The sequence below is a fragment of the Gulosibacter sediminis genome (assembly GCF_030011715.1).
GTDB classification, from domain to species: Bacteria; Actinomycetota; Actinomycetes; order Actinomycetales; family Microbacteriaceae; genus Gulosibacter; species Gulosibacter sediminis.
Map to the genome: position 1 here is coordinate 1 of NZ_JASCYH010000003.1, position 111,850 is coordinate 111,850.

113 protein-coding genes, 1 tRNA gene and 1 pseudogene (1 of these 115 cut by a window edge) are annotated in these 111,850 nt (G+C 66.8%); 52 read left to right on the forward strand and 63 right to left on the reverse strand.

The window, feature by feature from the left end; translation table 11 throughout:
• Positions 1-1,005 precede the first annotated feature (1,005 nt).
• The gene (locus QM019_RS12970) at positions 1,006-1,275 is read right to left on the reverse strand and encodes a hypothetical protein (protein ID WP_487047059.1); all 270 of its coding nucleotides are present in this window, start codon (positions 1,273-1,275) and stop codon (positions 1,006-1,008) included.
• Positions 1,161-1,538: pseudogene (locus QM019_RS02085) on the reverse strand (FAD-dependent monooxygenase); the annotation flags it as partial. The pseudogene QM019_RS02085 and the gene QM019_RS12970, both read right to left, overlap by 115 nt.
• A gap of 195 nt (positions 1,539-1,733) precedes the next feature.
• Here QM019_RS02085 and QM019_RS02090 point away from each other — a divergent pair.
• On the forward strand, positions 1,734-2,195 hold the full coding sequence (locus tag QM019_RS02090) for a hypothetical protein (RefSeq protein ID WP_282824835.1): 462 nt from the start codon (positions 1,734-1,736) through the stop codon (positions 2,193-2,195).
• A 101-nt stretch (positions 2,196-2,296) separates the two neighbouring features.
• Here QM019_RS02090 and QM019_RS02095 read toward each other — a convergent pair whose 3' ends face one another.
• The 7 genes from QM019_RS02095 to QM019_RS02125 form a co-directional block, all read right to left on the reverse strand.
• Positions 2,297-2,857 (reverse strand): acyl-CoA thioesterase, encoded by a 561-nt coding sequence (locus tag QM019_RS02095; RefSeq protein ID WP_241209124.1) that lies wholly within the window; start codon positions 2,855-2,857, stop codon positions 2,297-2,299.
• Positions 2,858-2,917: 60 nt separating this feature from the next.
• Positions 2,918-3,850 (reverse strand): uroporphyrinogen-III synthase, encoded by a 933-nt coding sequence (locus QM019_RS02100; protein ID WP_193128699.1) that lies wholly within the window; start codon positions 3,848-3,850, stop codon positions 2,918-2,920.
• Between the two features lie 9 nt (positions 3,851-3,859).
• Positions 3,860-4,579, reverse strand: a complete 720-nt coding sequence (locus QM019_RS02105) for a hypothetical protein (protein ID WP_282851680.1) — start codon at positions 4,577-4,579, stop codon at positions 3,860-3,862.
• A 14-nt stretch (positions 4,580-4,593) separates the two neighbouring features.
• Complete coding sequence (locus QM019_RS02110) at positions 4,594-4,842, reverse strand: DUF3618 domain-containing protein (protein WP_193128702.1); 249 nt, start codon at positions 4,840-4,842, stop codon at positions 4,594-4,596.
• Positions 4,835-5,314 carry a phage holin family protein gene (locus tag QM019_RS02115; protein WP_282851681.1) on the reverse strand — a complete coding sequence of 160 codons (480 nt, stop codon included), beginning with the start codon at positions 5,312-5,314 and terminating at the stop codon, positions 4,835-4,837. The genes QM019_RS02110 and QM019_RS02115 overlap by 8 nt, the downstream gene beginning before the upstream one ends.
• A 48-nt stretch (positions 5,315-5,362) precedes the next feature.
• Positions 5,363-5,650 (reverse strand): hypothetical protein, encoded by a 288-nt coding sequence (locus QM019_RS02120; RefSeq protein ID WP_282851682.1) that lies wholly within the window; start codon positions 5,648-5,650, stop codon positions 5,363-5,365.
• Between the two features lie 82 nt (positions 5,651-5,732).
• The gene (locus QM019_RS02125; RefSeq protein ID WP_282851683.1) at positions 5,733-7,718 is read right to left on the reverse strand and encodes a M13 family metallopeptidase; all 1,986 of its coding nucleotides are present in this window, start codon (positions 7,716-7,718) and stop codon (positions 5,733-5,735) included.
• 66 nt (positions 7,719-7,784) lie between these two features.
• Between QM019_RS02125 and QM019_RS02130 the strand changes: the two genes are divergently transcribed.
• The 12 genes from QM019_RS02130 to QM019_RS02180 all read left to right on the forward strand — a co-directional run bounded on the left by QM019_RS02130 (position 7,785) and on the right by QM019_RS02180 (position 19,017).
• Entirely contained in the window at positions 7,785-9,107 is a 1,323-nt protein-coding gene (locus tag QM019_RS02130; RefSeq protein ID WP_282851684.1) for an MATE family efflux transporter, read from the forward strand.
• A gap of 35 nt (positions 9,108-9,142) precedes the next feature.
• The gene (gene nucS / locus QM019_RS02135) at positions 9,143-9,838 is read left to right on the forward strand and encodes an endonuclease NucS (RefSeq protein WP_282851685.1); all 696 of its coding nucleotides are present in this window, start codon (positions 9,143-9,145) and stop codon (positions 9,836-9,838) included.
• A 10-nt stretch (positions 9,839-9,848) separates the two neighbouring features.
• Complete coding sequence (locus QM019_RS02140) at positions 9,849-10,949, forward strand: glycosyltransferase family 4 protein (protein ID WP_282851686.1); 1,101 nt, start codon at positions 9,849-9,851, stop codon at positions 10,947-10,949.
• Between the two features lie 163 nt (positions 10,950-11,112).
• Positions 11,113-11,418, forward strand: coding sequence for a lactococcin 972 family bacteriocin (locus tag QM019_RS12895; RefSeq protein WP_413229378.1), 306 nt, complete (start codon positions 11,113-11,115; stop codon positions 11,416-11,418).
• A gap of 80 nt (positions 11,419-11,498) precedes the next feature.
• A complete protein-coding gene (locus QM019_RS02145; protein ID WP_282824856.1) occupies positions 11,499-12,143 on the forward strand; it encodes a hypothetical protein in 645 nt (214 codons plus the stop codon).
• Positions 12,144-12,393: 250 nt separating this feature from the next.
• Positions 12,394-13,182: a hypothetical protein gene (locus tag QM019_RS02150; protein ID WP_282851687.1), complete on the forward strand. Its 789-nt coding sequence runs from the start codon at positions 12,394-12,396 to the stop codon at positions 13,180-13,182.
• Positions 13,179-13,811 carry an ATP-binding cassette domain-containing protein gene (locus QM019_RS02155; protein WP_193128709.1) on the forward strand — a complete coding sequence of 211 codons (633 nt, stop codon included), beginning with the start codon at positions 13,179-13,181 and terminating at the stop codon, positions 13,809-13,811. The genes QM019_RS02150 and QM019_RS02155 overlap by 4 nt, the downstream gene beginning before the upstream one ends.
• A 2-nt stretch (positions 13,812-13,813) precedes the next feature.
• Positions 13,814-14,893 carry a hypothetical protein gene (locus tag QM019_RS02160; RefSeq protein ID WP_235988542.1) on the forward strand — a complete coding sequence of 360 codons (1,080 nt, stop codon included), beginning with the start codon at positions 13,814-13,816 and terminating at the stop codon, positions 14,891-14,893.
• Between the two features lie 38 nt (positions 14,894-14,931).
• The gene (locus tag QM019_RS02165) at positions 14,932-15,681 is read left to right on the forward strand and encodes an HAD hydrolase-like protein (RefSeq protein WP_282851688.1); all 750 of its coding nucleotides are present in this window, start codon (positions 14,932-14,934) and stop codon (positions 15,679-15,681) included.
• A gap of 23 nt (positions 15,682-15,704) precedes the next feature.
• Entirely contained in the window at positions 15,705-17,627 is a 1,923-nt protein-coding gene (locus tag QM019_RS02170; protein ID WP_282851689.1) for a DUF2207 family protein, read from the forward strand.
• A 10-nt stretch (positions 17,628-17,637) separates the two neighbouring features.
• Positions 17,638-18,333 (forward strand): phosphatase PAP2 family protein, encoded by a 696-nt coding sequence (locus tag QM019_RS02175; protein ID WP_125106679.1) that lies wholly within the window; start codon positions 17,638-17,640, stop codon positions 18,331-18,333.
• Positions 18,334-18,342: 9 nt separating this feature from the next.
• Positions 18,343-19,017, forward strand: coding sequence for a DedA family protein (locus QM019_RS02180; RefSeq protein ID WP_282851690.1), 675 nt, complete (start codon positions 18,343-18,345; stop codon positions 19,015-19,017).
• On the opposite strand, the gene QM019_RS02185 is transcribed toward QM019_RS02180, so the two are convergent.
• The 6 genes from QM019_RS02185 to dnaK form a co-directional block, all read right to left on the reverse strand.
• Positions 19,014-19,841: a formate/nitrite transporter family protein gene (locus tag QM019_RS02185; protein WP_282851691.1), complete on the reverse strand. Its 828-nt coding sequence runs from the start codon at positions 19,839-19,841 to the stop codon at positions 19,014-19,016. The two genes, QM019_RS02180 and QM019_RS02185, sit on opposite strands and share 4 nt — an antisense overlap.
• A gap of 32 nt (positions 19,842-19,873) precedes the next feature.
• Positions 19,874-20,818, reverse strand: a complete 945-nt coding sequence (locus tag QM019_RS02190; protein ID WP_282851692.1) for a D-alanyl-D-alanine carboxypeptidase family protein — start codon at positions 20,816-20,818, stop codon at positions 19,874-19,876.
• A gap of 96 nt (positions 20,819-20,914) precedes the next feature.
• Positions 20,915-21,367: a heat shock protein transcriptional repressor HspR gene (locus tag QM019_RS02195; protein ID WP_282851693.1), complete on the reverse strand. Its 453-nt coding sequence runs from the start codon at positions 21,365-21,367 to the stop codon at positions 20,915-20,917.
• Positions 21,368-21,395: 28 nt separating this feature from the next.
• On the reverse strand, positions 21,396-22,397 hold the full coding sequence (locus tag QM019_RS02200) for a DnaJ C-terminal domain-containing protein (RefSeq protein ID WP_282851694.1): 1,002 nt from the start codon (positions 22,395-22,397) through the stop codon (positions 21,396-21,398).
• A 106-nt stretch (positions 22,398-22,503) separates the two neighbouring features.
• Positions 22,504-23,211, reverse strand: coding sequence for a nucleotide exchange factor GrpE (locus QM019_RS02205; RefSeq protein WP_282851695.1), 708 nt, complete (start codon positions 23,209-23,211; stop codon positions 22,504-22,506).
• Positions 23,212-23,213: 2 nt separating this feature from the next.
• On the reverse strand, positions 23,214-25,079 hold the full coding sequence (dnaK, locus tag QM019_RS02210) for a molecular chaperone DnaK (RefSeq protein WP_125106674.1): 1,866 nt from the start codon (positions 25,077-25,079) through the stop codon (positions 23,214-23,216).
• Between the two features lie 253 nt (positions 25,080-25,332).
• Here dnaK and QM019_RS02215 point away from each other — a divergent pair, with 253 nt between their 5' ends.
• From QM019_RS02215 to QM019_RS02225, 3 genes are read left to right on the forward strand one after another with little or no spacing between them, the layout of a single operon-like run.
• On the forward strand, positions 25,333-25,722 hold the full coding sequence (locus tag QM019_RS02215; protein ID WP_125106673.1) for a BlaI/MecI/CopY family transcriptional regulator: 390 nt from the start codon (positions 25,333-25,335) through the stop codon (positions 25,720-25,722).
• 16 nt (positions 25,723-25,738) lie between these two features.
• Positions 25,739-26,587: a M56 family metallopeptidase gene (locus QM019_RS02220; protein WP_125106672.1), complete on the forward strand. Its 849-nt coding sequence runs from the start codon at positions 25,739-25,741 to the stop codon at positions 26,585-26,587.
• Positions 26,588-26,597: 10 nt separating this feature from the next.
• A complete protein-coding gene (locus tag QM019_RS02225) occupies positions 26,598-28,040 on the forward strand; it encodes an MFS transporter (RefSeq protein ID WP_282851696.1) in 1,443 nt (480 codons plus the stop codon).
• Positions 28,041-28,161: 121 nt separating this feature from the next.
• Here QM019_RS02225 and QM019_RS02230 read toward each other — a convergent pair whose 3' ends face one another.
• The 4 genes from QM019_RS02230 to QM019_RS02245 form a co-directional block, all read right to left on the reverse strand.
• Positions 28,162-28,644, reverse strand: a complete 483-nt coding sequence (locus QM019_RS02230; protein ID WP_282851697.1) for a PPC domain-containing DNA-binding protein — start codon at positions 28,642-28,644, stop codon at positions 28,162-28,164.
• The gene (locus QM019_RS02235) at positions 28,641-29,213 is read right to left on the reverse strand and encodes a GNAT family N-acetyltransferase (protein WP_282851698.1); all 573 of its coding nucleotides are present in this window, start codon (positions 29,211-29,213) and stop codon (positions 28,641-28,643) included. Before QM019_RS02235 ends, QM019_RS02230 begins: the two co-directional genes overlap by 4 nt.
• A gap of 125 nt (positions 29,214-29,338) precedes the next feature.
• Positions 29,339-30,937, reverse strand: coding sequence for a DUF7059 domain-containing protein (locus tag QM019_RS02240; RefSeq protein ID WP_282851699.1), 1,599 nt, complete (start codon positions 30,935-30,937; stop codon positions 29,339-29,341).
• A 46-nt stretch (positions 30,938-30,983) separates the two neighbouring features.
• On the reverse strand, positions 30,984-32,009 hold the full coding sequence (locus QM019_RS02245) for an LLM class flavin-dependent oxidoreductase (protein ID WP_282851700.1): 1,026 nt from the start codon (positions 32,007-32,009) through the stop codon (positions 30,984-30,986).
• Between the two features lie 134 nt (positions 32,010-32,143).
• Between QM019_RS02245 and QM019_RS02250 the strand changes: the two genes are divergently transcribed.
• From QM019_RS02250 to QM019_RS02260, 3 genes are read left to right on the forward strand one after another with little or no spacing between them, the layout of a single operon-like run.
• Complete coding sequence (locus tag QM019_RS02250; RefSeq protein WP_282851701.1) at positions 32,144-33,223, forward strand: trypsin-like serine peptidase; 1,080 nt, start codon at positions 32,144-32,146, stop codon at positions 33,221-33,223.
• A 4-nt stretch (positions 33,224-33,227) separates the two neighbouring features.
• Positions 33,228-34,166 (forward strand): hypothetical protein, encoded by a 939-nt coding sequence (locus QM019_RS02255; RefSeq protein WP_125106666.1) that lies wholly within the window; start codon positions 33,228-33,230, stop codon positions 34,164-34,166.
• Between the two features lie 14 nt (positions 34,167-34,180).
• On the forward strand, positions 34,181-34,897 hold the full coding sequence (locus tag QM019_RS02260; protein WP_282851702.1) for a DUF4333 domain-containing protein: 717 nt from the start codon (positions 34,181-34,183) through the stop codon (positions 34,895-34,897).
• 7 nt (positions 34,898-34,904) lie between these two features.
• Here the strand turns inward: QM019_RS02260 and QM019_RS02265 are convergent, their stop codons facing one another.
• Complete coding sequence (locus QM019_RS02265; protein WP_282851703.1) at positions 34,905-36,155, reverse strand: helix-turn-helix domain-containing protein; 1,251 nt, start codon at positions 36,153-36,155, stop codon at positions 34,905-34,907.
• Positions 36,156-36,281: 126 nt separating this feature from the next.
• Between QM019_RS02265 and QM019_RS02270 the strand changes: the two genes are divergently transcribed.
• The 4 genes from QM019_RS02270 to QM019_RS02285 are packed head-to-tail and all read left to right on the forward strand — an operon-like array spanning position 36,282 to position 42,280.
• Entirely contained in the window at positions 36,282-37,616 is a 1,335-nt protein-coding gene (locus tag QM019_RS02270) for an MFS transporter (protein ID WP_282824900.1), read from the forward strand.
• 43 nt (positions 37,617-37,659) lie between these two features.
• Entirely contained in the window at positions 37,660-39,330 is a 1,671-nt protein-coding gene (locus QM019_RS02275; protein WP_282851704.1) for a thiamine pyrophosphate-dependent enzyme, read from the forward strand.
• 9 nt (positions 39,331-39,339) lie between these two features.
• Positions 39,340-41,001 (forward strand): amidohydrolase, encoded by a 1,662-nt coding sequence (locus QM019_RS02280; RefSeq protein ID WP_282851705.1) that lies wholly within the window; start codon positions 39,340-39,342, stop codon positions 40,999-41,001.
• A 25-nt stretch (positions 41,002-41,026) separates the two neighbouring features.
• The gene (locus tag QM019_RS02285; protein ID WP_282824906.1) at positions 41,027-42,280 is read left to right on the forward strand and encodes a M20 family metallo-hydrolase; all 1,254 of its coding nucleotides are present in this window, start codon (positions 41,027-41,029) and stop codon (positions 42,278-42,280) included.
• Positions 42,281-42,421: 141 nt separating this feature from the next.
• Here the strand turns inward: QM019_RS02285 and QM019_RS02290 are convergent, their stop codons facing one another.
• The 4 genes from QM019_RS02290 to QM019_RS02305 all read right to left on the reverse strand — a co-directional run bounded on the left by QM019_RS02290 (position 42,422) and on the right by QM019_RS02305 (position 45,881).
• Positions 42,422-43,552 (reverse strand): VIT1/CCC1 transporter family protein, encoded by a 1,131-nt coding sequence (locus QM019_RS02290; RefSeq protein WP_282851706.1) that lies wholly within the window; start codon positions 43,550-43,552, stop codon positions 42,422-42,424.
• A gap of 14 nt (positions 43,553-43,566) precedes the next feature.
• Positions 43,567-44,673 carry a serine hydrolase domain-containing protein gene (locus QM019_RS02295; RefSeq protein ID WP_282851707.1) on the reverse strand — a complete coding sequence of 369 codons (1,107 nt, stop codon included), beginning with the start codon at positions 44,671-44,673 and terminating at the stop codon, positions 43,567-43,569.
• Entirely contained in the window at positions 44,651-45,256 is a 606-nt protein-coding gene (dcd, locus tag QM019_RS02300) for a dCTP deaminase (RefSeq protein ID WP_282851708.1), read from the reverse strand. Before dcd ends, QM019_RS02295 begins: the two co-directional genes overlap by 23 nt.
• A 118-nt stretch (positions 45,257-45,374) precedes the next feature.
• Complete coding sequence (locus QM019_RS02305; protein WP_282851709.1) at positions 45,375-45,881, reverse strand: ferritin; 507 nt, start codon at positions 45,879-45,881, stop codon at positions 45,375-45,377.
• Positions 45,882-46,026: 145 nt separating this feature from the next.
• Here QM019_RS02305 and QM019_RS02310 point away from each other — a divergent pair.
• Positions 46,027-46,100, forward strand: a tRNA-Gly gene (locus QM019_RS02310).
• A gap of 45 nt (positions 46,101-46,145) precedes the next feature.
• Positions 46,146-46,688 carry a hypothetical protein gene (locus QM019_RS02315; RefSeq protein ID WP_282851710.1) on the forward strand — a complete coding sequence of 181 codons (543 nt, stop codon included), beginning with the start codon at positions 46,146-46,148 and terminating at the stop codon, positions 46,686-46,688.
• A gap of 24 nt (positions 46,689-46,712) precedes the next feature.
• On the opposite strand, the gene QM019_RS02320 is transcribed toward QM019_RS02315, so the two are convergent.
• Both QM019_RS02320 and QM019_RS02325 read right to left on the reverse strand, forming a co-directional pair.
• A complete protein-coding gene (locus QM019_RS02320; RefSeq protein ID WP_282851711.1) occupies positions 46,713-47,456 on the reverse strand; it encodes a hypothetical protein in 744 nt (247 codons plus the stop codon).
• Positions 47,453-47,641 carry a hypothetical protein gene (locus tag QM019_RS02325; RefSeq protein WP_282851712.1) on the reverse strand — a complete coding sequence of 63 codons (189 nt, stop codon included), beginning with the start codon at positions 47,639-47,641 and terminating at the stop codon, positions 47,453-47,455. The genes QM019_RS02320 and QM019_RS02325 overlap by 4 nt, the downstream gene beginning before the upstream one ends.
• Before the next feature lie 249 nt (positions 47,642-47,890).
• On the opposite strand from QM019_RS02325, the gene QM019_RS02330 reads away from it, so the two are divergent.
• From QM019_RS02330 to QM019_RS02340, 3 genes are read left to right on the forward strand one after another with little or no spacing between them, the layout of a single operon-like run.
• Positions 47,891-48,256, forward strand: a complete 366-nt coding sequence (locus tag QM019_RS02330) for an ArsR/SmtB family transcription factor (protein ID WP_055345763.1) — start codon at positions 47,891-47,893, stop codon at positions 48,254-48,256.
• Positions 48,253-49,302, forward strand: a complete 1,050-nt coding sequence (locus tag QM019_RS02335) for a cation diffusion facilitator family transporter (protein ID WP_345961010.1) — start codon at positions 48,253-48,255, stop codon at positions 49,300-49,302. Before QM019_RS02330 ends, QM019_RS02335 begins: the two co-directional genes overlap by 4 nt.
• A 5-nt stretch (positions 49,303-49,307) precedes the next feature.
• Positions 49,308-49,505 (forward strand): hypothetical protein, encoded by a 198-nt coding sequence (locus tag QM019_RS02340; RefSeq protein ID WP_282851713.1) that lies wholly within the window; start codon positions 49,308-49,310, stop codon positions 49,503-49,505.
• Positions 49,506-49,584: 79 nt separating this feature from the next.
• Here the strand turns inward: QM019_RS02340 and QM019_RS02345 are convergent, their stop codons facing one another.
• Genes QM019_RS02345 through QM019_RS02365 form a run of 5 tightly spaced genes read right to left on the reverse strand, consistent with a single transcriptional unit; the run spans position 49,585 to position 54,227 of the window.
• Positions 49,585-50,838: a sensor histidine kinase gene (locus QM019_RS02345; RefSeq protein WP_019289543.1), complete on the reverse strand. Its 1,254-nt coding sequence runs from the start codon at positions 50,836-50,838 to the stop codon at positions 49,585-49,587.
• Complete coding sequence (locus QM019_RS02350) at positions 50,835-51,503, reverse strand: response regulator transcription factor (RefSeq protein ID WP_196374801.1); 669 nt, start codon at positions 51,501-51,503, stop codon at positions 50,835-50,837. The genes QM019_RS02345 and QM019_RS02350 overlap by 4 nt, the downstream gene beginning before the upstream one ends.
• Before the next feature lie 35 nt (positions 51,504-51,538).
• Complete coding sequence (locus QM019_RS02355; RefSeq protein ID WP_428831951.1) at positions 51,539-52,297, reverse strand: FAD:protein FMN transferase; 759 nt, start codon at positions 52,295-52,297, stop codon at positions 51,539-51,541.
• A 2-nt stretch (positions 52,298-52,299) separates the two neighbouring features.
• Positions 52,300-52,806 carry an FMN-binding protein gene (locus QM019_RS02360; protein WP_282851715.1) on the reverse strand — a complete coding sequence of 169 codons (507 nt, stop codon included), beginning with the start codon at positions 52,804-52,806 and terminating at the stop codon, positions 52,300-52,302.
• A complete protein-coding gene (locus tag QM019_RS02365) occupies positions 52,803-54,227 on the reverse strand; it encodes a ferredoxin reductase family protein (RefSeq protein WP_081015835.1) in 1,425 nt (474 codons plus the stop codon). The genes QM019_RS02360 and QM019_RS02365 overlap by 4 nt, the downstream gene beginning before the upstream one ends.
• 139 nt (positions 54,228-54,366) lie before the next feature.
• On the opposite strand from QM019_RS02365, the gene QM019_RS02370 reads away from it, so the two are divergent.
• From QM019_RS02370 to QM019_RS02395, 5 genes are all read left to right on the forward strand, one after another.
• On the forward strand, positions 54,367-55,101 hold the full coding sequence (locus QM019_RS02370; protein ID WP_044657637.1) for a VIT1/CCC1 transporter family protein: 735 nt from the start codon (positions 54,367-54,369) through the stop codon (positions 55,099-55,101).
• A gap of 103 nt (positions 55,102-55,204) precedes the next feature.
• Positions 55,205-55,744: a DUF2231 domain-containing protein gene (locus QM019_RS02375; RefSeq protein WP_019289537.1), complete on the forward strand. Its 540-nt coding sequence runs from the start codon at positions 55,205-55,207 to the stop codon at positions 55,742-55,744.
• 342 nt (positions 55,745-56,086) lie between these two features.
• Positions 56,087-56,680, forward strand: a complete 594-nt coding sequence (locus tag QM019_RS02380) for a recombinase family protein (RefSeq protein WP_035762867.1) — start codon at positions 56,087-56,089, stop codon at positions 56,678-56,680.
• Between the two features lie 282 nt (positions 56,681-56,962).
• Complete coding sequence (locus QM019_RS02390) at positions 56,963-58,195, forward strand: Mu transposase C-terminal domain-containing protein (RefSeq protein WP_282851717.1); 1,233 nt, start codon at positions 56,963-56,965, stop codon at positions 58,193-58,195.
• Positions 58,195-59,007 (forward strand): AAA family ATPase, encoded by an 813-nt coding sequence (locus QM019_RS02395; RefSeq protein ID WP_282851718.1) that lies wholly within the window; start codon positions 58,195-58,197, stop codon positions 59,005-59,007. The genes QM019_RS02390 and QM019_RS02395 overlap by 1 nt, the downstream gene beginning before the upstream one ends.
• A gap of 140 nt (positions 59,008-59,147) precedes the next feature.
• On the opposite strand, the gene QM019_RS02400 is transcribed toward QM019_RS02395, so the two are convergent.
• The 6 genes from QM019_RS02400 to QM019_RS02425 all read right to left on the reverse strand — a co-directional run bounded on the left by QM019_RS02400 (position 59,148) and on the right by QM019_RS02425 (position 69,539).
• Positions 59,148-62,336, reverse strand: coding sequence for a type I restriction endonuclease subunit R (locus QM019_RS02400; RefSeq protein WP_282851719.1), 3,189 nt, complete (start codon positions 62,334-62,336; stop codon positions 59,148-59,150).
• The gene (locus QM019_RS02405) at positions 62,333-63,526 is read right to left on the reverse strand and encodes a Fic family protein (RefSeq protein WP_282851720.1); all 1,194 of its coding nucleotides are present in this window, start codon (positions 63,524-63,526) and stop codon (positions 62,333-62,335) included. The genes QM019_RS02400 and QM019_RS02405 overlap by 4 nt, the downstream gene beginning before the upstream one ends.
• Positions 63,527-63,639: 113 nt before the next feature.
• Positions 63,640-64,785 carry a GTPase gene (locus QM019_RS02410; protein ID WP_282851721.1) on the reverse strand — a complete coding sequence of 382 codons (1,146 nt, stop codon included), beginning with the start codon at positions 64,783-64,785 and terminating at the stop codon, positions 63,640-63,642.
• Positions 64,775-65,965: a restriction endonuclease subunit S gene (locus QM019_RS02415; RefSeq protein ID WP_282851722.1), complete on the reverse strand. Its 1,191-nt coding sequence runs from the start codon at positions 65,963-65,965 to the stop codon at positions 64,775-64,777. Before QM019_RS02415 ends, QM019_RS02410 begins: the two co-directional genes overlap by 11 nt.
• A complete protein-coding gene (locus tag QM019_RS02420; protein ID WP_282851723.1) occupies positions 65,962-67,560 on the reverse strand; it encodes a class I SAM-dependent DNA methyltransferase in 1,599 nt (532 codons plus the stop codon). The genes QM019_RS02415 and QM019_RS02420 overlap by 4 nt, the downstream gene beginning before the upstream one ends.
• Positions 67,561-67,568: 8 nt before the next feature.
• Positions 67,569-69,539 carry a hypothetical protein gene (locus tag QM019_RS02425; protein WP_282851724.1) on the reverse strand — a complete coding sequence of 657 codons (1,971 nt, stop codon included), beginning with the start codon at positions 69,537-69,539 and terminating at the stop codon, positions 67,569-67,571.
• A 191-nt stretch (positions 69,540-69,730) separates the two neighbouring features.
• Between QM019_RS02425 and QM019_RS02430 the strand changes: the two genes are divergently transcribed.
• Positions 69,731-70,957, forward strand: coding sequence for a DUF2130 domain-containing protein (locus QM019_RS02430; RefSeq protein ID WP_282851725.1), 1,227 nt, complete (start codon positions 69,731-69,733; stop codon positions 70,955-70,957).
• Positions 70,958-71,026: 69 nt separating this feature from the next.
• Here the strand turns inward: QM019_RS02430 and otnC are convergent, their stop codons facing one another.
• From otnC to QM019_RS02460, 6 genes are read right to left on the reverse strand one after another with little or no spacing between them, the layout of a single operon-like run.
• On the reverse strand, positions 71,027-71,644 hold the full coding sequence (gene otnC / locus QM019_RS02435) for a 3-oxo-tetronate 4-phosphate decarboxylase (protein ID WP_282851726.1): 618 nt from the start codon (positions 71,642-71,644) through the stop codon (positions 71,027-71,029).
• 30 nt (positions 71,645-71,674) lie between these two features.
• Positions 71,675-73,135 (reverse strand): GntP family permease, encoded by a 1,461-nt coding sequence (locus QM019_RS02440; protein ID WP_282851727.1) that lies wholly within the window; start codon positions 73,133-73,135, stop codon positions 71,675-71,677.
• Positions 73,136-73,156: 21 nt separating this feature from the next.
• Positions 73,157-74,122: a D-erythronate dehydrogenase gene (gene denD / locus QM019_RS02445; RefSeq protein WP_282851728.1), complete on the reverse strand. Its 966-nt coding sequence runs from the start codon at positions 74,120-74,122 to the stop codon at positions 73,157-73,159.
• Positions 74,123-74,177: 55 nt separating this feature from the next.
• Positions 74,178-74,951, reverse strand: coding sequence for a DeoR/GlpR family DNA-binding transcription regulator (locus tag QM019_RS02450; protein ID WP_282851729.1), 774 nt, complete (start codon positions 74,949-74,951; stop codon positions 74,178-74,180).
• Positions 74,948-75,739 (reverse strand): 2-oxo-tetronate isomerase, encoded by a 792-nt coding sequence (otnI, locus tag QM019_RS02455; RefSeq protein ID WP_282851730.1) that lies wholly within the window; start codon positions 75,737-75,739, stop codon positions 74,948-74,950. Before otnI ends, QM019_RS02450 begins: the two co-directional genes overlap by 4 nt.
• Positions 75,739-76,686 (reverse strand): four-carbon acid sugar kinase family protein, encoded by a 948-nt coding sequence (locus tag QM019_RS02460; RefSeq protein ID WP_282851778.1) that lies wholly within the window; start codon positions 76,684-76,686, stop codon positions 75,739-75,741. Before QM019_RS02460 ends, otnI begins: the two co-directional genes overlap by 1 nt.
• 34 nt (positions 76,687-76,720) lie before the next feature.
• Between QM019_RS02460 and QM019_RS02465 the strand changes: the two genes are divergently transcribed.
• Positions 76,721-77,065, forward strand: a complete 345-nt coding sequence (locus QM019_RS02465; protein WP_125106639.1) for a carboxymuconolactone decarboxylase family protein — start codon at positions 76,721-76,723, stop codon at positions 77,063-77,065.
• On the opposite strand, the gene QM019_RS02470 is transcribed toward QM019_RS02465, so the two are convergent.
• Positions 77,062-77,856: a helix-turn-helix domain-containing protein gene (locus QM019_RS02470; RefSeq protein ID WP_282851731.1), complete on the reverse strand. Its 795-nt coding sequence runs from the start codon at positions 77,854-77,856 to the stop codon at positions 77,062-77,064. The two genes, QM019_RS02465 and QM019_RS02470, sit on opposite strands and share 4 nt — an antisense overlap.
• Before the next feature lie 50 nt (positions 77,857-77,906).
• Here QM019_RS02470 and QM019_RS02475 point away from each other — a divergent pair, with 50 nt between their 5' ends.
• The gene (locus QM019_RS02475) at positions 77,907-78,404 is read left to right on the forward strand and encodes a VOC family protein (RefSeq protein WP_282851732.1); all 498 of its coding nucleotides are present in this window, start codon (positions 77,907-77,909) and stop codon (positions 78,402-78,404) included.
• On the opposite strand, the gene QM019_RS02480 is transcribed toward QM019_RS02475, so the two are convergent.
• On the reverse strand, positions 78,397-79,077 hold the full coding sequence (locus tag QM019_RS02480) for a TetR/AcrR family transcriptional regulator (protein ID WP_282851733.1): 681 nt from the start codon (positions 79,075-79,077) through the stop codon (positions 78,397-78,399). The two genes, QM019_RS02475 and QM019_RS02480, sit on opposite strands and share 8 nt — an antisense overlap.
• A gap of 146 nt (positions 79,078-79,223) precedes the next feature.
• On the opposite strand from QM019_RS02480, the gene QM019_RS02485 reads away from it, so the two are divergent.
• The 4 genes from QM019_RS02485 (at position 79,224) to QM019_RS02500 (ending at position 82,220) form a co-directional block, all read left to right on the forward strand.
• Entirely contained in the window at positions 79,224-80,183 is a 960-nt protein-coding gene (locus tag QM019_RS02485) for an NAD-dependent epimerase/dehydratase family protein (protein ID WP_282851734.1), read from the forward strand.
• A gap of 62 nt (positions 80,184-80,245) precedes the next feature.
• The gene (locus QM019_RS02490; protein ID WP_282851735.1) at positions 80,246-81,043 is read left to right on the forward strand and encodes an SDR family oxidoreductase; all 798 of its coding nucleotides are present in this window, start codon (positions 80,246-80,248) and stop codon (positions 81,041-81,043) included.
• Positions 81,044-81,058: 15 nt separating this feature from the next.
• Positions 81,059-81,562 (forward strand): nuclear transport factor 2 family protein, encoded by a 504-nt coding sequence (locus QM019_RS02495; protein WP_282824953.1) that lies wholly within the window; start codon positions 81,059-81,061, stop codon positions 81,560-81,562.
• Between the two features lie 94 nt (positions 81,563-81,656).
• On the forward strand, positions 81,657-82,220 hold the full coding sequence (locus tag QM019_RS02500) for a DJ-1/PfpI family protein (protein WP_282824955.1): 564 nt from the start codon (positions 81,657-81,659) through the stop codon (positions 82,218-82,220).
• On the opposite strand, the gene QM019_RS02505 is transcribed toward QM019_RS02500, so the two are convergent.
• Genes QM019_RS02505 through QM019_RS02530 form a run of 6 tightly spaced genes read right to left on the reverse strand, consistent with a single transcriptional unit; the run spans position 82,217 to position 89,900 of the window.
• Complete coding sequence (locus QM019_RS02505; RefSeq protein WP_282824957.1) at positions 82,217-83,476, reverse strand: alpha-hydroxy acid oxidase; 1,260 nt, start codon at positions 83,474-83,476, stop codon at positions 82,217-82,219. The genes QM019_RS02500 and QM019_RS02505 overlap by 4 nt on opposite strands.
• A 16-nt stretch (positions 83,477-83,492) precedes the next feature.
• Positions 83,493-84,947, reverse strand: coding sequence for a rhamnulokinase (locus tag QM019_RS02510; protein ID WP_282851736.1), 1,455 nt, complete (start codon positions 84,945-84,947; stop codon positions 83,493-83,495).
• 8 nt (positions 84,948-84,955) lie between these two features.
• Positions 84,956-86,998 carry a bifunctional aldolase/short-chain dehydrogenase gene (locus QM019_RS02515; RefSeq protein WP_282851737.1) on the reverse strand — a complete coding sequence of 681 codons (2,043 nt, stop codon included), beginning with the start codon at positions 86,996-86,998 and terminating at the stop codon, positions 84,956-84,958.
• A gap of 18 nt (positions 86,999-87,016) precedes the next feature.
• Positions 87,017-87,295: a hypothetical protein gene (locus tag QM019_RS02520; protein ID WP_282851780.1), complete on the reverse strand. Its 279-nt coding sequence runs from the start codon at positions 87,293-87,295 to the stop codon at positions 87,017-87,019.
• Positions 87,292-88,395: an ABC transporter permease gene (locus tag QM019_RS02525; protein WP_282851738.1), complete on the reverse strand. Its 1,104-nt coding sequence runs from the start codon at positions 88,393-88,395 to the stop codon at positions 87,292-87,294. Before QM019_RS02525 ends, QM019_RS02520 begins: the two co-directional genes overlap by 4 nt.
• Complete coding sequence (locus tag QM019_RS02530) at positions 88,392-89,900, reverse strand: sugar ABC transporter ATP-binding protein (RefSeq protein WP_282851739.1); 1,509 nt, start codon at positions 89,898-89,900, stop codon at positions 88,392-88,394. The genes QM019_RS02525 and QM019_RS02530 overlap by 4 nt, the downstream gene beginning before the upstream one ends.
• A gap of 300 nt (positions 89,901-90,200) precedes the next feature.
• On the opposite strand from QM019_RS02530, the gene QM019_RS02535 reads away from it, so the two are divergent.
• Complete coding sequence (locus QM019_RS02535; protein WP_282851779.1) at positions 90,201-91,199, forward strand: LacI family DNA-binding transcriptional regulator; 999 nt, start codon at positions 90,201-90,203, stop codon at positions 91,197-91,199.
• Between the two features lie 51 nt (positions 91,200-91,250).
• On the opposite strand, the gene QM019_RS02540 is transcribed toward QM019_RS02535, so the two are convergent.
• Positions 91,251-91,847 (reverse strand): AEC family transporter, encoded by a 597-nt coding sequence (locus tag QM019_RS02540; RefSeq protein WP_282851740.1) that lies wholly within the window; start codon positions 91,845-91,847, stop codon positions 91,251-91,253.
• Positions 91,848-92,057: 210 nt separating this feature from the next.
• On the reverse strand, positions 92,058-92,555 hold the full coding sequence (locus tag QM019_RS02545) for a DUF1648 domain-containing protein (protein ID WP_282851741.1): 498 nt from the start codon (positions 92,553-92,555) through the stop codon (positions 92,058-92,060).
• Positions 92,556-92,689: 134 nt separating this feature from the next.
• Here QM019_RS02545 and QM019_RS02550 point away from each other — a divergent pair, with 134 nt between their 5' ends.
• Complete coding sequence (locus tag QM019_RS02550) at positions 92,690-93,247, forward strand: hypothetical protein (RefSeq protein ID WP_282851742.1); 558 nt, start codon at positions 92,690-92,692, stop codon at positions 93,245-93,247.
• A gap of 18 nt (positions 93,248-93,265) precedes the next feature.
• A complete protein-coding gene (locus QM019_RS02555) occupies positions 93,266-94,240 on the forward strand; it encodes a GNAT family N-acetyltransferase (protein ID WP_282851743.1) in 975 nt (324 codons plus the stop codon).
• A 256-nt stretch (positions 94,241-94,496) separates the two neighbouring features.
• Here the strand turns inward: QM019_RS02555 and QM019_RS02560 are convergent, their stop codons facing one another.
• Complete coding sequence (locus QM019_RS02560) at positions 94,497-95,177, reverse strand: SDR family NAD(P)-dependent oxidoreductase (RefSeq protein WP_282851744.1); 681 nt, start codon at positions 95,175-95,177, stop codon at positions 94,497-94,499.
• Positions 95,178-95,237: 60 nt separating this feature from the next.
• Here QM019_RS02560 and QM019_RS02565 point away from each other — a divergent pair, with 60 nt between their 5' ends.
• From QM019_RS02565 to QM019_RS02585, 5 genes are all read left to right on the forward strand, one after another.
• Positions 95,238-95,837, forward strand: a complete 600-nt coding sequence (locus QM019_RS02565) for an FMN-binding negative transcriptional regulator (RefSeq protein ID WP_282851745.1) — start codon at positions 95,238-95,240, stop codon at positions 95,835-95,837.
• A 119-nt stretch (positions 95,838-95,956) separates the two neighbouring features.
• The gene (locus tag QM019_RS02570) at positions 95,957-96,292 is read left to right on the forward strand and encodes an ArsR/SmtB family transcription factor (RefSeq protein ID WP_193128518.1); all 336 of its coding nucleotides are present in this window, start codon (positions 95,957-95,959) and stop codon (positions 96,290-96,292) included.
• A complete protein-coding gene (locus QM019_RS02575) occupies positions 96,285-96,719 on the forward strand; it encodes an SRPBCC family protein (RefSeq protein WP_193128517.1) in 435 nt (144 codons plus the stop codon). The genes QM019_RS02570 and QM019_RS02575 overlap by 8 nt, the downstream gene beginning before the upstream one ends.
• A gap of 41 nt (positions 96,720-96,760) precedes the next feature.
• Positions 96,761-97,120: a nuclear transport factor 2 family protein gene (locus QM019_RS02580; RefSeq protein ID WP_282851746.1), complete on the forward strand. Its 360-nt coding sequence runs from the start codon at positions 96,761-96,763 to the stop codon at positions 97,118-97,120.
• Positions 97,121-97,134: 14 nt separating this feature from the next.
• Positions 97,135-97,482: a TfoX/Sxy family protein gene (locus QM019_RS02585; protein ID WP_282851747.1), complete on the forward strand. Its 348-nt coding sequence runs from the start codon at positions 97,135-97,137 to the stop codon at positions 97,480-97,482.
• A gap of 24 nt (positions 97,483-97,506) precedes the next feature.
• Here QM019_RS02585 and QM019_RS02590 read toward each other — a convergent pair whose 3' ends face one another.
• From QM019_RS02590 to QM019_RS02600, 3 genes are all read right to left on the reverse strand, one after another.
• A complete protein-coding gene (locus QM019_RS02590) occupies positions 97,507-98,529 on the reverse strand; it encodes an LLM class flavin-dependent oxidoreductase (RefSeq protein ID WP_282851748.1) in 1,023 nt (340 codons plus the stop codon).
• A 37-nt stretch (positions 98,530-98,566) separates the two neighbouring features.
• On the reverse strand, positions 98,567-99,766 hold the full coding sequence (locus QM019_RS02595; protein WP_193128515.1) for a Fic family protein: 1,200 nt from the start codon (positions 99,764-99,766) through the stop codon (positions 98,567-98,569).
• Between the two features lie 97 nt (positions 99,767-99,863).
• Entirely contained in the window at positions 99,864-100,244 is a 381-nt protein-coding gene (locus tag QM019_RS02600) for an ArsR/SmtB family transcription factor (protein ID WP_345961011.1), read from the reverse strand.
• On the opposite strand from QM019_RS02600, the gene QM019_RS02605 reads away from it, so the two are divergent.
• Both QM019_RS02605 and QM019_RS02610 read left to right on the forward strand, forming a co-directional pair.
• Positions 100,130-100,723 carry an HhH-GPD-type base excision DNA repair protein gene (locus QM019_RS02605; RefSeq protein ID WP_282851749.1) on the forward strand — a complete coding sequence of 198 codons (594 nt, stop codon included), beginning with the start codon at positions 100,130-100,132 and terminating at the stop codon, positions 100,721-100,723. The genes QM019_RS02600 and QM019_RS02605 overlap by 115 nt on opposite strands.
• Complete coding sequence (locus tag QM019_RS02610) at positions 100,720-101,178, forward strand: GNAT family N-acetyltransferase (RefSeq protein WP_282851750.1); 459 nt, start codon at positions 100,720-100,722, stop codon at positions 101,176-101,178. The genes QM019_RS02605 and QM019_RS02610 overlap by 4 nt, the downstream gene beginning before the upstream one ends.
• A gap of 4 nt (positions 101,179-101,182) precedes the next feature.
• Here QM019_RS02610 and QM019_RS02615 read toward each other — a convergent pair whose 3' ends face one another.
• The 3 genes from QM019_RS02615 to QM019_RS02625 all read right to left on the reverse strand — a co-directional run bounded on the left by QM019_RS02615 (position 101,183) and on the right by QM019_RS02625 (position 106,144).
• Entirely contained in the window at positions 101,183-103,864 is a 2,682-nt protein-coding gene (locus tag QM019_RS02615) for a hypothetical protein (RefSeq protein ID WP_282851751.1), read from the reverse strand.
• A gap of 71 nt (positions 103,865-103,935) precedes the next feature.
• A complete protein-coding gene (locus QM019_RS02620; protein WP_282851752.1) occupies positions 103,936-105,279 on the reverse strand; it encodes an MFS transporter in 1,344 nt (447 codons plus the stop codon).
• A 115-nt stretch (positions 105,280-105,394) separates the two neighbouring features.
• Positions 105,395-106,144: a YczE/YyaS/YitT family protein gene (locus QM019_RS02625; RefSeq protein WP_282851753.1), complete on the reverse strand. Its 750-nt coding sequence runs from the start codon at positions 106,142-106,144 to the stop codon at positions 105,395-105,397.
• A gap of 219 nt (positions 106,145-106,363) precedes the next feature.
• Here QM019_RS02625 and QM019_RS02630 point away from each other — a divergent pair, with 219 nt between their 5' ends.
• The gene (locus QM019_RS02630) at positions 106,364-107,638 is read left to right on the forward strand and encodes an HNH endonuclease signature motif containing protein (protein ID WP_282851754.1); all 1,275 of its coding nucleotides are present in this window, start codon (positions 106,364-106,366) and stop codon (positions 107,636-107,638) included.
• Here QM019_RS02630 and QM019_RS02635 read toward each other — a convergent pair.
• Both QM019_RS02635 and QM019_RS02640 read right to left on the reverse strand, forming a co-directional pair.
• The gene (locus QM019_RS02635) at positions 107,635-108,126 is read right to left on the reverse strand and encodes an SRPBCC domain-containing protein (RefSeq protein ID WP_282851755.1); all 492 of its coding nucleotides are present in this window, start codon (positions 108,124-108,126) and stop codon (positions 107,635-107,637) included. The genes QM019_RS02630 and QM019_RS02635 overlap by 4 nt on opposite strands.
• Before the next feature lie 171 nt (positions 108,127-108,297).
• Positions 108,298-108,834 carry a YceI family protein gene (locus QM019_RS02640; protein WP_193128508.1) on the reverse strand — a complete coding sequence of 179 codons (537 nt, stop codon included), beginning with the start codon at positions 108,832-108,834 and terminating at the stop codon, positions 108,298-108,300.
• A 161-nt stretch (positions 108,835-108,995) separates the two neighbouring features.
• Here QM019_RS02640 and QM019_RS02645 point away from each other — a divergent pair, with 161 nt between their 5' ends.
• On the forward strand, positions 108,996-110,780 hold the full coding sequence (locus QM019_RS02645; protein ID WP_282851756.1) for an alpha/beta-hydrolase family protein: 1,785 nt from the start codon (positions 108,996-108,998) through the stop codon (positions 110,778-110,780).
• Positions 110,781-110,796: 16 nt separating this feature from the next.
• Here the strand turns inward: QM019_RS02645 and QM019_RS02650 are convergent, their stop codons facing one another.
• On the reverse strand, positions 110,797-111,850 hold the 3' portion of the coding sequence (locus tag QM019_RS02650; RefSeq protein ID WP_282851757.1) for an ATP-dependent DNA helicase. 248 nt of this gene lie beyond the right edge of the window; only the last 1,054 of its 1,302 coding nucleotides appear in the window; its start codon lies off the right edge, out of view; it ends in the stop codon at positions 110,797-110,799.

Genomic DNA, 111,850 nt, shown 5'->3' on the forward strand with positions numbered 1-111,850 from the left:
GTCGCGCGCAGGAGCAGCAGCGGGCCGTGCTGCTGCTCGCGCGCGACGGCGAGCAGGTTCGCGAGTTGGGCGGCGGCACGGTCGGCTGTGCCCGAAAAGTCCCAGTCGACGGGGCGGGGCTCGAGCGCGTCCCAGTCGAGCTCGACCTGCGCAACGCTCGGATGCGACAGCAGGGTGCGCACGCGGCCCCGCACGGCCGCGGCGCCGCGTTCGCCGAGCACCGGGTCGGCGAGCGGCCGCACTCGCACGTCGGCGTTGCGCTCGCGAGCGCGGTCGAGTGCCTTGTTCAGCGGCTCTGCGCCAGCCTCGGTGACGGCGTGCCTGAACAGGCTGCGCGTGGCCCGGCGCACGGCGGGCACGGCGATGAAGGGGATGCCCGGGCCGGCGAAGGCGCCAAGGCGAAACTTGCGGCGCGTGGCCGGGGTGAGCGACGCGGGGATGCGGTTGCCAAGGTCGCTCAGGCCGAAGCCCGAGGCGAGCAGGTCGTCGGGGCGGAGCACGTCGTCGACGAGGCCCCGCAGGAAGGCGGCGCCGCCCTCCTCGTCGAGCGCGCGGTCGAGGTCGCCGCGGTCGTCGAGCTTCTCGCGTCGTCGCGCGCTCGTCTCGGCTTCAAGCTGCCGGTGGAGCTCCTCGCGCCCTCGCGCATCCTCTTGCCACCATCGGCCGAGCAACTCGAGCGCGGGCGGCACGGCTGCGTCGATCGGCACGTTGCCGGGCGTCTGCACCCCCTGGCGCTCGGCCTGGGGCTCGGCGCGGTGCGGCAGCGGCGTGGGCGAGATGACCTCGGCTTGCTCGATCGGCTCGGCGTGCTCGGCGTAGTCCTCCGGCGCATCCTCTTGGCGTTTGCGATGCATCACATCGCGCACGAGATCCGCTCGTTCGACCCGTCGGGCCCGCGCCTGCGACTGTCGCGGATCCCTCCCTTCCGATGCCGGTGGCGTTGTGCCCGGGGCGCCGGGATTACCCGCGTCATCGGGGGGGAGGAGATCTGCCATAGAGGCGAGCTTACTTCGGCTGCTGCAGAATTCCGTCGAAGAACGCGGCCAATTCGGCAGTCGCGTCGAGCGGCAACACCTGGGCAACATACTGGTCGGGGCGCACGACGACGATCGCGCCGTCGCGCGAGATTTCGCGCTCGTCGAAGATGTCGTATCCCCGCCCGGCGTGTACTGGGTCATGAATCCGGCAGGGAACTCGAGGGTCTGCTCGTAGAACTCCTCGAGCTGCCCCGGGTAGTCGAACTCCTCGGGTTTGCGCGCCATCATCGACCACCACTCGCGGTCGAAGTCGATGAGGTTCTGCGCGATCGCCTGCCGTTCATCCGAGTACGAGTGCAGCAGCGAGGCGTCGGCGCGGCCCTCGAGCACGTGCCCGAGCTTCCACGAGATGTTCCAGCCGTCCTGCATCGACACGTTCATGCCCTGACCTGCCTTCGCCGAGTGGATGTGGCAGGCGTCGCCGCAGATGAAGACGTGCGGATTTTTCGTGCCCTCATCGCCGTCGTCGACCTCGTCGAACTTGTCGGTGACGCGATGGCCAGCCGCGTTCCGCATGGACTAAATCGGAACTAGTTCATGTGCTTGCGGCCCCGTAGGTGCGTACAGCCACCAGGACGCTGTCCTGAACCTCGACACTTGCAGCGAAAGACACCCGTGTCGGGCTGGGGTGCGATGCCTCGGGATCGATGTGCGTGGGGAGGTCAGGATGTCGGAGGCGCCATCTAGTTTTCCCCCATGAACAAGAACAGCGACATGATTGCGTGTGCGGCAGAGGCTTTGCGTGGCTTCGAGGCGATATGGAACCTATCTGTGTCCGACTTAATCGCCGTCGAGAACGGTCACCACTTCCATCGGGGGTGGCACATCGGCTGGATGTGGGGAAGTGACGAAGTGGACGGTTGCCACCTCGATTTCCTGAGTGAGCATCGTATGGCAGGGATGAGCGTTGCGCGGATTGCCCCGAATGGCTCGCGGACATGGATCGCCGCGCCCAAGGAAATGCGACGTCTCGGCGCAACACCGGAGGAGGATGACCGGCTGGAAAGCGAGTATCTCGAGCACAACCGACGGGCGTACGCCGATCTGCGTCGGAGGGGACTACTCCCTCCGTTTGGCGCAAATATCGGGAGCCAGGTCATCAATGAGGTCTTGCAGACTGGCGCCGGAGAAGCGCCCCCTCCTCAGAGCACGTCATGACCGCGATCCATGGTGCGACAGAGTCTCAGGAGACGCCTCCGGCCCAGACAACTCAGTGGCGGATGGTCACATCCGTGCCGGCATGCGGTTGGCGAAACGGCCTATTCGGCGGCCGCGTGCCACTCGTTCGGGTACGGCGAACGAGTTGACGGCACGCGCGCGGCCTCGGCCCACTCGAGTACCCAGTCGGGAATGAGCGCGGGCACATCGGCGGCCTCGTGCAGCTGCTCGATCACATCGGCATGGCCAAGCGCGCCGTTCGGGCCGGTGAAGCGGCCGACCACGAACGCCTGCGCGTAGATCTCGCCGTCCTTCACGAAGCGGTGCTCGATATAGAAGTTGCGGTCATCCATGCCGAGGTAGCGCGTGTTGAGGTCGTACTTGTCGCCGAGCGTGAGCGACTTGCGGTAGGTGATGGTCTGGCGCGCGACGACCGCGTTCCAACCGAGTGTCTGGATGCGCTTCCACAACCCTGTGCGCAGCATGAAATCGAGGCGCCCGAGATCCTGAATCGTCAGATATGTGCCATTGTTCATGTGCATTTGCACGTCGAGGTCAATGGGGCGCACCTTCATTTGGATGCGCGAGATGTCACGAACATCGCGGGGGCGGGCCATCTTTGCCTGCAGCCACACGCGGAGCATGCGCCAGAAAAACTTCACGCGCCGAGCCTAGGTGGCTGTGCGCGTGAAGCAATGACGGTTGTCGAGACCCTACAGTCATTAGCGGCCGTCGAGCGGCAGGTTGATCTTGCCGGTCTCGGGGCGACCCTCGTCAACGGCGGGCACGTCCTCCGGCGGTACGTCTTCGCCGAGTTCCTCGCGCTCGAGACGCATGAGCTCGCGAAGGTCGAGCGCGCTCGTCTCGGCGAGTGGCTCGCCCATGACGATCCACTCCATGCCGTCGAGCAGTGATGCGACCGAGCGCTGGCGGGCGACGACGTCGATGCGCAGGCCGAGGGCGCGTGCATCCTTCGCCGTGCGCGGACCTATCGCCGCGAGCAGGAGATCGCTCGGCACCGGCGAGAATTGCTTCTGGACCTGCTCGGCGACCGAGCCCGAGGTGATGAGCACGGCCCGGATGCGGCTGTTGCGAATGTCGTGCTGGATCGACTCGGCCGCGGGCACGCCGACGCTGCGGTAGGCGATGACCGAGTCGACGCTGTGGCCGCGGCGCGCCAGGCCGTTCGAGAACGCCGGTTTCGAGTGCTCGGAGTGGAGCCAGAGCACGCGAATCTTCGGCATGCGCCGACCGCTCTCGCGCCATTCGACGAGCAGGCCCTTCGCCGAATTGTCATGCGTCGGCACGAAGTCGACCTTGTAGCCCGCCGCCGAAAGGGCGGTCGCCGTGGTCTCACCGGCCGCGGCAATGCGGGTGCTCTCGGGCACCCGAGCTTGCAGCGAATGCATGACGTCGACGGTCGTTGCGCTCGTGACCACGAGCCAGTCGTACTCGCCGCGCTCGAGCCGCACGAGCGCATCCATGAGCTTCGGCGAGTCGCCGGGTGCCGGGCTCGCAAAGTTGATCAGGGGTGCGGTGATGGGAAACGCTCCGCGGGCGCGCACGGCTTCGGCCACGTCGTGGCCGAAGGTGCCGCCGCGAGGAACCAGAATCTTCCAACCGCGAAGCGGTCCAAGCGTTCGTTGGCTAGTCATGGCAGCGGGTCATCGGAGAACTTCAAATACCTCAGAGGAGTTGATCCAACGGCCGGTCAGCGGGGTGCCGGCCACGGCGATGGAGTCGCCGAAGGGTTCGGAGGGGTCGCCGAGCAGCCACTGCGGCTCGTCGGCCTCGGCCACAATCGTAAACGCGTCGATGCCGACGCCGACGCGCGAGTGCAGGCTCACGACCGCCGCAGCATCTTCGTCACCGAAGTCGTCGTCTTCGTCGTCATCCTCGGTCTCGTCGACCGCCTCGATCGGTTGGAGGTTCGGTTCGGCGTGACGACCCGAGCCGCCCTCGGTCGTGCCGAACGCGTCGACGAAGCTGATCCACGCGCCCGCCTCGGGCTCGAGCTCGGTGAGCTCGACCGTGAGGTCGGCCGACACGGGAGCGGTCGCAAAGTAGCGGCTGAACACGCGCAGCAGCTGGCGGTACGCCCACTGGAGGTCGTCGGCCACAGGGCCGCGCAGCCAGAGGCACACAGCGGGGTCGGCGAAGCTGCCGAGGGTGAGGTCGTAGATGCCGCGGACCTCGACGCCCTCCACGCGAATCTCGGCGAGCACGCCCTCGAAGTGCTCGAGCGACTTCACGGCCTCGTCGGCCGCAGCAACTTCGGCGTAGTCGCTGTCGGTGTTGATGCCGAACGTGGCGAAGACCGAGTAGGTCACCGGCTCGTCGGTCGTCTCGAGGCCTTCGCCCTCAAACGGTGCTGCTTCGGTCATGCCGACTCCTTTGCTTAGCCCTTGCGGTTCGCGAGCACGATGGCGCCCGCAACGATGCCCACGAGACCGAGCACGGCGCCGCCAAGCAGGCCGTAGACGCGGGTCGGGTTTTCGTCTTTCGCGCGCAGGAACTGCGCCTTGCGGTCGTCGGCCCACTCGCCGACGCGGGCGGGCACGTCGAGCCGGTACTCGAGTGCGTTGAGCGTCTCGGCGAGTTCGCGGCGCAGCTCCTCGCGGCTGCGGCTCGAGGTGTCGTTACTCATACTTGCCCATTCCCTTCAGAGCGTTGAGGTCTTGCTGAACCGATTTGACCGTGTTCTGCGGCACGACGCCCTGCATGCGCTTGAACAGCATGATGGCGACGAGCGCGGCGATGATCATGATCACGAGCAGCGCGCCCGCGACGATGAGCGCCGACAGCCACGGCGCAAACACCGTGTTCAGGCCGAGAATCGCGGCGGTGATGAGCACCGCCCAGAGCGTGATCGCGAAGAACGCGACAACCGCGAACAGGCCCGCGCCAATGCCGCCCTTAATGGCCTTGCCCTGCAACTCTTGCTTCGCCTCGGCCGCCTCGGCCTTGGCGAGCTCGATGCCGAGCCGCGGCACATCGCCGAGCAGCTTGCCGAGCGGTCGCTTGGACTTCGGGTTGAACTTGCCGAAGCGCATCGGAGCTTCCGTGCTCGGGAAGGGTCCGCGCGCGTCGGACGCGTTCGGTTTGTCGTAGGTACTCACAGGTGCCCCCTTGATTTCGAATCCACGGATGAGGTCGCGGCGACGCCACTAGCGCGAGTTGCGCGTGCCCTTGGCGCGGGTGCCGTCGCCGAAGACGAGGTTGCCGAGACCGGCGCCGATCTGGCCGACGCCCTTGAGCGTGCTCGTGACGAAGCTCGGCACGTAGGTGTCGACGAGGCCAGCAACGTTATCGCGCTGCTTCACAACGGCCTTCGAATTCCAGAGTGCGTCTGCGCGCTCCGAAATCTGCTCGTATCTTTCGCGCCCTGCACGGGTCCCCAGTACGTATCCCGTGGCGATGCCGGCAATGAGTGCGATCTTGGTTGCAGCCTTCATGGTGCGTCCTTCACAGTCGGTGGGTGATCCGGCAAACCACGTTAGTCACCGGATATATCGGTTTCGTGAGAGTGGACCCGCGCTACCAAATCTCAACACGGTCAGCTTCGTCAAGCCAAAGCGCGTCGTCGGGGCCAACCTCGAAGGCGTCGTAGAACGGGGTGAGGTTGCGCACGATCTGGTTGCAGCGGAACTCGGCGGGCGAGTGCGGGTCGACCGCGAGCAACATCTTCATGTATTCGGGGCGACGCTTCTCGCGCCAAGCCTGGGCCCACGACAGGTAGAAGCGCTGGGCGCCCGTGAGCCCGTCGATGACCGGCGACTCGGCCCCGTCGAGGTGGCGCAGGTACGCCTTCCAGGCAATGCCAAGGCCGCCGAGGTCGCCGATGTTCTCACCGATCGTGAGCTCACCGTTGACGGTCTCGCCGTCGAGGCCTGCGGGAGAGAGGGCCGAGTATTGGCCGATGAGCGAGGCCGTGTGTTGCTCGAAGGCCTCGCGGTCGGACTCGGTCCACCAGTCGACGAGCCGGCCGTCGCCGTCGTACTTCGACCCCTGGTCGTCAAAGCCGTGGCCGATCTCGTGGCCGATCACCGCGCCAATGGCGCCGTAGTTCGCCGCCGCATCGCGGTGTTCGTCGAAGAACGGCAGCTGCAGGATTGCCGCGGGGAACACGATCTCGTTCTGGTTCGGCAGGTAGTAGGCATTCACCGTCTGCGGGGTCATGAGCCACAGGTCTCGGTCGACTGCCTTGCCGATGCGCGCGTAGACGCGCTCGGTTTCGACGACCGTCGAGCGGCGCACGTTACCGACGAGGTCGCGGGGCGACACCTCGAGCTGCGAGTAGTCGAGCCACTTCACGGGATAGCCGATTTTTGGCGTGAACTTCGCAAGCTTCTCGAGCGCCTTGCGCTTCGTGTCTTCGCCCATCCACTCGAGCTCGGTGATCGAGTCGCCGTAGGCGGCGAGCAGATCGGCCACGAGCGCATCCATCTTGCTCTTGGCCTCGGGCTTGAAGTGGCGGCGCACGTACTCCTCGCCGACGACCTCGCCGAGCAGACCCTCGACGTGGGCGACGCCGCGCTTCCAGCGGGCGCGCTGCTCGGGCACGCCCTGCAGCGTGGTGCCATAGAACTCGAAGTTCACCGACGAGATCTCGGGCGAGAGCACCGCCGAGTAGCCCAGCGCGATGCGCCAGATGAGCCAGTCGCGCCACGCGTCGAGGCGGTCCTCGGTGAGCAGCGTCGCGACGCCTTCGAAGAAGCTCGGCTCGCTCACGACGAAGCGATCGAGCGCACCCTCGGGCAGCTGCAGCTCCTGCAGCCAACCGCGCATGTCGAGCCCCTCGAACTTCGCGAGGAACTCGTCGAGCGTTGTCGGGTTGTAGGTCTGGTCGGCCTCGCGCGTGCGCACGACGTCCCAGTGGTGCTTCGCGATCTCGGTCTCGAGGTCGAAGATCCGCTGTGCGCGACCCTCGGGGTTCGGCACGTCAACGAGGCGCAGCATCCGGTCGATGTGCGCGACGTAGGCCTCGCGGATCGGCGCGTACTGCTCTTCGCGGTAGTACGACTCGTCGGGCAGGCCAAGGCCGCCCTGCTCGGCGTAGAGGATGTTCGTGTCGGGGTCGCCGACGTCGCCGATGACGTACATCGCGGCGAAGCCGGAAACACCCTGGCGCTCCTGACGGCCGAGCACCCAGAGGAACTCCTCGATCGACGAGACGACGAGCGCCTGCATGATGTCCTGCGTAATCGGTTCGGCGCCGAGGCGGGTCAGCAGCTCCTCGTCCATGAACGCGGCGTAGGCGTCGGCCGCCTTGCGCAGCGGCGTGCCGGGCTCAGCGTCGGCGTGCTCCTCGAGGATCTCGCGCACCGCGACCTCGGCCTCATCGGCGAGTTGGTGGAACGAGCCGTAGCCGCTCTTGTCAGCGGGAATCTCGGTCTCGCGCAGCCAGGCGCCATTGACGTGACGGAACAGGTCGTCCTGCACCCGAACATCCTGGTCAAACGAACCGCTGTCGATGCCCGAGGGCAGCTGCTCGGTGGGCTCCGTTGCATTCTCTGCAGTCATACGCCCAACCCTATGCCAGGCCAGCCGCGACCGAGGTGGGTGCGAATGCTTCCTACAATGGGCGCGATGGCCACACAGCAACTCACGCGCCGGATGCTGGCGCTCGCGATCCCCGCCCTCGGCGCGCTGATCGCGCAGCCGCTGTTCGTCGCGACCGACACCGCAATGGTCGGCCACCTCGGCGAACCGGTGCTCGCGGGCCTCGCCGTCGGCTCGACCGTCGTCACGACGCTCGTCGGGCTCATGGTGTTTCTCGCCTACACGACGACACCGATGGTCGCCCGTCGCCTCGGCGCCGGCGACAAGCCCGGGGCCGTGCGCGCGGGCATCGACGGCATGTGGCTCGGCCTCGGCTGCGGCGTCGTGCTGCTGCTGATCGGCCTGCCGCTTGCATCGCCGATCGTCGCGGGCTTCACGCAGGATGCGCTGGTCGCCGACGCGGCAATGAGCTACCTCACGATCTCGCTCTGGGGCCTACCCGGCATGCTGCTCACGCTCGCCGCGACCGGCCTGCTTCGCGGACTGCAGGACACCCGCACCCCGCTCATCGTCTCGGTCGCCGGCGCCCTTGCGAACGTGCTGCTCAACGCCGTATTCATCTACGGCCTCAACCTCGGCATCGCAGGTTCGGCCCTCGGCACCGTCGTCGCTGAGTGGGGCATGGCGCTCGTCTACGTCGCCATCGCCCGCAAGGCGGCGATCGCACACGGCGTGACCCTGCAGCCTGGCATCGGTGACCCACGCCAGGCGCTCACCGCCTCAGGCCTCATGATTCTGCGCACCGTGACGATGCGCATTGCGCTCATCGTGCTCGTCTGGGCTGGCGGCCAGCTCGGCGTCACCGAGCTCGCGACACTGCAGGTGACGTACACGATCTACAACGTGCTCGTGTTCGTGCTCGACGCGCTTGCGATCGCCGCGCAGGCGATGGTCGGCCACGACCTCGGCGTCGGCGACCGCGACACCGTGCGGCGCGTGACGCGGCTGCTGATCTGGTGGGGCATCGGGCTCGGCCTCGCGCTCGCGGTGCTCGTCGCCGTGACTTCGAGCGTGCTCGGCTACATCTTCACGACCGATGCGCGCGTGCTCGAGCTGCTGCCCGGCGCAATCGCGACGATGGCCGCGACGCTGCCGCTGTGCGGCTTCGTTTTCGCGCTCGACGGCGTACTCATCGGCGCGGGCGACATTGCCTACCTCGCGTGGGTCGGCCTGATCAACCTCGCCGTCTTCGCGGTGTGCGTCTGGCTTGTGCTCACACTCGTACCCGCCGAGAGCGGCCTCTACTGGCTCTGGGCCGCCTACGGCGGTGGCTTCATGCTCTCGCGCGGCGCGACGCTCGCCGTGCGGGTCGCAGGCAGCCGCTGGATCGTGACCGGCGCATCCCGCTAGCCCGGCCGCGCACGCCGAGCAGCTAACCTATCGGGGTGCGTTTGGTGATTGCTCGTTGCTCAGTCGACTATGTCGGTCGGCTCACTGCCCATTTGCCCGAGGCGACGCGTCTGCTGATCCACAAAGCCGACGGCTCGCTGCTCGTGCACAGCGACGGCGGCAGCTACAAGCCCCTCAACTGGATGAGCCCGCCGTGCGTGTTCGCCGAGGTCGAGCCGAGCGATGAGCAGGCGGATGCGGGCATCGCGAAGATCTGGGAGGTCACCCACAAGAAGACGGGAGACAAGCTCCGCGTGCAGCTTTTCGAGATCGTCAGCGACTCCGACCACCACCTCGGCGTCGACCCGGGCCTCACCAAGGACGGCGTCGAGGCCCACCTGCAGGAGCTCCTCGCCGCGCAGATCGAACGGCTCGGTGACGGCCACGAATTCGTGCGCCGCGAGTACATGACCGCGATCGGACCCGTCGACATTCTCGCGCGCGACGAGTCGGGCAAGTCGGTCGCCGTCGAGATCAAGCGCCGAGGCGAAATCGATGGCGTCGAGCAACTCACGCGCTACCTCGAGCTGATGAACCGCGACCCGCTGCTCGCGCCCGTGACCGGCGTGTTTGCGGCGCAGGAGATCAAGCCGCAGGCCCGTACGCTCGCCGAGGACCGCGGCATTCGCTGCGTCGTACTCGACTACGACGACATGCGCGGCACCGACTCGGGCGCTCCGCGGCTGTTCTAGGCTGCCCGCGATGCGATTCTTCTTCGACGCCCGGTACATCCGCACCGACTTTCACGACGGCATCAGCCGCTACACGGCGCAGCTCGGCAGCGCCGTGCACGCGCTCGCCGCCGACGAGGTGACGTTTCTCATTCATGACCGGCGCCAGCTCGAGCACCTGCCCGGGGGTGCCAACTGGCTGCTGTTTCACTCGAACGAGTCGGCGCTCGAGCCGATCGCGGCGCTGAAGCTGAACAAGTACCGGCCCGACGTCGTCTTCTCGCCGCTGCAGACCATCGGCACGACCGGCCGCAAATACAAGGCGATCGTGACGCTGCACGACCTCATCTATTACCGGCACCGCCGCCCGCCGAGCAATCTCAATCTCGCGCTGCGCCTCGGCTGGCGCGCGTACCACCTCACCTACTGGCCGCAGCGGGCCGCACTCAATGGCGCCGATGCCGTTGCGACGGTGTCGGAGGTCTCGAAGCGCGAGATCGTCGGCCATCGCCTCACGAAGCGGCCGGTGCACGTGATTCCGAACGCGCCGAACGACCTGCGCGTGCTGCTGCCCACCGACGCGAGCCCCGCATCCGGCACCGGCCGCAACCTCATCTATATGGGCTCGTTCATGCCGTACAAGAACGTCGAGACGCTCATTCGCGGCATGGAGCTGCTGCCCGACCGCACCCTGCACCTGCTCAGCCGCATCTCGCCCGAGCGGCTCGAAGAGCTCGAGCGCATCGTTGAGCAGACGCCGCTCGCCGACGGCTCCGAGATCGTGTTCCACGGCGGCGTGAGCGATGAGGAGTACGCGGCCCTGCTCGCCGACGACGCGCTGCTCGTCTCCGCATCGCTCGACGAGGGCTACGGCCTGCCGATCGCCGAGGCCCTCGCGCTCGGCGTGCCCGCCGTGGTGAGCGACCTCGAGATCTTTCACGAGGTCGCGGGCGACGGCGCCGCCTACTTCGCGGCGACGAGCCCCGACGAGTTCGCGCAGCAGGTCGAATCACTCAGCACGCCCGAGGGGCGCCAGGCGACATCGGCCGCCGGTCTCGAGCACATTTCGCGGTTCACGTGGGCTGCCTCGGCGCAGCGGCTGCTCGAGCTGGCGCGCGAACTCAAGGGGTAGGGACCGAATCCGAGCGTCTAGATCTCGACACAAGTTGTCATTTTTTAGACGCAGTACATTTGCTGTTGACAGGTGTCGTCGATCTGTGCAGAATTGCTACTGCCCCATGGAGCATTGATGCCATCTCAAACAGAGAGACTCCGATGAAAAAAATCGTCTGGCAATCGTCCTAACAACCGCTGCTCTCACCGTCGCTAGCATTGCTGGCGGCGCGGGAGCCGCAAACGCAACAACTGAGTACCCACAAGGCGGTACTTGGCAATACGGTGTACACGAACCGTCCAGCACAATCTTGGTGTATTCGAACTACCACCACCCGTCCAAGAAGCATCGATCTACAGCATGCAATAAGAACTCGTGTAGTCGTTCCGCCGACAAGGGCGCAAACGTCTGGTCTTATGCGAGCATCACAGCGAGCGGATCCATCTTTGGCGGGAACGGCAACACCGCCTACTATCACGTCTACTAGTTGAGAGCTGCATGGCGGGATGACATTGTTCGTTGCCCGCCATGCAGCCCCTCCCCGTCTAGCAACCGGACCGGAGTTTAATGATCGCCTGGAAGCACTCAAGGGATGCACTGCACGCTATCGCCACTTGTGTCGGGTTGGCGTTAGTTCTGAGCGGCTGTACTGCAACCGCCGAAGAGCCGCATCAAGACCTCGTGGACACCACAGAGAATCTATCAACAGAAGCTCCGGAATTCTCAGGCCCTTGGGCGAGTGAATTCACCGCAGCGTATCAAAAAGCACCGAATGCGCAAGTACGGGAGTATCTCGCTGACGAAGAAATTAGCGAGGCAGAGAAACAGACGTTAACCGAGTCATTCCGCACTTGTCTGGCCGCGCAGGGCGTAACCTTTGACGATTTCAACGAAGATGGTTCCTTCGAATTCACCTTCGAAGAATCGGTCGGCCCTGACAACGCGAACACAATCGCCGACGAGTGCTCTGCCAGCGAGGGTGTCGACACGGCGATAAGCCTCTACTATTCGATCCACGCCAACCCCGAAAACAAAGATCAAAGCGTCGATATCGCAGCATGCATGGTTCGTTCGGGCACAGTGATCTCGACGTACAGTGCGGAGGACTACAAGTCATCGCCCCTCAGCGATTACGTTCTCGGCGACGAGGCGGCGGCGATCGAGGCAGTCCAGATGTGCGAGAGCAATCCGACGGGTGCCTTCGGTGGCTAGGTGGAGCGGCACGAAAGCAGGAGTTGCAATCGCTGTCGCCGTCACCGTGTTCGCGACCGGAGCTGCGGTGGGGCACCTGACCCTGCCAGGCAATGCCCCTGACCAGCTGGCACAGGCGTCAACGATTACCGAGTTTGCAGTAACTACCGAGTCGTTCGACGACGCCCGAACCGTGCAGGTTCGCTTTGATTCAACGGGGAACACCGAAGTGACCCCCGAGACCGCGGGCCGGGTCACTTCAACTTCATGCGTGACCGGGGGCTCGTTCACATCGGGCACGGTCGCCGCAGCGATCGACGGCGTCGAACTGCTCGCGCTCAGCACGACGACTCCGCTCTGGCGATCACTCACGGTAGGCGACACCGGCGACGATGTCGAAGCCCTCCGAACCGAGATGGTGCGCCTCGGCGTAGATGTCGCAAGTACAGGTGCCGTTGATGCCGAGCTCATCAATGCATTCACGTCGCTTCTTGGCAGCAACTCTGCAAATGCAACGACGATTCCGCTCGAGCGCATCTTGTGGTTGCCGTCATCAGAAGCACACATCGTCTCGTGCGATGCGCCGCTAGGCGCCACCGTAGATACTGGCACCCCGCTGGCGACCGTCGCGGGCCTTATCAACGGCATCCAAGTGCTCGATTTCCCGACCGATCTCGTTCCAGGCGAACACGTGCTCGAAGTCGCTGGCATCACTGCGCCAGTCAACGAGTCCGGTGCCGTTACCGACGCGGCTGCTCTGGAAGCCGCGGGCCAATCGTCCCAGTGGCTCTCAGCATCAACCGCGGAGAATCCCGCTGACGCCGCGATCTCGGGGGTTGTTGCGCTCACTGTGCCGGTCTCCGTCGCGGCCGTCGCACCCGCGGCCGTATTCGCGGTAGACGGCACCAGCGCGTGCATTGCGACCGCCGATACCGACATTGCTGTCACGGTCATCGGTTCACGACTCGGCAAGACATATGTTGAGCCCGCTGCTGGGGGCGAGCTGCCGGCAACGGTGACGGCGCCCAGCGACCCACGACGCGACTGCAATCCGCAATGAGCGGAGTGCGCCTGCAAGGCCTCGGCCACCGTTTCTCAACTGAGGGGCCGTGGTTGTTTCGCGATCTCACCGACACATTCGTGCCCGGCGAGCGTTGCGCGGTGACTGGGCCCAGCGGGAGCGGGAAGAGCACGCTCCTCTCCATCATCGCGGGCTGGCTCAAACCCGCCGAGGGTGACGCCGTCCTCGACGACATTGCAAAGGTGCAGTGGGTGTTCCAGAATCCGCACGGGGTCCCCCGCCGAGCTGCGATCGATCACATCGCGCTCCCGCTCCTTGCCGCGGGGCTGACTCCCAAAGAGGCGGATGCGCAGGCCGAAGAGTTGTGTGAACGGGTCGGTCTCGACCACATCATCGACCGACGTCCGTTCTCTCAATTGTCAGGTGGCGAGGGTCAGCGCCTCATGCTCGCGCGCGCCCTCTCAGCTGGCCCCGATCTCTTGCTTGTCGATGAACCAACTGCTCAGCTTGACCGTCGCAATGCGCACACTGTCAACAGGGCCATCGCAGCGATCGGTGACGCGGGTGGCATCGTGCTCGTCGCGACCCACGACGCCGAGACAGCTGCATCCTGCGACCGACAGGTCGACCTCGGAGCCTACGCAGCGGGCGAACGGGTGGGTTCATAATCATGCGGGCCGATGCCATCGTTCGTGAGGCGACAAGAGATGTCTTAACGGGAACGGCGCGAGTCCTTACCCTCGGGCTCGTCTATGTCTGCCTCATCGGCATTCTGCTGCTTCACGAACTCACTTCGGTGATCGACCTTCTCGATGCCGCTGACGACTACCAAGCGCGGGGCGCAAACGTGCACGTCGTGACGGCCGAGGGCCGTATCGACGGGGCGGCCTGCGAAGCACTCAGTGCCGACTTCGGAGTCGATAGCGCCGCAGTCCGCGCGCTTCCCGGTCAGTTGCGCGTCAACATCATGCAGAACGTCCCCCTCAGCCAGTACGCCGCCACCCCCGGTATCGCGGCCGTGCTCGGCGTGACTGCAACCAACGGGGGTCCAACGCCAAGCGGCGCATTTGTTGGCTCCCCAGTCCTCAACGAGTTTGGTGCCACCACCAGACTCGCCACGAACGCCGGTGACATCGATATCGCCGGCGTCTACTCCTATCCCGACGACGGCCGCCGTGAGGGCTACGGTTACGCGGTCATGCTCCCCGAGCCCGTGGGCGAGGTTGCATACGACGAATGCTGGGTCCGCTCGTGGCCCGAACCCGCAAACCTCAACGCCATGCTGAGTTCGGTGGTGCTCCCCGCAGCGACCGCGGACGAGGGCGGCCCCGAGTTCGTGCAGCTCAATCCGTCGCTGGGAAGCAGCTTCGATGGTGCCTCGATGTTTGCCGATCGACTGAGTCGGTTCGACGGGGTCGCTGCCGTCGTGTTTGGCGCCGTCCTCGGGTTCTTCGCTGTACGGGCGCGTCGCCTCGAACTCGCGTCGGCCCGGCATGCGGGGGTGTCGACCAGCGCCCTGCTGCGCATCCAACTACTCCAACACGGGGTCTGGCTGCTGCTCGCCACGGCGGTGCTTATTTCGTTCACGCTCGTGGCGGCCACGACGCATTCAGATTCGTTGGGCTCGCTGCTAGGCCTTGGGCTGCGCGTGATCCTGCTTGGCGTCCCCGGGGCCGTCGCGGGCATCACCATCGCAGTCGTGAGCATCCGCGAACATGCCTTGTTCGCGTTCTTCAAAGAACGGTCGTAGCCGCTGACGCTCAGTGGCGTGAGGCTACCCTGGAGCGCGTGACCACCGACGAATCGATTGAGACCCGCACGGCGCAGCCCGCCGCATCCCTGCCGCCCCGCGCCGTGAGCCTGCCGCACGGCACCGGCATCGCGCCGTTTACGGCCGTGCTGTGGGATCTCGACGGCACGATCAGCGACTCGGCCGCCGGCATCATCGACGCGATGCGCCGCACCTATGACACGCTGCGCATGCCGATTCCCGACGGCGCGACGCTGCGCAGCTACGTCGGCCCTCCGATCATCGACACGTTCCGCGAGCAGGGGCTCGACGACGCGATCGAGATCAACCACGCGCTCGAGACGTACCGCGAGATTTACGACGCGGATGGCCTGCTCGCGTCGCCGCAGTTCCCCGGCGTCGGCGACATCATCCGTGAACTGAACGCCGCTGGCATGCCGCAGTCGACCGCGACGAGCAAGCCCGAAGAGGCGGCGACCCGCGTGCTCGAGGCGTACGGTCTCGCCTCGCAGTTCGACTTCATCACCGGCGCGACCGCCGACGAGTCGCGCTCCGAGAAGGCCGACGTCGTAGCCGAGGCGCTCGCTCGCCTGCGCGGCGCCGGCGTCGACCTTAGCAACGTGCTCATGATCGGCGACCGGTTCTACGACGTCGAGGGCTCGGGCGAGCACGGCGTACCCGCGACCTACGTCACCTGGGGCTACGGCCACCTCGGCGAGGAGGCCGGTGCGGTTGCCGTCGTCACGACGCCGGCCGAGCTGCGCAGCGTGTTGGGACTGCCGCAGTAGGGGGCCGGCGAGTGAGGAGCAGGATGCGCACACAACGACTCCCCCGCCCCGCCGCCTTCACGGTGCTCACGACGCTGCTCGCCGCGATCATCCTGGCGCTGACCCCGACCGCCGCGAGCGCGCAACAGCCCGCAGCCACCGGCGTCAATGACTTCTCGTTTTCGAGTTGGCACACCGAGATCGACGCGACGATCGACCGAGGCGCCTTCGGCGGCGAGGTCGTGCGCTCGAAGTTCACCGAGACCATCACGGCCGAGTTCCCCGATTTCGACCAGAACCGCGGCATCGTGCGCGGGATTCCCGTCGACATGGGCGGGCAGACGATGCGCATCGAGGATGTCTCGGTGACCGATGGCGACGGCAATCCCGTGCCGTACGATACCGAGCAGGAGTTCGGGGCGAACGACCTCGTGCTCGTGATCGGCAACGAGTTCGTGCACGGCTCGACGACCTACGTGATCGAGTACACCCTCGTGAACACGCTCATCGCGTATGACTCTTCGTACCCCCACGTGCTCTACGCCCCAAACCTCACGCCGCCGAATCGGTACCAAGACATCGAGGAGTTCTCGGCGGAGGTGCGCCTCGACTCCGAGATCTGGCAGGCGCTGCGCGAGCAATCCGACTACGACGACTCCCCCGACTACGACGGCCTCGACGCGAACTGCTACATCGGCGCGAGCTTCAAAGATGACTACTGTGACTTTTCGGTCGAATCTGGTGACGGCGTCACGGTCATCACCGTCGATTCGGTGAACCTCGGCGAGGAGGACGTCACGCTCGACCTGCGGCTCGACGCGAGCGAGGTGCAGCTGCCGAACTTCCTCGAGAAGCTCAGCGACACGCAGCGGCTCGCGTTCTGGCTCGTGCTCGGCACGCTCGCCGTGGCGATCGCACTGCTCGTGCTGCTGCAGCGCTCGCGCAGGCCCCGGCCGCTCACGCCGATCATCCCCCGCTACTCGAGCGACATCTCGCCCATTCGAGCGGCCATCGTGCTGCAGGGTGGTCGCCTGCCGGATCAGGGCCCGCCGTTCCGTGCCCACGTGCTCGACGCCGCCGTGCGCGGTGGCGTGCTGCTCGAGGAGTACCGGCCGAAGAATGCCAAGCCAGACTCGAAGCCACTTGTACGAGTGCGCTATGCCGAGCCCACCGAGGAGCTCCCGGGGCAGACCAAGCATTTCCTCCACAATGTGCTGGACATTCGCGAGTCGGGCGACAACGAGTTGCTCGTGAATAACAGCCAGACGCTCGTGAAGCGCTGGCGCCCGTTCGTCAAGGCCGCGGTCAAGCGGGTCGAAACGGATGGGCTCGCCGACGTTTCGGGGCGGGTGCGGCTTTGGAAGCTGCTCGCGTCGATCGCTATCTTGCTCTTCATCGCCGCCGTTGCGTTCGTGATCGGGCAATTCGCGCATGTGAGCGAGGACGTCATGTGGATTCCCCTCTGCTCAACGATCCTCGGCATCGTGGCCGTCATTGCGCTGCTCGTCGTGATCACCCTCAACCCACGCACACTCACCCAGTCGGGACGCGAGGTGCTCACCGAACTCTACGGCGTGCGCGACTACCTGCGCCTCGCCGAGGAAGACCGACTTCGAGCGCTGCAGGGCCCCGACACCGCCGAGCGCATCTCCGGGCCTGGCCCCGACTCAGCGACCGTGCTGCACGTGTACGAGCGGCTGCTGCCATTCGCGGTGCTGTTCAAGATGTCCAAGAAGTGGTCGGAGCTCATCGATCTCAAATACGCCGAAGCGCAAACCTCGCCGTCGTACGTGAGTGGTCACGCCGCGGGCATCATGTGGGCCGACCAGCAACTCCACGGGGTGAGCCCGACTTACTCCGCGCCGAGCGACTCGAGCGGCGGCGGCTACTCAGGCTCGTCGAGCTCGTTCTCGGGCGGCGGCGCGGCCGGCGGCGGTTTCGGCGGAGGTTCAGTCGGCGGGCACTAAATTCGCAGCCATGACTGATCCGAAGTTGACGCGTGAGGTGAGCGCCAGGGTCTCGCGACGCTGGCCGCTCGTCTCGGCCATTACGGCGTTCGTGCTCGTCGCGGTGCTCGCGCTCATCGTTGTCTACCGCGAGGCGAACAAGCCGTTCGGCTTCGAGGTCGAGTGGATGAGCGAGCTCGTCGAGCACCGTGGCGAGCCCTGGACCTGGCTCGCGCTTATTTTCAATAGCGTCGGCGGTGGCGTGCTCGCGATCGCCGTGATTCCCGTCGTGACGATCGTGGGGCTGCTACTGCTTCGGCGGCCGTGGGCGGCGCTCTACTACGCCTCCGCGACAATCCTCGCGACGCTCATCGTGCAGCTCGTGAAGAACATCGTCGGGCGCCCGCGCCCCCTCGACATCCTCGTCGCGGCCGACCCAGGGTCGTTCCCCTCGGGCCACAGTGCGAATGCTGCGGTCATGGCTGCGACGTTCGCGATCATCTTCCCCCGCGTCTGGGTCTGGGTCGCCGGCGCGGTCTACACGGTCGGCATGATGCTCTCGCGTACCTACCTCGGCGCGCACTGGATCTCCGACACCATCGGCGGCCTGCTCATTGCGCTCGGCATCGCGATCATCATCTGGGCTCCGCTCGCGAGCCGGCTGCAGCGCGAGCGCGAGCGACCGCATCCGCCTATCTGGCAACGCGTCTCCAGCGAAACCGCGTAGCCTCTCGTGGTGCCGTTTCATTTCGCGATCCTCGACATCCTTGACCCCGAGACCTTGCTGCCCGCGCTCGGGCCCTGGGTGCTCATCGGCATCGGTATCATCATCTTCATCGAGTCGGGGGTGCTCTTCCCATTCCTGCCCGGCGACTCGCTGATCGTCACCGCGGCGATTCTCGCGACGCAGCTCGGCCTCACGCCGTGGTCGATCGCCATCGTCGCGATTGTCGCCGCCATCGCGGGCGACCAGGTCGGCTACTGGCTCGGCATCCGCTTCGGGCGCCGGTTGTTCAAGCCGGATGCGCGCATCCTGCGTACCGACCACCTCGAGACGGCCGAGCGGTTCTTCGCGAAGTACGGCCCGTTCGCGCTCGTGCTCGGCCGCTTCGTGCCCATCGTGCGCACCTATGTGCCGCTCGCCGCGGGTACTGCGTCGCTGAAGTACCGCCGCTTCGTCATGTGGAACGTGCTCGGCGCCCTGCTCTGGGTGATCAGCCTCACGCTCGTCGGCACGCTGCTCGGCGGCATTCCGTTCGTGCGCGACAACATCGACGTACTCGCGATCGTCATCGTGCTCGTCTCGGTGCTGCCGGTCGTCATCGGCGCGCTCGTGCGCTGGCGCCGCGAGCGTAAGAATGGCCGCGCCGTGGAGCCGATCGTCGCCGACGACGCGAGCCTGCTCGACTAATCGCGAGGGGCCTCGCGCGACTCGAGGCGCTCATCCACCTCGGCCTCAACGCGCGGTCGTCCGCCGACCAGCCAATATCCGGCGCCGACGATCAGTCCGCCGCCGACCAGGTTGCCAAGCCCGACCCAGAGCAGGTTACCGCCGAACAGCGCCCAGCTCGCGTTCGGGTCGCCGAGCAGTAGGCCGATGCCGTAGGTCGTCATGTTCGCGACGACGTGCTCGAAGCCCGAACTGATGAACGCCGTGATTGCGGCGAAGATGAGCAGGATCTTCGCGACCTCGTTCGCGACGCGCGCGGCCATCCAGATCGCGAGGCAGACGAGCAGATTGCAGAGGATGCCACGGGTGAACAACTCGAGCGGACCTTCGGCTGCCTTCGCGGCGAGCAGTTCGGTGAGCATCGAACCGCCGGCGGCGTTCGCGCGCAGCACGCCCGAGGCGACGATGAGCGCTGAGAACGCGAGCGCGCCGAGCAGGTTCGCCGCGAACGTCGCGAGCATGCCGCCGAGCGCGCGCAGGCCCGTGATGCTGCGCATGAGCGCACCCTGGGTGGCGATCATCATGGTTGAGGTGACGAGCTCGCCGCCCGCGAAGACGACGATGGTGAGCGCGATGCCGAACACGACGCCGGCGACGAGCTTCGCGAAGCCGTCGCCCGCCTCGATGAGCGGGCCCGCCGTGCAAACCATGAGCACGATGCCGACGCCGATGTAGGCGCCCGCGAGCATGCCTGAGACGAGAAAGCGGCCGGGCGTGCGCAGCAGCGCCATCTTCGTCGCGGCGGCCTGCGCCTGGGCCTGCAGGGTGTCAGTGATAGCGAGCACGTCGGCGCCTTCTCGAAGTGGTGGTCGCGGCCCTAGTCTTCGTAGTCGGGGGCCGGTTCGACGCCGAGGAACTCCTCGTACGTCGCCGCGCCCGACTCGTGGTAGTCCGCGGCGGCGTCAACGCCGATGAAGCGATAGTGCCACGGTTCGTACTCGTACCCCGTCACGTCGGTCTCGCCATCGGGGTAGCGCAGGATGAAGCCGTACTCGTGCGAGTGCGCGACGAGCCAGTCGCTCGCTTCGGTTTCTCCAAAGCACTCGGTGAGGACGCAGTCGCTCTCGCCGGGCGCCGAGATGTCGGCCGCGAGGCCAGTCTGGTGCTCGCTTGATCCGGGGCGCGCGCTCGTGAGATCGGCGCCCTTCTGCCCGAGGTCTTCGACGTAGCCGTTGTAGAGCTCGGTCTGGAGGTCGTAGTCGCGGTAGCCGCTCGTCATGTCGAGCGTGATGCCGTCGGCGAGCGCGGCTTCGTACATGTCCTTGAATGCCTCGGCCGCGTCCTCGCGCAGCGAGTGATCGTTCATCGACGGGACGTCAAGTTTGGTGAGCTTGATCGTCGGCTTCGGCGCGTAGTCGACGGGGTCGAGCGAATAGTGCTTGTTCACGAGCACCGTGACGCTGCTGCCCGTCGAGATGTCGTAGGGCAAGTCGGTGGTCGGGGCGCCGGGTGCGGCGGATGCGGTGGGCGTGGCCGTCGCGGTCGGGGACTCATTCGCGGTGCCGGACGCGCTCGGCGTCGACGACGCGCTGCTCGAGGGCGTTACCTGGCTGGCCGAACTCGAGTTCGTCGCCTGCACGACCGTGACGACATCGGCGGGCGCGCCCCAGCCGGTCGCCGCCGCGAAGCCGATGCCCACCACCGCGAGCGCCGCGGCACCGGTGATACCGATGACGGCGCGGCGCCGAGCGTAGTTCGGGGTGGTGGTCGACTCGTCAGGGGTGGTCAACGGGTCGGCGGACTCGCTCGGTGAAGACGTCATTCGGCACTTTCTTGTTGGACTCGTGCCAGTTTCGCACGCAGAAGGATCCCCGACGGGGAGTACCCGCCGGGGATCCTACGCACGGATGGCGCGCGCCTAGCCGCGGTCGTCGTCGCCCGGCTCGGGCTCCACGCCGCGCGGACGCCAGAGCACGATCTCATTACGGTTGCGCACGCGCTGGCCGCGGGCGACCGCGATGACCTCGCCGTAGCCCGCCGCGAAGACCCGCTCACGGGAGCGCTTGCGCTGCTCCTCGAGCTCGCCCTCGAGGTCACGCACGCGCCGCTTGAGCTCTTGCACTTCTTCGCGCAGTCGCACGACGTGCGAGATGCCCTCGAGCCCGACACCGGCCTCGCTCAGGGAGCCGATCTCGCGGAGCCTCGCGACGCCGGAGAGCGAGTAGCGGCGTACGCGACCCGCGGTGCGGGCGGGTACGACGAGGCCAAGCCGGTCGTACTGCCGCAACGTCTGCGGGTGCATGCCTGCGAGCTCGGCCGCGACGGCGATTGGGAAGATGGGTGCGTCCTCATCCACTTCGTGGGAATGCATTGCACGCATCGTTGGCATCTCCTTCTCGCTAGCCGCGTGCCGCGCGCATCAGCTCGGCACGGGGGTCTTCGTCACCGCTTGCGGCGACGAAGTCCTCGAGCGCCTTGCGCTGTTCGTTGTTGAGACTCTTGGGCACGGCGATCTCGATGCGCACGATCAAATCGCCGCGGCCGCGCTTGCGGGGCACGCCGCGCTCCTTGACTCGCAGGCGCTTGCCCGACGGCGAGTGCGCGGGCACGCGCACCTTGACGGTCTTGCCGTCGGGCGTCGGCACCTCGATGTTCGCGCCGTTGACGGCCTCGGCAAACGTGACGGGCACCGTGACGATGATGTTGTCGCCGTCGCGCGAGAACACGGGGTGCGGGCGCACCGACACCTCGAGGATGAGGTCACCGGGCTCGCCGCCGTTCGGGCTCGGTGCGCCCTTGCCGCGCAGGCGAATCTTCTGGCCATCCTTGACGCCCGCCGGGATGCGCACGGTAATGACCCGGCCGTCACCGGCCTGCAGGTCGATCGTGTCGCCGCGGAAGGCGGTCATGAAGCTCAGGGTCGTCTGCGCGCGCTGGTCGGCGCCGCGCTGCGGGCCGGCCTGGCGGAAACCTCCGCCAAAGCCGCCTGGTGCACCGGCGCCCTGACCGAACATGGTGAAGAGGTCTTCGTAGGCGCCCGCGCCGCCCTGGGTGCCGCGGTAGGAATACCCGCCGCCGCCGCCCTGGTTGAACAGGCCGCCGAAGAGGTCGTCGAAGCCGGGCTGACCGCTGGGGCCACCCGGGCCCGCCGAGAAGCGGGCACCCGAGCCCATGGCGCGAATCTGGTCGTACTCTTTGCGCGTCGTTTCGTCGCTGAGTACGTCGTACGCCTCGGAGATCTCCTTGAACTTCTCCTCGGCCGCCGTGTCACCCGGGTTGGAATCGGGGTGGTACTTGCGCGCGAGTTTGCGATAGGCCTTCTTCAGGTCGGCCTCGCTGATGTCCTTGTCGACCCCGAGCGTCTTATAAAAGTCTTTCTCGAACCAGTCCTGGCTGGCCATACGCTGCTCCTTTCACGCGAGACGGGATGCGCCTCGCAGCTGGATGGGGAATGCGGGGGTGGTACACCTGCCGCATCCCCATCCGGGGCCACACTCAGGTGTGCAGTTAGTTCGCGGGAACGAAGACCGCGACCTTGGCTGCGCGGATCTCGCGATCGCCGATGCGGTAGCCCACCTCGATGACGTCGGCGATGGTCGCCTCGGTCACCTCGGGGTTCGGCAGCTGCGCGATCGCCTCGTGCTGCTGCGGGTCGAAGGGCTCACCCTTCGCGCCGTAGCGCTCGACGCCGAGTCGCTCGATGGCCGCACGGAGCTTGCTCGCGATCACCTGGAGCGAGCTGCCCTCGGGCAGGTCGCCCGCGGCATCGGCGCGGTCGAGGTCGTCAAGCACCGGCAGCAGCTGCTTGGCCGCCTTCGCGGTCGAGAGCGCTGCGAGCTCCTCCTTCTCGCGCTCGGTGCGGCGGCGGAAGTTCGCGTACTCGGCCTGCACCCGCTTGAGATCGGTGAGGTAGCTGTGCTCCTCCTCGTTGGCGGGCTCGGGATCGGTGTCGCCCTGCGAGTCGCTCGCGGTCGAGGCCTGCATGGCCTCCTCGAGCAACGAGTTCAGGTCGTCCTCGGAGATGGTGGGGAGGTCCTCAGCAGCCTGGTCGCCGGCCGGGGCCGAGTCGGTGCCCGAGGCATCCGACCCGACCTCGGCATCGGCGGCCGAACCCTCCTCGCGAACCTTCCCGGTCTCAGGGTCGATGCGTCGCTTGTCGTTGACGATCGGCTCCTCGCGCTCGTTCTGGTTGTCGTTCGGGTTCTGGTCGCTCATTGCTACTTGTCCTTGTCCTCGTCTTCGTCTTCGACGATCTCGGCGTCAACGATGTCGTCGTCGGCCGCCTGGCCCGCGTCGCCCTCGTTGGGGGCCTGCGGAGCCTCGCCAGCCTCCTGCTGCGAAGCGTAGATCGCTTCGCCGAGCTTGGTCTGCGACTCGTTGAGCTTGTCGAACGCGGTCTTCACTGCGTCGTCGTCGTCACCGGCGAGTGCGGTCTTCAGCGCGTCGACGTCGCCCTGAACCTCGTTCTTGACATCGGCGGGGAGCTTGTCCTCGTTCTCCTTGATGACCTTCTCGACCTGGTAGGCCGTAGTCTCGGCAACGTTGCGCTGCTCAGCAGCCTCGCGACGCTTCTTGTCTTCGGCCTCGTTCTCTTCCGCCTCGCGCACCATGCGGTCGATGTCTTCCTTCGGCAGGCTCGAGCCGCCGGTGATCGTCATCGACTGCTCCTTGCCGGTGCCCTTGTCGGTCGCCGAAACATGCACAATGCCGTTCGCGTCGATGTCGAAGGTGACCTCAACCTGCGGGATTCCGCGGGGTGCCGGCGCGATGCCGGTGAGTTCGAAAGTGCCGAGCGGCTTGTTGTCGCGGGTGAACTCGCGCTCGCCCTGGAACACTTGGATCTGCACCGACGGCTGGTTGTCCTCGGCCGTGGTGAAGGTTTCGCTGCGCTTGGTCGGGATCGCGGTGTTGCGCTCGATGAGCTTCGTCATGATGCCACCCTTGGTCTCGATACCGAGGCTCAGCGGGGTGACGTCGATGAGGAGGACGTCCTTGCGCTCGCCCTTCAGCACACCGGCCTGCAGGGCGGCGCCCATGGCGACGACCTCATCGGGGTTGACGCCCTTGTTCGGCTCCTTGCCGCCGGTGAGCTCCTTGACGAGCTCGGTGACGGCGGGCATGCGGGTCGAACCACCGACGAGCACCACGTGGGCGATGTCGGAAACCTTCACGCCGGCCTCGGCGATGACGTCGTGGAACGGCTTCTTCGTGCGCTCCAGCAGGTCGCTCGTGAGCTCCTGGAACTTCGCACGGCTCAGCGAGACGTCGAGGTTCGCGGGGCCCGCCTCGGTGAGCGAGAGGTACGGGAGCTGAATCGTGGTGTTGCTCGAGTTCGAGAGCTCCTTCTTCGCCTGCTCCGCGGCCTCCTTGAGTCGCTGGAGCGCGATCTTGTCGTTCGCAACGTCGACACCGGTCTGCTTCTTGAACTCCTCGATGAGGTACTCCACGATGCGCTGGTCCCAGTCGTCACCACCGAGACGGTTGTCACCGGCGGTCGCGCGAACCTGAATGGTCGAGAAGTCGTCGTCCTTGCCCACCTCGAGCAGCGACACGTCGAACGTACCGCCACCAAGGTCGAACACGAGGATGAGTTCGTCTTCCTTACCCTTGTCAAGGCCGTATGCGAGCGCCGCGGCGGTGGGCTCATTGATGATGCGAAGCACGTTGAGGCCCGCGATCTCACCGGCCTCCTTCGTGGCCTGACGCTCGGCGTCGTTGAAGTACGCCGGAACGGTGATGACCGCGTCGGTGACGCTGTCACCGAGATAGGTCTCGGCGTCGCGCTTGAGCTTCGACAGGATTCGCGCCGAGATCTCCTGCGGCGTGTAGGTCTTGCCGTTGATCGACTTGGTCCAGTCAGTACCCATGTGGCGCTTCACCGAAGCGATGGTGTTGTCGACATTGGTGACCGCCTGGCGCTTCGCGGTCTCGCCGACGAGGACGTCGCCGTCCTTCGTGAACGCGACCACCGAAGGGGTGGTGCGCATACCCTCGGCGTTGGCGATGACCTGCGGCTCGCCACCCTCGAGGACCGCGACGACGGAGTTGGTCGTACCGAGGTCGATACCTACTGCACGTGACATATGTATGGCTCCTTGCGTGTTGGAACGATTGTCGGGAAGTTGTCTACGGCGGGATTCCGCCGATCGACCAGACCCAGGAACCCCACCAGGGCGACCCTGAGTCGATCTACCTCAAGTTTAGGCTTGAGCCGGATCATGTCAAGTTGAGAAAGCTGAGAGTTGAGTGAACCCGACTCAACTTTTGCCGCATCCCCTTTTCGGTCCTGTCGGCGTAGCATTACGACAAGTCGTAGAAGCCGAATTGGGAGGACAGATGCCGGGAACTCGCACACGCGAGCGTGGTGAGCTTGAGACGCAGATCATGCGCGTGCTCTGGAATTCCGGGGCCCCGATGTCGGCGAAGGATATTCAGGCGCAGTTCGATGCAGCCGCGAGCGACGGCGATCCCGTGCCCGCCTACACGACGCTCGTCACTGTGCTTGGGCGGCTCGAAAAGAAGGGTGCCGTGCAGCGCGAGGCGGCCTCACCGCGCAAGGTGCGTTACACCGCCTCCCGCTCACAGGAAGAGCAGGCGAGCAGCACGATGCTCGCGGCGCTCGATCGCGTCGCCGACCGCGAGGTCGCGCTCATGCAGTTCGCCGGCAACCTCGACCAAGACGACCTCGACCTGCTCCGCCGCGCCCTCGACGGGGCCCGAGCCTAGGGGCACCCCCGGCACCATGATCCCCGGCCTGGTCTCGTTGCTGCTCGCCTCGGCGCTGCTCATCGTGGCGCCGAAGCTGCTCGCACGCGGCACCTGGCAGGTGCGCTACCCGCTGCGAGCCCTCGCGCTCTGGTTCGCGAGCTTTGCCCTCGGCAACGTGCTCGCTGGCGTGGCCATCGTGCTCGCGATCTCCGACACGCTCAACCCACCCGAGCATCCGGTCATCACGGCCGAGTTCGACACGGTCGTTGCGTTTGTGACGCCGTGGCTCGCACTCATCGTCGTAGCCGGCACGATCATCACGATCTCCCGCGGCGCCGAGCCGGTGATGGAGTCCGAACGCGAGGTCATCGACGTCTTCCGCGAGCGCGCAGTCTCGGTCGACGAGCGACCGGGCCTCACGCTCGTTCGCATCGACGCGCCCCGGCCGTTCGCGTGCGCGGTGCCGGGCACCGCATCCGGCCGTTCACCAGAAATCTTCTACTCGACGTCGCTCGAAGAGATCCTCACGAAGCCGCAGCTGCAGGCCGTGCTCGCGCACGAGTACGCGCACCTCAAGCAGGGCCACAGTTGGCTCGTGCGCATCGCCGAGACGAACGCGCGCACGCTGCCGCAGTGGCTCGCCGCGAGCTCCGGGCTGCAGCGCGCGACGCGCCTATTCACCGAGCTGGCGGCCGACGATGCCGCGTGCACCCAGGCCGGCACAGGCAATCTCGCCGACGCGCTCGTGCGCATGGGCGAGGTCACGAACGACCCGATCGCGGGCGTGCGCGCCGAACGGTTGCACCGCCGCAGCACCCGCACGCGCGCGGCGTCGGCGCAGGTGCCCGAGGCGATCCGCCTCAGCGTCACCGAGACCACCTAGACTCCGGGGCGTGAGCAGGCACGACTCCCCCACCAACGCGGCCCAGAGCGGCGATCTTGTCACCCTCGACGGCACCCGAATGACGGTGAAGGAGCAGCGGCGGCAATCGTTCGCGTGGCAGCTCTACGACGTCGGCAACTCGGCGTTCCAGGCGGTCGTCGTCACGTTCGTGTTTGCGACCTACCTGGCGTCTGATCTGTTTCTCGACGCCGCTGCCGTCGCGGCCGGCCGGGCCGACCCGAACGACCCCGTGTATCTCACCGCGCAGGCCGGCTCGCAGCAGGTCATTAGCGGGCTCAGCCTCGCCGCCGCAATCATCGTCGCGGTGCTCGCCCCAGCGCTCGGCCGCGCGACCGACGGCTCGGGGCGGCGCAAGTTCTACCTTGTGATCTTCTCGGGCGTGACGATCGCGGCGATGCTGGTGATGTTCTTCGTCTATCCCGAGGCCGAGCTGCTCGCGTTCGGTGCGCTGTTGCTCGCCATCGGCACCGTCTTCTCGGAGCTCGCGATGGTGAGCTACAACGCGATGCTCTCGCAGGTGTCGACGAAGGAGAACGTCGGTCGTGTCTCGGGCACCGGCTGGGGGCTCGGCTACATCGCCTCGATCGTGCTGCTGCTCGTCGTGCTCGTGCTGTTCATTCAGGACTTCAACGGGGATGCGCCGGGCTCGGGCTTGTTCGCGACGCCCTCCGGTGCCGACGGCGCGGCCCTGAACATCCGCCTCACCGTGGTGGTCTCGGCGATCTGGTTCGCCGGCTTCCTGCTGCCGGTGATCTTCCGCGTGCCCGAGGCGCCGCGTCGCGCGGATGTGCCGAAGGTGTCGCTCGTGCAGGCGTACGCCTCGCTCTGGCGCACGATCGTGCGCCTGTGGCGCACCGACCGGAAGCTGCTGCAATTCTTCGTCTCGAGCGCGATCTTCCGCGACGGCCTCGGCGCGATCTTCGTGTGGGGCGCGGTGCTCGCGGCCCAGGTGTACGGTTTCTCGCCGAGTGAGGTCATCTACTTCGCCGTTGTCGCGAACCTCGTCGCCGGGCTCGGCACGCTGTTGGCGGGACGCCTCGACGACCGCATCGGCCCGAAGCCGGTGATCATCGCTGCGCTCGTGTCGATGCTCATCGCCGGCGTCGTGCTCATGTTCACCTCGAACGACAAGATCGTGTTCTGGGTGATCGCGAGCATCCTCTGCCTGTTCGTCGGGCCCGTGCAGACCGCGTCGCGCACCTACCTGTCGCGCGCGACACCGGCCGGACATGAGGGCGAGCTGTTCGGCCTCTACGCGACAACCGGCCGGGCGGCCGGCTGGATCTCGAACCTGCTCTACTTCGCGTTCATCAGCTGGCTGATGGTGCCGAAGGCGGGCGTCTGGGGCATTCTGCTCACCCTCGCAATCGGCCTCGTGGTCATGCTCACGGTGCCCGCGAAACCGAAGGTCACCGACCTGCAGGCGACCTAGCTTGAGTTTTCTGGCACGTTGTGACGTCTGGTGCCGGCGAGGATCTTTCCGCTCTCCGCGGCCGCGACAGAGCTTAGGACCCCACGGGCACCCGACGGCACAGGGTCACAGGGCAGGCCACCTAGTCGAGGGCGTAGATGTCCAGGCCGAGCGAGTCGTCCATCGTCTTGTACGTGACCTCGCTCGTGCGAATGAAAATCTCGCACGCCCCATTGACCCAGGTCTCCTTGAGGTGGCCCGCGAGCGCCGTGTAGTCGCCGCGGCCGAGCGTGATGTGCAGATGCACGAGCGGCTCGCGCGGCTCGGCGTCGGCCTTGAGTGAGACGTTGCCTTGCAGCGCCACGATCTCCATTTGCTCGTCGAACTCGCGGTCGATGTAGCTCAGGTCGACCGGGTCGCGGAAGCGCAGGGTCGCCCGCGCGACGGCGCCGATGCCCTCGATACTGCCGCCCGAGATGCCCTGCGACGCGACGAACTCGGTGACCGCCGCGACGAGCTCGTTGCCGGTGTGCACGCTGAGCACGTAGCCCCCGGCGATCTCGCGGGCGGTCCAGGTGTCTCCGTGGATCGCGCGGGTGGCGTAGTTGCCGGTCGGCTCGCTCATACGATGGCCTCCTGAGCAAGTGCGGTGGCGGGATGTTCGGGTGCGAGTCGGGGCACAGCCGGGCCCTGCGCATCGCGCGCGAGCCGCACATCCGGTTTCGCGGCGTTCGGCCAGCGCCAGACGGGCTCTTCGAAGCGGGCGAAGCCGAGCTTCGCGTAGAAGCGCTCGGCGCGGGGGTTGTCGTCGAGCATCCAGAGCCAGGCGGCGCGGTCGCCGAGCACGGCGTCGACGAGGCCCCGGCCGAGGCCCGTGCCGTGAGCGATCCGGAGCGTGTAGAGGAGCTTGAGTTCGGTAGCTCGGGGCGCATCGACGTCGGCCGAGGGGCGCGCGAGCGCGAAGCCGGCGGGCGTGCCATCGACAAAGCCGATGCACGCGTGCAGTTCGGGGTCGTGGTGGGCGCGCTCGAGGGCGGCGAGCCAGTCGCTGCGTCGCTCTTCGGTATCGCTGAGCTCGTCGATACGCTGCTGCGGGATCTTGCCCGCGTAGGTCTCTTGCCATGCCTGGTTGTGAATGTCCACCAGGGTCTCGATGTCGGCCACGGATGCGTGTCGAATGCTGGTAACTGGCATCCGGAAACGATACCGCTCTCCCCACGTCTCGCAAGAGGGGGTTGAGTGGTCATTTTTTGTAGTTCTGGCACCGCCAGAACTACAAAAAATGACCACTCAACCCCCTCCCAGAGTTTGGGGCTCGGTTACATCCAGGCGGGGCGGAGGAAGCCGAGGGAGACGAGTGTGCGGGCGTCCGCCAGCACCGAGGCGAGCAGGGCATCCTGGTCGACCTCGAGCAGCGCGGCGATCGCGACGAGAATCTGGCGCGCCGTGAGCTCGCCGTCGCAGACCGACACGAACGAGGCGAGCTCGGTCGACTCGGGGAACGTGCGGCGGAAGCCACCGCCCTGCCGCAGCAGGATCGCCGAGGGGTCGGGGTTGCCGGGCAGCGTCCAGCGCTCTTCGGTGACGTCGCCCGCGACGACGAGCGTCTCGTCGGCGAGATCCTCATCGCTGCGCTCGCGCAGCCAGTCGTCGGCGTCGAAGGTGTCGCGAATGCGCTCGCCAAGCGGCTGCTCGAGTTGGTGCGGCAGCGTCTCGAAGCGGCGCACGGGCTCGACGCCGGGGATCTCGGGGCGGTGCAGCAGCAGCATGCCCATGCCAATCGACTCGACACTGCGCGACTCGAAGTCGGCGAGGTAGCGGGTGAACTGCTCGCGCCAGCTGTCGAGCTCACGGTTCTCAGCCGCATCCTTGAGCCACATGTCGGCGTACTCGATCGGCTCGGCATGCTCGCGCTCGATCACCCAGAGGTCGGCCTCCTCGCCCGGCCAGGTCTCGATGCGCGAGTGCCAGGTCTCGTCACCCTCGTGCACCTCCCAGTTGCCGAGCATCACGGCGATGCCGCCGGGGGTGAGGTGCGCGCCGAGGCCGCGAATCAGATCCTCCACCAGCCGGTCACCGGGGCGGCCGCCGTCGCGGTACGTGTACTGCTCGCTTGCCTCCTCGCCCTGGCGGCGCGGCGTGATGACGAACGGCGGGTTCGTCACGACGAGGTCGAACTCCTCGCCGTCCACGGGCTCGAGCAGGTCGCCCGTGCGCAGCGAGACACGCGCCTCGAGGTTCGCCGGGTCGAGCCCGAGCGCCGGCGCGTTGAGCAGCAGGTTGAAGCGCGCGAACTCGATCGCGCGCTCTGAAATGTCGGTGGCGACGACGCGCTCGGCGTGCTGCAGCAGGTGCATCGTCTGCACGCCCATCCCCACCCCCAGATCGAGTGCGGTCGAGACTGGCTGCCGAGGCGTGAGCTGCGCGAGGTTCGTCGTCGCGGGGCCGATGCCCACGACGTGGTCGCGGCGCAGCGGCTGGTCGACGGACACCTGCAGGCCGCCGAGGTCGCTCGCAACGAACAGGTCGACCGTCTCGTCGCCCGCGGCGACGGCGTAGGGCCGAATGTCGAAGCGCGGGGTCACGGTGCCGTCGGCGGCGGGCTCGTTGAGGATGCGCGCGGCAAACAAGTCGTCGGCCGCCGGCAGCGTCGCGAACGGCACGGGCTCGGCGAGCAGGAACAGGCGAATCAGCGCCGCGAGCGGCGGGTTCTTGTCGGCGTCGCGCTCGAGCACGAAAATCGCGGGCACGAGCAGGTCGCGGTGCAGGGCGGCGGCGGCGTCGGCGCCGAGCAGCGCCTCGACACCGTCGACGGTGAAGCCGGCGTCGCCGAGGGCCTCGCGGATGCGGTTGAGTCGCGCCTGATCGTCGGTCGCGGGCGCGTCGGTCGGGTCGTCAAACTGCACGATGGATGTCACCGCATCATTCTTGCAGCCACGCCCGCCCGCCGGCGCCGAGTCGCCGCTATTCGGTGGCGGAGCCCAGCCCGAACTCGCGCGCGAGCTCGACGAGCGAGTGCTCACGGGTCGCGAAATCGTAGCCGTTCGGCTGCATGATCAGCTCGTCGGCGCCGGTGACCTGCACAAGGCGCTTGAGCCCATCGGCGACAAGGTCGGCGGGGCCGACATGCTGGCTGCCGGCCGCGCGCTTCCAGAGGTCGCCGTTCACGACGCGCTCCGAGAACGTCTTCGCGTCCTCAGGGGTCAATGTCGGGCCGATCTCGCCCGCGAACAGCTGGTACTTGAACACGCGCGTCGGCAGGTCGAGGCGGCGCCCCTCCTCGATGCTGTCGGCGACGAGCACCGACGCCGACACCATCGCCTTTGGCTCGGCGAGCGCGGCCGAGGGGCGGAAGTTCTCGCGGTAGTGGTCGAGCGCCTGCACGGGGTTGCCGTTCATCGCAAAGTGATTCGCGTACGAGTACGCCATGCCGAGCACACCGGCGAGCTCGGCCGAGTAGAGGCTCGAGCCGAGCAGCCAGATTTCTGGGGTGTTCGGCACCTCGGCGGCGGCGCGCAGCTTCTTGAACAGCTCGGGGTCGACCTGCTCGTGCACGTCGCCGAGGTAGCCGGCGAGCTCGAGCACATCGGACGGGTAGCGGTCGACCGTTTCGCGCGACATGTCGCGGCGCAGTGCCCGCGCGGTGATCGGGTCGGTGCCGGGCGCACGGCCGAGGCCGACGTCGATCCGGCCGGGGTACATTGCCTCGAGCAGCGCAAACTGCTCGGCGATGACGAGCGGCGAGTGGTTCGGCAGCATCACACCGCCCGAGCCGAGGCGGATGCGCTCAGTGCCGGTGCCGAGGTACGCGAGCGCGACGGCCGGCGCGGTCGACGCGATCGCACCCGAGTTGTGGTGTTCGGCGACCCAGTAGCGCCCGTAGCCGAGCGCATCCGCTCGCTGCACCAGCGCGTGCGAGTCGGCGAGCGCCTCCTTGGGTGTCTGCGTGGCGTTAAGCGGAATGAGGTCGAGCACCGAGAACACAGTCATGGAGAGGGATAACGCAGAACCCCCGCCGGTCATTCCGGCGCCGGATGCGCGCGCCGCGGGTATTCGGGGATCATCGGCTCGGGCACAATGGAACAGACGGCGGTCACCGGGCCGTCTCCGCGAGAGGGGAACACATGCGCGCTTGGGGCCGACCCCGCGGCCGAGCGGTGCTCGCCGGCGTCGTGGCGCTCACCACCGCAGCGCTGAGCGGCTGCGCGGTGAGCAACATCGACGCCTCCTCCTCCGACAACGGCTACTCACCATTCCTGCCCGAGGTGCACAGCGACGACTCGGGCCTGCGCCAGGAGTTCGAGGCGACTCCGCAGGAGTCGCACGAGTTCTGGTCTGACCCCGAGCGCCGCGACAACGCCGAGGGCATGGACTACCAGACTCCCGACAACGGCCTGCCCCCGGGCCCGGGTGACCCCGCGACCGGCGCCTATCTCTCGGCGACCGAGGCGATGCCGGCCGACCCGCAGGGGTACGGCGATGTTTCCGACGCCGAGGTGTTCGACCGCGCCGGGCTCGGCGCCTCCACCTTCGGCCGCCTCTACTTCACCTTCGACGGCGGCGACACCTATGTCTGCTCGGCCACGGTCGTGAACTCGACTTCGGGCAGCATCATCGCGACCGCCGCGCACTGCGCCGCGCAGACCGACGGCTCAGGCCAGCTCGCGCAGTCGATGTACTTCATCCCGGGCGACCGCGACAACGGCCGCGAGACCCCGTACGGCACCTGGGCCGCGACCGAGATGGTCGTGCCGCAACAGTTCATCGACGGCGCGATCACCGACGATTCCGGCATGCTTACGAGCGAAGAGGGCTGGAACTATGACTTCGCCTTCATCAAGCTCGAGGAGCAGAACGGCCAGACCATTCAAGAGGTCACCGGCGCACAGGGCATCGCCTTCGGTGTACCCGTCGACTATCTCACCCAGGTCGGCTACCCCTCCGCCGCGCCGTACGACGGCACTGAGGAGTACATGTGCGCCTCAACGCAGTTCCAGTCGAACTGGCAGGGCGGCTACGCACACTCCTGCACCATGACACAGGGTTCGTCGGGCGGCGGCTGGCTCAGCGACTACGACGCGACCACAGGAACCGGCTACCTCGTCGGCGTCACCTCGACCGTCGACGAGATTCGCGGCACCGCGAACACGCCGGTGCTCGGGCAGACGGCACTCGACCTCTACACCGACCTGGACGAGGGGTAGCGCTATGGCATCGAATCGGCGGATGCGCGTTACGGCGAGCGCGCTCGGTGCACTGCTTGCGGTGAGCGCGCTCGCGGGCTGTGCGAACCTCGAGAGCTTCGGTATTGACTCCAAGGTGCAACCGTGGGCGGTCGCGAACCACGACGACAAGCTCAGCTACCACTCTGAGGCGGGCGACGCCCTGCTCAACCTCGACACGACCACTGGCCTCGCCGAGCTCGAGACTTTCCAGGCCGTCGGCTATCACCACGTCGAGTCGCCCGACAGCTCGCTGCACATGGAGTACGAGACCTCGGTCGACGGCGAGAGCTACGTCTCGCAACTGCACACGAACGTCGAGGGCTACTCGTTCGACCAGTCGCACCGCGGCGGCGATACTGAGACGTACTACCTGCTCGGGGATGCGGTGAAGGAGGTCGCGAGCGAGGGCAAGAGCTGGGTCTCGGTGCCGACCGGCGACCTGAACCGCGCGCAGACCCCTGAAAACGTTTGCCAGTTGTTCGCGGTGTCGTACACCTGCGCCCTCATCGACGCCTGGAACTCCTCGCGAGAGCAACTCGGCACCGTGCCGGTCGAACTTTCGCGGGCCGAGGACGGCAGCCAGCACTTCGCGACTGCGGTGTCGTACGCCTCGCTCGTCGAGCAGGGCCTCATCTCGGATTCCTTCTCGAACTATTCGAGCGAAGAGACCAACGCGACGCTGATTCCCATGCACCTCTGGGTCGACGAGACCGGTCTCGTCACGAAAGTCGAAGTCAACGGCGTGATCACGGGCGACGATGCGAGCGAGCTCGCCGTGCAGATCGGCTTCGAGCTCACATCGACGCGGCCATCGACCGAGATGACGCCGGTCGAGGTGGGCGATATTCCCGAGGACGACCTCTACGAGATCACCACGGAATCCCAGCTCGAGACGTTCTTGCAGCAACTGGCGCAGGTTTAGGAAGTAGGACGACCATGACGCACGACGCAGTCGAACCCGGCGAACCCCAGCCGAACCGCAGCGCCATGCCGCCACTGCCGCGCATGCCGCAGCCGGAGCAGCAGGCGCCCTCGGGCCAGCAGGCGCAGCGGGCAACATCGGGTGCCCCGCAGCCGCACCAGCCAGCACACCCCCAGCAGGATGCGCAGCGCCAGTACGGCGTGCCGGCGCGCGGCCAGTCCTATGGCCAGCCTGGGCGGCCTGGTCCCGGCCAGCCCCAACAGGGCCCATCCCTCTCGAGCCAGCTCGGCGGCACCGCAGCCACGCAACTCCAGCACCCGCCGCACGCCCAGGGCGCGGCCTACGCCCGGCCCGCGCATCCCGGCGCCGTCCAGTCGGGCCAGGCCACCACATCCGCTGCGCCGGTCGAGCCGAAGCGCAAGCGCAACCGCGCGGTGCCGTGGCTCGTGCTCGGCCTGCCGATCATGCTCGTCGTCGGTGTTCTCGCCGGTTACCTGCTCGCGACGAACTACAACTCGTTCGACAACCGCGCGGTCGAGGACTCGGTGGCGCAGGTGCTGCGCAACGACTATGGCCTGAGCGACCTGCGCTCGGTCGACTGCCCGAACTGGATCAAGGTCGAGCAGGGCCAGTCGTTCCAGTGCGAGTTCGAGTATGCGGGCGGCACGCAGACCGTCACGGTGACGCAGGGCTCGCAGTCGGGTCAACTCGTCGTCGGTGCGCCCGAGTAACCAACCGTCACGCCCAGCTCAGCACGACCCGCGCGGCCTGCTCGGGCACCGTCACGTCGACCCCAGTGAGCTCGTGAAAGCGGTTGAGCCGGTTGGTCAACGTGTTGCGGTGGCAGAACGTTTCAGTCGCGGCCTCGGCGACGTTGCCGCAGCGCAGGTAAGCGCGCACCGCCGATTCGAGGTTGCCGCGCTCGGCGACGCCACACCCCGCGAGCGCGGCCGCGATGTCGTCGGCGATGCTGAGCCGCCGCTCCTCGAGGTGGCGGCGCAGCAGCTTCGCCCAGTCGCGCGCGGGCGTGAGGGCGCGGCCCGTGCCCGGCTCGGCGAGGCCACCGAGGGCTGACGCGAGCTCGGTCGCGTCGTGCAGGCCGGCGAAGCCGTCGACCTCGGCGATTAACCCGAGCTCGACCTCGCGCAGCTCGGCCAGCGCATCCTGCACGACCTTCGCCGGCACGCCGCGCTGGCTGAAGAACGCGAGCAGGCTCGGGCCGCTGAAGTTCGTGAACACCTCGAGGCCGAGGCACTCGAGGTGGGTCACCGCAGTGCTCAGCGCCGACACCGAGCCGCCCGTCGCCACGGCGACCGTGAGGGTCGCCTCGGGCAGGATGCCGAGCTCGGTCGCAATCGAGGCGCAGCGCTCGGGCGGGGGCGGCGGCGACTGGAACAGCTCAGTGATGAGCGCACGGCGGGCGAGCGCGGCGAGGTCGGACTGCCGGCGCACCTCGTCGAGGTACGACTCCTGCGTCGCGCGGGCGTAGGTGTCGACGACGCGCCAGACGAGCATCGAGTGCCGCAGCAGCAAGTCGGCGTCCTCCGAAGCCGAGACCGTGACGATCTCGTTCCAGATGAGCGCGAAGTCGAGGCGAATCGCGGTCATGAGCGAGGCCATCGGAATCTGCGCCCGGGCGCGCGTCGCGCCCACCTCATCCGCAATCGCGATGAGCTGGCTCGCGTCGCCCTCCGTGAGCGTCGCGAGCAGCGCGTCGAACGAGAGGTAGGCGATGCGCCGAATCTCGCTGAGCGGGATGCGCGGGTCGCGGTACTCGGGCACCTCGCGCACGGCAACGAGGTAGCGCTCGGCAAGATGCTCGGCCTCGACTCGGCCGAGCAATTCTCGCCACCTGCGGCGGTCGCCCGCCTGCGGCCAGTTCGCGTAATCGATGGTCGCGATACCAGCCGCTTCGGCGAGTTCTGGGAACTCGGCTTGTGCGACGGGCGTCAGTGACTGTTCGGGTTGCTCGGGTGTCGCCTGCATCATTCGCTCAGAATACGGGCACTTGCACAATCTGAGGCCGATGTCAGCGACGGATGCCAGTCGAAAGCGTGCCGAATTCTTGGTTGGCTTAGCCCAATTGGCAACGACGCCCCCATCAGAGGAGCACACATGACAACCCAAAACTCCCCAACCTCAAACATTGAGGTCGGCGCAACCCAACAGCTCAGCACCAAAGAAGCGAACAAGGTTGCGCTCGGTGCGTTGATCGGCACCGCCCTCGAGTGGTACGACTTCTTCCTGTTCTCAGCCGCCGCGGCCCTCGTGTTCAACGTGCACTTCTTCGCGTCGGAAGACGCGACCGCAGCCGCGATGGCCTCGTTCGCCACCTTCGGTGTCGGCCTCGTGGCCCGCCCCATCGGCGGCATCATCTTCGGCCACCTCGGTGACCGCATCGGCCGCCGCAAGGTGCTCATGATCACCATCGTCGGCATCGGCATCGTCACCGGTCTCATCGGTGCACTCCCCGACTTCGCCGCGATCGGCATCGCCGCCCCGATCCTGCTCGTGCTGCTTCGCATCGCGCAGGGCCTATTCGTCGGTGGCGAGTGGTCGGGCGCCATGACCATCGTCGTCGAGAATGCGCCGCTCGAGCGCCGCGCCATCTACGCAGCGATTCCCCAGATCGGCTCGCCGATCGGCACCATCCTCTCGTCGGGCGGCTTCTTCCTCGTCGTGAAGTTCCTCTCGGAGGACACCTTCAACTCGTGGGGCTGGCGCATCCCCTTCCTCGCCGCGATTCCGCTGCTCTTCATCGCGATCTACATCCGTTCGAAGCTCGAAGAGTCGCCGGTATTCAAGGAGCTCATCGAGTCGGGCGAGACCGCGAAGAGCCCCCTTGCTGAGACGCTGAAGCACTCGTGGAAGCAGATCATCGTCGGCATGGCCGCCGCCCTCCTCGGCGTCGGTGGCTTCTACCTCGTGACCTCGTTCATCGTCTGGTACGGCACGAACATCCTGGGCTACTCGAGCGACCTGATGCTGCTCGGCAGCATGATCGCGGCCGTCGTCGAGATCCCCGTGCTCATCACGGGTGGCCGCCTCGGCGCCCGCTTCGGCGCGAGCAAGGTGATCTTCTGGGGCGGCCTCGCCTCGGCCGTCGCCGCCGTGCCCGCATTCTTCATGATCGTCTCGGGCAGCGAGATCCTCGTCATCATCGGCATGACCCTCGCGGTCGCCGCCCTGTCGTTCCCCTACGCCGCCTCGGGCACCGTGCTCACCGGCCTGTTCCCCGCGAAGACCCGCTACACCGGCGTCGGCCTCGCGCAGAACACCGCGGGCATGCTCTCGGGCTTCGTGCCGATGGTCGCCACCGGCACCGTCGCGGCCGCGGGCAGCCACTGGTGGCCGGCGCTCGCGCTGCTCGTCTTCCTGTCGCTGTTCACCGCTGTCGCCGGCCTCATCGCGCCGCGTCTCAGCGTGAACCTGCCGGGCTTCAAGCACTAGTTCCACCCCACCCCACCCCACCCGAACATAGGAGTTCAACCTCATGCAGTCCGCCGGGCACCTCATGGTGCAGACACTGGAAGCCCACGGCGTCGAACGGGTCTACACCGTTCCGGGCGAAAGCTTCCTCGACATCCTCGACGGGCTGCATGACTCGAGCATCTCGACGGTGGTGTGCCGCCAGGAGGGCGGCGCCGGATTCATGGCGCTTGCCGAGGGTCGCCTCGGTAACGCCGACGGCGCCGTCCTGCCCGGCGTCGCGATGGTCACCCGAGGGCCGGGTGCCGCCAACGCGATGATCGCCGTGCACACGGCGTACCAGGATGCGACCGCGCTCGTGCTCTTCGTCGGCCTCGTGCCGATCCGCGACCGCAGCCGCGAATCCTTCCAAGAATTTTCGATCCACAGCTGGTTCGGTTCGACCGCGAAGCGTGTGCTCACGCTCGAGGATGCCGACCAGGCTGGCACGCTCGTCGCCGAAGCGATGCAGGTCGCCGCATCCGGCCGCCCAGGCCCCGTCGTCATCGGCGTACCTGAGGACGTGCTGCGCGAGTCGACCAGCGCCGAGGCGCCCGAGGTGCGACCGATCGCCGCACCCATCCCCGCCGAAACCGAACTCGATGCGCTCGCCGAACGCCTGCGCGCCGCCTCGAAGCCGATGATCGTCGTCGGCGGCGACGGCTGGCACGGCGACGATGGCGCCCGTGTGCTCGCCTTCGCAGCGCGCGCTGGCGTGCCCGTGCTCGCGGACTTCCGCAGCTACGACGCCGTGCCGCACCACGGTGAGGATGCGCAGCGCGCCTGGGGCGGCATGCTCGGCTACGGCCGCGGCGCCTCGATGGCCGTCGCACTCGACGAGGCCGACCTGCTCATCTGCATCGGTGCCACGCGTTCCGACGTCATGAGCGAGGGCTACACCGCGTCGATGGACGCCGAGACGGTCGTCGCGCTGCCCGACCCCTCGCTGCTGCAGCACGCCGGCCGACTCGACCAGCTCATCCTCGCCACCCCACACACCTTCGCGCAGGCGCTCGAGCGCCTCGATGGCGCCGACGTGCGCGGCTCGCGCGACGACACCTGGATGCTCGGTCGCGCCGACGCGCAGCGTCGCTTCAGCACCGCCCCGACCGAGGCCGACCCCGAGGCGGGCCTCGACCTCGACGTCGCGTTCGGCGAGCTCGAGCGCGCCCTGCCCGCCGACCGCGCCGTCACCTACGGCGCCGGCAACGCGACGATCTGGGGCCACCGCTACCTCTCGCACGAGACTTCGGCGAGCCTCGTCGGCGCCCGCAACGGCGCGATGGGCCTCGCTGTTCCGGCGGCAATCGCGGCCGCGTTCCTGCGCCCCGACCGCCCCGCGGTTGCGGTGTGCGGCGACGGCGATTTCCTCATGAACGGCCAGGAGGTCGCGACCGCGATGGCAAACCACCTGCCGGTGCTCTTCCTCGTCGTCGACAACTCCCGTTACGGCACGATCGTGCAGCACCAGGAGCGTGAGTACCCGGGCCGCGTCTCGGGCACCGACCTGCAGAACCCCGACTTCGGGGCGTGGATGCGCGCGTACGAAACCGACTCGGCCCCCGCGTTCGGCGCCCGGGTCACCTCGAACGAGGAGTTCAGCGCCGCGCTCGGCGACGCGCTCGCCGCGCTCGAGCACGGCCCCGCGCTGCTCCACCTCGTGATTGACCGCAACACCATGCCGAAGAACGCTTAAGGAGTCGTCATGCAACTCGATCTGATTGTGTCCGCCAAGAAGATCATCACCCTCGACGACACCCGCCCCGAGGCCACCCGCATGGGCGTGATCGGCGAGCGCATCGTCGGCTTCGACGAGGAGCTCGACGACTGCACCGCCGCTCGTGAAGAGGACTTCGGCGACGCCGTGCTCGTGCCCGGCTTCATCGACGCCCACTGCCACACCACCTGGTGGGGCCTCGGGCTCACGGCGATTCAACTCGACCAGGCGCGCGGCCTCGACGACTTGTACGAGCGCATCCGTGCCGAGGTGGCCCGGCTCGACGCCGCGGGTGCCGCGCCCGACGCCTGGGTGCACGGCACCGGCTTCAACCAGAAGCACCACGGCGGCGAGTTTCCCGACATCAAGGTGCTCGACGAGCTCACGGGCGACCGCCCGCTCTACCTGCGGCACACCTCCGGCCACGCGGCGATCACGAACACCGCGACGCTGCGCCTCGTCGGCGCGCTCGAGGACGGCTTCGAGAACCCGACCGGAGGCACGATCGTGCGCGACGACACCGGCGCACCGACCGGTCTCGTCGAGGAGGCGGCGCAGAGCCTGATTCAGTCGCTGCTGCTGCCGTACTCGACCGAAGAGATCGCGGCCGCGCTTGATGCCGCGACCGAACGCTATGCGGCCGAGGGCATTACGAGCTTCTGCGAGGCGGGCATCGGCGGCGGGTGGATCGGCCACAGCCCGATCGAGGCGTCGGGCTACGCGCTCGCGCGCCGCACCGGCCGCCTGCACGCCCGAGCCACGCTCATGCCCGCGATCGACTCGCTCAGCGAGCTGTCGGCGAACTCGGCCGACTTCCGCGGCGAGGGCGAGGGCCTCGGCGTCAGCCTCGGAGTGCCGACCGGCTTCGGTGACGACTGGGTGCACTTCGGGCACATCAAGGCGTTCATGGACGGCTCGCTGCTCGGTGGCACCGCCGCGGTGACCGAGTCATTCTGCCTGCACAACCACGGCGGCGACAACAAGGGCTACCTGCTCAACTCGCCCGAGAAGTTCCGGGCGGATGTGCGGGCCGCGTACCGCGCCGGTTGGCCAATCGCGCTCCACGCGATCGGCGACGCCGCGATCGACCTCGCGCTCGACCTCATCGAGGAGTGCCAGACCGAGTACGGCGACAACGGCGCGAAGAACCGCGTCGAGCACTTCGGCGTCTCGCGTCCCGACCAGGTCGAGCGCGCCGGCCGCCTCGGCATCGTCGCGACGCCGCAGGCGAGCTTCACGATTCCGCTCGGCGACCAGGAGATGAAGATGGTCGGCCCCGACCGCGAGGGCTGGCTCTACCGCACGAAGAGCCTGCTCGACGCGGGTGTCGTCGTCGCCGGTTCGAGCGACCTCCCCGTAGCAATTAACAACGTGCGCGTCGCCCTGCAGTCGCTCGTCGACCGCACGACCGAGGCCGGTGTGGTGATGGGGCCGGAGGAGACCGTCGACGCCGAGACCGCGCTACGCACCTACACTGTCGGCTCGGCCATCGGCACCGGCCAGCTCGCGAACAAGGGCACGCTGACCCGCAGCAAGCTCGCCGACTTCGTCGCCCTGAGCGACTCGCCTCTTACCGCGTCGCGCATCGACGAGCTCGAGGTGATCGCCACCTTCGTCGGCGGCACCGCCAGCTTCGACTCGCGCGCCTAACCACAACCCGCAAAGGAGACCCACCATGGCAACGAAGGACACCGCGGCAGCCGCGTTCCTCGAAGATTTCCGTTCGATGAGCCGCAACGGCGCGACCCCGGGCGGCGGCGTCGACCGCCAGGCCGCGACCGTCGCCGACGGCCAGAACCGCAACTGGTTCCGTGGCCTCGTCGAGGGCTACGGTTTCGACGTGCGCTACGACGCCGTCGGCAACCAGTTCGCCTTGCTCGAGCTCGTGCCGGGTGCGCCGTACATCGCCGTCGGCTCGCACCTCGACTCGCAGCCGCTCGGCGGCAAGTTCGACGGCGCGTACGGCGTCCTCGCCGGCGCGCACGCCGCGAAGGCCGTCGCCGAGCTTGCGGCGGGCGAACACGCGCCGAAGTTCAACCTCGCGGTGATCAACTGGTTCAACGAGGAGGGCTGCCGCTTCAAGCCCTCGATGATGGGCTCGTCGGTGTTCACCGGCAAGATCTCGGCCGAGCAGGTGCTCGAGACCACCGACCCGCACGGCGTCACGGTGCGCGAGGCGCTCGACGCCATCGGCACCATCGGCGACTTCTCGCTCGACGTCGCCAGCTATGTCGAGCTGCACATCGAGCAGGGCCGCAGCCTCGACGATGCGGGCATCAAGATCGGCCTCGTCGAGTCGACCTGGGGCGCGAACAAGTACGAGTTCACGGTGCAGGGCGAGCAGGCGCACACCGGTTCGACCGTCATCGCCGACCGCCAGGATGCGCTCTTCGCCGCCTCGTCAATGATCGTTGCAGCGCGCGACGTCGCCGACATGTTCACCGACGACGACGGCATGGTCATTACCTCGTGCGGCGAGATCTCGGTGTTCCCGAACTCGCCCGTCGTCGTCGCGAGCGAAGTCAAGCTGCTCATCGACGTGCGCGCAACCGACGAGCAGCGCCTCGCCGATGCCGACGCCGAGCTGTTCCGCCGCTTCGCCGAGGTCGAGGAGCGCTCCAAGTGCGAGATCGTGCGCGGCGCCGAGCACATCTGGGGGTCGAAAGAGTACGACCGCCGAGGGCTCGAGCTCGCCGCATCCGCCGCCGACTCGCTCGGTCTGTCGAAGCAGGTCGTGCGCACCCTCGCCGGCCACGACTCGACAAACATGAAGGACGTCGTGCCGACGATCATGCTGTTCGTGCCGAGCGTCGACGGCATCACCCACAACGAGGCCGAGTACACGACCGACGAGGACATGGTCGACGGCGTGCGCCTGCTGACTGAGGTGCTCCGACGCGTCACCGGCGGCGAGTTCGTCGAGGCGTAGCGACGAATCTTGAGCGGCGGATGCCGTGGTCGGGCGCGTGCCTGTACCACCGCATCCGCCGCTGCAGTTTTCCACGATCGCTGCAGCCACAACCGCAGCGCTGTTAGAAAGCCGCACCAAGCGGCGAATCAGTCCTCGCGCCTAACCTCCGACGACGCCGCCGAAGGCGAGGCCGAGCAGGTAGGTCACGGCGGCCGCGCCGTAGCCGATGAGCAGCTGCCGCAGCGCGCGCTTCCACGGGGCCGCGCCCGACAGCACGCCGACGATGCCACCGGTGAGCAGCAACGCAATACCGACGATGCCCGCCGCGAGCGCGATCGCGGGCAGACCGTGCATGCCAAAGATCCACGGCAGCACCGGGATCACGGCGCCGCCAGCGAAGAACATGAAGCTCGACATGGCCGCCCCCATCGGGGTGCCGATCTCCTCGTGCTCGTCGACCGCCACCTCGGGCTCGACCTCGGCCGCGGTGCGCTCCGGCGTCTCGTCGGGGCCGAGGCCCGCGGCGACGCGGTGCACGATGAGCATCTCAGTCGCCTTGCGCTTCGCCTCTTCGGGGTCGAGTCCGCGAGCGCGATAGACGAGCGCGAGCTCGTTCTCGTTCACGTCGAGCGCGGGAATCTTGCGGTCGGTGTCGGGGTTCGGGGTGGATGCGCGCAGCAGCTCGCGCTGGCTCGACACCGACACGAACTCGCCGGCCGCCATCGAGAGCGCGCCCGCGAGCAGGCCCGAAATACCGGTCGCGAGCACGTAGCCCGCGGGAACACCGGTCGCGCCGACGCCGAGCACGAGCGCGAGGTTCGAGACGAGGCCGTCGTTCGCGCCGAACACCGCGGCGCGGAACGTGCCACTCATGCGCGCCCGCGAGCGGGTCGCGAGTGAACGCACGACCTCGGCGTGGATCGCCTCGTCGGCATCCATCTGGTCAGTCGCGTCCGGGTCGTCGGCATAGGGCGAGCGCGTCTCGGCGTTCTGCATCAGCGCGAGCGTGAACACCGAGCCAAAGCTGCGGGCGAAGCCGGTCAGTAGCCGTGTGCCAAGGCCCGGCCGCACCTGCTTCTCGGCGTGCACGCCGAGCTTGTCACGCCAGTGCTGCTCGTGCCGCCCCTCGGCCTCCGAGAGCGCGAGCAGAATGCGGCGCTCTTCGCCCTGCCGACGTCTCGCGAGGGCACGGTACGTCGCCGACTCAGCCCGCTCATTGGCGAGGTAGCGCCGCCATCGACGAATGTCGGCCGGCGACGGATCGGGGCGATTTGCGATGCGATCTGGCACGACGCAAGTTTACGTCAGGCCCCGTCTGCGCCCGCGAGCACCGCATCTTCGAGCCGCATGAGCCAGCGCCGGTTCGCGGGGAACGGCGAGAGGATGCCACTGAGGTAGACGAACGTGAGGTCGCGGTCGGGGTCGTGCCACGCCATCGACACGTTCGAGCCATTGTGGCCGTAGGCCCTGGCGCTCGAGCGGCGGCCGAAGGCGGATGCGCGCATCAGGTCGGGCCCCGGGTGGCCGAGTTGGTACCCGTTACTCCACCACGTGTGCGAGCCGGCGTAGCGGTCGAACTCGCCCTCGTTGCTCGGAGTGAGCAGTTGCTGCACCGTGTCGACGCGCAGTCCGAGCGCGCGGCCGTCACGGCCCGGCGCCACCGACTCGAGCAGCGCCGCGAGGTCGTGCGCCTGCGTCCACACCCCGCCCGCGGGAATCGTCGCCCGGCGCACCCGCTCGCGGTTGAGCACGGCCGCTGTGACGCTCGCCGTCGGCTCGGTCGCGCGAAACGGCACGGCCCGCCAGCGTTGGGTGCGCGGCAGGTTCGCGAAGGTCGATTCGAGGCCGAGCGGCTCAAGGATGCGCTCCCGCAGCGGCGCCTGCAGCTCACGTTCGCCCGTGGCCCCGAACGCGACTTCGGCGAGCATGAATCCCCACGCGAGCCACTCGTAGCTGGGCCGACGCATCCTGGCATCCGCGGGCATCCGAGTCGGCGTCGCCCTTGCGATGTTGCCGGTCGCGCGGCGCCAGTCGGTCATCGACACGACCTCGGCGAGGGTACCGCCGACGCGCGGCAGGCCCGAGCGGTGTTGCAGTACCTCGCGCACCGTGATGCGCGGTTTCTCGGATGCGCCGGGCGCCTCGGCCGCGAACGCGGGCCAGTACGCGGCGACGGGTTCGTCGACGTCGAGCAGGCCGTCGTCGTGGAGCGCCCAGATCAGCGTCGCGAGCCAGAGTTTCGACACCGAAAACGGCCAGAACAAGGCCTCCGCGCCGACGCCGAAGCGCGCATCCGCGAGAGTCTCGCCACCGCGCCGCACGATCAACTGCGCCGGACCGCCGCGCCGGCGCGCGAGGGCGAGCGGCTCGTCGAGCCAGGCGGGTGGGCTACTCGCCGCGCGAGCCCGCATCCGTCACCGAAACGTCGACCTGCGAGAAGCTCTGGAACGACCGCGACGCCGTCGGTCCTCGCTGCCCGAAGTACCGCGATTGGTACTCCTTCGAGCCGTACGGCAGCTCGGCGGGAGAGGAGAGTTGGAAGAAGCAGAGCTGACCGATCTTCATGCCCGGCCAGAGCTTGATCGGCAGCGTCGCGACATTCGAGAGCTCGAGGGTGACGTGTCCCTGAAAGCCCGGGTCGATGAAGCCGGCCGTCGAGTGGGTGAGCAGGCCAAGTCGGCCGAGCGAGCTCTTGCCCTCGAGGCGCGCCGCAACGTCGTCGCCGAGCGTCACCTGCTCGAACGTCGACGCGAGCACGAACTCCCCCGGGTGCAGGATGAACGCCGCGTCGGGGTTGATCTCGACGAGGTGCGTGAGGTCGGGTTGCTCCTCGGCCGGGTCGATGTAGGGGTAGTTGTGGTTGTTGAAGAGCCGGAAGTATCGGTCGAGGCGCACGTCGACGCTCGAGGGTTGCACCGCCTGGGGGTCCCAGGGGTCAAGGCCGATCTTGCCGGCGTCGATGCCGGCGCGGATGTCGCGGTCGCTGAGCAGCATCCCTCAAGCGTAGGCGACGCTCGAGGCGATTCTTGACCGGGAAAGGTCGACACCCCCGCGCTGGTGCGAGCGCGAGGGTGCCGAGTTGAAGGGCGGGCTTGCGGGCCAGTCTTCGGGGTTATTCAGCGGCGACGACGTCGCGGTCGCCGAGCTGCTTGTCGAGGTCAAGGATGCCAGAGCCGTTGCCGTCGAGGAGCTCGAGGCGGCCGATGATCTCGCTCACGGTCGACTCCTCTTCGATCTGCTCGTCGAGGAACCAGTGCAGCAGCGGGCGCGAGTCGATGTCACCCACCTGGTCGGCGATGCGGTAGAGGTTGCGGATCGACTCCGACACGAGCTCCTCGTGCGCGAGCGAGGCTTTGAAGGCGTCAAGCGGGTTGTCGACGGTCTTGCCCTCGAGCTCGATGCTCTGGATGACCGGGTGCGCGTCGCGGTCGAGCAGGTACTGCGTGAATTTCTGCGCGTGCTCGATCTCTTCTTCGGCCTGGGCCCAGAACCACTGCGCGAAACCGGTGAGGTCGATCGCCTCCATGTCGGCAGCAAGCTGACGATAAACGAGGGATGCGGTGTACTCGAGTCGAACCTGGTCGTTGATGGCGTCTGCGTACTTCTCGTCGATCTTCATGGCAGTAACGATATGAGCCAAAACTGGGATTCGCTAGCATGCTTAGCCTTGCCTCTAATTTGAATGAGTCAAATTTGTGAGGTTCGCACTGAAAGGTCACCGACGGGCCGAATGTTGCTAGAGTTGCACAGGCGCATTGCGCTCCGGGGCTGTAGTTCAATGGTAGAACTTCTGCTTCCCAAGCAGACAGCGCGGGTTCGATTCCCGTCAGCCCCTCCACTAGCTCCGCGCGGCATCGAGTCGCAATCCTCGCTCAGGAGCGCAATGATTCCAACCACGACGCTGGTCGTTCGCTACGACGAGTCCGGCCGACTCGCCACCGACGAGACTCTGCAACGCCTCGTGCGCAAGCAGGGTGTCCTGCTGCTAATCCTCGGGATGCTGCTCGGGCTGCTCGTGCTGGTTCCGTTCGTCACCTGGGCCGCCACCATGGGCGGCGTCGATGTCGCATTCGTGCTCGCCGTCGCAGCCCTGCTCGTGGTTCCGATCGCCCTCTGCGCGCTCGGAGTGCGCCAACTCCGGCGACGGCTCCGCATGCCCGAGGTCGCCGTCACCATCACACCCACCGACGTTCTCTTCCCCGCGATGGACCGTCCGTCAGCGCTCATGCCACGCGTCCGCGCCGAGGAATGGACGCGTACAGAGACGACCGCGCGACTCATTCCGGCCGCTGGCCTCAACGACGCCCGGGTGGAGTTCACCTGGGAACACGCGGGCAAGCGACGCCGTCGCTCGATCGCCGCGGGCAACATCGACGTGGATCCGTACGCCGTTGTCGCCGCGCTCGGTGCCGCCCGCGAGGTCTGATGGCCTTGGCCACAGGCGCCCGTCTCACATGGCCGTCACACGATCAATTCGTGCAGTCCTGGGCACGACACCTTCGCTCCAAGAGCCCGTGAACCCCAGCCGTTCGAGTTCTTCGATTGCGCTCATCGGGTCATCTGCAACTGCTGCCTTGAGTTGAAACTGGCGCCACTCCGCTCTACCCGCACTGATTGCGTCTTGCGCTGTCTCACTACGGACGTCGATTCCGAACTCTGACCATAGGAGTTCCAAGACATCCTCAAGGCAAGGTCTGAACCGGTGCCCGCCAACTGGGAAATGCAAGTCTCCGAGCTTCGGTGACTTGCCTTTCATCGCGTTCTTCTTGTGTAGCTTGCCTCGGCGCCTTGATCCTGCAAGCAGCAGTTCTTGCACGACCTCATCATGTTCGAAGTGGAAGTTGTAGTGTGCCGCCGGGGTATTCGCACGCGCGCCGCGGACATAGTCCAGCGTGAACATTGGCCGCGGCTCGTCCACAACGCGGACCAGGAACGACGAACGTTCAGTTGCTACGTTGCCCGAATCAGGGCTCACGAAGAGGTACTGGTCGACTTCCAACTGCAGTCGCGGATCGCCGTCGATCGTAAGAACGAGCCCACCCTGGACTGCCGTCGCGATGGTCATGCGGAGGCCGTCACTCCGTTTTACAGCCTCACACTCCAGCCCGATGTCTCCCGTTGGAACGATGAGTGCGAGCCGTTCCATCATACGTACGGCATACTCTCGAGCCGCTGCAATGAGGTCCTCGCTCACGCGATTAAGAACTCTAAACGTCGCAATTCACGCACGACTTCGAGCTCTTCCAGAGTGAGCTCATACGCGGATTCGCGCTCAAGCAGCTCGTACGCTGAGTAGCCTGTCTCACGCAGAATTTCCTCGCGCCGCCGCTTTGCGTCGTCGACGGTGAGTACTCGAACGTTGACATCTTGGCTCTCCATGGACTGTGGTTGTTGTCGCTTTGTGGCGGCGTTCTGTGATCGCTATTTGGCGCTATCAAGGATTTCCGAACACTTCTCGACCCTCAGGCGGCCATGGCTAATCGCCCGCATGCAGAAGTAGCACTCCGAACTTCCGTAGTTGAGTCGGGTTCGAGGTCGCCGCGACGTTGTGCATATCCGCTGCGGCGGCCTCACCCAAACGATTGCCCTGCCTACGCATTCGAGACCGGTAAGTGCAATAATCTGCGTATGCATGCAGATAGTGTGATTTGTGGCCGCGACCCTGGCAGCCAGTTCGTCGAACTTGCGGTGGAAGTCTTTTCGATGCTCGCTGATGCGACCCGGGTGCGTCTGATTCTCGCTCTTCGAGAGGGGGAGCGCTCCGTGAATGACCTTGCTGTCTTTGTCGACAAGTCGCCTGCCGCGGTCTCGCAGCACCTCGCCAAGTTGCGGCTGGGACGATTCGTAGCGACCCGGCAAGAAGGGACGCGTGTGTTCTACCGGTTGGAGAACGAACACGCGAGTCAGCTCGTCTCGGACGCGATATTCCAGGCCGAGCACTCGCTCGGTGGAACACCGCGGCACCACCACACGCGAACCGAGCCCGTGAGGTGAGCACGCCCCACACTCACCACGGACACGACGAGCCGACCCAGCACGAACACCACGAGTCTCCCGGCCACGCGCACACCCACGATCACGACCACGGGCATTCACATCCGACCGGCATCAAGGGTTTTCTCTACGGCCTGTTCGTGCCCCATAGCCACGATGCCGCCGACTCCATCGACGATGCCCTCGAGGCCAGCACTCAGGGCGTGCGGGCGCTCAAGATAAGTCTGTTCGTTCTGCTTGGAACGACGATTCTGCAGTTCGTCGTCGTCATCATCAGTGGGTCGGTCGCCTTGCTCGCAGATACCATCCATAACTTCTCTGACGCACTGACCGCGGTCCCGTTGTGGGTCGCGTTCGTGCTTGGCCGACGCGCCGCGACCAAGCACTACACCTACGGGTTTGGAAGGGCGGAGGACCTTTCAGGCCTGTTCATCATCGCCGTGGTCGCGTTGTCAGCGGTCGTCGCCGCCTATCAATCGATCGAACGCTTTTTCAACCCGCAACCTCTCCACAACCTAGGGTGGGTTATCGCCGCGGGCTTCATCGGCTTCATCGGCAACGAAATCGTCGCCATCTATCGAATCCGGGTCGGCCAGAGGATCGGTTCCGCCGCACTCGTCGCAGACGGCGTGCACGCGCGCATCGACGGCTTCACCTCGCTCGCCGTCGTCCTCGGCGGATTCGGCGTGATGCTCGGATTCCCGCTCGCCGACCCCATCGTCGGACTGCTCATCTCAGCCGCCATCATCGTGCTCCTCTGGGGAACCGTTCGCAGCATCGGGCGCCGCCTCATGGATGGCATCGAACCCGAGCTCGTCGAGCGAGCGCGGCACGCGATCGAACACACCCCGGGGGTTCTCGCCGTGCCTTCACTGCAGCTGCGATGGGTCGGCCACCGACTCCAGGGCGCCGCAACGGTAGCTGTCGCTGATATGCCGATCTCAGCCGCCGAAACGATCGTGCATGACATCAGGCACGGGATCTCGCATACACTCCCGAACCTGGATGACATGACCATATCGACAACAACAGAGGTCACGAGGTAAGCCTTGTGGATCCGTTTTGGTCGAGAGCCCTCACTGCAGCCGACGGCATCCCGCTGCTGTGGCTTGAATTGATTGGCATTGTTGCATGGCTCACTCGTCGGCAGGGCGAGTCGATCACGCTCGTTGAAGCGCTTCGCCTGGCCTCAGACAGACTGCGGCTGGTTCGTCGGCTGGCGGTCGCCCCCGGTGGTTTTGCGCTTTAGCCGCGCGAAATATGGTCGGCCGTCATGCCGGCCGTATGCGTTCTCGGGTCCGATTTCGGTCCTGGAGGTCTGAACAGATTTACTCTCCTTGCCGGATAGCGGAGTGCAGCTTTGCCGGTGCGAGCGGGAATATGCACGTTACGGATGCGCCGGTGGTCGGTTGTTCGATAGTGACGGTACCGCGGTGGCGCTGGACGATTTCCGCGACTATTGCCAATCCGAGTCCGTAGTGGCGTGTGGTGCTGTCGACGTTCCGGCTGCTGACGAAGCGGTCGAAGGCTGTGGACGCGACCTCGGGTGAGAATCCCGGACCGTCGTCCGTCACGCGTACGATTGCGTTCCCGTTCGACGCCGAGACGGTGACCGTCACCGCGGTGCGGGCGTGGTCGAGCGCGTTGGTCGACAGGGCGATCACCAGGCGCAGCAGAGCGGCACGCGACCCGGGGATGATGATCGGTTCCGGGTCGCCCGCGCGGGCGAGGGAGATGCCGCGCCGACCTGCGTCGTCACGGAGAAGCCCGACCGCATTGTCCGCGACAGCCCTGAGGTCAACCGGGGTCGGCTCGACCACGGTTCGCGGGTCGGCGGCGATCAGGAGGTCTTCGAGGATCTCGGTGAGCGTCCGGGTATCGGTGACGATTTCATCGACGGAGGTGGTGACGTCTGCGGGGAGGTCATTGCCGCCTCGGCGTTTCAGAATTTGCGCCCGGGTGCTCAGCAGGGTCAGTGGTGTGCGGAGTTCGTGGCTGGCGTCGGCGACGAAGCGGCGCTGTAGGGCGAGCGCCTCGGCCAGGGGGCGGATGGCGCGGCGGGCCATCAGGTAGGCGGTGGCGAAGGCGAGCACGGCCGCGACGAGTCCGCCGGCGATCAGCGCGGTCGCGAGCCTGCCCAGTTCTTCGGAGCTCTCGTGCAGGTCGAGCGCGACCTGCACGAATCGGTCGTGGCTGCGGTCCCCGGTGGCGGAGGTGGTGAGGAGGAGGTAGTCGCGCCCGTCCACGGTGCGCTGCTCCTGCACGTCCGCGCCGCCGGCCGCTACCGACTGGAGGGCCGTGGTGTCGAGCAATCCCTCGGGTAGGTCGTCGGAGGAGATGAGTTGGTCGCCGGTGCGCCCGTCGACCAGGGAGAGGTAGGTGCCGCTCGGCGCATCCTGGGGCGAGTCGAGCCGGGTGGCCGCGACAAGTGCCCGCTGGTTCGATTCGGTCACGCTCGTGCTGACGATCAGATAGACGAGCGTGCCGACGATCGCCAGGATGAATAACAGGAGGGCGGTGAATTGTGCGGTGAGCCGCAGCGACGCGCCTCTCAGGTCGTCGCCCGTGCGCAGCGCTCTCACGGCAGCGGTCCGAGCCGGTACCCGATACCGCGAACCGTCTTGACGCTGTCGCGGCCGAGCTTCTTTCGCAGGTAGTGCACGTAGGTGTCGACCACGCCGGGGTCGTCGGCATCGGGGAAAACGCTGGCGAGCAGGCCGTTCCGTTCGAACACCTGATTCGGCCGGCGGGCGAGCCGTTCGAGCAGCTGCGACTCGCGCTCGGAGAGGGTCACGTTCTCGCCCTCTCCCGTCGTCACGGTACGACTCGCCGTATCGAGCGACCCGCTCACTAGTGCCAGCACCGGCACTGTGCTGCTGTGTCGGCGGAGTAGGGCGCGGATGCGGGCGAGCAGCTCGTCGATGTCGAAGGGTTTGGCGAGGTAGTCCTCCGCGCCCCGATCGAGGCCCTCTACGCGGTCGGCCGGGTTGCCGAGCGCCGAGAGCACGAGGGCTGGGGTCAGGATGCCGCGGCCCCGGAGACGGGACAGCACGTCCAGCCCCTCCAACACCGGCAGCCCCCGGTCGAGCACGAGGGCGTCGAACTCGTGCGTCAGGCCTTCGCGCAGGGCACGTTGGCCGTCTCGGGCGAGCACGGTGTCGTAGCCCTCGGCTGCGAGCAGCTGCTCGAGCATCTGTGCCAGGCGCGCGTCGTCTTCGACGAGCAGAATGCGTGCGCGCTGCGACATGCTCGAAGTATAGGGTAAACAGGGGGCAGCGAGGCTCATATCGGCGTGAGCCCCCGGGCGCTCTGCAGCCCTGGTGTCGCGGTGAGGTGCCCCGCGTAGTCGACGGTGATCGCCTCGATGTCGAAGCGGTCGATCAACTCCGGGCAGCGGTCGGGCCCGCCCGCGACGAGGGCGGTGGCGAGTACATCCGCGGTGACGATGTCGTCGGCCAGCACGGTCACCTGGCGGTAGCGTTGCGGCGAACGGGGGTCACCGGTGCGCCAGATGTGCTCGCCCCGCTCGGCGGTGCCCGAGGTGGCCAGGGCAGTGTGTCGGCCGACGAGCTCGACAGCGCAGAGCAGCGCGCCCCGGTCGTCCGGGTCGACGATGCCGGCGCGCCACGGCGGGCCGCCGAGATCGCCCCGGGTGAGGATGTCCCCGCCGGCCACGAGCATCCAGTCGGTTTCGCCGGACGACTCGAGCACCCGCGCCGCCGCCTCCATCGCCTTGGCCTTGACGGTGCCCGAGAGGTCGATCACGCCGTCGGGGCGGTGGGGTGTGAAGGTGCCGCCGGTGCTCCGTGACCAGTCGAAGGCGTCGGCATAGGCCTCGCGAAGCTCCGCACTAGCCCGGGTCAGCGGCAGCTCCCCGCGAGCCATCATGCTGATCTCGGAGTCGGGCCGATACAAACTGAACCGCTCGTCGAAGACTCGGAACGCCTCTTCGACCTCGTCGAGAACGGATGCGGGGGCGGTGGAGCCGGCGAAGCGCAGACTCACCATGGTGCCCATGGTGTCGAACACGTGCACGCCCATGGTCAGAGCCCGGCCTGGTCGAGCGCCGACTGGAGCGAGCTGAGGTACCCGTCGCTGGTGTAGGTGGCACCCGAGACGCCCTGCACGTTCGCCGACTGCGCCGCCAGAACCTCTTGGCGCAGTACCGGCGCGGCCCGGTTGCTGATCGACACCGAGCGCTGATCCTTGTCGGTGAGCTGCAGCGCGGTGACATCGGTGATGCTGCCGTTCGCGACGGTGATCTGCACCTGCACCGGGCCGAAGCGGGTCTGCACGGAGGTACCGGTGAATGTGCCCGAAGCCCTGTCCGACGCCGGGGCTGTGGCACTCGCGCTGCTGCCGGCGGCGGTCGGAGTGGGCGCCGGGGCGGCCGCTGCGGAGGACATCGACCCGCCGTTGGGAGCCGTGGTCGTGGTGGTGGCTGTCGCATCCGGAACAGTCGGGGTCTGGCCCTGCGTGCCGAGCTGCCATCCCACGGTCAGCACGGCCGCCGACGACAAGATGCTGAGGGCCAGTGCGCGCGCCCTCACCAGTCGAACCTCTCGACGTGGATCTGGTCCTCGGGCAGACCGGCCGCCCGGGCGTCGCGGATCACCAGATCGATCCACGACTGCGGCCCGCACACGTAGAGATCGGAGTTCAGCAGATCGGGGAAAACCGTGCCGATCGTGACACCGTGGGCAAGTGCCTCGACCGACATCCAGGTGGCGAGCCCCTGCGGTCGCGGGCCCATCATCGAGAAGACCGCATTGCCGCGCATGCTGCGGAGGGCGCCGACCTCGTCCCACAGGTAGCTCTGCGAGGGATCGCTGCCGCGCAGCAGCACGGTGGCCTCGCCGGGGCGTAGCGTCGAGTGCTCGAGCATCGAGCGGATCGGCGTGATGCCGATACCCGCCGCGACCACGGCCAGCTTCGGGGCCACCCGGTGCGCCTCGGTGAACACGCCGTAGGGGCCCTCGATCGACACCCGGGCGCCGGGGCGCACACGAGAGATCGCCGCACTGCCGGTGCCGAGGTCGCGCACCGTCAGGCGCGCCGACGACGCCGTAGGAACCGCCGAGAAGGAGATCGGATGGGCATGCCACCAGGTGGCGCCGGTCCAGAACCGCCAGATCGCGTACTGCCCGCCCGCGGTCTGCAGGCGGTCGAGGTCCCGCCCGGCGAGGTGGATCGAGACGACCCCGGGGGCGACCTGCTCGACGCCAGCGACCCGGATACCATGTCGGGCGCTGCGCAGCGCGGGCACCGCGAAACGGAACACGGCAATGGCGCCGAAGGCGAGCACGTACAGCGCAATCCAGTAGACCCGCTGCACGGTGCCGTCGGCGAGCACACCGCCTGCGCTCAGCTGATGCGGCAGCGCCACGAGCACGGCCGCGTAGCTCAGCAGGTGGATGAGGTGCCAGGCCTCGTATGCGAAGCGCCGCCGCACCGCGACGACCGAGGTGACCACGACGGCGATGAGCAGGCCCAGCCCGAGGTAGGCGAGCGCCATATCTGGGCCCTGGAACAGGCTGATGGTCTCGGTGACGACGTTCGACCCGTCGGCCATCGCGTAGCCGACGGTGAGCAGCGCACCGTGGGCAAGGATCAGATACAGCGCGGGCTTACCGAGCTGCCGATGGAACGCCATCGCCGTGTCCTGCCCGACCACCCGGTCGACCGCCGGGATGCGAGCGGCGAGCACGAGCATCACCAGGATGAGGTCAGTGCCGACCAGGCCGGTCACGATGCCCGCGGCGGTCAGTGCGGTAGCGAGGCCGCTGACGGTGTTCAGACCGCCGTAGGCGAGCCACAAGGTCATGGCGGCGGCGACCGATGCCCAGACGAGGGCGATCATCGCGTCGGCCGTGCGCCTCCGACGTCGGCCCCGGATGCGCCGGGTACGGTCGACCGGGTCGACCATGCGGCGGGTCCGCACAGGGACGGTGGGTGCCGTTCTGAGAGTCATCGTGTCCTCGATTCGGGTGAGTGTCTTCTACCCTCCCTACAATCGTCCCGAATTCTTCCAGAATTCTTAGCCGAAATTCCCCGGGTCGCTTAGCCTCACCAACGTTGACGTGCCGGGACATCGGTGCTTGAGTGAGCGCATGTCGACCGATGGATACACCGCACCCGCGCTGCACGCCGACGAACCCCACCGGGGAGGCATCGCGCAGCGCCTCAACTGGCTGCGCGCCGGCGTACTGGGGGCCAACGACGGCATCGTCTCGGTGGCGGCGATCGTCGTGGGCGTCGCCGGAGCCACGAGCTCGACTGGTCCCATCCTCACCGCGGGCGTGGCGGGCCTGGTCGGCGGCGCGATCTCGATGGCGCTCGGGGAGTATGTGTCAGTCAGCAGCCAGAGCGACAGCGAGAAGGCCCTCATCGCGAAGGAGCGCGCCGAACTGCGCGACATGCCCGCCGAGGAGCTCGACGAACTCACCGCCCTGTACCGGGCCAAGGGCCTGAGCGAGAGCACCGCTACCCAGGTGGCCATTGAGCTCACCGAGCACGACGCCCTAGCGGCGCACCTCTCGATCGAACTCAACATCGATCAAGACGATGTCGTGAGCCCCTGGCATGCGGCGGCAGCGTCGGCGGCGGCTTTCACCATCGGGGCAATCCTGCCAATGCTCGCCATCCTGCTTCCCCCAGCGGACTGGCGCATCCCCGTTACCTTCGTCGCCGTTCTCATGGCTCTCGCGGTCACCGGCACGCTGTCGGCAACGATCGGCGGCAGCTCACGGCTGCGGGCCACGCTGCGAGTCGTCATCGGCGGAGCGCTGGCACTCGCGGCGACCTACGGGGTGGGGGTGCTCCTAGGAGCATCCGGCGTCGTCTGACCTTTCGGCCATGTGGTGCGAACGGGGCGTGACAAATAAGCCCCTTCCGCGGCTCATGGCCGCTTCAAAGAATCCTGGAAGAATTCCTGCCCAACCTTGAACCATGTTCGACACATTCTTTGGGCTTCCCCTGCATCCGTTCATCGTGCACGCGACAGAGGTGATCGTTCCGCTGGCGGCACTACTGGTCGTTCTGGCGGCCGTCTGGCCTCGATGCCGTCGTTGGGCGGGGTATCTGCCGCTTGGCGTCTCACTGGTCGCGCTCGTTCTCGTGCCCTTCTCGACACAATCAGGCGAGCGACTCGAGGCGCGGGTCGGTGGGAACGATCTCATCGAAACTCACGCCGCTCTGGCCGACGGACTCCTTCCCTGGGTGATAGGCCTCGTCGTAGTAGCAGGTGCCCTGCTGTGGTGGAACATCCGCGAGAAGCGCGCACGAATCGCAGCGTCCAGAGAGTCGGAATTGCCGGTCGCGGCGCGTCCTGGTTCGCGGTGGGTACCAATCATGCTGATTCTGCTGGCTCTCGTGGTGTCGACAGGAACCACCGTGCAAGCCATCCTCATCGGTCACAGCGGCGCCACGGCAGTATGGACCGAAGACATGGGCGCGCCAGCACTGTCCGGGGACGGAGACACAGACTGATGGGCCGTGCGAACGCCCATACCGCTACAATCTGGCAGGCGCGAGTCTAGATTGCCCGCGCGCAATAAAGATCAGCGATACTCGTCGGTGATGCTGACGTAAGTACCAGCGGTGTCTCCACGCCCAAGGCGTAGCGACTCGAAAAAGCACCCTCCTCCGCGAGGGAAGAGCTCTGTCTAAAGGTGTCTCGAAAACCAAAAGCTTTTTGAGGCGCTACCTAGAGTAGAAACTTGTCTCATCAAATACTTGGAAAACGCGGGCTGTATTTGTCTTATAAACTCGTCCCAACGTAAAACGTCTTACCTGCTTGCCGCACAGGGGTTTTTGAGTCACACTGGGCAGGTGAGGCATTTGGGATACACACGAGTGAGCACTTCGAGCCAAGACGCGGCCTTGCAACTCGACGCTCTTGCTGCAGCGGGGGTGCAGAAACGCGACGTGTTCGCCGATGTGACGTCCGGCAGCCGGAGCGCGATTGAGCGGCCCGGGATGAAGAAACTGCTCGAGTACGCGCAGTCCGGGGACACCGTGGTGGTCTGGCGAGTAGACCGGCTCGGGCGATCCCTGATCGATGTTTTGAACACCGTGAACCTCTTGCGCGAGCGCGGGGTGAATGTCCGCTCCATTTCCGATGGGATCGACCCGGCCACGTCGACCGGGCGGATGATGCTGAACATGCTGGCCTCGTTGGCCGAGTACGAGCGCGAGCTGATCGTTGAACGAGTCAATGCCGGCATTGCTGCCGCCCGGCAATCCGGAACCCGTTTCGGCCGGCCGGTCTCTGACCCGGCGGTGATTGCCGATAAGCTCGCGATCGCCAAAGATGCCCGCGCCAGGGGACGCACCGCCGAAGACGCAGCACGTCTGGTTGGCTGGAGCCGCGCGACGTTCTACCGCCACTTGGGCCAAGAATCCGCCTCTGTCAAGAGCCTGTGATCGGCCATGTCCCGGCGAAGCGAACCGCGCAGGGACGCACCGCTGGGACAAAACCAGAATGGCAGCAGTACCGTGAAAGCAGGAACCTCTTACAGCGGCCTGATCAAGGCAACGGCACGCTGGGAAATACTGCGGCAACACGTCGAAGACGGAGTGCCGCTGACGGTCTTGGCTGAGGAACACCATATCGGCCTGAGGACACTGCAGCGATGGCACCAGAGCTTCAAGCTCTAGGGGAAGCCTGGTCTGGAACCGGTGGCACAGGGCAAACGCGGACGCCGGATGCCCAGCGACTTCGTGAAGCTGGTCGAAGGCCTCGCCTTAGCTAAACTGCCCAGGACGACGGCAGCCATCCACCAGCAAGCTAACAAGGTGGCGCTCCACCAGGGGTGGGCACCGGTTTCCTACTCAACCATCCGCTCGATTGTCGGCGAGATAGATCCCGGGATGATGACACTGGCGCAGCAAGGCGCGGCGGTGTACCGCGATAAGTACGAACTGGTCTGGCGCCGCCGCGCCGAACGTCCGAACGCGGTGTGGCAGGCTGATCATACCGAGCTCGACATTCTGGTTTTTGACACTGGTCATCGGCCGGTTCGCCCGTGGCTCACCACGATCATGGATGATTACTCGCGAGCCCTGTGCGGGTACATGATCTTCACCGGTGCTCCCTCATCCTTGAATACGGCATTGGCGTTGCGTGAGGCGATCTGGCCCAAAAAGACAGCTGATTGGCCGATGTGCGGAATCCCTGATGTGCTCTACGCGGACCACGGAACCGATTTCACGAGCCACCACATGGCGCAGGCCGCCAGAGACCTGCACTTCGAAATCACTTTCTCTGCAGTAGCCCGGCCACAGGGCAGAGGAAAGATTGAGCGTTTCTTCGGTACGTTGAATACCGAGCTTTTGGCCCGGCTACCGGGTTACTTGCACAACGTACGCAATCCCAAACCCGGACTATCGATTAGTGAACTGGACACGGCGCTAGGTGAGTTCATTGGGCAGAATTACCACCAGCGTGAACACCAAGAGATCAAAGAAACACCTCAAAAAGCGTGGCAGGGCAACGGCTGGTTGCCGCGTCTGCCTGAATCCATCGATGAACTGAACCTGCTGCTGCTCACGGTCGCCAAACCTCGAATCGTCCACCGCGATGGGGTGCACTTCCAAGGGCTACGCTACATATCTCCCTTGCTGGCTGCCTATGTCGGAGAATCCGTCATCCTTCGCTACGACCCGCGAGACGTTGCCGAGATTCAGGTCTTTCATCGTGGCCAGCACATCTGCAAAGCTATGGATCCCACGCACGAACGATCCATCATGACCTTTAAGGACATCCAGAAAGCACGCTCTGCACGAAAGCGTCAGCTGCGCGGACAAATCAATGAACGAATCGCCACCGTCGCGGAATTTCTACCGGCCGGGCAACCAACCACGGAGGCACCCCAGCCTGATCCGGCGGTCCACCGAACCAAGAAAACGAAGCTGCGCACTTACGAGGAGGACGAGTAATGGGACCAACAACTTTTATCGCAACGAAGGAGCACCGCCGCTTCACTGAGTTCGCCAATGCGGTGCGTCGGCAGCGGACTATCGGGGTCTGCTATGGACAAGCTGGAATTGGCAAAACCCTATCGGCTAAACGTTATGCCAACTGGAGCCCGAAAACCGAGGCGTTAATAGAGGAATGGGGCCGACGGGAGGACAGTGACCTCCAGATCTACAAGGATCTGGCCAAAACGCGGACCGTCTTCTTCACCCCAGGGGTTCTGACGACGCCTAAGCAAATCAAGGATGAACTCTCTCTGGTCACCACCCGGACTTCGATCTGTATCCATCAACATCTCGATACTTTAGGTGCCATGACGGGCCCGATGAATCAAGACAAGCATGTTGAGCTGATCATCGTCGACGAGTCGGAGCGACTCAACGCCACTGCCTTAGAAGTGCTACGAGATAGGTATGACAGGAACAATATCGCGCTGATGCTGATTGGGATGCCTGGCATCGAAAAGCAGTTCAGTCGATACCCTCAGCTCTATAGCCGTGTTGGTTTTGCTCACGAGTACCGTCCGCTTGCTCAGGATGAACTGCATTTCGTTCTGCAACGAAAGTGGCGTGCCCTCGGAAAAACTCTGGACTTGGAGGACTTCACCGATACGCAAGCTGTCGCGGCGATCGCCCGTATCACGCGCGGTAATTTCCGGCTGATCGATCGACTCTTCACACAGATGCAGCGAGTCATGAAAATCAATGAGCTGGACACGATTACCGATGATGTTGTTGAAGCTGCGCGATCCACGCTAGTGATCGGAATCAGTTGAACCGCCAATATTAGGTGCGCAGAAACCGCCAAACGAAGTTAACAATCACACCATGGACCCATCATCGCAGCATCCACCGACATCGGCTCGAGGACAAGCTGTGATGTGTGCGTGAGCCTGAACCTTACGGGCCGCACCGATCAGGCCCCGTTCGATCGGTCGTTCGCGTACCGCGGCGCCATCGACTCCATCTGGTCCATGACCAGCTTGATCGCTTCGGGCTGCTTGTCCGGCGGGTACTTGTACTTCACGAGCAGTCGCTTGATCGACGATCGCAGTTTGGCGCGAACGTCGTCGCGCACGGTCCAGTCGGTGCGCACGTCGCGGCGCATGACTGACACGAGTTCGCGCGCGATCTGCGCAAGCACGTCTCCGCCCTGGACTTCGACGGCCGACTCGTTCGTGGCAACGGCGTCGTAGAACGCGAGTTCGTCGCTCGAAAGCGGTGGTGAGAACGTCGATCCGCGCGCGGCTTCGTCAGCCACGTCCTTTGCCAGCTCGATCAGCTCGGCGATGACCTCTGCAGATGTGAGCTGCTGGTTCGTATACCGGTTCATGACCTCGACGATCCGTTCTGAGAACGCCCGCTGCCGCACGAGGTTGCCGCGCGTCGCACGTGCCCCGGCATCCGTCAGAGACCGGCGGAGCGCTTCGATCGCGAGGTGCGCGTTCGGTGCGGCCTGCGCCTTCGCGAGGAACTCGGGCCCGAGGTCGTCGAGCGCCAGCCGCGGCAGCCCGGCCGCATCGTAGATGTCGAGCACTTGACCCGGCGTAATCGAATCGGCGACGAGCCCACCCAGCAGACGTGAGATCTCCTCTGGAATCGGTTCGTCGCGCGACTGCCGTTCGGCGGCGTCAAACTTCGCCATCCATACGCGAACCTCTTCATAGAACGCGATCTCGTCGCGCAGTTCCGCAAGCCCCTCGCGACCCGATCCGAGGGCCCAGGCGCGCGCGAGTTGACCGGTCGCGGCCCGGTATCGCGCCGCGAGTCGCTCGGATTCGAGTTCAGGCGCATTCAGCGGATTGCTCGCGTCCCGCAGGAAGTTCGTCGCGGTGGTCGCCGCCGTCCGCCACGCACGAGAACCACCCGCGGCCGCGATCGCACGCCAATCGCAGCCTGCGAGCATTTCACGAATCTGTGCGACGAGCTCAGTCGCGATCGCGACCGCTTCATCGACGTCACGGCCGATCGGCTTGTTCTCGCGGTCCGACACGGTGTACTCCGACAGCGCCGTCGCCAGGTTGTCGGCCAGCGGCGCATACGCGACGAGCAGGCCGTCCTGTTTGCCTTCAAACGTACGGTTCACCCGCGCGAGGGTCTGCATGAGCAGGGCACCCTTCAACGGCCGGTCGAGGTACAGCGTGTGCAACGGCGGCGCGTCGAACCCGGTCAGCATCATGTCCTTCACGATGACGAGTTCGAGTTCGTCGGTGGGGTTCTTCAGCCGCGCCTTGATCGCCTTGTTCTCCGAGTCGCGCCGCACATGGTCGCTCACGGGCGGCTGGTCCGACGCCGACCCCGAGTAGACGACCTTGATGCGACCGGCATCGAGCGCATCGGAATGCCAGTCGGCCCGCAAAGCGACGATCTCGTCATAGAGCCGCGCACAAATTTCGCGAGTGCCGCCGACGATGAGCGCTTTGCCGGGCGTCGTGAGGAACGGCTTCATCCGCTCACGCCGTTCCTCCCAGTGCCGCACCAGGTCAGCGGCCAGCGTCTCGATGCGTTCGGGCGCACCGTAGACCGCGTTAACAACGGCGACGGATGCTTCGAGTCGCGCCCGCTCAGTGTCGTCCAGGCCGAGCGTGTACTCGTCGGCGGCGCGATCAATGTCTGCTTCGCTCACCTCATCGGTAAACGACACCTTGATGAGCCGCGGCTCGAAGTAGACGGGCACGGTTGCGCCGTCCTCGACTGCTCGGGTGAGGTCGTAGATGTCGATGTAGTCGCCGAACACGGCGCGGGTATCGCGTTCGGCGAACGAGATGGGCGTGCCGGTGAACGCGATGAGCGTGGCGTTCGGCAGCGCATCGCGCAGGTGCCGCGCGTACCCGTCGAGATCGTCGTAGTGGCTGCGGTGCGCCTCGTCGACGACGACGATAACGTTGCGTCGATCAGTGAGCAGCGGATGCTGCGTGCCGGCCTGCTTCTCCGCCTCGGTCAGTCCGAACTTCTGCAGCGTCGTGAAGTAGATACCGCCGGTGACGCGGTTGCGCAGCTCGTCGCGCAACTGGGCGCGCTCGCGCACCTGCACCGGCTCATCGGGCAGCAGCAGGCTCTGGTGGAACGTCTGGAACAACTGCCCGTCAAGCTCGGTGCGGTCGGTGACGACGACCACGGTGGGGTTCTTGAGCTTCGGATGCCGCGAGACGAGGTTCGTGTACAGCTCCATCTCCATCGACTTGCCCGAGCCCTGCGTGTGCCAGACGACGCCAGCCTTGCCATTAGTCTCGACGGCCTGCACGGTCGAGCCGACGGCCTTCGTCACCGCGAAATACTGGTGGGGCTTGGCAATGCGCTTCGTGAGGCCGTCGGCGTTCTCGTCAAACGCGGTGAAGTTGCGCACGAGCTGCAGAAGCCGCTCCTGGTTGAACAGCCCAATGAGGGCGTCGTCGATGGGCTCGACCGAAACTCCGCCTTCGACACGAGGTTGCTGCAGCGGTGCGCCGTCATCGTCGACGTTCCACGGCGCGAAGTGGTTGAGCGGAGTGAAGGGCGTACCGTACTTGGCATCGAGCCCGTCGCTGGCGAGGGTCATGACGCAGAAGCGGAACGCCATCGGGAACTCCCGCAGATATGTCTGAAGCTGAGCGTGAGCGGGGGCGACGCCGGTGGACGCGGAGCCGGCGCGCTTCAGCTCGACGATAACGAGCGGCATCCCATTAACGAACAGCACGATGTCGAACCGGCGGTGCAGATCGCCCTGGCGGAGCGTGAGCTGGTTGACTGCGAGCCAGTCGTTGTCTGTAGGCTCGGTGCCGAGCAGGCGCAGCCGGACGTTCTGCTCGATACCGTCAGCGTCGATGTAGCCGAGCGGATACCCGCCGACGAGGTACTGGTGGATCCGGTGGTTTTCGGTGATCGCATCCTGCGATTTCGGAGCGGCGATCTCGGCCAGCGCCTGCTGCAGGTACTCGGCTGGTACACCGGGGTTGAGCCGGCGCAGCGCTTCGAGCAGACGCGGACGAATGAGGAGGTCATCCCACGTATCGCGTTCCCCGGTACCCGGCGCGATCTGATCACCAGCCACGGGGCGCCAGCCGAGCGGCTCCGCCAGCGTGTCCAGCGCATCCCGCTCCCAGAGGTCTTCCGTTAGTGCACTCATCGTTCCTCGTTCCCCCGCGCTTCGTGTTCAAACTTGCTGCCGTCGGATACCGCGGCCCAGATCTCTGTGGCAATCCAACGCTCGCGGCCACCACGACCCCAGCGCCCCGCCGACACGAGCCACCCACGCGCTTCCGCGCGCCGAAGCGCCGCCGACGCCGCGGGGCGACTGACCTCGGCATGGCGCATGACTGTTGCCACCGTGATGACCGGGTTGCGAAAGATGAGATCGATGACGGATGTCAGCGCCGAACGATCGTTGATCGTCTCTCGACGGTACCGTTCGCGCACCTCAACGAGAGCACGGATGCGCGCCGCGGCCCGCTTCGCCTGCTGCTCGATACCCTCGCAGAAGAACTGCACCCACTCCTCAATCTCGCCACGTTCGCGCACGGCCTGCAGACGGTCGTAGTACTGGTCACGGTTGCGCTCGAAGTAGTCCGAGATCGGAAGAATCGGAGCGCTAAGGACGTCGTCGGCGACGAGCATGAAACCAATCAATAGCCGTCCAATTCGCCCATTGCCATCGAGGAACGGATGGATCGTCTCGAACTGGTAGTGCATGAGTGCGGCACGCAGCACCACCGGCATCGTCGACGGCTCGTTCACGAACCGTTCCCAGTCTGCAAGCAGGTCGCCGATCTGTTCGTGATGCGGTGGAATAAAGCGTGCAGTCTCGGGTCGCGCGTTGGGTGAGCCGATCCAGACCGGTGAGCGCCGCAACTCACCAGGGAACTTCTCGTCGCCTCGCACATCCGCGAGGAGGGTCGCATGAAGCGCACAAATGAATCGCTGCGTCAGCGGCCACTTCTGCAGCAGCATTTGACCTTCTGCGGCCGCGTTGAGGTAGTTGTTCACCTCGCGGAGGTTCTCATCGTCGATCGGCTCGTCGGCATTCTCAGCGCTCAGCACATCACTAAGCGAGGCCTGTGTCCCCTCGATCCTTGAGCTTGCCAACGCTTCCTGCGCCATCGAGGGCCCAAGCAGCAGTTCGGGGTCATCAATCAGCATCGCCAGGCCGGAAAGCCTGCCCAGCGCGAGATCCGCGCGCGACACTGCAGCCAACGACTCCGGACTCAGGACGAGTTCCCGGGGGATATTGACCGGGAGGAAGTAGGGGTGTCGCCATGCGCCAACTGGGTTGGTGACGATCGTGCCGAATGCCGTGCTGATGTACTGCTCGGTGCGCATGTCTTACCTTTCCAGAAGACCGCAAAGATGAAAGATAAAGCGCGTTTAGCTTACTTCTTCGCACTGGTTTGACAAGGCTGCGGATGCTCGCGCACAGCGGTTCATGCCCCCGGTTACTTCCCCACGCGTTGCTCGGCCATCTTGCGGATGACATCGAGAAAGCCAGGTACGTACTGGTTCCAGGCTTCATCCATCTGGTCGAGCCTGATCTTCCCGGTATGCACGTGCTCACACAGACGCAGCCAGCCTTCACCCGTGGCACCGGTAAGTGCGGCAGCGACTCCAGCATTGACGACGCTCCCCGCTCCCGGGACGAGTTTGATCAAGCTGCTCGCGAGAGCGCGGCCCGCGAGTTGCGCGCCGAGATTCGCCAGGGAGCTCGTCGACAGCGCTGTCTTCATCTCGATGTCGTAGATGACCGCGATGCGGGCCATCATTCCGAGCTGGATCGGCGCCAGGGTAACGGCATCCGCGATAGGAAGCGGAACCGTCGCTGCTCCGGCTGCCGCCGCTGTTGCGGCGGCGATGACGGGTCGGGCGAGTTCTCGTTTCCAGGGAAGGTTGAGTCGTTGCGCAATGCGAAAGGCGTCCTTCTCGTCTTGAGGCGAGAGAGACAGAGTCTCTGCGACGAGCTCACCGAGGCCATGCCCCTTGCCCTTCCCGTGCTTATCGCTGGTGGAGGTCAGGATGACGCGCTCGTAGTTAATCGAAATCGGCTGGCCGCCCTCGACGGGGTTCTCGAGCCAGTTCACAAACTCTTCGACACCCTTCGCGACTCCGCGCTGACCCGTGATGGGGTTCCGCAACCAGTCGACCTTCGTCAGCACTAGAACGACTGGAAGCCCGATCCTGCTAAGTTCGTTGATCATCGCGATTTCGTGCGGCGCGAGGCGATCGTCGTTCGACTTGACGCAGTACCAGACGACAGAGATCTGCTCATTCTTCGGTCGCTTTGCGATTTCACGCAGGTGACCGCGCAGCTGCTCAGCTGGCGGCACCGTCGACCCAATCTCGAACCCTTCAACATCCCAGATACCGAGCGAGTCGTCGCTGAAATAATGCACCCCGCGGGTGACGGGCAGCCCCTTGCCGACCTTGGCCAGATCGCGCCCGAAGACCGCGTTGACAAGAGAGGACTTGCCAACGCCCGTGCCGCCGATCACTGCCAAGTTGAAACGGCCGTATCGCGACTTGGCGTCTCTCATGCCGTCAAGGAACGGCGTCTCATCGATGTTCGAGGTCTCGGGTTCAGCGCTCATCATCTACTCCTGTCAGTGTCGTGGCGCCAGCAGCGGCTGCCATTGCGTCAGCATCGCGTACGCGGAGCTTGCCGGACATCAACTGCGGCAGAAGCGCATCGCGCGTCGCGGCGAGGGTGCGGTTCTCTTCGACAGCCGCGATAACCGCCCTGCTGATGCTGTCCAGTCGCGCGGCGGTCCCCGCGGCTTGGTCAGGCCGGGGCCAGCGGATCGTCGCAGTTGACAGGTCCTTCCAGCTGGTGCGAGGCATTCGCGTTCCTTCGCTGGCAGCGACCACCTGCTCAATCACAGCATCGCTCGTAAGCGCCGCCAGCAACACGCTCGCCATCCCGTGATCGCTCGGCCGCACCACGAGGATGTCGGTCGAGCAGATGCCAGCTCGGGGTGCCAGGACCACCTTGTGGAAATACGGCCTCAACTTGCCAAAAAGCACGTCTTCTGCGGCGAACGCTGACTTAGCGCTGCTGACTTCCCCCGCAGTGCCCCCGTCCGTCAACCACATGTGCCGGCGCCCGACGTGCTCAAGCCCCACATACAATTCGTCAGCCGCGACCTTCGATGGAGAAACACTGACGCGCGGGGAGTTTGCGACTTGACCGACGCGCACGTCCGTCATCTCAAACTTTTCATACTCCGTTCTGATGACGCCGTCTGCAGCCAAAGCGAGGGCGGTGTTGGCGGCGATCTTGTTGTCGAGAGCGCCCAGCACCTCGGCGATCGCCTGCTGCTCGGGGAGCGGTGGCAGGCGAACGGACCAACTTCCCATCGAATTGAGTGGAATGCGGTTTACCGTCGCACCGTGGATTGTGTTCTGTTCGATGAGCTTTTGGAACGGAGGCGCGAGGTAGAAGTACAGCAGAAATCGCGGATCTACGAGATTACGGTTCGGGCGAAGCAGCCCCATCCGACGCCCAAGGCATGCCGTCACGCCTTCAGGCATGAGGGCCGCTTCACCAAGACGAGTTTCATACGAGAAGAGCAAGTCGCCTGCTAAAGGAGTCACGCGACGAGTCCACTTCGCAAAATCCTCGTCGGAGACATGGTCCGAGAGGTCGAGGTCGAGACGACCTCGACTTAGGCTCGAGATGTTCAGAAAATAATGACCCGAGTCCTGACGTTTGGGCGTGGCGTGAGGGCCATCGAAAACTTGGGCGATCTCAGAAATCGTGTAGGTCTTCACGACGCCCTCCCCAACTGCTCGCGCACAACATCCGCCAACCGCGCCGACTCGGCGAACTGCGCCTCGAGCTCTCCGCGCAGGCGCGCGAGCTTTTCTTCGATGGGCTCGCCGTCGTCTTCGATCTCTGGCGCACCGACGTAACGACCCGGGGTCAGCGCGTAGTCGGCGGCTTTGATCTCGGCGATCGTTGCCGAGTACGCGAAGCCGGGCACATCCTCGTACGGCTCGCCTTCTTGGCGGAGCCAGGAGTGATACGTGTCGGCAATCTTCGCGATGTCCTCATCCGAGAGTGCGCGTTCGGCACGGTCGACCATGTGGCCAAGGTTGCGGGCATCAATGAACAACACCTCGCCGGCTCGCGAACCCTTGTTCTTCGCGAAGAACCACACGCACACCGGAATCCCCGTCGAGCGGAAGAGCTGCGTCGGCAGCGCCACCATGCACGACACCAGGTCGGCCTCGACGATCTCGGCACGGATCTTGCCCTCGCCACCCGAGTTTGACGACATCGAGCCGTTGGCCATGACGACGCCCGCCTGCCCACCCGGGGCGAGCTTCGACAGGATGTGCTGGATCCACGCGTAGTTCGCATTTCCTGCGGGCGGCACGCCGAAGCGCCAGCGCGGATCGGACTCGTTGCGCGCCCAGTCTTTGATGTTGAAGGGCGGGTTCGCCATCACGAAATCGGCCTGCAGGTCGGGGTGTAGATCACGGGCGAATGTGTCGCCCCACCGCGGGCCCAGGTTGCCGGAGAGCCCGTGAATGGCGAGGTTCATCTTCGCCATGCGCCACGTGCGCTCGTTGAGCTCCTGCCCATAGACCGAGATGTCGCTTCCCTCGCCGTGATTCGCGTCGATGAACTTCTCGGCCTGCACGAACATGCCGCCCGACCCGCACGCCGGGTCGTACACCCGACCGTGCGTCGGCTGCAGCAGCTCGACCAGCACTCGCACGACCCCTGCAGGGGTGTAGAACTCTCCGCCGCGCTTGCCCTCGGCCGCGGCAAACTTCTCGAGGAAGTATTCGTACACCTCGCCCAGCAGATCGCGTGCGCGGCGCCCGTCCGTTCCTCCCTGCCCCTGTGCCGTGAATCGCGCAGAGTTGAACAGGTCGATCAGCTCGCCGAGCCGCCGCTGATCGACATTGTCGCGATTGAAAATGCGCGGCAGCGTGCCAGCCAGCTGCGGGTTGGCCTGCATGACCGCATCCATCGCCTCATCGATGAGCGCACCGATCGACTTCTCTGGGCCGTCCATCGACGGCCCCAGGCCCTTCGCGTTTTCCGCGAGGAACGACCAGCGTGCGTTTGCCGGCACCCAGAACACACCCCGCCCCGTGTACTCATCGGTGTCGTCGATAAGCTCGGCGATCTGGTCGTCGTCGTACCCGTCGGCGGTGAGCTCGGTGCGGATGCCGGCACGCCGCTCATCGAACGCATCCGACACGTACTTCAAGAACACGAGCCCAAGGATGACGTCTTTGTATTGTGACGCGTCCATTGAGCCGCGCAGCTTGTCGGCGGCTTTCCAGAGCGTGTCTTTCAGCTCTTTCATTGTCGACGGCGCCGGTGCGGCACCCTTCCGTGTCCGGGGCATGCAGTTCCTTACTTCAAGGCGGATGCTGTGGCATCCGATTCGGTCAGAGTGACGGTGCCGGCGGCCACGGCCGTCGTCAGCGTATCGATGTAGTGGTCGAGGCGAGCCACGCGATCCATGAGCGCCGCGCGCACGTCTGCGGATTCGGAGAGTGCGCGCCGGAGCGGCGCGATGGCCGACGGCGCGACTCGGCGGAGCATCCACCGTTGCCATGCGCCCGGCCCTCCGGCTTGGACTGCAATGTCGGCTGCGATGAGTTCCGGGACAAGCCCGCCCGAATCTGCCAGGGTGATCCGCAACACACGCGCGGGGTATGCGACAACCTTTGAGCCGTCGGTGTCAACCCACGCCGCGGCGGTAGGGCTCGTGCGGAAGACCACGTCACCGGGTCGAGTCAGCTGAGCGGAGGGGTGTTGCGTCGCGAATGTGAGCTGGTCGACGCGGGTACGGCCGATCGACGTGGGTTCGTCGAGGTCCGCTGCGGTCACGACCACCAGCCCTTTCTCGCCCAGCAGGTCAGGGTCAAGGCGTGTGCCCTGCACCCTCCGCAGGTGTCCAGCCGCGACCAGCTCCGATACCGACGCCGCAGGCGGGGCATCGTGCCGCTCCGGCGCAACCTCGAATGGAGTGAGGTCGGAACGGACTGCCGCGCCCGCCATGTCGAGCAATGCGGGGAGCGCCTTCACTTTCGCGCTGGGCGGCCGTGCTCCCCGTTTCGCCGACGCCACCAGCGAGCCACTGCTGGCCTGCAGTGAAGACGTGGTCACAAACCTCGCGAACCGGAAATGATGCGCACGAAGATCTCGGCGACCGCTCATGGCCGCCATCAGGTCTGAGACCAGGTCGGCGCGCGTCGCCGGGGTGAGTTGCGCATCGCTGAGATCTGCGACGGCAGTGGCCCGCTGCGCGGGCTGTACCTCGTCTGCTGGCTCCCCGAACACCCAGATCGCGAGTGACTCGCGGACCGCGCTGTCGACCAGGCCGGTCGTCAGCCGCGCGATTCCTCGTACCTGACCAGATCGAAGGATGTCTGCGCGCACCAACTCATCGGCGGGCGTCAACGGGTCGACAAGTGCCCGCGCAGGGCCGATCACAACTGCCGCATCGGCAGGCCGCAGCGACAAGGAGACTTCGTCGACTGCCTGCAAGATCGCGGCCACGTCTTCGCCTCGGCTCGACGGAACGCGAGCGACCACGACGGAACGAGTCGCCGGGTCAGCGCCGTCGCCGACCCAATACCCTTCGACCAGCAATTGGCGCCGGACGCGGCGAGTCTCCACGCCGGACGGGAGAACGGTAGCCACCTCGTCGCCGAGTTTGTCTGTGATCGCCGACGATAGTGCGGCATCAGTTGCATCCAGCACCACGCTGGTGTCATTGCTGGTGAGGGCGAGCGTGGCATCGACGACCAATGCGGTGACCTCTGCGACCAACTTTCCCGCGGAACCAACCGCACGGTTCGATGCCGCATGGCGTCGGGCGACAAGTGCCAGCGCGGCGGACGGCGAGTACGCAGCGTCAACAAGACGCGCTGCGTAGGCGAGCCAGGGCGCGCCCCGACCGACGTGTGCAGCGATCTCGCGATGAAGCATGCGGTCGGACGGGTCGAGCTCGGCTGCTGCGTCATTGAGCTGTGAGTGCGTGAGTTCACTGAGACTGTCAGTCTGCGCATACAGGGCGATCAGCGCCTCCAGTTCAGCGACCGCATCCGCGTTGGCAAAGGAGAAGCCCGCAGGAGTTGCAGCCGCCGCAGCATCCTCACGTGCATCCGGGTTGTTGCCATGCTCAGTGCGCACAAGCCAGTCAGCAACCTCGTCTGCGTTGAAGCAAGGTCGGCCGATCTCGTCCGTGACCGCCTTCGGAAATGGATCCTGAGTGGCCGCGAACCGTGCCCGCCACGTCGAGACCACGGGGCGCTGCACTCTGGCCAGCCGGGCGACACCGGCCAGGTCGATCAGGAGTGAGGGCGCCGTGGACATGAAACAAACGTACTTCAAGAATCTAGCCCAATAGATGCACTTGCTGATAAGGGGACTTATCAGCAGTCTCAATGAATTTCGCCCAATTTTGATCCACGATCGGTTCAACGACACCACCTCGTTATCACGGGCAGAGCGTTGCTGAGTTGCCCCGCCCGTGGGATCCACTTCCGCACCCTTTGGAGTAGCTCATGACCCACACCACACCGATCACCGCCGTCAACGAAATCAAGTGCCCGCATTGCGGGACCCACTTCACGATCGACGAGGCGCAGTACGCCGACATCGTGCAGCAGGTGCGCAGCACCGAGTTCGAACACGAGCTTCATGCGCGCCTCGCCGCAGCGGACAAGACCAAGGAGTCTGAGATCGCTCTCGCCGTAGCTAAAGAAGCTCAGCAGGCACAGAAGATCAACGCCGCGAAGGACACCGAGATCCAACAGCTCAAGTCCGAGCTCAAGTCCGCTGCGACCGATCAGGAACTCGCGGTCGCGAAGGCAGTGTCTGCGGTGGACAAGGATCTCGAAAAGGCGAAGAACACGCTGGCTCTTCAGTCCGCCGAGCAGAAGGTCAAGGACGCCGCGCTCAAGGAGTCGCACACCAGGGAGCTCGCCCTGAAGGATGAACTCATCGACCGGTATAAGGACATGAAGGCCAAGCTGTCGGTGAAGCTCCTCGGGGAGACCCTCGAGCAGCACTGCGAGACCGAGTTCAATCGCATGCGCTCACTCGCTTTCCCCAACGCGACGTTCGGGAAGGACAACGACGCATCCGCTGGCACGAAGGGCGACTACGTCTTCCGGGACTTCAGCGACGACGGTGTGGAGTACATCTCGATCATGTTCGAGATGAAGAACGAGTCCGACGCCACCGCTACGAAGAAGAAGAACAGCGACTTTTTCGCCAAGCTCGACAAGGACCGCATCGACAAGGGTTGCGAGTATGCGGTGCTCGTCTCGATGCTCGAAGAAGACTCAGACCTCTACGCCGGCATCACCGATGTCTCTCACGAGTACCCGAAGATGTTCGTCGTCCGTCCGCAGTTCTTCCTCGCGATCATCGCCCTGCTGCGCAACGCCGCGCAGGACACCATCATGGTCAAGGACGAGCTCGAACAGATCAAGAAGCAGAACATCGATATCACCGAGTTTGAGGCAGAGCTCGAAGAGTTTAAGTCGGCGTTCGGCCGAAACTACCGCCTTGCCAGTGGCAAGTTCGATGCCGCGATCAAAGAGATCGACGGTGCGATCGCCCGGCTCCAGAAGGTCAAGGACAACCTTCTCGGGTCGGAGAACAACCTCCGACTCGCGAACGAGAAGGCGACAGCGCTCACGGTCAAGAAGTTGACCAAGGGCAACCCGACTATGGCGGCCAAGTTTGCCGAGCTAGGCGCGGCCGACGAGCACGACCCTGCATAACAGTTTTCGGTGGGAGCCCTGCACGAGTGCGGGCTCCCACCGAAAAACGCTGAGCCCTCCAGTCCAGAGCTAAAGCAGCGCCTCGATGTCACCCGCCCCGAGCACATTTGGCTCGCGATCGCGCAGCAGCAGCGCAAGCCGCGCCGTCTCCTCGAGCTCTTCGGCGGCAGCCACCGCGGCGGCGAGCGTGGCCCCCGCCACAAGCGAGCCGTGGTGGGCAAGAATCACCGCCGGCGCGCGCGTGGCCGCCTCGCGAATCTCGGCCACCGCATCCGTCGTGCCGGGCTTGAAGTACGGCACGACGGGCACGTCGCGACCGACGCGCATCACGAAGTACGGCGTCAGCGGCGGGATGAGCGGCTCGCCCTCGCGCCAGAGGCAGCTCAGCGCCGTGACGTAGGTCGAGTGGAGGTGCACGATCGCACGGGCGTCGGGGCGCGCCTCGTACATCGCCCGGTGCATCGGCACCTCCTTGCTCGGCTTGCCACCGCCGATGTGCCGAAACTCGCCATCAAGCTCCGAGAGCTCGCTGACGTCGAGGCGCCCGAGCGAGGAGTTCGTCGGGGTCATGAGCAGCCCCTCGTCGACTCGCACGCTGAGGTTGCCCGCGGTGCCAACCGAGTACCCGCGGTTGAAGAGGCTCGCGCCAAACTCTACGAGCTGCTGGCGAGTTTCGGGATTACGCAATCGAGGTTTCCTTATCTGCGGCGAGCGCGGTTACACAAAGATGTCGGCGACGAGCAGCGAGACGAGGCTGGTCGCCCACGCGATCGTCGTCGGCACCGACCAGGTCAGCAGCTGGTGCTTGACCTCCTTGACACCGAGCATGCGGTTGACGACCCAGAAGAGCGAGTCATTGAAGTAGCTGAACACCATCGCGCCGAGACACGCGGCCTGCGCGGCGAGCGCGAGGTTCACGTCGGGCATTGTCGCGAGGATCGGCGCCGAGAGCGAGGCCGAGGTGATGATTGAGACGGTGCCGCTGCCCTGCACAAGGCGCACGGCAGAGGCGATGACGAACGGAATCAGGATGGCCGGCAGCGGCAGCTGCGAGACGAACTCGCCGAGCGCGTCGCCCACGCCGCTGTCGCGGAGCACCTGGCCGAGCGCGCCGCCGGCACCGGTGACGAGCAGGATGATGCCGGCCTGGTCGATGCCCTTCTCCATGGTCGCGAGGGTGGTCTGGCGCTTCTGCCCGATGGTGAGGCCGTAGATGGCCGCGATGACGCCAATGCCAACGGCGATGACCGGGTTCCCGACGAAGGATGCGACGCCAACGAGCCACTCGGGCAGCACGCCGGGCGCGCTGGTTGCGACCGCGTTGATGCCGGTGTTCGCAAAGATGAGCACGATGGGCAGCAGAATCGGCAGCATCGACATGAACAGCGACGGCAGCTCCTTCTCGCGCTCCTTAGCGAGGCTGTTGAACTCGCTGACCGCCTCGCTGGCGCTGAGCTTCGTGCCGGTGTCGACCTCGATCATCTTCTCGATCTTCGGGCCCATGTACTTTGCGTAGAGCGTCACGGTGAAGATCGCGGGGATCGTGAGGATCACGCCGTAGAGGATCATCTCGCCGATGTTCACGTCGAAGATGCCGGCCGCCCCGAGCGGGCCCGGCGTCGGTGGCACGGCGTGGTGGGTGAGCACGAGGCCGCCGGCGAGGGCGATGCCGAGCGTGAGGACCGAGCGGCCCGCGCTGCGCGAGAGCGCCTTCACGAGCGGGTTCAAGATGACGAACGCGCTGTCGACGAAGATCGGGATCGACACGATGTAGCCGGCGACCGCGAGCGCCCACTCTTCCTTGCGCTTGCCGAGCCAGCGCAGCAGGGTAATCGCGAGCTTTTCGGCCGCGCCGGACGCCTCGAGGATGGCGCCCATCATGACGCCGAAGCCGACGACGAAACCGATCGTGGCGAGGGTCGAACCAAAGCCGGAAGAAATCGAGCCGACGGTGTCTTCGGGCGACATGCCCGCCGACAGGCCGGCGATCGACGCGGCGATGACGAGGGCGAGCAGGGCGTGGATCTTCGTGCGCAGCACGAGGAAGATGAGGACCGCGATGGCGACGGCGAGGCCGACGAAGGCCCATGGGCCGACCGTCACGGCGCCCTCGGCCTCGGTGGCGGCGAGCACGGCCGACCGCGAGACGCCGACGGCGTCAATGAGTGCAATGTTCATTCGGGGAAGCTCCGTTGCTGCCTAGTTGCCGGTGACGAACTCGTCGCGGTACTGCCGCACGACGTCGGTGAACTGCTCGTCCTTGATGAACCCGAGCGCGAGCGGGCGGGCGACGTCGAAGTCGCCGGGCCACGAGCACACGATGTCCATGACCGCGGCGTCGTGCGCCTCGGTGACGAGCGCGCGAGCGTCCTCGCCCCCAACAGTGCGCAGCGCATCCAGCATCTCGGCGACCGTGACGCTGATGCCGGGCACGTTCACGGTGCGCCACGAGCCCAGCTTCTCGCCGGCGAGGTCAAAGCCGTGCACGAGGTTCGTCACGGCCGAGTCGGGCGACGAGAGCCACATGCGGGTGTCCTGCGGCACCGGCAGCACCGATGCTTCGCCGTTGAGCGGCTCGCGCAGGATGCCGCTCGCGAACGAGGATGCGGCGGAGTTCGGCTTGCCGGGGCGCACCGAGATCGTCGGCAGGCGGAAGACGCGGCCGTCGACGTAACCCTTGCGCGAGTACTCGTTCACGAGCAGCTCGCCGATCGCCTTGAACGAGCCGTAGGTCGACTCGGGCATGCTCGCGAGCGTCTCGGGCACGACGGCGGGCATCTCGCCGCCGAACACGGCGAGCGACGAGGTGAAGACGAAGCGGGGGTTGGTGCCGCCCGCGCGCGCGGCCTCGAGCAGGGCGCGCGTCGCCTCGACGTTGACGCGCATGGCGAGGTCGAAGTCGACCTCCGAGCCGCCCGAGAGGATCGCGGCGAGGTGGAACACACCGGCGGTGTCGGTGCCGACCGTCTCGCGCAGCAGCTCGACGTCGCCGATGTCACCGACTACCGATTCGACCCGAGCGTCGTCGATCTTCGACGCCGCGAGGTCAAGCGACACGATGCGATCGAAGTCGACCTGCAGCGAGCCCTCGTCGGCTCGGCGAAGCAGTTCGCGGATCACGCGGCTGCCGAGGAATCCGGCGCCACCGGTAACGATGATTTTCATGGAGTGCTGGCCTTTCAGCGGGATTGATGAGGGATACGCTGGCGCGCGGGATGCGCTAGCGAACGGTGGATGGGGTTTGGAGCACTTCGAGGCCGGCCTCGACGAGCGCGTCGTGGGCCGACTCGGGCAGTTCGGCGTCGGTCACGAGCCCGTCGAAGCGCTCGAGCGCGATCGACTTGAGCGGCATGACGCGGCCGTACTTCGTGCTGTCGGTGACGAGGAAGACGCGACGGGCGTTGTCGGCCGCCGTGTTCTTCACGATGTTCTTCGCCTCGGTGTGCACCGAGCTGCCGCGCAGGTCGAACGCCGGGGTCGAGATGAACGCGACGTCGAAGTTGAACTCGCCGATCGCCTCGGCGGTTGCCCGGCCCTCGGCCGAGAGATTGGCCCGGTCGATGATGCCCGCGGTGAGGTGCAGCTCGTTCGTCGAGCGCTCGGCGAGCCACTGCGCGATGACGAGGTCGTTCGTGACCACGACGAGGCCCTCCTTCGCGACGAGCGCCTTCGCGATCTCGAGGGTCGTCGTGCCCGCGTCGAGGAAGATGACGTCGCCCGGCCCCACGAGGGTCGCGGCGAGCGCGCCGATCTCGGCCTTCTCATCCGGCCGCAGGGCGGCCTTGTCGGCGTGCGCGAGGTCGAGCGACAGGCGCGACGGCAGCGTGACACCGCGCGCCACCGAGCTCACGCGCCCGGCCGACTCGAGCGCGGCGATGTCGCGGCGCACCGTCATGTGCGAGACGTCGAGCGCCTCGACGAGTTCGGCGATCGTGAGGCTGCCGCGCTCGGTGAGCAGCCGCATGATCGTGCGCTGCCGTTCGACGGGAATCATCGCTCGCCCTGCCAGTTCTCGTAGGCGTCGAGCCAGCCGAGCCCCTCGGTCGTGCCCACCGCCGGGCGGTACTCGCAGCCGACCCAGCCGTCGTAGCCCGTGCGGTCGAGCGCCTCGAGCACGAACGGGTAGAACAGTTCGCCGCGATCGGGCTCGTTGCGCGCGGGCACCGAGGCGAGCTGCACGTGCCCGATCAGGCCCGCGACCCGCTCGACGAGGTGGGTGATGTCACCGTCAGTGAGCTGTGCGTGATAGAAGTCGAACTGCAGCCGAACGTTGTCGCGGTCGATCTCGGTGACGAGGTCGACGGTGTGCGCGACTGTCGGCAGGTAGTAGCCGGGGTTGTCGTACGCGTTGAGCGACTCGAGCACGAGCAGGCGCCCCGCATCCTCCGCCTGGCCGGCGGCCCAGCGCACGTTCTCGACGTAGTGGGCGCGCAGCTCGGGGTCGTGAATGTCGCCCGCAAAACCCGACATGAGGTGCAGCTTCGGGCAACCGAGCACCTCGGCGTACTCGAGCGCCTGGACAATGGATGCGCGGAACTCGCCTTCGCGCCCGGGCAGGGCCGCGAGGCCCTTCTCCCCCGCGGCCCAGTCGCCGGGGTAGACGTTGAACAGCTCCATGGTGAGCCCGTACTCGTCGAGGCGGGCACGGAGTTCCTCGGCCGGCCACTCGTACGGGAAGAGGAACTCGACGGCCTTGAACCCCGCGTCGGCCGCGGCCGCAAAGCGATCGAGGAAGTCGAGCTCGGTGAACATCATCGAGAGGTTGGCGGCGAACTTCGGCATTAGCGTGACTCCCCTGTGGTCTGGTCGTTGAGGCCCTGGGCTCGTGAGAAGAAGTCGACGTCACCGAAGTTGCCGCTCTTCAGCGCGAGCTCGAGGGTTCCGTCGAGCGAGCGCACCCACGGCACACCCGGCGCGATCTGGGGGCCGATGTGGAAGCCCTCGACGCCGAGCGAGGTCGTGACGATGCCCGAGGTTTCGCCGCCGGCGACGATGAAGCGCGTCACACCGGCGCCGCGCAGCTCGGCGGCGAGCCAGGCGAACAGGCCTTCGATGGTGGCGGAGGTCGTCTCGGCGCCGTAGCGCTCCTGCAGCCCGCGCACGGTGGCGGGGTCGGCGGTGGCGTAGACGAGCGGCGCGGGGTTCGCCGACTGCTCGAGCACCCAGGCGAGCACCTCCTCGCGATAGGCCGTCTGCCCGGCAGCAGACTCGGTAAGCAGGCGGTCGACGTCGACGGCGAGTGACGGCGCAACCTCGCGGTAGGCCGCGACCTGCTTGTTCGTCATCTCGCTCGCCGAGCCCGACAACACGACCGCGCGGCCCTCGATGGGTGCCCAGTCGCCCGCCGCGCTCTCGCTCGCGCTCGCGGCATCCCGGCCGCTCAGCGCGCGGGCGAGGCCGCCGCCGATGCCCGAGCCGCCGGTCACGAGTGGCAGCTCGGTCGTCGCCTCGCCGATCGCGGTGAGGTGCTCGGCGGTGAGCGTGTCGGTCACGGCATAGCGGATGCCCTGCTCGCGCAGCTCCGCCAGGGCCCCGCGAATCGCCTCGGCGCCGCGCTCGATCACCGTGACTGGAATGACGGCCGCCTTGCCCTCCGACTGCGCCTCCATGAGGCGTACGAGGCTCGCGTCGGTCATGGGCGTCACCGGGTGGTTGCGCATGCCCGACTCGTCGAGCGGCACGCCGTCAACTTTGTGACGCCGGGCTACGCGCGGGGAAGTTTCGCCCAGTCGCGCTCGTTACGTTGCCGATAGGAGGTACAACATGACCGAGTATTTTGACCGCAACGACCGTGACTACACCAAGGTGTACAAGGAGCACACGCCCGACATCTTGAAGAAGTTTGGTGAGTTCGACGCCGCCGTCTTCGCCAAGGAAGGCCGCGAGATCCCGCTGAAGTACCGCGAGCTCATCGCGCTCGCCGTGGGCATCACGACGCAGTGTGTCTACTGCATCGACGCGCACTCGCAGAACGCCGTCAAGGCCGGCGCGAGTGAGGCCGAACTCGCCGAGGCCGCCTGGGTCGCGACCGCGATCCGCGCCGGTGGCGGTTACGCGCACGGCCGTCTCGCGTTCAAGCTCGCGGGCGACGCGGGCCACACGCACTAGTCGCGCGACGCGAGCATCCGCCGGTACTCGCTCGGCGAATAGCCGAGCGCCCGGCGGAACTCGCGGGCGAGGTGCGCCTGGTCGGCGAAGCCGAACTGGGCCGCCGCCTCGGCGATGGTGGCGTCGGCATCGGTGCGCAGCAACAGCGCCGCGTCCTGCAGCCGGCGCCGCCGCAGCAGCGCGTGCGGCGTGAGGCCGATGTACTTCGTCGTGATGCGGTGCAGCGTGCGCACCGAGATCGATAGCTCGCTCGCCGCCTCGGCGAGGCCGCCGACGCTCGGCGCCGACTCGAAGTAGTCGGCCACCGCGTTCGCGACGCGGCCCTCGTCGGTCACCGCGCCGACGCGCGCGACCAGCCACGGGGCGACCACCTCGACGCCGGCCGCGACCCCCGCATCCGCCACTCGCCGGGTCGCGGCCGCGTGCAGCTCGGGCTCGTCGAGCTCGACGTAGCGATCGCGCAGCGCCGCGGGCTCGGCCGTGAACGCCGGCACCGCGGCCGGCCGCAACCGCGCGCCGACCGCCCAGCCATCGCCGACGAGATCTTGCTGCGAGACCTCGGTGGTCGGCCCCGCAAAGCCGACGAGCGCATCCTCGACGACGAGGTTCGTGGTCGGATACGCGAGGATGCGCTGCGACGACACCTCGCCGGGTGCGAGCGACCAGCGCGAAAGCCACCACCAGTTCACAAGCTCGGCTGCGGTACCGCTCGCGGGCACCCGCCGGAAATCGCTCGGCAGCAGTTCGGGAAAGAGCGTGCCGCGGTTCACCGCAGGCTCGTCGTCGCGCATGGCACGAATGTACAAGCCTCCTTCGCGCCGGCGCTCGTAGTGTCGGCCGCATGACGACACCGCAGCCCGCATCAGGCACCCACACCACCGACGGCCGGCCGAACGGCTACTCGAGCATCACGCCCTTCCTCGCGCTCGCGCGCCCGGGCGACGCCCTCGACTTCTACCAGCGCGTCTTCGGCGCGAAGCTCATCAACTCATCCGAGGCTGGCGGCGCGGTCATCCACGCCGAGCTCGAGTTCTTGAGCGGCCGGCTGCAGCTCGGCACCGCCTCGCCCGAACTGCATCTGCTCGCGCCGAGCGCCGACAGCGACGAGGTCTCGTTCTCGCTCGCCCTCTACTGCCCCGATGTGGATGCGCTGGTCGAGCGGGCGGTCGCGGCCGGCGCCACGGTGCGCGAGCCCATCGCCGACTTCGCGTCGGGCGACCGCTACGCGAGCATCCGCGACCCGTTCGGCATCCGCTGGTCGGTCATGACCCGCGTCGAGGACCTCAGCGACGAGGAGTCGGACGCGCGCGTCAAGGAATGGCTCGCGCAGCTCAGCTGAGCCCGAGCTGCTCGGCGGTGCGAGCGACGACCTGTTCGAACACCGGGTCGGCGTCGAGGAGGCCGCCGACGAAGTGACCGCCGAGCTCGAGGTTGATGAAGCCCTGAATCGTCGACCAGGCGGCAATCGCCGCGAGGCTCGAGGCCGAGCCGACCTCGATCGTCACGCCGAACGCGTGCGCGAATTCGCTCATCGGCGCGAGCGACGCCTTCGCGGCGGGGTCGCTCACCTCGCCGTGCACGTGCCCCATGATGCGCAGCGCGGGGCCGAGCACGCGCGTGGCGGGCTCGACGGTGTCGCGCGGGGCGGCATAGCCGGGAATCGGCGTGCCGTAGACGAGCGCCCAGTCGTAAGGATGCGCGCAGGCCCAGTCGCGCATGGCGTGCGCCCAGTGCGACCACTGCGTCGCAAGGTCGGCGCTCGTGTCGGCGCAGCCCGCCTCGGCCGCGTCGGCGAGCTCGCCAAAGACGACGAGGATGAGCCGGGTGAGCAGCTCGTCGCGGCTCTCGACGTAGCGGTACACGGCAGAGGAGGCGACGCCGAGCTCGCGGGCGACGGCGCGCAGCGAGAGCTGCGCCGGCCCGACCTCGGCCATCTGCGCGCGGGCGGTCGCGAGGATGCGCTGCTCCATCTCTTCGCGGGCGCGCTGGCGTGGGGTTGGCGTGGTCGACATGCCCCCAGCGTGCCCCATTTCGAGAGCACTGTACACTTTTGTGAGCAGTGCTCTTGTTTTCCGATTGACGCGGTACCATGCTGTGTTTCGAGAGCAGTGCTCTGGTTTTCGCAGTCCGACCCCACCAACCCCATTCGGAGGACCCCATGTCGCTGCACCTCGTTCTCGGCGCCGGCCCCGTCGGCCGCGCCACCGCATCCCAACTCGCCGCCCTGCCCGACCACGAGGTCGTGCTCGCAAGCCGCTCGGGCACGGGCCCGGTCATCGCCGGCGTGCGCCGCATCGCGCTTAACGCCGGCGACGCCGCGGCGCTCACGAAGGCCGCCGACGGCGCGGCCGTCATCTACAACTGCATGAACCCCGGCAGTTACACCAAGTGGGAAGCCGAGTGGCCGCCGATCTACCGCGCGATGATCGCCGCCGCCGAGCGCACGGGCGCGGTGCTCGCGATGGTCTCGAACCTCTACATGTACGACCCCGCCGTGCAGCCGCTGCGGCCGAACGGCCCCGAGGGCACCCCCGACCACAAGGGTGAGCTGCGCGGCCGGCTCGACCGCGAGGTGCTCGAGGCGCACGAGGCCGGCCGCCTGCGCGCGGTCATCGTGCGCGCATCCGACTACCTCGGCGAGGGCATCGGCCAGAACGGCATGGGCACGCGCCTCATCGAGGCCGCCGCGAAGGGCAAGTCGGTGCAGGCGATCGGCGAGATCAACCTGCCGCACACCTGGACTTACGTGCCCGACGTCGCTGCCACCGTGATCGCCGCCGCCGCGAAGCCGGAGGCGCTCGGCCGCATCTGGTTCGCGGCGAGCAACGAGCCGCGCACGCAGCACGAGCTGCTCACCGAGCTGCTCGCCTCGGTCGACAAGCCCATGGTGAAGATCTCGGGCATGCCGATGTGGCAGCTCACTGTGATCGGCTGGGGCGTGCCGCTCATGCGCGAGGTGAAGGGCGTCTCGTACCAGTTCACTGGCCCGTGGCTCTACGACAACTCGGCGACGCGCACCGAACTCGGCGTCGAACCCACGCCCTGGGCCGAGGTGCTGCGCGAGACCGCGCTGCACAACGGCGCCGGCGCACCCGCCACGGCCGGCACACCCGCGTAGCGCCCGCGTCACACGGCGACTCGCAAGTTGAGCGGGTCGCCGTGTCGGCGTGAACTTGAGGCATGAGCACCACCGACAGCGCACGACCCGGCCGCCTCGCGGGCAAGGTCGCCTTCATCACCGGCGCGGGCGCGGGCATCGGCCTCGCCACCGCGCACCGCTTCATCGACGAGGGCGCAGTCGTCGCGGCCGCCGACCTCACGCCGCCCGACGCGAACGACTCGCTGCTGCCGCTGCAGGTCGATGTGCGCGACCAGGCGAGCCTGGATGCGGCGGTTGCGGCCACGCTCGAGCGCTTCGGCCGCATCGACGTGCTGTTCGCGAACGCGGGCGTGCTGTTGCCCGAGGCCCCGGCCGAGGAGCTCGACGAGGCCACCTGGAACACCGTCATCGACATCGACCTCTCGGGGGTCTGGCGCACCGCCAAGGCGGTCTTCCCCGCCCTGAAGCAGAACCCGAACGGCTCGAGCGTGATTCTCGCGTCGTCGACCGCGGGCATTCGCGGCGGCGCGAACACGAGCGCCTACACCGCGGCGAAGACCGCGCTCGTCGGCCTCGCGAAGGTCTGGGCACACGAGCTCGGCGCGTTCGGCGGCCGCGTCAACACAACGCATCCGACCGCCGTCGGCACCGACCTCGTGCTCAACGAGGGCAACCTGCGCCGCTACCGACCCGACCTCGTCGACCCGACGCCCGAAGACGTCATCGAGCCGTTCAAGCGCGGCAAGCTGCTCGACGTGCCGTGGATCGACCCCGTCGACGTCGCAAACGCCGTGCTCTTCCTCGCCTCCGACGAAGCCCGCTACATCACGGGCGCGAACCTCACGATCGACGCCGGCTCCACCACCAAGTGGGGCTAGGAAGATAGGACTCTCATGACGCTCACGACCCAGGACCTCCTCGACCGCGCCGAGATTCTTGACGCGATCAACGCCTACTCGCACGCGCTCGACCAGCGCGAGTGGGGCATCCTCGCCGACGCCTTCACGCCCGACGCCGACATCGTGCTCATCGACCGCGACACCCACTACACGCCGCAGTCGCTGCAGGATGCGCTGAGCGGGCAGAACGACTCGACCCGCCTCTCGGGGCAGCACGTCAACGGCAACACCCGCTTCGAGATCGACGGCGACACCGCGCACACCGTCACCGAGGTACTCTGGGTGACGCTGCAGACGACCGACGACCCCGAGTCGTTCAAGCACATCCGCGCCGGCGGCATCTACGTCGACGACCTCGTGCGCACCGACGCCGGCTGGCGCATCGCGCGCCGCGAGCTCGCGCTGAAGAACCGCGTCATCGAGTACCTGCCCTACGACGCGGCCGACGTCGAGAACATCCGCTACACCCTCGCCTCAAGCTGGTACAAGACCGCCTAAGCCAGGCGTGCGGCGGCGCTTTCACGCATCCTGAAGCTTGCCGCCGCACACTGCTCCTGTGGCCGGAATCACCGGCCCGCGCAAAGGAGCAACCATGTCGAAAGTCCTGATCATCGCCGGCGATTTTTCCGAGACCCTCGAAGTGTTCTACCCCTACGAGCGCCTGCGCGAGGAGGGCTACGAACCCGTCATCGCGTCGCTCGAGAAGAAGCGCCTGCAGTTCGTGGTGCACGACTTCGAGCCCGGATATTTCAGCTTTACCGAGAAGCCGGGGCACGGCTGGGACGCCGACATCGCGGTCGCTGACGTCAACCCCGACGACTACGTTGCGCTCGTGATCCCCGGTGGCCGCGCGCCCGAGTACCTGCGCAACAACGCCGACGTGCAGCGCATCGTGCAGCACTTCTTCGGGGCGGATGCGCCGGTCGCGTCGACCTGCCACGGCCCGTTGATCCTCGCGAAGTCGGGCGTGCTCTCGGGCCGCACCTCGTCGGGCTTCCCCGAGGTCGCGCCCGACATCGAGTCAGGCGGCGCGACCTACCAGGGCGGCGAGGCGGTTGTCGACGGCAACCTCGTCACCTCGCGCGCATGGAACGACAACGGCCCCTGGTTCGGCGCCTTCATCAAACTGCTGCGCGAGCGCGCGCCGCTCGCCTAGCGAACGAACGAATCGGCCCCGACCGAGCGCACCGGGGTGAGGCGCTCGAGCTGCGTCACATGGCGCGGCTCGAGTTCCTCGACGGTCGCGACGCCAAGCAGCGCCATGGTGCGCTTCACCTGCGAGCCGAGGATCTCGATCATACGGTCGACGCCCTCGCGGCCACCAGCCATGAGGCCGTAGAGGTATGCACGGCCGACGAGCGTGAACTTCGCGCCGAGCGCCATCGAGGCGACAATGTCGGCGCCGTGCATGATTCCCGTGTCGATCATGACGGTGGCGTCGGCACCGACCTCTCGAACGACCTCGGGCAGCAGGCGGAACGGAATTGGCGCGCGGTCGAGCTGACGGCCGCCGTGGTTCGACAGGATGATGCCGTCGACACCCTTATCGATGAGCCGCACCGCGTCGGGCACGTTCTGCACGCCCTTCACGACGAGCTTGCCCGGCCACATCTCGCGGATGATCGTGAGGTCGTCGTCCGAGATCGTCGGGTCCATCGCATAGTTGAGCAGCTCGCCGACGGTGCCGCCGGTCGTCGAGAGCGAGGCGAACTCGAGCTTCGGCGTGGTGAGGAAGTCCCACCACCACCACGGGCGCGGAATCGCGTCGACGATCGTCTTCACCGACAGCTGCGGTGGAATCGAGAAGCCGTTGCGGGTGTCGCGCATGCGGTTGCCCGCGATCGGGGTGTCAACCGTGAACATGAGTGTGTCGAAGCCGGCCTTCGCGGCGCGCTCGACGAGGCCGTACGAGATCTCGCGTTGGCGCATGACGTAGAGCTGGAACCAGTTGCGACCGGTCGGGTTCGCCGCCTTGACGTCCTCGATCGACGTCGTGCCGAGCGTCGAGAGCGAGAAGGGGATGCCCGCGGCCGCGGCAGCGCCGGCGCCGGCGGTCTCGCCCTCGGTCTGCATGAGGCGCGTGAACCCGGTGGGCGCAATGCCGAACGGCAGAGCGCTGCGCCCGCCGAGAATATCGACCGAGGGGTCAACTTCGGGTGCCGGGCGGAGGATGTCGGGGTGGAATTCGACGTCACGGAACGCCTGGCGTGCGCGACGCATCGAGATCTCGTCGTCGGCCGCACCATCGGTGTAGTCGAACGCGGCGGCGGGCGTGCGGCGCTTCGCGATCTTGCGCAGGTCAGCGATCGTCAACGCTTGCGACAGTCGACGGCGCTTGAGGTTGAAATCAGGCTTCTGCAAATGCAGATACTCGAAAATCTCCGACGGCTTTGGAACCTGACGCTGCACCATATTTTCGTCCTCTTGTTCAGTAGTTCTCGTTGCTCGACACCCGCGGAGTGAAGCGGCGCAGGTCAACGGTCTGCGCAATCAGCGCTCGCAGGGCTTCCAGGTCGCCACGCACGGCGCCAAGGGCCCGCGCCTGCACAACGAGGTTGCCGAGCGCGGTCGCCTCGACCGGCCCGGCGACAACAGTAAGTACAGCACGGTCGGCCGTGAGTTGGCAGAGCAGGGTGTTGAGCGAGCCACCCCCGACGAGGTGGATCGCGCCCACCCGCTTGCCCGACAGTTCGGCAGCGCGGTGTACGGCATCCGCGAACGCCGCGGCGAGCGACTCGAGGATGCTCCGCACCAGCTCTGCGCGCCCGCTCGGCACCGCGAGGCCGCGGCCCGCGAGCCACTCGGCGATGCGCGCGTGCATGTCGCCCGGGGGCGCGAATACTGGGTCGTTCACATCAAAGACGGGCTGCGGAGCGCCCACGTCGGCCGCCGCGGCGAGCAGCTCGCCGAAGTCGATCGCCGCACCGTCGGCGCGCTCCCAGCCGCGGATCGTCTCGGAGAGCACCCAGAGCCCCATGACGTTGTGGAGGAAGCGGGTGCGGCCGTCGACGCCGCGCTCGTTCGTGAAATTCGCAGCGCGGGATGCCTCGGTGACGACAGGCGCCTCGAGCTCGACGCCGACGAGACCCCAGGTACCGCAGCTGATGAACGCGACGTCGGGGTCGGTCATTGGAATACCGACGACCGCCGAGGCGGTGTCGTGTGAACCGACCGCGAGCACCGGCACGCGCGTGCCGAAACCGGTGGCCTCGCCGACGCTCTCGCGCAGTGTGCCGATTTCGGTGCCGGGGTCGACGAGCGGCGGCAGAATCTCGGTGGGAATCCCGAGCTGCTGCGCGAGGTCGAAGTCCCACTCCCCCGCGAGCGAGAGCAGCCCGGTCGTCGAGGCGTTCGTGCGCTCGGCCACCTCGGCGCCCGTGAGCCAGTATCCGAGCAGGTCGGGGATGAGCAGTGCCCGGTCGGCCTGCGCGATCCGCGTCTCGTCAAGCACCTCCGCGACGTACTGGTACACCGTGTTGAAGGGCAGGTACTGCAGGCCGTTGCGGGTGTACAGCTCGGCGAAGGGGATGCGCTTGTGCGCGAGCTCGGCCGCCCGCGCGCCCCGCTCATCTCGGTAGTGGAATGGCACACCGAGCATGCTGCCGCGGCGTAGCAGCGCGTAGTCAACGGCCCACGAGTCGATGCCGATCGACTGCAGCTGGGCGCCCGAGCGCCGCTGCATCTCGCGGCCCGCGTCGCGCAGGCCGTCGAGGATGCTGCGATAGAGCTCGACGATGTTCCAGTGCAGCCCATCTGGCAGCTCGACGGGGGTGTTCGGGAACCGGGCGACCGTGTGCATCCGCAGCTCGCCCGGCCCGACTTCGCCGACGATGACCCGGCCGCTTGTGGCGCCGAGGTCAACCGCAGCGACGTGTGCGCTCATCGCCGCGCCTATCGCAGGAACGCGGCGGCGACGCCGGAGTCGACGGGCAGGTGCACGCCAGTGGTGCGCGAGAGCTCCGGGCCCGTGAGCACGTAGACGGCGTCGGCGATGTTCTCGGGCACGACCTCGCGCTTGAGGATCGTGCGGTTCGCGTAGAACTGGCCGAGGTCTTCCTCCTTCACGCCGTAGGTCGCGGCGCGCTGCGCGCCCCAGCCACCGGCGAAGATGCCCGAGCCTCGCACGACACCGTCGGGATTGATGCCATTGACGCGCACACCGTGCTCGCCCAGCTCGACCGCGAGCAGTCGCACCTGGTGCGCCTGGTCGGCCTTCGTCGCCGAGTAGGCGATGTTGTTCGGGCCCGCGAACACCGAGTTCTTCGAGGCGATGTAGACGATGTCGCCGCCGAGCTGCTGATCGATCAGCACCCGCGCCGCCGCCTTCGCAACGAGGAACGAGCCCTTTGCCATGACGTTGTGCTGGAGGTCCCAGTCGCGTTCGGTGGTCTCGAGCAGCGGCTTCGACAGCGAGAGGCCGGCGTTGTTCACGACGAGGTCGAGGCCGCCGAACGCAAGCACCGCTTCGTCGACCGCGGCCTGCACGGCGGCCTCGCTCGAGACGTCGGCGGCCACGCCGATCGCGACGTCGCTCGAGCCGAGCTCGGCGGCCGTGGCCTGCGCCTTCTCGAGGTCGAGGTCGGCGATAACGACGCAGGCGCCCTCGCGGGCGAGTCGGGTCGCGACGGCCTTGCCAATGCCCGAGGCGGCGCCGGTGACGATGGCGATGCGGCCCTGGTGCGAGCGCGGCTTCGGCCGACGCTGCAGCTTCGCCTCCTCGAGCGCCCAGTACTCGATGCGGAACTTCTCAGACTCGTCGATGGGTTGATACGTCGACAGCGCCTCGGCGCCGCGCATCACATTGATGGCGTTGACGTAGAACTCGCCAGCGACGCGGGCGGTCTGTTTGTCGGCGCCGTACGAGAACATGCCGACGCCCGGCACGAGCACGATAAGCGGGTCGGCCCCGCGCATGGCGGGCGGCGCCTCGTCGGCGTAGCGCTCGTAGTAGGCGGCGTAGTCGGCGCGGTAGGCCTCGTGCAGCTCGCGCAGACGCGCGGTCTGCTCCTCGACGGATGCGGTGGACGGCAGGTCGAGCACGAGCGGCTTCACCTTGGTGCGCAGGAAGTGGTCGGGGCAGCTGGTGCCGAGCTCGGCGAGGGGCGCGAGCTTCTCGCGCTGGAGGAAGTCGAGGACCTCCTCGGAGTCGGTGTAGTGGCCGACCATGGGTTTGTCGGCCGAGGCGATGCCGCGAACCACGCCCGCGAGCGCGGCGGCCCGCGCATGGCGCTCGGCCTCGGGCAGCGGCTCGAAGCCGGGCACGACGGCGCCGAAGGGCTCGGCCGCGCCGTTCGCGGCGATGTACTCCTCGGCGGTGCGGATGATCCAGAGCGAGTGTTCCTCAGCCTCAGCCGAGGTGTCGCCCCACGCGGTGATGCCGTGGCCGCCGAGGATGCAGCCAATCGCCTCGGGATTCGCGTCCTTGATCGCGGCGATGTCGAGCCCGAGCTGGAAGCCGGGGCGGCGCCAGGGCACCCAGACGACGCGCTCGCCGAAGATCTTCTCGGTAAGTGCCTCGCCGTCGGCGGCGGTCGCGATGGCGATGCCGGAGTCGGGGTGGAGGTGGTCGACGTGCGCGGCGTCGACGAGCGCGTGCATCGCGGTGTCGATCGACGGCGCGGCGCCGCCCTTGCCGTGCAGGCAGAAGTCGAACGCGGCGACCATCTCGTCCTCGCGCTCGACGCCGGGGTAGACGTCGCGCAGGGCTCGCACCCGGTCGAGGCGAAGCACGGCGAGGCCGGGCTCGGTGAGGGTGCCCAGGTCGCCGCCCGAGCCCTTCACCCAGAGCAGCTCAACCGCATCCCCCGTCACCGGGTCGGTGTCGCTGCCCTTGGCTGAGGTGTTGCCGCCGGCGTAGTTCGTGTTGCGCGCATCGGCGCCGAGCCGGTTGCTGCGGGAGAGAAGATCGGCGACGGCCGGATTCGTGGTGGTCATGCGAGTGTCGTCTGCTTTCTACGCGCCCCAGGAGGCCTGCTGGCCCCCGACGCGTTCCTGGGCGATCAGCTGCTGGTAGCCCGACGCGGCGTAGGCGCGCATCGGATTGGCGGCGAAGCCGCGCACGGCGGTCATGGCGACGAGCGCGACGACGACGAGCAGCAGCACGATCGCCATCTCACGGCTGATCAGGAGGCGCTTCCACGCGGGGCGCCCGAACGGCGCAATCACGCGGGTGGGGGCACCGACGGCCGCCTCGGCGGGCGTCGGTTCGCGGGTGGTGTCGATGGTGGTCATGCGTTGCTCCTGGCCGTCTCTGGTTCGGGCACTCCGGGCGGGGGCGGGGCATCCTCCCGGCCGCGAGATTCGATGAGTCGTCGTTTCTGGCGCAGCGCGACCGCGCGGTCGAGCACGATGGCGCCGAGGATGAGCAGGCCGACGACGAAGCGCTGCCAGAAGTCGGGGATACCGAGCACCGGAAGTGCGCGGTTGATGGTGGCGAGCAGCATGCCGCCGATTGCGGCGCCCCAGAGGGTGCCGACGCCACCGGTGATCGCGACGCCGCCGATGACGGCCGCCCCGACCGCGTCGAGCTCCCAGCCAGAACCGGCCTGCGAGTTCACGGTGCCGTAGCGCGCCGCGTAGAACACGCCGGCGAGGCCCGCGAGCGCACCCGAGAGCACGAACGCCGTCAGCACGCGGCGCGTGGTCTTGAGGCCGTAGAGCTCGGCAGCGGCGGGGTCGGAGCCGATCGCGTAGTACTCGCGGCCGCCGCGGGTGTTCTTGATGAGCCAGGCCGCAATGAACAGCACGATGAAGGCGATGATCGCGAGAATCGGAATCGAGAGCACCTGGCCCGTGCCGAGCGAAAGGAAGTCGCGGGGCAGGTCGCTCGCGTTGATGCGGTCGCTTCCGGCCCAGAGCACGTTGATGCCGCGGTAGGCGTAGAGCATGCCAAGCGTGATCACCATGGCCGGCACCCGCGCGAAGGCGACGAGCGCGCCGCTGATCAGGCCGAGCACGCCGCCGAAGATGACGACGAGCACGATGACGAGCAGCATCGGGATGCCCGGCAGGTCGATGAACAGGCGGCCAGTGAGGTAGGCAGACAGGCCCATGACCGAGCCGACCGAGAGGTCAACGTTGCGGGTGATGAGCACAATGCCCTGGCCGACCGCAACGAGCACGAGGATCGACGGGGTGAGGAACAGGTCGCGCCAGCCGTCGGCCGAGAACGTGAAGTTCGGGTTCTTCGCGGTCGCGGCGACGATGACGATGAGCAGGGCGAGCAGGATGCTCAGCTCGCGCACGCGGCCCATGAACGAAATGCGTCGGCTCACCCGAGAGGTCGGGATCGCGGTGGTAGCGACGGGCTTCAGCCCGGGAAGATTGCTCATGCCACGGACTCCTTGGCATCGTGGGTTGCGAGGTGCATCACCGATTCCTGCGTTGCCTCGTCGCGCGTGAGCTCGCCGGTAAGCCGACCCTCGCGCATGACGAGCACGCGGTCGGCCATGCCGAGCACCTCCGGCAGCTCGGACGAGATCATGAGCACGGCCATCCCCTGCCCCGCGAGCTCAGAGAGCAGGCGGTGCACTTCGGACTTGGTGCCGACGTCGATGCCGCGGGTGGGCTCGTCGATGATGAGCAGGTCGGGGTTGCGCGAGAGCCACTTCGCGAGCACGACCTTCTGCTGGTTGCCGCCCGAGAGGGTCGAGGCGACCGTGTCGAGCGCGTTCGTCTTGACCTCGAGGCGGCTCGCCCAGATGGCGGCGGCGCGGTTCTCGATGCCGGTGGTGATCAGACCCCACTTGGCGAGGCGATTGCGCAGGGCGAGGGTGACGTTGCGGCCGACCGTGTCGTCGATGACGAGGCCCTGGTAGCGGCGGTCTTCGGGCACGAGGGCGATGCCGGCGCGCATCGCGGCCGCGGGCGAGCCCTTCGCGAGCGTCTTGCCCTCGAAGCGCACCGAGCCGGTGCGGTAGGGGTCGACGCCGAACACCGCGCGGGCGACCTCGCTGCGGCCGGCGCCGACGAGGCCCGCGAGTGCGACGATCTCGCCGCGGCGCACCTGGAACGAGATGTCGCTGAACACGCCGGGCTGCGTGAGGCCGTTGACCTCGAGCAGCACCTCCCTGATCTCGGCGGGCTGCTTCGGGAACAGCTCGGTGACGTCGCGGCCGACCATGCGCTTCACGATCTGGTCGACCGTCGCGTCGGCGGTCGCCACCGTCTCGATGTAGGCGCCGTCGCGCATCACCGTGATCTGGTCGCAGAGCGCGAAGACCTCTTCGAAGCGGTGCGAGATAAAGATGAGGCCGCGGCCCTCGTCGCGCAGGGCGCGGGCGATCGTGAACAGCCGGTCGACCTCGACGCCCGAGAGCGCCGCGGTGGGCTCGTCCATGATCAGCAGCTTCGCGTCGAGCGACACGGCCTTCGCGATCTCGATGACCTGCTGGTCGGCGATCGAGAGGCCCTCGGCGGGGCGGTCGGGGTCGATCTTCACGCCGAGGCGGGTGAACAGTCGCTCGACCTCGTGGCGCATCTCACGCGAGTCGATGCGACCGAAGCGGCCGACGGGCTGGCGGCCCATGAAGATGTTCTCGGTGACCGAGAGGTCGGGGAACAGCGTCGGCTCCTGGTAGATCACCGCGATGCCGGCATCCTTCGACTGGGCCGTCGAGCTGAAGTCGACGTCTTCGCCGTCGAGGCGCAGGGTGCCCGAGTCGCGCTGATAGAGGCCGGCGACAATCTTCACGAGGGTGGACTTACCGGCACCGTTCTCGCCGACGAGCGCGTGGATTGACCCGCGGTCGACCTTGATGGTGCCCGAACGCAGCGCGACGACCGACCCGAAGGTCTTTCGCACGTCGCGAAGTTCTAGGACTGCAGGGGCGGACATGCTCCGTCCTCTCATCATTGCGAGGCTCACGCCAGAGGGAGTGGGATGCGGTCGGCGGGCACCGACTGCGGGCGGAAGTTCCAGGAGCCGCTCTGCTCCTTCTTGAAACGTTCCAACCAATTGCTCTGAACGTATGACACCACCGTACGCATGCCGAGCAACGCATTTATTTTTGATTCGGACCAACTTGGATATGATTCGGTTCAAGGAGTTCAAGGAGCTCAAATCAGACGGTTCATCGGCGAACCCTGACCTGCGCAGAGCACCGATTCCGGCGTGATCAGAGAGGCGGAGGCACTCATGGGTGTGAACATGCGCGACATCGCAACCGCCGCTGGCGTGAGCATGGGCACCGTGTCGAACGTGCTCAACCACCCCGAGCGCGTCTCGCCGAAGCTCGTCGAGCGCGTGCAATCGCACATCCTGCGCCTCGGTTACGTGCGCAACGACGCCGCCCGGCAGCTTCGCGCGGGTCGCAGCGACACCGTCGGTCTCGTCGTGCTCGACCTGCGCAATCCCTTCTTCACCGAGGTCGCGCGCGGCGCCGAGCTGCGTGGCGAAGAGCACGGGCTCAACCTCATGGTGACGAACAGTAACGACCGCACCTACCGCGAACTCACCCACATCGACCGCTTCGAGGAGCAGCGCGTGCGCGGCGTGCTCATCACACCGACGCCCGGCGGTATGGAACGCCTCCACCGACTGCGCGACAACGGCACTCCGGTCGTGCTCGTCGACCGCGAATCACGCGACCTCTCGTTCCCCTCGGTATCGGTCGACGACGTCGCGGGAGGCTACCTCGCAACGAAGCACTTGCTCGACTCGGGCCGCCGCCACATCGCGTTCGTCGGCGGGCCGCTCTCGATCCGCCAGGTCGCCGACCGCCTCGAGGGTGCCCAGAAAGCCGCGGCCGAGGTCACCGGGGCGACCGTCGAGTTTCTCGGCACGCCCGGCCTCACGGTCGGCGCGGGCCGCGACGTCGGACGGACGCTCTGCGAGCGCGACGCGGCGACACGCCCCGACGGCGTGTTCTCGGCGAATGACCTACTCGCCGTTGGCCTGCTGCAGGCGTTCGTGATGATCGGCAAGCTCGCGATTCCCGACGACATCGCGCTCGTCGGGTACGACGACATCGACTTCGCGGCCTCGACCGTGATTCCGCTCACCTCGGTGCGCCAGCCCGCTGAGATCATCGGCGCGACGGCGGTCGACCTGCTCGTCGAAATCGCCGACAACCCCACGGGAACGCACGACCGCGTCGTGTTCCAGCCCGAGCTCGTCATTCGCGACACGGCGTAGCCGCCGCGCGCATCCGGCCCGGGCCTGCGCATCCAGCCCCGCGCATCCCTGCTACGGCGCGAGCACCAGGCCGATCACGAGAATCGCGGGGAACGCGAGCAGCGACGTCGCGAAGGTGATGTCGCGCACCGCGAGTTTGACGAGCGTGCCGAGCACCACATCCGCGAGAATCTCGCGCGTTCGGAACGGCGTCTGCCCGATCAGGCTCATGCCGAACATCATGAGCAGCAGGGGCACGGATGCGTGGCCCAGCATGTCGAGCGGCTCCCAGATCACCGCCGGCACCTGCCACTGCGAGAGCGAGAGCACGGCGCCGATGAGCGCGCCGATCGTCACCGGGTTCGCGACGGACTTGAGAATCAGCTTGCCCGTCGAGGTGTCGCCCGGCTGCGCGCTGCGCGAGATGAACGAGAAGATCGTGAGGTAGACCGGCGCGATGATGAGCAGCTGCGACGCGAGCACCGAGATCGCCGGCACGGCGCTCGACACCGAGAACAGCGCGATCGGCAGGCCGATGTTGCCGGCGTTCGCGTAGGCCGAGGCCATCGACGCGGGCACCGCCTCGATGACCTTGCGGCGCAGCACGAAGCGGGCGATGAGGAAGAACAGCGCCGCGCCGGCGAATGCGCTGATCAGCGCGATCGGCACGAACACCCCTCCAACAATTACTAGGGGCAAGTCGCATCTCCATCGGTGCGGTATAGGGGCTTATTTTGCGGGGCTGTGGCAATCGTTGCCACGGTGTCGAAAAACGACTTCGCTCACAGTAAGACCGCGGAATCATTTCCGTCCAAGACTCGAAATGCATGTATTCATGCCCGGAGAGTATCGATGGCCGAAACGGCCCACTTTGCGTCGCTACGCGGCGCGGGACATCCGCACGATGCTCGCGAAGATCACGACGAGCAGCGCTGCGAGCCCCACCCAGAGCAGCCAGGTAACGGCGCCGTTGAGCAACACCGCCTGAAGTACCGCGAAGAAGATGAGCTGCAGGGGCACGAGCAGCCAGACGAGCATCCGTTCGGCCTCGCGGTAGAGCCGCGAGGCGTTCTCGTCGGTGACCGGCACCGGGTAGTTAAAGAGGCGCGGGTGCCGTGACATGACGGCGATGCCGACCGCGAGCACGACGAAGACGAGCGCGAGCCAGAGCACGCTCGAGCGGTGCCCATACGCATCCGGCTGCCCCGAGATGCCGAAGTGCACCGGAATCACGAGCGGCAGCGAGTAATACGCGACGACCGCCCACGCCGCGAGCCCGAGCGCGGCGAGCACGCCGGCGTGCCGAATCCACTTGATCGTGGCGTCGGTGGCTGGCGCGAGGCGGGGGCGGTCGAGCGGCATGGTGCTGCCCACCATATCGGGGGCGGTGACTGGGCCTGATGCGGGGCCTGCGGCGCGACCGGATGCGGGATCTGGTGGCAGGGGCGGCGCGCGGCCTGCGGACACCTGCGCCCAATAGGATTGGCGCAAGGCTCAGGAAGGACCCCGCAATGACTGAACCCACCGTTGCCGGCGCGCTGTCGGCCGCCTCCGATCAGGAGCTGATCGAGTTCGTGCGCCTGTGCGCCGACTTCGACTGGCGCAACTCCGAGATCCAGACTCGACGCGTGCTGCGCGAGCAGCTCGGCTGGCGCGGTGGCGCCGAGGACGACGAGATGGTGACACCCTCGGGCGCCGTCGCGCAGATTCTTGGCGACGACGAACAGACCGACTCGGTCTCGCTCGATCACACCGACTGGCAGGAGGACCTGCCTGAGGAGATCGACGACGACCACCCCATCTCGATTCGCTTCGACGAGCTCGCCGCCGTCTTCGATGACGAGTTCGACACGGTCGCGGTCGAGGGCACGACCTTCGACGGCGAGCTCGGGCTGTTCTGGATGTACGAGGACGGCACGCGCATCTGGCTCACCGATTACTCGGTGGTCGTGGTTTCGCCGTCGCTCGCCTCGGCCGAGGACTACCTCGAAGACAACCCCGACGCGTTCGACGAGCTGCTCGACGACGGCGAGGACGACGAGCCCGGCGTGAGCTTCCTTCGCCAGTAATTCGATAGCGGTCTTCCCATGCAGGTCACGATCACGTCCCTCGAGATGCTCGCGCCGCCGGCCGCGATGCCACGCGCCGTGCCGGCCGACGTGCGCATCGACCGGGCTGTTGATGTGTCGCCCGAGTTCGCGCGGTACTTGTATGGCCTCGTGGGTGGGCCGTGGCACTGGACCGACCGGCTTGGTTGGGCGCGCGAGCAGTGGGCCGAGGAGCTCGCGGTGCCGGGCACCGAGTTCTTGGTGCTCGTGCGCGACGGCCAGCCGCTCGGCTACGTGCACCTGCAGCCGCAGCCCCGCGAGGTGGATGCGCAGGTCGAGGTGCGCTACTTCGGCCTCGCCGAGGATGCGATCGGGCGTGGTCTGGGTGGCCTGCTGCTCGAGCACGGTGTTGCGGCGGCGTGGACGATGGGCGAGCGATTCTCGCTCGCCCCGATCACTCGGGTGTGGGTGCACACCTGCTCGCTCGACGGGCCGGCGGCGCTCGCAAACTATCGGGCGCGCGGCTTTGTCGAGTGCGGCACCGAAACCGAGGAGCCGGTGGTGGCGGATGCGCCGCTCGGCTCCTGGCGCTCGCTCGGCGGCCCGGTCGCCGGCCGCCCCGAGAGCCGGCACCTCAGCGAGATCGTGCACGCGAGCCCGCGCGCGGTCTGGAACTTCGCATCCGACCCCGACAATCTGCCGCGCTGGGCGGCCGGACTCGCGCAGGCGCCGGTGCGCCGCCGCGGCGAGCAGCTCGTCGTCGACTCCCCCATGGGCGAGGTGACGGTCGAGTTCGTCGGCGCGAACGACCTGGGCGTGCTCGACCACGTCGTGACCCTGCCGAGCGGCGAGGCCGCGCTCAACCCGCTGCGCGTGCTCGAGCATCCGGCCGGCGCCGAGCTCGTGTTCACGGTGCGCCAGCGCGACATGACCGTCGCCGAGTTCGACCGCGACTGCGCGGCCGTCGCCGCCGACCTCGCCCGCCTCCGCACCCTCGTCGAGTCGTCCGACTAAAGATCAGTGACGCAGTTTTCTACGATCGCCGCACTTACAACCACATTCCCCGTAGAAAACCGCACCACGACGTCGGTACGCACCCACGATCGATGCGGTTTTCTCGCAGAGCTGCACTTACAACCGCATCCCACCTAGAAAACCGCACGACGACCGGCACCGTGGCCACCAATAGATGCACTTTTCTAGGATCGCTGCGGTTACGACCGCATCAATCGTAGAAAACCGCACGGGCACGGATGCGCCGGGTCGCGCCCTACAGGTCGGCGACGCCGCGCACGCGGTGCCCGAGGGCGATCGCCTCGCCCGAGATACCGCCCGTGAGCGGCGAAACCAAGAACGCCACCAAATTCGCGGTGTCGTCGGGCGTGCTCTGCCCCGGCTTGCCGGCGCCGATCTCGGGGTCGGGCTCGGCGACGACGTTGCCGGGGTTCACCGTGTTCACCGTGATGCCGCTGCCCGCGACCGAGTCGGCGAGCGTCTTCGCCGCGACGTTGAGCGCGGCGTTGCGCACGGCCGCGCTGACGTTGCCGGTGAGGCGCGCGTTCTGCCCCGAAATGCCGACGATGCGGCCGTAGCCGGCCTCACCCATCACTTCGAGCGCCGCATTCGCGACGCGCAGGAACGTGAGCGACTTGCCCTCGATCGCCTCGCGCACCTGATCCGGGTCGGCGTGACGCGCCACGTCGAGCGTCTTCGCGGGCGGCGCCGCGGTGATCACGACGCCGTCGAGCCGGCCGTGCTCCGCGAGCACCGACGCGAAGCCCGCGCGCACCGACTCGTCGTCGCTCGCATCGAGCGTCAGCCCGCCGGCGCCGCTGCGCGAGGCCGACACGACCGTCGCCCCCTCTGCTTCGAGGCGGCGCACGATAACGCTGCCGAGGGTGCCGTTGCCGCCAACGACGAGCACGACGCGGTCAGTGAGTTGCAGATCCATGGGCACACGGTAGCGAAGCGCGGTGAGCCAAACCACGGATGCCGTAACTAAGGTCGCAGCATGCGTCACACTCCGCACTTCCTGCTCGCCGACCCCGCCGAGGTGAAGCGACTCATCCGCGAGAACCCGTGGGCAACGTTCGTGTCGAACACCGCGAACGGCCTCCTCGCGTCGCACTATCCGGTGATCCTCGACGAGTCTGCCGACGACATCGTGCTGCTCTCGCACTTCGGCCACCCCGACGACGAGGCACTCGAACTCGGCGAGCACGAACTACTCGTGATCATTCAGGGCCCGCACGACTACGTCTCGCCCAGCTGGTACGACGAGGGCCAGGTGGTGCCTACCTGGAATCACGTCACCGCCCACCTCTACGGCGTGCCCGAGATCCTCAGCGACGAGGAGAACTACGAGGTGCTCTCGGCACTCACCGACCACTTCGAGCGGCATTTCCCCCACGGCCGCAGCCTCGCCTACGACCCCGAGGGCACTCGGCGCATGGCGAAGGGCACGACGGGCCTCCGGATGCGCGTGACCCGCTTCGACGCGCGGGCCAAGTTGAGCCAGAACAAGGCTGAGCACGTCGTCGAGCGCGTCACGAACGAGTTGGATGCGCGCAACCCGCGGCTCGCGCGCGAGATGCGGCAGGTGCGCGAGTAGCGCCAGTCCCGCATCGCGCGAGCGACACTGGCTGCACATCACCTGACAATCCACGGACAGGCGTGAGTACAAACCTTCGTTTGTGTTAGCTTGAGGTCGTTCGAGCGAGGAGTGCCGCGATGACCACCGAAGCCGAAGCAGACCTTGACCTGGCGTTGCGCGCGCTCGCCGATGGCAACCGGCGCGCGATCCTGCAGGTAATCCGATCCGCGCCGCAGCCGGTCGGGACAATCGCAGAGCAGGTCGGGCTCTCGCAGCAGACCGCCTCGCACCACCTCGGAGTGCTGCGCAAGGCAGGCCTCGCGGTCGGCACCCGCGAGGGCACTCGGCATCTCTTCGCAGTCGACACCGACGGGCTGGCCGCGGTGCGCTCGTACCTCGACGACTTCTGGCCGGCGAAACTCGCTGCCCTCAAGACCGTCATCGAAGCGCGACAGGAGGGGCCTCGTGGCTGAGTTCCGAGACTCCATCTCGATCGAGGCTCCGCCCGAGACGGTGTTCGAGTACCTGATTACCAACGAGGGCATGACGGCTTGGATGGGCCAATTCGCCGACCTCGACCCGACGCCCGGCGGCAAGTTCGCCGTCGACATCGCCGGCCATCCGGTGCGCGGCGAGTACCTGCGCGTCGAGCCGCCGCACTTCGTCGCGATGAGCTGGGGCTTCGCGGGCAGCGAGGACCTGCCCGCGGGCGCATCGACGGTCGAGTTCCGACTCACCGCGATCAGCGGCGGCACCCGCGTCGACCTGCGCCACTTCGACCTGCCCGACGCCAGCGTGCGGGGTCACGCCGACGGCTGGGCAAATTTCTTGCCCCGCCTCGCCATCGTCGGAGCCGGCGGAGACGCCGGTCACGATGCCTGGCAGCCCCTCGCCGACTGAACATCCACGCCGCTTCCACGACACCAACCCAGGAGGATCTCATGGCCAACGACAACGCCCAAACCATCGTGCAGCAGTATCATCGCGCTTGGACGAGCGGGGATATCGACACCGCAATGGACCTCGTTGCCGACGACATCGCCTGCCGCGCACCCGGCGGCGACCTGCACGGCAAGGAGGCCTACCGTGGGTTCATCGGCGGTTTCGCGCCGATGCTCACCGGCATCGGCGACATCGCCGAGTTCGTCGACGGCGACCGCGTGGCGCTCTTCTATTACCCGCAGACCGCCGCAACCTCGACCACGCCAGCCGCTGAGTTCTTCACCATCGAGGACGGGAAGATCGCGCAGAGCGTGCTCATTTTCGACCGCCCCTCTTACGGCCCGCCACAGCAGGCCTGAGCCGCCACGAAATCATGACTCCCGAGCAGACGGCGCTCGTCGACCGCATTCGCGCCCTGATCACCGATGAACTAATCGTGCGCGGGGTCTCGATGTTCGGCGGGCGGTCCGTCATGGTCAACGAGAAGATCCTGGTCAGCGCGCTGAAGGGCGGCGGGCTCCTCGTCCGAGTGGATGCGCGGCAGCACGACTCGCTGCTCCGCAAGCCGGGCGCAACTCAGGCGACGATGGGACCAGGCCGAGACATGGGCCCCGGCTGGCTCGAAGTCGCGGCCGACACGATCAGCGACGAAGAACAGCTGTCGTCGTGGATCGACACCGCACTCGACTACAACCGAGCCGTGGCCGGCGGGCGCTCGTAGTCACTCCCGCCGGCCTTGCCTGCCCTAGCCGAGCGCCGGGCGAATCTCGCGCGAGATGACGTCGAGCTGGCGCAGGTTGAAGTCGACGCCGAGCGCGTTCGGCACCGTCACGAGCACCGTGTCGGCCTCCTGCACGGCTGCGTCCTGGCGCAGCTGCTCGACCAGCGCATCCGGCTCGCCGATGTAGCTGCGGCCGAACCGGGCGATCTCGCCGACGTCGATGTAGCCGACCTGGTCGACCGACTCGGCTTGCGCGCGCACGCCGAAGTAGCGGCGCGACTCGTCGTCGATGATCGGGATGATGCTGCGCGAGACGCTCACGCGCGGGGTACGGGCGTGCCCGGCCTCGCGCCACGCGTCGCGGAACTGGCGGATCTGCTCGGCCTGCGCATCCCCCATCTCAGCCCCGGTGTCTTCGGTGAGCAGGGTGGAGGACATGAGGTTGACGCCCTGCTCGGCGGCCCAGACGGCCGTCTTGCGCGAGCCAGCACCCCACCAGATGCGGTCGCGCAGGCCCGGCGACTGCGGCATGACCGGCTGCGCGTCGACCGAGTGCGAGCGGCGCGGGTCGGGGTTCGCGACGCCGGCGCCATCGATGGCGCGCAGGAAGATGTCAGTGGCGTGACGGGCCATGTCGGCACCGTCGGTGTCGCCGTCGTCGGGGATGTGCCCGAACGCGCGGTAGCCCGCGATGACCGGCTCGGGTGAGCCGCGGCTCACGCCGAGCTGCAGGCGACCGTCGGCGATGAGGTCGGCGACCGCCGCGTCCTCGGCCATGTAGAGCGGGTTCTCGTAGCGCATGTCGATGACGCCCGTGCCGAGTTCGATCTTCGACGTGCGCGCGCCGATCGCGCTGAGCAGCGGGAACGGCGCCGAGTGCTGCTGCGCGAAGTGGTGCACGCGGAAGTACGCGCCGTCGATGCCGACCTCCTCCGCGCCGACCGCGAGGTCGATTGCCTGGTGCAGGACGTCGCTTGCGGTGCGCACCTGCGAGCCGGGCACGTCCATCCAGTGCCCGAACGAGAGAAAGCCGATCTTGGTTGCCATGTTGATGCAAACGCATTCGCCGCGCGGGTATTCCAGGTTACGTACCCCGCGTCAGGGCCGCCATGACTCGAGGGGCGAAGAACCGTCGTCCGTACGATTGCTCAGGCATCTGCTCCAGTACGCCAATTTCGATGAGTTGTCCGATGAGCTTGTTTACTCGTTGATATGACAAGTTGAGTGCATCAGTGGCCCGCTTTGCCGTGAACGACGGGTTCGCGACAGCAAAATCGACTAAGGCATGCGCTGAGTCGGCCCGGATACTCGAGGCACGGATCTGGTCCTTGAGCTCGGATTGCACCTGCACAAGCTCGTTCATTTGGCGCAGTGTCTGGTCGGCAGCCGCCTGGAGGCCGCGCGCGAAGAAAGCTATGAACCCATCCCAATCACCGTCGGTGCTCACTGCGAGCAAACGGTCGTAATACTCGGCACGTCGCGCCTCAAACCATGGCGAAACTGTCAGTGTCGGTTCGGTAAGCACGCCAGCATGTAAAAGCTGCAACACAATCAAGAACCTGCCAAGTCGACCGTTTCCGTCACGGAAGGGGTGCAGTGTCTCAAACTGATAATGCGCCATCGCAGCAACAACAACCGGGTCGATTTCACCAGCGTGATCTGTCTGCATCCAATCGGCCAAGTCCCGGAGACTCGCTTCAAGAGAGAGCCCCGGCGGTGATGGAACGAACCTCGCTGCATGCACAGGGAAACCACCGATCGGCGCATCCGCCCGACGTCCAATCACGACCTGCCTCTGACGAACTCGCCCTGACTCTTCGGCAAGCGGCGTGCCTTGCATCAGGATGCCCTGCATCGAGCTTAAGAAACTGACCGATATTGGTCGCCCCTGTGTGACTTCATGAAAGCCGCTGTTCGCCATCAGTACATAGTTGAGGACTTCCATGAGTTCGGGCGTACGTGGGCGCTCCTCGTCGGCGGTGAGCACCGCTTCCAATGGTGCGTAAGTGCCCTCGAGCGCTGACGTACTTTGGGCTTCGCGTTGGAGTGCTGGGTAGCGCAGGAGCTGCGGATTGGGCAGCTGCCGCGCTGTGCTGTCGAGTGCCGCGAGGGAGGCGCGAGCATCGGCGACCGCGAGAAACGTCTTCCCCTGGAGACTCGGTGACTGCGAGGGGAGCGGCGCTGGCACAAACGCCTTGTGCGCCCAGTCACCCAACAAGGCATCAGACCCTTTGATGGGGAGTAGTGCACCCATGTGCTCGTTTTGGAACAATGTCAGATCCACAACGCAACCATACGGCCTATTAAGTTTAATTTCACGAACGCAAATGCAACTTTTAGAACTCGTGCGTGACAGTGGAGTAACTGACAGCCACATGCAGTTATTCTCTCTTCACTGCCTCGACAACAAGTGCCGCAGCATGCTCATCCGTGAGTTGATACAGCACGCTGGTGCCCACCTGGCGGGTCGTCACCATGCGCGCCATGCGCATCTTCGCGAGGTGCTGCGAAACACATGACGGCTTCTTGCCCACCGCATCCGCGATGGCATTCACCGACAGCTCGTGGGCCCCGCGCAGGGCAAGCACGATACGGATCCGTGTGGGTTCGGCCAGGATGCGCAGCAGCGCAGTGGCAGACTGATCGCATGACAACGGTGTATCTCTCGACCGACCCCAAGGCCGACGAACTGCTCGCGCACGACCGTTTCGCGCTGCTCGTCGGCATGCTCCTCGACCAGCAGGTGCCGATGGAAACGGCATTCGCGGGCCCGCAGAAACTCGTTGAGCGCCTCGACGAGTTCTCGCCGGGCGCTGTCGCAGCCATCGATGAGGATGCGCTGCTCGCGGCCTTCAAGCAGACACCGGCCGTGCACCGATTCCCGGGGTCGATGGCGACGCGCGTGCAGGCACTCGCCCGCGCCATTGCCGACGACTACGACGGCGACACCGCCGCGATCTGGCAGCGCGACGGCAAGTCGGGCAACGCCCCAAGTGGCGCCGAGATCCTGCGCCGCCTCAAGGCGCTGCCCGGTTTCGGCGAGCAGAAGGCGAAGATCTTCCTCGCGTTGCTCGGCAAACAGTTCGGCCTCGAGGCCGACGGTTGGCGCGAGGCTGCGGGCGACTACGGCCCCGCAGGTGCCTTCCGCTCAATCGCCGACGTCGTCGACGACGAGTCGCTGCAGCGAGTGCGCGAAACAAAGAAGGCGCTGAAGGCCGCGGCCAAGAACGGGCAATCATGAGCAAAGCAGACATCACCGTGCGGCCGATCGAGGCGAGCGACGAGCCGCGCTGGCGCGAGCTGTTCCCCGGCTATCGGGCGTTCTACCAGCAACCCGACAGTGAGGATGCGGTCTCCCGCGTCTGGTCGTGGGTCACTGATCCGAACCACGAAGTGACCGGCCTCGCCGCCGTCGCCGAGGGCCGCGTCGTCGCGATCGCCCACTACCGACGCTTCGCCCGCCCCTCCACCGCATCCGTGGGAATCTGGCTCGATGACCTCTTCACCGAGCCCGACATTCGCGGCGGCGGTGCCGCCCGAGCACTCATCACGCGGGTTCGCGAAATCGCGGGCGCGGAGGGATGCTCGGTCGTGCGCGGCATCACGGCCGAGGACAACCACCGGGCGCAGGCGCTCTACGACCAGCTCGCGAGCCGCACGAACTGGGTAACCTACGACGCGGCCCCGCTGACCTAGGCGGCTACTCGCTCGCGCGAATCACCTCGAGCGCGCGTTCCGAAACTTCCTCGCTCTGATCGGCGAGCGTCGACACGAGCCGGTCGAGGTCGGCGACCTGCGCCTCCCACTCGGGGCCGCGCTGCTGCTTCGGCGGCAGACTCTCGAGCGCCTGCGCCTGTCGCCAGGCGGTGACGAGCGCGGTCTCGTACAGGCGCTGGTCGGCCTGCGCCTCATCCCCCTTCTCGCCCGTGCCCGCGCCGAGCACCGCGACCATGTCGAGCCGCGAGAGGTCGAGCCCGAGTGCGAGCTGCTCGAGGCGCGAGCGGATGCCCGAAAGTTGCGCACGCGCTGCGGCACCGGCACGTCGGCTGCGCGCTGCCTCGAGCGCGATTCCACCCAGCACGAGCACCGTCTGCAGCGCGCCCCACACGGCGAAGGTGACCGCCCAGAACACGCCGCTCGTGTCTTCCTCGGCCATCTCCATGTGGTTGTACTCGAGGGTGCGCCCGAGCTCGCCGAGTTCGAACGCGATGTAGGTGCCGGTTTCGATCGGATGCTCCCTTTCGACCTCGCGCGGGCGCAATTCGGTCGCGAGGAAGTAGTAGGCGCCAAGCCGACTGTCGACGCCGGCTGAGATTTCACCGGTCAGTGGCAGGCCGATCGAGTAGCTGCCGTCCTCCATCACCCAAATTGGCAGGATGGCCTGGCCGAGCCGAATGTCGCCCGTCGCTGCGTCGAACACCTCGGGATATTCGCTCGAGACGTCGGCTCCGAGCCGGTCATACATCTCAAGCAGGTCGGGGTAGGCGATTTCATAATGATCGCTGTCGGGAATCGGCGCGAGGTTCGGGAGATACTCCTCGGCCGGCAGAATCGTCACCGTCAGGTCAATTTCTGTGGGGAACAGCCCAATCTTCGGGTCGCCCTCGGCTGCCCGCTCCATCCAGTCGCGCACGTGCTCGAGTGAGATGGATTCGTAGTTGGTCGTCGCGTCAGAGATCAGCGCATCTGACTCGAAGTTCGGCAGCAGTTCCATGTCGCCGTAGATCTGCATGCTCGCCAGCGGCACATCACCGATGACTTCACGGCCGTAGCCGGTGGGCTCCCCCGCCTCCGCGAACGAGGCGAACATGCCCGCGAGCAGCGCAACCACAATCGGTGCCACAACGCCGAACCCCGCCATGGCGGCGAGGGTCTTGTTGTCGGTGTTCCTTGGCGCGCCCCGACTCGCCGCGTCGTCGTTCGTCGCTTCGACCTGCTCGAACGCGAGCAGCACGCGCTCGGCCGGCACGAGCGCACCGAATTCACTCGGCTCGGGCAGGCCAAGCGAGCCGCGCAGCTCCGTCTGCGATTCCGTTGCCCCCGCAGAGGTCGCCCGGATGCGCTCCACCGCTCGGGTGCGCGCGTTGCCGGTGATCTTCGTCACGCCGAGAATCTTGTCGAGCGTCGTAACCATGCGCGTCTCGATCGTGCTCCACCGCTGCAGCAGCTCACTCTGCGCGCGCACCGCATCCGCACCTTCCGGGTCGTCATGCCCGTCGGTCAGCACCTTGCTCTCGCGCACAAGCGCGAGCATCGCGGTGCGCTGCGACTCGAGTGCTGTAATCTCGCTGCGCCGCAGGTGCCTCGTATTGCGCAGAATCTCGCCGATCGCCTGCGTGATCGGCAGCGCGAGTCGCGCGAGCACGGTGTCAGAGTTCGCGTGGCCGACTCGCAGCGATGCGGCCGCCGCCAGCGAGTCTGCCTTGCGCGCGAGCGTCGCAACGTCAGTTTCGAAGGCGTCGAGGTCTGCGGGTGCGGCTGACACGCTCGAATGCACGGCGGCGTTCGAGTCGATCAGGTCGCGCTCGAGCGCTTGTTCAACGCGGGCAAGCTCGAGGCTCGATTCGCGCACCGCCTCCCAATCCTTGCGAAGTCGCTTGCGCGCCTTCGCCGCATCCCGCCCCTTGAAGAACCCCTGCGCATCCGAAAGCAGCGCCTCGGCCGTCGAGAACTGCATTTCGAGCGTGTCGAGCTCGAGCACGATCCTCGCGAGCTGCAGCCGGGCCCGATCGAAGCGGCCGCGTTGGGCGCGCGCAGAGCGAACCTCGCGAATGTAGGCGAGCAGAAACCAGACGGATGCGAGCAGCGGCAGCGCGGTGAGGGCACCCCACAGCAGCGGCGAGCGTGTGGCGCCGTCGAACAGCGTGTCGGCCGCCGTGATGCTCGCGCCGACGACCGCGCCCGCGCCGTGGCCCATCGTGAGGTTGTTCATGAGCGTCTCACGCACGGCGGTCAGCTCGGAGTAGCGGTCTTCGTCACCGCCCACCACACCGACGCGACTGGCTCGCGGCAGCGAGAGGTCGAGATCGTCAGCGTCGTATCCGATCGAAAGCAGAATGTCGACGCCGTCGGGTAGCTCGCCGTTGATGTACTCGTCCCACTCGAGCTCCCGCTCGACCACCATCATTGTGATCGGCTCGTAGGCCACCGCCCCGTGTACTTCGGCGGCAGCCTCGACCGTCTCTTGCGTGATGCCATAGGGCAGCCCGTCTTCGACGATGTAGTGAATTCGTGCCTCTGGCTGCGCCGCAACCTGCGAGTAGCCGAACATTCCGAGCACGCTCGCGGCAACTGCGAGTGCGATCGCGAAGATGAGCCACGCCCTCGCACGTCGATACGAGGGAGTTCGCTGCGGAGCCTGCGGGGCACGGTGGTCGGGCATCCCTTGATACTACGAATGCGCCGGCGCGCGACGCGTCGTACCGGGGTGCGATTGCGGGGCAGTAGGGCCTATTACGCCACCGGGTTGCCGAGCTCGCCGAGCGGCGTTCGGTACGTCTCCCGCGCGATCAGCGAACCGACCACAGCGAGACCCGCGCCAATCGCCGCAACCGACGCCCCGACCATCCAGCGGCTCGGTTCGCCGTTGACGAGGGCCGTGCCGATCGTCGGCGAGAAGCCGGCGATGAGCGCGCCAGCCTGCAGGGCGACGGCGAGGCCCGAGTAACGCACGCGCACGTGGAACTGCTCGCCGAACCAGCTCGTGAACAGGCTGTTGGCGGCCGCATAACTCAGGCCAACGATGAGGCCGGTCGTGATGAAGATGAGCGGCACGTTGCCGACCGACAGTGAGTAGAAAAAGGGGAACACGAGCACGCCCGACAACGCCTGACCCGTCATCGCGACGGGTTTTCGGCCGATGCGGTCGGCGAGCAGCGCGAGCCAGGGTTGCGTGCCGATCGCGATGAGGTTGCCCACCGCGAGCGCCCAGAGAATCGTCGTGGGCGCGACGGTGCCGATCTGCGTCGCGAACGCGATGCCGAAGCCCTGCAGGTAGGTGTAGATGAGTATCTGCACGCTCATGAGCGCGACCGACACGAACGCGACCGGGTGCGTGCGAATCATGAGCAAGAACGGCACGCGGCCGGTCGAGCGGAACGATCGCTCCTCGCGCTGCTTCGCGAACTCGCTCGACTCGTCGAGAGTGCGGCGCACGAGGTACGCAACGATGAGCACCAGCATCGACGCGAGGAACGGAATTCGCCAGCCCCACGCATCCCGCGCCGACGCATCCATCGCCTGAATCGGAATGAACGCGGCGGTTGAGAGCACCATGCCGGCGCTCACACCGGTGGCGGTAAAGCTCGAAAAGAAGGCGCGTCGGCCGACGGGCGACTCCTCGATCGAGAGCGACGAGGCACCCGCGGTTTCGCCACCGGCCGAGATGCCCTGCAGAATGCGAAGCAGCGTGAGCAGGATCGGTGCCCAGATGCCCGCCTGCTCGTACGTCGGCAGCAGGCCGATGCTGAACGTCGCAATGCCCATGAGCATGAGCGTCGCGACAAGCGTGTTGCGGCGGCCGATACGGTCGCCGAGGTGGCCGAAGAGGAACGCGCCGAGCGGCCGGAACACGTAGCCAACCCCGAGCACGGCGAACGACTGGATCAGCGCCACCGTGGGGTTGTCGGAGGTGAAGAAGACGTGGCTGAACACCAGCGACGCGGCGGTCGTATAGATGAAGAAGTCGTAGTACTCGAGGGCGCTGCCGAGAAAGCCGGCGAGCGCTGCCTTGCGGGCACGGCGGTTCGGATGCGGTGCGTGGGTTTCGCGCGCGGGCGCGCTGGCGAGGTTGGTCACGGGGAGGTCCTTGATTCGGGGCTTCGGTCGCGACCGCGAGGAACCAGGGCTGTGGCGGTGCTGACGTTGAAAGTAACACCGGGTCGGCGCGCTGAACAGGGTCAGCGCGCGTTTGTTACGTCGCGGGATGCTCGGGGTCGGGCTCGGGCTCGGGCTCTGGGTCGGGCTCGGGCTCGGGCTCGGGCTCGGGCTCGGTGGGATACTCGGGCGCGTGCGGCGTGACCCAGCGGCCGAGGCCGGGGAAGAGTCGCTGCCAGAGCTTGACGAAGTTGCCGACCGTGAGCGCGCCGAAGACCGTGCCCTCGCGCACGCCGACGAGTCCGTGGAACAGGAACAGCGAGACGACGGTAGCGAGAGTGACGAGCGTGACGTCGAAGGCCACCTTGATGTTGCCGAAGCGGCGGTGGCTCACGTCGGCGATTGCCTGCACGAGCCCCTCGCCGGGCACCATGAGCACGCGCGGTGTGACTTCGATCCAGACGCCGATTGAGAGCACGATCGTACCGACGATCGTGAGTAGCGCCTGCTGCCAGTACTCGGCGGGAGCGAGCTCGCGGAACACCCAGAGCCAGCCGTCGATCGCGACGCCGAAGAGCATCGCGGCAGGCAACTGGAGCAGCTGAATCCAGCGATAGCGGCGTCGCAGCAGCGCGATCTGCAGCACGATGAACACGGCGTTCATGATGATTGTGAGGCTGCCCACGGTGCCGATACCGGTGAACGAGAGCACGGTCGGCAGCGTCGAGATCGGCGCGGTGCCGAGGCTCGCGCGCACCGACAGCGCGACGCCGAACGACATGATCACGACGCCGACTGCGAAGACCAGGTACCTCGTCAGCAGTGACGCCCGTGCTCGCTCGTTCATCGCACCTCCCCCGCAAGTTTAGGCAGCACGATCGGGTGGTTTTGCTGCTCGACTGGGATGCGTCGAACTATGTCGGAGGCTCGAGGCAGGATGTTGTTGAGGCAGCGAGGTGCAGATTTGGCCGCCTCAGAGTTATCCACAGAATTCGTAATTATGTTCCCATTGCTCGCATTTTAAGCTAGAATTAATGTAGCAACTAGCATCCGGGAGGTGACCCGCATGGACATGTCCGCACCCGACAACTCCGAACAGCTCGACGCCTCGATGCAGCTGCTCCTTGACGCGTACTCTGCGTCGCACGTCCAGCGGGCCCGCCTCGATGCCCAAGACATTCGCATCCTCGCCATGGCTTATGCGGTCGCCGAGCAACGCACCGCAATGAGCGCTCCGTTTCGGTCGGTACCGACGTCGTCGCAGGAGTTCACGTGGAACCTCCGCTCGGCCATGGGTGAGTTTGGCGCCGAGATTCGCGCGTCCGACCAACTACTCATGAACAAGGCCCATCACGCCTATCGCCTCATGTGCGACTTCGAGGAGTTCTGGGAGGCACTCAACGCCGGCGAGATTGACCACGGCCACACCCGCGCGGTCGTGCGCCACGCGACCTCGCTTGAAGAAGACCAGCTCGCCGAGTATTCGAAGCTCGTGCTCGACTACGCCCGCGACCACACGGCGCCGCAGACCGATCGCTTCGCGAGCAAGTGCGCCGCCAGGCTCACCGCGGCGAAGTTCGAAGAGGCGCACGCGCTCGAGCGCGAAGAGCGCCGCGTGGTCATCGAGCACGGCGAGCAGGGCATGTCGACGCTCTGGGCCTACCTGCCGACAGTCGAGGCGACGATCATCGACGACCTGCTCACCCAGCAGGCCCGCGCGCTCGACGGCGATGACGACGAGCGCACGATGGACCAGAAGCGCGCCGACCTGCTCTGTGACACCCTCATCACCGCCACGCCGCAGCAGATCCTCGAGGGCGAGGCCAAGGGCGAGCCGCGGGTGACAGCGAGCGTGAGCATCGTCATCCCCATCATGTCGCTGCTCGACAATCCCGAGCTCGGCTGCGACGTCGCGACCGTGAACGGTATGTCGCCTGTCAGTGGCCGGGTCGCGCTCGACTGGGCGCGCAACGCGCCGCACCTGCAGCGCATCCTCACCGACCCCATCTCCGGGCACGTCGTGACGGTCGACACCCGCATGCCCGACGCCTCGCTCAAGCGCTTCCTCCGCGCCCGCGACGTCCACTGCCGCTTCCCCGGGTGTCGCCGGCCAGCCGAGCGCTGCGATATCGACCACACCATCGCGGTCGAGCACGGTGGGCCGACCAGCCAGCAGAATCTTGGGCACCTCTGCCGCCGACATCACGTGCAAAAACACGAAAAACCGTGGCAACTCACGCAACTTCCCAACGGGGACTACGTCTGGATCACCCCGGGCGGCAAAGTCGTGGCCACGAAGCCCGAGCCGCCGGGGCCGAAGTTCGATCCGCCGCCGTTCTAGCCTGCGTCGTTCGCGAGTCCGGCGTAGAACTCGCGTTGCGCGGGGTAGTAGTCGTTGAAATCGGGCAGCTCGGCGCCGGTTTTCGCGGCAACGAGTTGGTCGAGGTAGTACTCCCAGCCCGGGCCGATCTCGCCGAGCTGGGCGAGGTCGACACCGTACATGATGAAGCGGAGCTCGGTCGCGACGTCCTCGGGCTCGAGCTCGAGGGCGACATCCCAGCCACCGCCCTCGCCAACCGAGAGCAGTCGGACTCGGCGTGGGCGTTCGCACTCGAGGATCTGCATGTCGGCCCACTCCGAGCCCTCCTCGAACCCGAGCTGCACGCGAATCTCGGCCTCACCTTCCCACGCACCGAACCATTTCGCGGTGCGTTCAGGGTCGGTGATCTCGGCCCAGGCCTCGGCGAGGGATGCGCTGAGCAGCCGAGTGAGCACGAGATCGTGGCCGGTGCTGCTCGCAACGAGCTTGCCAGTTGGTGTCGGCGCCATTGCCGTGTCCTTTCATCGTGGGGAAAAGACACCAGCGCCCTGCCGGGTTGGGGGAGGGTGGCAGGACGCTGGTGGATTTTGGGGCGAGGAATCTCGCAGGTCAACTCTGCACGATCAACCTCAAAGGATTGCCGAGAGTTGACTCAAAGTGGGCCAGAGCCCAGGAGGGCGTTACGCGCCGAGACCGAGCTGGCCGTCGACAGTGATCTTGACGTCGTCGCCAAGGGTGAGGCCGCCAGCCTCGGTGGGGGCGTTCCAGTTCACGCCGAAGTCCTTGCGGTTCACGGTCGTGGTGGCCTCGAAGCCAGCCTTCTTGTTGCCATAGCCGTCGACGGTCTCGCCACCGAGCTCGACCTTGAATTCGACGGGCTTGGTCACGCCGCGGAGGGTGAAGTCACCGGTGACGATGACGTCGTCGCCGTCGAGACGGACGGCGGTCGACTTGAAGGTGATCTGGGGGAACTCGTCGGCGAGGAAGAAGTCGCTGGTGCGCAGGTGCTCGTCGCGCTGAGCCTGCTTGGTGTTGACCGACTTGACCTCGACGGTGCCCTCGACGCTCGACTCGGTGGGGTTCTCGGCGACCACGACGGTGCCGGCGAACTCTTCGAAGACGCCCTTCACCTTCGAGATGGCGAGGTGGCGAACCGAGAAACCGATCTCGGTGTGTGCGGGGTCGATGGTCCAGGTACCGGGGGTGATGGTGGTCATTCGCTACTCCTTTGGATTTACTTGCAGGTACAACTTATGCGCGTTCAATTGAATACGCAAGTGGCAACCAGAAAATTCTCAGCGATCCGGCTGGCCGCAGCCTTGATAGCAGCCTTGTGTGTCTGAGCCCTCGGCAACCTCGCCCCGGCATAATGAGCGGCATGTTTGCTCGACGCCCCCGCCGCGCGGTGGCACGACGGGCCCGGAGGCCCGAAGCCGAGCGCTACACCGAGGCCGAGCTTCGCCGACGCAAGGCGCGACCGAACTGGTGGGGCATCGCGGGCGCGCAGGTCACCTCGTGGATCGCCCTCGGCCCGAGCTTCCTTCCCCGCACGTGGTGGATGACCGCCGGCAGCCTCGCGTTCTCGCAGCTCTACGGCTATGGCATCGGCAGCTCGCTGCGTTGGGTGCGGCGTTCAATCATGCCGTTCCTGCGCCGCAGCTTCCCGGGCACCGACTTCGCGCGGGTGCCCGACGGGCTTACTCAGGCGTGGCGCATTTCGGTCGTCAGCACGCTTGTTGGTGGCACACTCTGGGCATTCGGCGCATCCGTGCCCCGGCAGCGTGAGATCGCGCGCCTTGTCGATCGCCTGCCACCGAGTGCGCGTACGCAGCTCGCGGGCATCGCCGCTGGCACGGGTCTCACGACGCTCGCGCTCGGGGCCATCGCGTTGTTCCGGCTGCAGTCACGGGGCATGCGCCGCCTCCTGCAGCGTTTCCTCCCCGCACTCGCCGCACCGTTCTCGGGCGCTTTCGTCACGTTCGCGGCGACCTACTACCTCAACCGCTCGGTGCTTTGGGACCGCCTCATGACAATGCTCCGCGGACGCGCCGCCGAGCGAAACTTGCAGCCACTGCCGGGCCGCACAGCGCCCGAGCAACTCGAGCGCAGTGGATCAAGCCCCTCGTACGAACCGTTCAGCACGCTGGGCCGACACGGCAAGGCGATCGTCAGCGACGGCCCCCGCCGCGCCGACATCGAACGCTATTGGCGGGCCCGCGGCAACGGCTCGGGGCCGAGCGACGAAGAGATTCTCGAGCCCATCCGTGCCTACGTCGGCCTCCGCGCGCAGGTTTCGATTCCGGATGCGGCGAAGCGCGCCGTCCGCGAGCTGAAGCGGGCGGGGGGTTTCGAGCGCGAACACCTCTGCATCGCCGTCGGCACGGGCACCGGCTGGCTCAGCGACTGGTCGATGGGCTCGTTCGAGTACCTCACGCGCGGCAACTGCGCGACGGTGAGCCTGCAGTACACCGTGCTCACGAGCGCGCTCGCCATCATCGCCGACCGCAAGTCGCCGCAGCTCACGGCCCAGCGGCTCTACCGTGAGGTCATGCTCGAGCTGCTCAAGCTGCCGCCCGAGCGGAGGCCGAAGCTCTACATGCAGGGCGAATCGCTCGGCGCATTCGGCGCACTCTCGGTGTTCGCCGACGCCGAAGACATGGCCGAGCGCCTCGACGGGGCGATCTGGGCGGGTACGCCGCAGTTCTCGCCGATCTGGCAGGAGCTCAACGCCTCGCGCGCGCCAGGCTCGCGGCAGATCCTGCCCCGGGTGCGAGACGGCGTGAACATCCGGTTCTCGAATCGCAGCGACGACCTACTCGGCCCCGTGGACGGCGAGCCGTACGAGTCGTGGAGCGCCCACCGCATCATCTTCCTGCAGCACCCGAGCGACCCGGTGGTCTGGTGGCACCCGAGCCTCATCTGGCAGGAGCCCGAGTGGATGCGCGAGCCGCGCGGCCACGACGTCACACCGGGCATGGGCTGGTGGCCGTGGGTGACGTTCTGGCAGGTCGCGGCCGACATGCCCAACTCGATCGGTTCCAAGGGCGGCCACGCGCACCGCTACTTCGAGGAGTACGTGCCAGCCTGGGCCCAGGTACTCGGCCGCGACGAGGAGATCGCGCCGCTCACCGCCGAGGTGGCGAAGTACATCCACCCGCACTGACGCGCGGGCCGCGAGGCTAAGCCTGCAGCGCCTTCGCGGCCTGCTGCGCCTGGGCGACCTCGTCCATGAAGCGCAGCACATCCTTGTCGACGAAGATGTCGCCGGGCGTGAGCGGGCGGTTGAGGTAGAGCCCCTCGAGCGAGCGGATGCGCGACAGCGCCACGTAGGTCTGCCCGGGCGAGAACGCGCGGGTGCCGAGGTCCACGACGGCGCGATCGTAGGTCTTGCCCTGCGACTTGTGGATCGTCACCGCCCACGCGAGGCGCAGCGGGAACTGGTGGAACTCCCCCACCACCTCGCGCGAGAGCTGCTTCGACTCGGGGTCGATCTGGTACTTCAGCTTCTCCCACACGATTGGCTCGACCTCGTGCTCTTCGCCGTCGATCTCGACGTAGACGGTGCGGCTGATGCGCGACACCTCGCCGACCGAGCCGTTCACCCAGCGGCCGTCGGAGTCGTTGCGCAAGAACATCACCTGCGCGCCCTCCTTGAGCACAAGCTCGGTCTCGGCGGGGAACGTGCGGGCGCCCTCGAAATCCCCGTGGATCTCGGCGGCGGCGGTCATCGCGCGGCCAGGAAGCCGCTCGAGCTCGCGCGCGTTGATGCGGTTCACGGTCGCGTTCTTCGACGCGAGCGTGATGATGCCGTCGTTCGGCGCGGGGCGCGCGCCGACTTCGTTGAGGCGGGTCGCCATCGGCGCGGTGACTTGGCCATAGCGCACCGCGGTGAGCAGCGAGCGGAACTCGTCGTCGTGCTGCCGGTGAATCTCGCGCAGGGTGTGGATGCGCAGCTCGGCCTCGCGCCAGACGTGCGCGTCGAAGAACCACATCGACCGGTAGTTGTCGCGCAGCCACGAACGCTCGGTCGGGTCGCTCGGCGGCACGGGCGCGAGCTGGAACGGGTCGCCGAACATGACGACCTGCACGCCGCCGAAGGGCTCGGATGCGCGCTCGCGTGCCTGGCGCAGCGAGCGGTCCATCGCGTCGAGCAGATCGGCCGACACCATCGACACCTCGTCGATGACGAGGGTGTCGATCTGCTTAAGCAACCGCTTGACGTCGCGGTTCTGC

Coding starts and splice junctions, on each gene's coding strand:
- QM019_RS02505 (WP_282824957.1), bottom strand. CDS start 83,476: ATGGTGCAGCGTCAGGTTCCAAAGCCGTCGGAGATTTTCGAGTATCTG.
- QM019_RS02560 (WP_282851744.1), bottom strand. CDS start 95,177: ATGGATCTGCAACTCACTGACCGCGTCGTGCTCGTCGTTGGCGGCAAC.
- QM019_RS02130 (WP_282851684.1), top strand. CDS start 7,785: ATGGCCACACAGCAACTCACGCGCCGGATGCTGGCGCTCGCGATCCCC.
- QM019_RS02485 (WP_282851734.1), top strand. CDS start 79,224: ATGTCGCTGCACCTCGTTCTCGGCGCCGGCCCCGTCGGCCGCGCCACC.
- QM019_RS02155 (WP_193128709.1), top strand. CDS start 13,179: ATGAGCGGAGTGCGCCTGCAAGGCCTCGGCCACCGTTTCTCAACTGAG.
- QM019_RS02330 (WP_055345763.1), top strand. CDS start 47,891: ATGCATGCAGATAGTGTGATTTGTGGCCGCGACCCTGGCAGCCAGTTC.
- QM019_RS02400 (WP_282851719.1), bottom strand. CDS start 62,336: ATGAGTGCACTAACGGAAGACCTCTGGGAGCGGGATGCGCTGGACACG.
- QM019_RS02535 (WP_282851779.1), top strand. CDS start 90,201: ATGGGTGTGAACATGCGCGACATCGCAACCGCCGCTGGCGTGAGCATG.
- dcd (WP_282851708.1), bottom strand. CDS start 45,256: ATGCTGCTCAGCGACCGCGACATCCGCGCCGGCATCGACGCCGGCAAG.
- QM019_RS02490 (WP_282851735.1), top strand. CDS start 80,246: ATGAGCACCACCGACAGCGCACGACCCGGCCGCCTCGCGGGCAAGGTC.
- QM019_RS02430 (WP_282851725.1), top strand. CDS start 69,731: ATGACCCACACCACACCGATCACCGCCGTCAACGAAATCAAGTGCCCG.
- QM019_RS02605 (WP_282851749.1), top strand. CDS start 100,130: ATGACAACGGTGTATCTCTCGACCGACCCCAAGGCCGACGAACTGCTC.
- QM019_RS02645 (WP_282851756.1), top strand. CDS start 108,996: ATGTTTGCTCGACGCCCCCGCCGCGCGGTGGCACGACGGGCCCGGAGG.
- QM019_RS02585 (WP_282851747.1), top strand. CDS start 97,135: ATGACTCCCGAGCAGACGGCGCTCGTCGACCGCATTCGCGCCCTGATC.
- QM019_RS02100 (WP_193128699.1), bottom strand. CDS start 3,850: ATGACTAGCCAACGAACGCTTGGACCGCTTCGCGGTTGGAAGATTCTG.
- QM019_RS02170 (WP_282851689.1), top strand. CDS start 15,705: ATGCGCACACAACGACTCCCCCGCCCCGCCGCCTTCACGGTGCTCACG.
- QM019_RS02480 (WP_282851733.1), bottom strand. CDS start 79,077: ATGTCGACCACGCCAACCCCACGCCAGCGCGCCCGCGAAGAGATGGAG.
- QM019_RS02550 (WP_282851742.1), top strand. CDS start 92,690: ATGACTGAACCCACCGTTGCCGGCGCGCTGTCGGCCGCCTCCGATCAG.
- QM019_RS02350 (WP_196374801.1), bottom strand. CDS start 51,503: ATGTCGCAGCGCGCACGCATTCTGCTCGTCGAAGACGACGCGCGCCTG.
- QM019_RS02390 (WP_282851717.1), top strand. CDS start 56,963: ATGCCCAGCGACTTCGTGAAGCTGGTCGAAGGCCTCGCCTTAGCTAAA.
- QM019_RS02090 (WP_282824835.1), top strand. CDS start 1,734: ATGAACAAGAACAGCGACATGATTGCGTGTGCGGCAGAGGCTTTGCGT.
- QM019_RS02235 (WP_282851698.1), bottom strand. CDS start 29,213: ATGCCAGTTACCAGCATTCGACACGCATCCGTGGCCGACATCGAGACC.
- QM019_RS02555 (WP_282851743.1), top strand. CDS start 93,266: ATGCAGGTCACGATCACGTCCCTCGAGATGCTCGCGCCGCCGGCCGCG.
- QM019_RS02495 (WP_282824953.1), top strand. CDS start 81,059: ATGACGCTCACGACCCAGGACCTCCTCGACCGCGCCGAGATTCTTGAC.
- QM019_RS02105 (WP_282851680.1), bottom strand. CDS start 4,579: ATGACCGAAGCAGCACCGTTTGAGGGCGAAGGCCTCGAGACGACCGAC.
- QM019_RS02470 (WP_282851731.1), bottom strand. CDS start 77,856: ATGCGCGACGACGAGCCTGCGGTGAACCGCGGCACGCTCTTTCCCGAA.
- QM019_RS02625 (WP_282851753.1), bottom strand. CDS start 106,144: ATGAACGAGCGAGCACGGGCGTCACTGCTGACGAGGTACCTGGTCTTC.
- QM019_RS02565 (WP_282851745.1), top strand. CDS start 95,238: ATGCGTCACACTCCGCACTTCCTGCTCGCCGACCCCGCCGAGGTGAAG.
- QM019_RS02140 (WP_282851686.1), top strand. CDS start 9,849: ATGCGATTCTTCTTCGACGCCCGGTACATCCGCACCGACTTTCACGAC.
- QM019_RS02395 (WP_282851718.1), top strand. CDS start 58,195: ATGGGACCAACAACTTTTATCGCAACGAAGGAGCACCGCCGCTTCACT.
- otnI (WP_282851730.1), bottom strand. CDS start 75,739: ATGCCGAAGTTCGCCGCCAACCTCTCGATGATGTTCACCGAGCTCGAC.
- QM019_RS02365 (WP_081015835.1), bottom strand. CDS start 54,227: ATGACTCTCAGAACGGCACCCACCGTCCCTGTGCGGACCCGCCGCATG.
- QM019_RS02325 (WP_282851712.1), bottom strand. CDS start 47,641: ATGGAGAGCCAAGATGTCAACGTTCGAGTACTCACCGTCGACGACGCA.
- QM019_RS02590 (WP_282851748.1), bottom strand. CDS start 98,529: ATGGCAACCAAGATCGGCTTTCTCTCGTTCGGGCACTGGATGGACGTG.
- QM019_RS02245 (WP_282851700.1), bottom strand. CDS start 32,009: ATGACTGTGTTCTCGGTGCTCGACCTCATTCCGCTTAACGCCACGCAG.
- QM019_RS02160 (WP_235988542.1), top strand. CDS start 13,814: ATGCGGGCCGATGCCATCGTTCGTGAGGCGACAAGAGATGTCTTAACG.
- QM019_RS02580 (WP_282851746.1), top strand. CDS start 96,761: ATGGCCAACGACAACGCCCAAACCATCGTGCAGCAGTATCATCGCGCT.
- QM019_RS02285 (WP_282824906.1), top strand. CDS start 41,027: ATGGCAACGAAGGACACCGCGGCAGCCGCGTTCCTCGAAGATTTCCGT.
- QM019_RS02440 (WP_282851727.1), bottom strand. CDS start 73,135: ATGAACATTGCACTCATTGACGCCGTCGGCGTCTCGCGGTCGGCCGTG.
- QM019_RS02465 (WP_125106639.1), top strand. CDS start 76,721: ATGACCGAGTATTTTGACCGCAACGACCGTGACTACACCAAGGTGTAC.
- QM019_RS02190 (WP_282851692.1), bottom strand. CDS start 20,818: ATGACGTCTTCACCGAGCGAGTCCGCCGACCCGTTGACCACCCCTGAC.
- QM019_RS02420 (WP_282851723.1), bottom strand. CDS start 67,560: ATGCCCCGGACACGGAAGGGTGCCGCACCGGCGCCGTCGACAATGAAA.
- QM019_RS02635 (WP_282851755.1), bottom strand. CDS start 108,126: ATGGCGCCGACACCAACTGGCAAGCTCGTTGCGAGCAGCACCGGCCAC.
- QM019_RS02305 (WP_282851709.1), bottom strand. CDS start 45,881: ATGAAGATCGACGAGAAGTACGCAGACGCCATCAACGACCAGGTTCGA.
- QM019_RS02545 (WP_282851741.1), bottom strand. CDS start 92,555: ATGGTGGGCAGCACCATGCCGCTCGACCGCCCCCGCCTCGCGCCAGCC.
- QM019_RS02270 (WP_282824900.1), top strand. CDS start 36,282: ATGACAACCCAAAACTCCCCAACCTCAAACATTGAGGTCGGCGCAACC.
- QM019_RS02475 (WP_282851732.1), top strand. CDS start 77,907: ATGACGACACCGCAGCCCGCATCAGGCACCCACACCACCGACGGCCGG.
- QM019_RS02515 (WP_282851737.1), bottom strand. CDS start 86,998: ATGACCACCACGAATCCGGCCGTCGCCGATCTTCTCTCCCGCAGCAAC.
- QM019_RS02230 (WP_282851697.1), bottom strand. CDS start 28,644: ATGAGCGAGCCGACCGGCAACTACGCCACCCGCGCGATCCACGGAGAC.
- QM019_RS02630 (WP_282851754.1), top strand. CDS start 106,364: ATGGACATGTCCGCACCCGACAACTCCGAACAGCTCGACGCCTCGATG.
- QM019_RS02120 (WP_282851682.1), bottom strand. CDS start 5,650: ATGAAGGCTGCAACCAAGATCGCACTCATTGCCGGCATCGCCACGGGA.
- QM019_RS02530 (WP_282851739.1), bottom strand. CDS start 89,900: ATGTCCGCCCCTGCAGTCCTAGAACTTCGCGACGTGCGAAAGACCTTC.
- QM019_RS02425 (WP_282851724.1), bottom strand. CDS start 69,539: ATGTCCACGGCGCCCTCACTCCTGATCGACCTGGCCGGTGTCGCCCGG.
- QM019_RS02370 (WP_044657637.1), top strand. CDS start 54,367: ATGTCGACCGATGGATACACCGCACCCGCGCTGCACGCCGACGAACCC.
- QM019_RS02615 (WP_282851751.1), bottom strand. CDS start 103,864: ATGCCCGACCACCGTGCCCCGCAGGCTCCGCAGCGAACTCCCTCGTAT.
- QM019_RS02215 (WP_125106673.1), top strand. CDS start 25,333: ATGCCGGGAACTCGCACACGCGAGCGTGGTGAGCTTGAGACGCAGATC.
- QM019_RS02410 (WP_282851721.1), bottom strand. CDS start 64,785: ATGAGCGCTGAACCCGAGACCTCGAACATCGATGAGACGCCGTTCCTT.
- QM019_RS02250 (WP_282851701.1), top strand. CDS start 32,144: ATGCGCGCTTGGGGCCGACCCCGCGGCCGAGCGGTGCTCGCCGGCGTC.
- QM019_RS02295 (WP_282851707.1), bottom strand. CDS start 44,673: ATGCGGGCTCGCGCGGCGAGTAGCCCACCCGCCTGGCTCGACGAGCCG.
- QM019_RS02450 (WP_282851729.1), bottom strand. CDS start 74,951: ATGATTCCCGTCGAACGGCAGCGCACGATCATGCGGCTGCTCACCGAG.
- QM019_RS02220 (WP_125106672.1), top strand. CDS start 25,739: ATGATCCCCGGCCTGGTCTCGTTGCTGCTCGCCTCGGCGCTGCTCATC.
- QM019_RS02640 (WP_193128508.1), bottom strand. CDS start 108,834: ATGACCACCATCACCCCCGGTACCTGGACCATCGACCCCGCACACACC.
- QM019_RS02375 (WP_019289537.1), top strand. CDS start 55,205: ATGTTCGACACATTCTTTGGGCTTCCCCTGCATCCGTTCATCGTGCAC.
- QM019_RS02200 (WP_282851694.1), bottom strand. CDS start 22,397: ATGGCCAGCCAGGACTGGTTCGAGAAAGACTTTTATAAGACGCTCGGG.
- denD (WP_282851728.1), bottom strand. CDS start 74,122: ATGAAAATCATCGTTACCGGTGGCGCCGGATTCCTCGGCAGCCGCGTG.
- QM019_RS02255 (WP_125106666.1), top strand. CDS start 33,228: ATGGCATCGAATCGGCGGATGCGCGTTACGGCGAGCGCGCTCGGTGCA.
- QM019_RS02145 (WP_282824856.1), top strand. CDS start 11,499: ATGATCGCCTGGAAGCACTCAAGGGATGCACTGCACGCTATCGCCACT.
- QM019_RS02525 (WP_282851738.1), bottom strand. CDS start 88,395: ATGAGCAATCTTCCCGGGCTGAAGCCCGTCGCTACCACCGCGATCCCG.
- QM019_RS02510 (WP_282851736.1), bottom strand. CDS start 84,947: ATGAGCGCACACGTCGCTGCGGTTGACCTCGGCGCCACAAGCGGCCGG.
- QM019_RS02260 (WP_282851702.1), top strand. CDS start 34,181: ATGACGCACGACGCAGTCGAACCCGGCGAACCCCAGCCGAACCGCAGC.
- QM019_RS02125 (WP_282851683.1), bottom strand. CDS start 7,718: ATGACTGCAGAGAATGCAACGGAGCCCACCGAGCAGCTGCCCTCGGGC.
- QM019_RS02110 (WP_193128702.1), bottom strand. CDS start 4,842: ATGAGTAACGACACCTCGAGCCGCAGCCGCGAGGAGCTGCGCCGCGAA.
- QM019_RS02280 (WP_282851705.1), top strand. CDS start 39,340: ATGCAACTCGATCTGATTGTGTCCGCCAAGAAGATCATCACCCTCGAC.
- dnaK (WP_125106674.1), bottom strand. CDS start 25,079: ATGTCACGTGCAGTAGGTATCGACCTCGGTACGACCAACTCCGTCGTC.
- QM019_RS02205 (WP_282851695.1), bottom strand. CDS start 23,211: ATGAGCGACCAGAACCCGAACGACAACCAGAACGAGCGCGAGGAGCCG.
- QM019_RS02600 (WP_345961011.1), bottom strand. CDS start 100,244: ATGCCGTTTCCATCGGCACCTGCTGGTCGAGGAGCATGCCGACGAGCA.
- QM019_RS02500 (WP_282824955.1), top strand. CDS start 81,657: ATGTCGAAAGTCCTGATCATCGCCGGCGATTTTTCCGAGACCCTCGAA.
- QM019_RS02175 (WP_125106679.1), top strand. CDS start 17,638: ATGACTGATCCGAAGTTGACGCGTGAGGTGAGCGCCAGGGTCTCGCGA.
- QM019_RS02405 (WP_282851720.1), bottom strand. CDS start 63,526: ATGCGCACCGAGCAGTACATCAGCACGGCATTCGGCACGATCGTCACC.
- QM019_RS02610 (WP_282851750.1), top strand. CDS start 100,720: ATGAGCAAAGCAGACATCACCGTGCGGCCGATCGAGGCGAGCGACGAG.
- QM019_RS02520 (WP_282851780.1), bottom strand. CDS start 87,295: ATGACCACCATCGACACCACCCGCGAACCGACGCCCGCCGAGGCGGCC.
- QM019_RS02195 (WP_282851693.1), bottom strand. CDS start 21,367: ATGCATTCCCACGAAGTGGATGAGGACGCACCCATCTTCCCAATCGCC.
- QM019_RS02355 (WP_428831951.1), bottom strand. CDS start 52,297: ATGGGCGTGCACGTGTTCGACACCATGGGCACCATGGTGAGTCTGCGC.
- QM019_RS02275 (WP_282851704.1), top strand. CDS start 37,660: ATGCAGTCCGCCGGGCACCTCATGGTGCAGACACTGGAAGCCCACGGC.
- QM019_RS02315 (WP_282851710.1), top strand. CDS start 46,146: ATGATTCCAACCACGACGCTGGTCGTTCGCTACGACGAGTCCGGCCGA.
- QM019_RS02570 (WP_193128518.1), top strand. CDS start 95,957: ATGACCACCGAAGCCGAAGCAGACCTTGACCTGGCGTTGCGCGCGCTC.
- QM019_RS02265 (WP_282851703.1), bottom strand. CDS start 36,155: ATGATGCAGGCGACACCCGAGCAACCCGAACAGTCACTGACGCCCGTC.